The 114,070-nt window shown below is 57.1% G+C and carries 114 protein-coding genes, 2 tRNA genes, 1 pseudogene and 1 riboswitch (2 of these 118 only partly in view); of the genes and pseudogenes, 72 read left to right on the top strand and 45 right to left on the bottom strand.

The genetic code is table 11. From position 1 onward, the window contains the following. On the top strand, window positions 1-791 hold the 3' portion of the coding sequence (locus tag M2119_RS04385; protein ID WP_280803738.1) for a citrate synthase. It extends 517 nt beyond the left edge of the window; only the last 791 of its 1,308 coding nucleotides appear in the window; the start codon falls outside the window, past its left edge; the stop codon is at window positions 789-791. 36 nt (window positions 792-827) lie between these two features. Continuing rightward, the gene (locus M2119_RS04390) at window positions 828-1,463 is read left to right on the top strand and encodes a PQ-loop domain-containing transporter (RefSeq protein WP_280803739.1); all 636 of its coding nucleotides are present in this window, start codon (window positions 828-830) and stop codon (window positions 1,461-1,463) included. Window positions 1,464-1,470: 7 nt separating this feature from the next. Here M2119_RS04390 and dapD read toward each other — a convergent pair whose 3' ends face one another. Then, window positions 1,471-2,418: a 2,3,4,5-tetrahydropyridine-2,6-dicarboxylate N-succinyltransferase gene (dapD, locus tag M2119_RS04395; RefSeq protein ID WP_280803740.1), complete on the bottom strand. Its 948-nt coding sequence runs from the start codon at window positions 2,416-2,418 to the stop codon at window positions 1,471-1,473. Between the two features lie 32 nt (window positions 2,419-2,450). On the opposite strand from dapD, the gene dapE reads away from it, so the two are divergent. The 3 genes from dapE (at window position 2,451) to M2119_RS04410 (ending at window position 5,059) form a co-directional block, all read left to right on the top strand. Next, entirely contained in the window at window positions 2,451-3,539 is a 1,089-nt protein-coding gene (gene dapE / locus M2119_RS04400; RefSeq protein WP_280803741.1) for a succinyl-diaminopimelate desuccinylase, read from the top strand. A gap of 15 nt (window positions 3,540-3,554) precedes the next feature. Continuing rightward, on the top strand, window positions 3,555-4,739 hold the full coding sequence (locus tag M2119_RS04405; RefSeq protein ID WP_280803742.1) for a hypothetical protein: 1,185 nt from the start codon (window positions 3,555-3,557) through the stop codon (window positions 4,737-4,739). A gap of 146 nt (window positions 4,740-4,885) precedes the next feature. After that, entirely contained in the window at window positions 4,886-5,059 is a 174-nt protein-coding gene (locus M2119_RS04410; RefSeq protein WP_096381811.1) for a DUF3117 domain-containing protein, read from the top strand. Window positions 5,060-5,124: 65 nt separating this feature from the next. Here M2119_RS04410 and M2119_RS04415 read toward each other — a convergent pair whose 3' ends face one another. Beyond that, complete coding sequence (locus tag M2119_RS04415; protein ID WP_280803743.1) at window positions 5,125-5,754, bottom strand: O-methyltransferase; 630 nt, start codon at window positions 5,752-5,754, stop codon at window positions 5,125-5,127. Between the two features lie 63 nt (window positions 5,755-5,817). On the opposite strand from M2119_RS04415, the gene M2119_RS04420 reads away from it, so the two are divergent. Then, window positions 5,818-6,183, top strand: coding sequence for a twin-arginine translocase TatA/TatE family subunit (locus M2119_RS04420; RefSeq protein ID WP_280803744.1), 366 nt, complete (start codon window positions 5,818-5,820; stop codon window positions 6,181-6,183). 3 nt (window positions 6,184-6,186) lie between these two features. On the opposite strand, the gene M2119_RS04425 is transcribed toward M2119_RS04420, so the two are convergent. The 5 genes from M2119_RS04425 to M2119_RS04445 form a co-directional block, all read right to left on the bottom strand. After that, window positions 6,187-6,492 carry a helix-turn-helix domain-containing protein gene (locus M2119_RS04425; RefSeq protein WP_280803745.1) on the bottom strand — a complete coding sequence of 102 codons (306 nt, stop codon included), beginning with the start codon at window positions 6,490-6,492 and terminating at the stop codon, window positions 6,187-6,189. Window positions 6,493-7,094: 602 nt separating this feature from the next. Continuing rightward, window positions 7,095-7,712, bottom strand: a complete 618-nt coding sequence (locus M2119_RS04430) for a DNA-3-methyladenine glycosylase I (RefSeq protein WP_280803746.1) — start codon at window positions 7,710-7,712, stop codon at window positions 7,095-7,097. After that, window positions 7,712-8,212, bottom strand: a complete 501-nt coding sequence (locus M2119_RS04435; protein WP_280803747.1) for a methylated-DNA--[protein]-cysteine S-methyltransferase — start codon at window positions 8,210-8,212, stop codon at window positions 7,712-7,714. The genes M2119_RS04430 and M2119_RS04435 overlap by 1 nt, the downstream gene beginning before the upstream one ends. A gap of 75 nt (window positions 8,213-8,287) precedes the next feature. Next, on the bottom strand, window positions 8,288-9,754 hold the full coding sequence (locus M2119_RS04440; RefSeq protein ID WP_280803748.1) for an aspartate aminotransferase family protein: 1,467 nt from the start codon (window positions 9,752-9,754) through the stop codon (window positions 8,288-8,290). 2 nt (window positions 9,755-9,756) lie between these two features. Continuing rightward, window positions 9,757-10,224: an Lrp/AsnC family transcriptional regulator gene (locus tag M2119_RS04445; RefSeq protein ID WP_280803749.1), complete on the bottom strand. Its 468-nt coding sequence runs from the start codon at window positions 10,222-10,224 to the stop codon at window positions 9,757-9,759. A 123-nt stretch (window positions 10,225-10,347) separates the two neighbouring features. On the opposite strand from M2119_RS04445, the gene M2119_RS04450 reads away from it, so the two are divergent. Beyond that, window positions 10,348-11,784 carry a gamma-aminobutyraldehyde dehydrogenase gene (locus tag M2119_RS04450; RefSeq protein WP_280803750.1) on the top strand — a complete coding sequence of 479 codons (1,437 nt, stop codon included), beginning with the start codon at window positions 10,348-10,350 and terminating at the stop codon, window positions 11,782-11,784. Here the strand turns inward: M2119_RS04450 and M2119_RS04455 are convergent, their stop codons facing one another. Genes M2119_RS04455 through M2119_RS04480 form a run of 6 tightly spaced genes read right to left on the bottom strand, consistent with a single transcriptional unit; the run spans window position 11,785 to window position 20,195 of the window. Continuing rightward, window positions 11,785-12,918, bottom strand: coding sequence for a P-loop NTPase (locus tag M2119_RS04455; RefSeq protein WP_280803751.1), 1,134 nt, complete (start codon window positions 12,916-12,918; stop codon window positions 11,785-11,787). Window positions 12,919-12,921: 3 nt separating this feature from the next. Further along, on the bottom strand, window positions 12,922-13,473 hold the full coding sequence (locus tag M2119_RS04460; RefSeq protein ID WP_280803752.1) for a DUF1003 domain-containing protein: 552 nt from the start codon (window positions 13,471-13,473) through the stop codon (window positions 12,922-12,924). Window position 13,474: 1 nt separating this feature from the next. Continuing rightward, window positions 13,475-14,812: a magnesium transporter MgtE N-terminal domain-containing protein gene (locus tag M2119_RS04465; RefSeq protein WP_280803753.1), complete on the bottom strand. Its 1,338-nt coding sequence runs from the start codon at window positions 14,810-14,812 to the stop codon at window positions 13,475-13,477. Window positions 14,813-14,869: 57 nt separating this feature from the next. After that, window positions 14,870-18,310 carry a bifunctional proline dehydrogenase/L-glutamate gamma-semialdehyde dehydrogenase gene (locus M2119_RS04470; protein WP_280803754.1) on the bottom strand — a complete coding sequence of 1,147 codons (3,441 nt, stop codon included), beginning with the start codon at window positions 18,308-18,310 and terminating at the stop codon, window positions 14,870-14,872. 26 nt (window positions 18,311-18,336) lie between these two features. Beyond that, on the bottom strand, window positions 18,337-18,735 hold the full coding sequence (locus M2119_RS04475) for a hypothetical protein (protein ID WP_280803755.1): 399 nt from the start codon (window positions 18,733-18,735) through the stop codon (window positions 18,337-18,339). A gap of 2 nt (window positions 18,736-18,737) precedes the next feature. Then, the gene (locus M2119_RS04480) at window positions 18,738-20,195 is read right to left on the bottom strand and encodes an aminopeptidase P family protein (protein ID WP_280803756.1); all 1,458 of its coding nucleotides are present in this window, start codon (window positions 20,193-20,195) and stop codon (window positions 18,738-18,740) included. Window positions 20,196-20,263: 68 nt separating this feature from the next. On the opposite strand from M2119_RS04480, the gene M2119_RS04485 reads away from it, so the two are divergent. Together M2119_RS04485 and M2119_RS04490 are read left to right on the top strand one after the other, a co-directional pair. Beyond that, the gene (locus M2119_RS04485) at window positions 20,264-21,136 is read left to right on the top strand and encodes a PHP domain-containing protein (RefSeq protein WP_280803757.1); all 873 of its coding nucleotides are present in this window, start codon (window positions 20,264-20,266) and stop codon (window positions 21,134-21,136) included. Beyond that, complete coding sequence (locus tag M2119_RS04490; RefSeq protein ID WP_280803758.1) at window positions 21,129-22,031, top strand: DMT family transporter; 903 nt, start codon at window positions 21,129-21,131, stop codon at window positions 22,029-22,031. Before M2119_RS04485 ends, M2119_RS04490 begins: the two co-directional genes overlap by 8 nt. Here the strand turns inward: M2119_RS04490 and M2119_RS04495 are convergent, their stop codons facing one another. Next, window positions 22,032-22,730, bottom strand: coding sequence for a hypothetical protein (locus M2119_RS04495; protein ID WP_280803759.1), 699 nt, complete (start codon window positions 22,728-22,730; stop codon window positions 22,032-22,034). A gap of 9 nt (window positions 22,731-22,739) precedes the next feature. Further along, window positions 22,740-24,188 carry a DEAD/DEAH box helicase gene (locus M2119_RS04500; protein ID WP_280803760.1) on the bottom strand — a complete coding sequence of 483 codons (1,449 nt, stop codon included), beginning with the start codon at window positions 24,186-24,188 and terminating at the stop codon, window positions 22,740-22,742. Between the two features lie 138 nt (window positions 24,189-24,326). Between M2119_RS04500 and M2119_RS04505 the strand changes: the two genes are divergently transcribed. Next, on the top strand, window positions 24,327-25,049 hold the full coding sequence (locus M2119_RS04505; RefSeq protein WP_280803761.1) for a ferritin-like fold-containing protein: 723 nt from the start codon (window positions 24,327-24,329) through the stop codon (window positions 25,047-25,049). A 25-nt stretch (window positions 25,050-25,074) separates the two neighbouring features. Here M2119_RS04505 and M2119_RS04510 read toward each other — a convergent pair whose 3' ends face one another. Next, window positions 25,075-25,299 (bottom strand): DUF3107 domain-containing protein, encoded by a 225-nt coding sequence (locus tag M2119_RS04510; RefSeq protein ID WP_280803762.1) that lies wholly within the window; start codon window positions 25,297-25,299, stop codon window positions 25,075-25,077. 231 nt (window positions 25,300-25,530) lie between these two features. Between M2119_RS04510 and M2119_RS04515 the strand changes: the two genes are divergently transcribed. Beyond that, window positions 25,531-26,712, top strand: coding sequence for an acyl-CoA dehydrogenase family protein (locus M2119_RS04515; protein ID WP_280803763.1), 1,182 nt, complete (start codon window positions 25,531-25,533; stop codon window positions 26,710-26,712). On the opposite strand, the gene M2119_RS04520 is transcribed toward M2119_RS04515, so the two are convergent. From M2119_RS04520 to M2119_RS04530, 3 genes are read right to left on the bottom strand one after another with little or no spacing between them, the layout of a single operon-like run. Continuing rightward, window positions 26,709-27,449 (bottom strand): ABC transporter ATP-binding protein, encoded by a 741-nt coding sequence (locus tag M2119_RS04520; protein ID WP_280803764.1) that lies wholly within the window; start codon window positions 27,447-27,449, stop codon window positions 26,709-26,711. The genes M2119_RS04515 and M2119_RS04520 overlap by 4 nt on opposite strands. Then, window positions 27,449-28,249, bottom strand: a complete 801-nt coding sequence (locus M2119_RS04525) for an ABC transporter permease (RefSeq protein WP_280803765.1) — start codon at window positions 28,247-28,249, stop codon at window positions 27,449-27,451. Before M2119_RS04525 ends, M2119_RS04520 begins: the two co-directional genes overlap by 1 nt. Window positions 28,250-28,286: 37 nt before the next feature. Further along, window positions 28,287-28,979, bottom strand: a complete 693-nt coding sequence (locus tag M2119_RS04530; RefSeq protein WP_280803766.1) for a phosphocholine cytidylyltransferase family protein — start codon at window positions 28,977-28,979, stop codon at window positions 28,287-28,289. 209 nt (window positions 28,980-29,188) lie between these two features. On the opposite strand from M2119_RS04530, the gene M2119_RS04535 reads away from it, so the two are divergent. From M2119_RS04535 to M2119_RS04555, 5 genes are read left to right on the top strand one after another with little or no spacing between them, the layout of a single operon-like run. Continuing rightward, window positions 29,189-29,467 (top strand): DUF3039 domain-containing protein, encoded by a 279-nt coding sequence (locus tag M2119_RS04535; protein ID WP_280803767.1) that lies wholly within the window; start codon window positions 29,189-29,191, stop codon window positions 29,465-29,467. After that, window positions 29,460-30,299 (top strand): glutamate racemase, encoded by an 840-nt coding sequence (gene murI / locus M2119_RS04540; protein WP_280803768.1) that lies wholly within the window; start codon window positions 29,460-29,462, stop codon window positions 30,297-30,299. The genes M2119_RS04535 and murI overlap by 8 nt, the downstream gene beginning before the upstream one ends. 8 nt (window positions 30,300-30,307) lie before the next feature. Continuing rightward, the gene (rph, locus tag M2119_RS04545; RefSeq protein WP_280803769.1) at window positions 30,308-31,042 is read left to right on the top strand and encodes a ribonuclease PH; all 735 of its coding nucleotides are present in this window, start codon (window positions 30,308-30,310) and stop codon (window positions 31,040-31,042) included. A 3-nt stretch (window positions 31,043-31,045) separates the two neighbouring features. Continuing rightward, entirely contained in the window at window positions 31,046-31,630 is a 585-nt protein-coding gene (gene rdgB / locus M2119_RS04550) for an RdgB/HAM1 family non-canonical purine NTP pyrophosphatase (RefSeq protein WP_280803770.1), read from the top strand. Then, window positions 31,627-32,319, top strand: coding sequence for an SDR family NAD(P)-dependent oxidoreductase (locus tag M2119_RS04555; RefSeq protein ID WP_280803771.1), 693 nt, complete (start codon window positions 31,627-31,629; stop codon window positions 32,317-32,319). The genes rdgB and M2119_RS04555 overlap by 4 nt, the downstream gene beginning before the upstream one ends. On the opposite strand, the gene M2119_RS04560 is transcribed toward M2119_RS04555, so the two are convergent. Both M2119_RS04560 and gabT read right to left on the bottom strand, forming a co-directional pair. Then, window positions 32,316-33,305: an asparaginase gene (locus M2119_RS04560; RefSeq protein WP_280803772.1), complete on the bottom strand. Its 990-nt coding sequence runs from the start codon at window positions 33,303-33,305 to the stop codon at window positions 32,316-32,318. The two genes, M2119_RS04555 and M2119_RS04560, sit on opposite strands and share 4 nt — an antisense overlap. 71 nt (window positions 33,306-33,376) lie before the next feature. Next, window positions 33,377-34,720 (bottom strand): 4-aminobutyrate--2-oxoglutarate transaminase, encoded by a 1,344-nt coding sequence (gene gabT / locus M2119_RS04565; protein ID WP_280803773.1) that lies wholly within the window; start codon window positions 34,718-34,720, stop codon window positions 33,377-33,379. Between the two features lie 144 nt (window positions 34,721-34,864). Between gabT and dxr the strand changes: the two genes are divergently transcribed. From dxr to rbfA, 9 genes are all read left to right on the top strand, one after another. Beyond that, complete coding sequence (dxr, locus tag M2119_RS04570; RefSeq protein ID WP_280804452.1) at window positions 34,865-35,947, top strand: 1-deoxy-D-xylulose-5-phosphate reductoisomerase; 1,083 nt, start codon at window positions 34,865-34,867, stop codon at window positions 35,945-35,947. A 44-nt stretch (window positions 35,948-35,991) separates the two neighbouring features. Beyond that, window positions 35,992-37,320 carry a M50 family metallopeptidase gene (locus M2119_RS04575; protein ID WP_280803774.1) on the top strand — a complete coding sequence of 443 codons (1,329 nt, stop codon included), beginning with the start codon at window positions 35,992-35,994 and terminating at the stop codon, window positions 37,318-37,320. Window positions 37,321-37,375: 55 nt separating this feature from the next. Further along, window positions 37,376-38,503, top strand: a complete 1,128-nt coding sequence (gene ispG, locus M2119_RS04580; RefSeq protein ID WP_280804453.1) for a flavodoxin-dependent (E)-4-hydroxy-3-methylbut-2-enyl-diphosphate synthase — start codon at window positions 37,376-37,378, stop codon at window positions 38,501-38,503. 125 nt (window positions 38,504-38,628) lie between these two features. Then, window positions 38,629-39,882 (top strand): MFS transporter, encoded by a 1,254-nt coding sequence (locus tag M2119_RS04585; RefSeq protein ID WP_280803775.1) that lies wholly within the window; start codon window positions 38,629-38,631, stop codon window positions 39,880-39,882. 9 nt (window positions 39,883-39,891) lie between these two features. Next, window positions 39,892-41,655, top strand: a complete 1,764-nt coding sequence (locus tag M2119_RS04590) for a proline--tRNA ligase (protein WP_280803776.1) — start codon at window positions 39,892-39,894, stop codon at window positions 41,653-41,655. 126 nt (window positions 41,656-41,781) lie between these two features. Beyond that, complete coding sequence (gene nusA, locus M2119_RS04595; protein WP_280803777.1) at window positions 41,782-42,870, top strand: transcription termination factor NusA; 1,089 nt, start codon at window positions 41,782-41,784, stop codon at window positions 42,868-42,870. A gap of 47 nt (window positions 42,871-42,917) precedes the next feature. Further along, the gene (locus tag M2119_RS04600; RefSeq protein ID WP_280803778.1) at window positions 42,918-43,160 is read left to right on the top strand and encodes a YlxR family protein; all 243 of its coding nucleotides are present in this window, start codon (window positions 42,918-42,920) and stop codon (window positions 43,158-43,160) included. Between the two features lie 93 nt (window positions 43,161-43,253). Continuing rightward, window positions 43,254-45,980 (top strand): translation initiation factor IF-2, encoded by a 2,727-nt coding sequence (infB, locus tag M2119_RS04605; protein WP_280803779.1) that lies wholly within the window; start codon window positions 43,254-43,256, stop codon window positions 45,978-45,980. 68 nt (window positions 45,981-46,048) lie between these two features. Then, window positions 46,049-46,492, top strand: coding sequence for a 30S ribosome-binding factor RbfA (rbfA, locus tag M2119_RS04610; protein ID WP_280803780.1), 444 nt, complete (start codon window positions 46,049-46,051; stop codon window positions 46,490-46,492). Window positions 46,493-46,549: 57 nt separating this feature from the next. On the opposite strand, the gene M2119_RS04615 is transcribed toward rbfA, so the two are convergent. From M2119_RS04615 to M2119_RS04625, 3 genes are read right to left on the bottom strand one after another with little or no spacing between them, the layout of a single operon-like run. Further along, window positions 46,550-46,828: a 2TM domain-containing protein gene (locus tag M2119_RS04615; RefSeq protein WP_280803781.1), complete on the bottom strand. Its 279-nt coding sequence runs from the start codon at window positions 46,826-46,828 to the stop codon at window positions 46,550-46,552. 10 nt (window positions 46,829-46,838) lie between these two features. Next, window positions 46,839-47,708, bottom strand: coding sequence for an A/G-specific adenine glycosylase (locus tag M2119_RS04620; RefSeq protein ID WP_432418514.1), 870 nt, complete (start codon window positions 47,706-47,708; stop codon window positions 46,839-46,841). Window positions 47,709-47,737: 29 nt separating this feature from the next. Further along, window positions 47,738-48,583: a carotenoid biosynthesis protein gene (locus tag M2119_RS04625; RefSeq protein WP_280803783.1), complete on the bottom strand. Its 846-nt coding sequence runs from the start codon at window positions 48,581-48,583 to the stop codon at window positions 47,738-47,740. Between the two features lie 125 nt (window positions 48,584-48,708). Here M2119_RS04625 and truB point away from each other — a divergent pair, with 125 nt between their 5' ends. The 7 genes from truB to M2119_RS04660 all read left to right on the top strand — a co-directional run bounded on the left by truB (window position 48,709) and on the right by M2119_RS04660 (window position 55,226). Beyond that, a complete protein-coding gene (gene truB, locus M2119_RS04630; protein ID WP_280803784.1) occupies window positions 48,709-49,638 on the top strand; it encodes a tRNA pseudouridine(55) synthase TruB in 930 nt (309 codons plus the stop codon). Between the two features lie 3 nt (window positions 49,639-49,641). Next, the gene (locus tag M2119_RS04635; protein WP_280803785.1) at window positions 49,642-50,010 is read left to right on the top strand and encodes a hypothetical protein; all 369 of its coding nucleotides are present in this window, start codon (window positions 49,642-49,644) and stop codon (window positions 50,008-50,010) included. A gap of 22 nt (window positions 50,011-50,032) precedes the next feature. Next, on the top strand, window positions 50,033-50,455 hold the full coding sequence (locus M2119_RS04640; RefSeq protein ID WP_280803786.1) for a hypothetical protein: 423 nt from the start codon (window positions 50,033-50,035) through the stop codon (window positions 50,453-50,455). Continuing rightward, window positions 50,452-51,393: a bifunctional riboflavin kinase/FAD synthetase gene (locus tag M2119_RS04645; RefSeq protein ID WP_348520941.1), complete on the top strand. Its 942-nt coding sequence runs from the start codon at window positions 50,452-50,454 to the stop codon at window positions 51,391-51,393. Before M2119_RS04640 ends, M2119_RS04645 begins: the two co-directional genes overlap by 4 nt. Continuing rightward, complete coding sequence (locus M2119_RS04650; RefSeq protein WP_280803787.1) at window positions 51,393-52,259, top strand: carbon-nitrogen hydrolase family protein; 867 nt, start codon at window positions 51,393-51,395, stop codon at window positions 52,257-52,259. The genes M2119_RS04645 and M2119_RS04650 overlap by 1 nt, the downstream gene beginning before the upstream one ends. A 29-nt stretch (window positions 52,260-52,288) precedes the next feature. Further along, the gene (locus tag M2119_RS04655) at window positions 52,289-53,692 is read left to right on the top strand and encodes an aldehyde dehydrogenase family protein (protein WP_280803788.1); all 1,404 of its coding nucleotides are present in this window, start codon (window positions 52,289-52,291) and stop codon (window positions 53,690-53,692) included. A 130-nt stretch (window positions 53,693-53,822) separates the two neighbouring features. Beyond that, window positions 53,823-55,226 (top strand): aspartate ammonia-lyase, encoded by a 1,404-nt coding sequence (locus M2119_RS04660; protein WP_280804455.1) that lies wholly within the window; start codon window positions 53,823-53,825, stop codon window positions 55,224-55,226. Here the strand turns inward: M2119_RS04660 and M2119_RS04665 are convergent. Beyond that, on the bottom strand, window positions 55,223-55,720 hold the full coding sequence (locus M2119_RS04665) for a DUF6328 family protein (RefSeq protein WP_280803789.1): 498 nt from the start codon (window positions 55,718-55,720) through the stop codon (window positions 55,223-55,225). The genes M2119_RS04660 and M2119_RS04665 overlap by 4 nt on opposite strands. A 26-nt stretch (window positions 55,721-55,746) precedes the next feature. Here M2119_RS04665 and M2119_RS04670 point away from each other — a divergent pair, with 26 nt between their 5' ends. Together M2119_RS04670 and M2119_RS04675 are read left to right on the top strand one after the other, a co-directional pair. Then, complete coding sequence (locus M2119_RS04670) at window positions 55,747-56,271, top strand: adenine phosphoribosyltransferase (protein WP_280803790.1); 525 nt, start codon at window positions 55,747-55,749, stop codon at window positions 56,269-56,271. A 9-nt stretch (window positions 56,272-56,280) separates the two neighbouring features. Beyond that, a complete protein-coding gene (locus M2119_RS04675; RefSeq protein WP_280803791.1) occupies window positions 56,281-57,111 on the top strand; it encodes an aldo/keto reductase in 831 nt (276 codons plus the stop codon). 3 nt (window positions 57,112-57,114) lie between these two features. On the opposite strand, the gene M2119_RS04680 is transcribed toward M2119_RS04675, so the two are convergent. Beyond that, a complete protein-coding gene (locus M2119_RS04680) occupies window positions 57,115-58,386 on the bottom strand; it encodes an APC family permease (protein ID WP_280803792.1) in 1,272 nt (423 codons plus the stop codon). 25 nt (window positions 58,387-58,411) lie between these two features. Here M2119_RS04680 and M2119_RS04685 point away from each other — a divergent pair, with 25 nt between their 5' ends. Then, the gene (locus tag M2119_RS04685; RefSeq protein ID WP_280803793.1) at window positions 58,412-58,786 is read left to right on the top strand and encodes an FKBP-type peptidyl-prolyl cis-trans isomerase; all 375 of its coding nucleotides are present in this window, start codon (window positions 58,412-58,414) and stop codon (window positions 58,784-58,786) included. A gap of 3 nt (window positions 58,787-58,789) precedes the next feature. Beyond that, window positions 58,790-59,476: an alpha/beta hydrolase gene (locus M2119_RS04690; protein WP_280803794.1), complete on the top strand. Its 687-nt coding sequence runs from the start codon at window positions 58,790-58,792 to the stop codon at window positions 59,474-59,476. Here M2119_RS04690 and M2119_RS04695 read toward each other — a convergent pair. The 3 genes from M2119_RS04695 to M2119_RS04705 all read right to left on the bottom strand — a co-directional run bounded on the left by M2119_RS04695 (window position 59,473) and on the right by M2119_RS04705 (window position 60,533). Continuing rightward, on the bottom strand, window positions 59,473-59,694 hold the full coding sequence (locus M2119_RS04695) for a DUF167 domain-containing protein (protein ID WP_280803795.1): 222 nt from the start codon (window positions 59,692-59,694) through the stop codon (window positions 59,473-59,475). The genes M2119_RS04690 and M2119_RS04695 overlap by 4 nt on opposite strands. Window positions 59,695-59,696: 2 nt before the next feature. Further along, entirely contained in the window at window positions 59,697-60,086 is a 390-nt protein-coding gene (locus M2119_RS04700; protein WP_280803796.1) for a DUF805 domain-containing protein, read from the bottom strand. 84 nt (window positions 60,087-60,170) lie between these two features. Next, window positions 60,171-60,533: a DUF805 domain-containing protein gene (locus tag M2119_RS04705; RefSeq protein WP_280803797.1), complete on the bottom strand. Its 363-nt coding sequence runs from the start codon at window positions 60,531-60,533 to the stop codon at window positions 60,171-60,173. A 212-nt stretch (window positions 60,534-60,745) separates the two neighbouring features. Between M2119_RS04705 and rpsO the strand changes: the two genes are divergently transcribed. The 7 genes and pseudogenes from rpsO (at window position 60,746) to M2119_RS04740 (ending at window position 68,003) form a co-directional block, all read left to right on the top strand. Beyond that, window positions 60,746-61,015: a 30S ribosomal protein S15 gene (gene rpsO / locus M2119_RS04710; RefSeq protein ID WP_110233811.1), complete on the top strand. Its 270-nt coding sequence runs from the start codon at window positions 60,746-60,748 to the stop codon at window positions 61,013-61,015. Window positions 61,016-61,350: 335 nt separating this feature from the next. Next, on the top strand, window positions 61,351-63,597 hold the full coding sequence (locus tag M2119_RS04715; RefSeq protein WP_280803798.1) for a polyribonucleotide nucleotidyltransferase: 2,247 nt from the start codon (window positions 61,351-61,353) through the stop codon (window positions 63,595-63,597). 164 nt (window positions 63,598-63,761) lie between these two features. After that, window positions 63,762-64,775: an aldo/keto reductase gene (locus M2119_RS04720; RefSeq protein WP_280803799.1), complete on the top strand. Its 1,014-nt coding sequence runs from the start codon at window positions 63,762-63,764 to the stop codon at window positions 64,773-64,775. Between the two features lie 45 nt (window positions 64,776-64,820). Continuing rightward, the gene (locus M2119_RS04725) at window positions 64,821-66,203 is read left to right on the top strand and encodes a M16 family metallopeptidase (RefSeq protein ID WP_280803800.1); all 1,383 of its coding nucleotides are present in this window, start codon (window positions 64,821-64,823) and stop codon (window positions 66,201-66,203) included. 4 nt (window positions 66,204-66,207) lie between these two features. Next, complete coding sequence (locus M2119_RS04730; protein WP_280803801.1) at window positions 66,208-66,810, top strand: histidine phosphatase family protein; 603 nt, start codon at window positions 66,208-66,210, stop codon at window positions 66,808-66,810. A 9-nt stretch (window positions 66,811-66,819) separates the two neighbouring features. Further along, window positions 66,820-67,621: pseudogene (gene dapB, locus M2119_RS04735) on the top strand (4-hydroxy-tetrahydrodipicolinate reductase); the annotation flags it as partial. Further along, window positions 67,554-68,003, top strand: a complete 450-nt coding sequence (locus tag M2119_RS04740; RefSeq protein WP_280803803.1) for a tetratricopeptide repeat protein — start codon at window positions 67,554-67,556, stop codon at window positions 68,001-68,003. The pseudogene dapB and the gene M2119_RS04740, both read left to right, overlap by 68 nt. Here M2119_RS04740 and M2119_RS04745 read toward each other — a convergent pair. After that, window positions 68,000-68,503 (bottom strand): M23 family metallopeptidase, encoded by a 504-nt coding sequence (locus tag M2119_RS04745; protein ID WP_280803804.1) that lies wholly within the window; start codon window positions 68,501-68,503, stop codon window positions 68,000-68,002. The genes M2119_RS04740 and M2119_RS04745 overlap by 4 nt on opposite strands. A 67-nt stretch (window positions 68,504-68,570) precedes the next feature. After that, on the bottom strand, window positions 68,571-70,166 hold the full coding sequence (locus tag M2119_RS04750) for an MFS transporter (RefSeq protein ID WP_280803805.1): 1,596 nt from the start codon (window positions 70,164-70,166) through the stop codon (window positions 68,571-68,573). A 216-nt stretch (window positions 70,167-70,382) separates the two neighbouring features. Between M2119_RS04750 and rpsB the strand changes: the two genes are divergently transcribed. The 8 genes from rpsB (at window position 70,383) to M2119_RS04795 (ending at window position 76,971) form a co-directional block, all read left to right on the top strand. After that, window positions 70,383-71,300: a 30S ribosomal protein S2 gene (gene rpsB, locus M2119_RS04755; RefSeq protein ID WP_280803806.1), complete on the top strand. Its 918-nt coding sequence runs from the start codon at window positions 70,383-70,385 to the stop codon at window positions 71,298-71,300. Between the two features lie 36 nt (window positions 71,301-71,336). Beyond that, complete coding sequence (tsf, locus tag M2119_RS04760; RefSeq protein ID WP_280803807.1) at window positions 71,337-72,164, top strand: translation elongation factor Ts; 828 nt, start codon at window positions 71,337-71,339, stop codon at window positions 72,162-72,164. 128 nt (window positions 72,165-72,292) lie between these two features. Then, window positions 72,293-73,006 carry a UMP kinase gene (gene pyrH, locus M2119_RS04765; RefSeq protein WP_280803808.1) on the top strand — a complete coding sequence of 238 codons (714 nt, stop codon included), beginning with the start codon at window positions 72,293-72,295 and terminating at the stop codon, window positions 73,004-73,006. A 34-nt stretch (window positions 73,007-73,040) separates the two neighbouring features. Further along, complete coding sequence (gene frr / locus M2119_RS04770; RefSeq protein ID WP_280803809.1) at window positions 73,041-73,595, top strand: ribosome recycling factor; 555 nt, start codon at window positions 73,041-73,043, stop codon at window positions 73,593-73,595. A 24-nt stretch (window positions 73,596-73,619) separates the two neighbouring features. Further along, window positions 73,620-74,594: a phosphatidate cytidylyltransferase gene (locus M2119_RS04775; protein WP_280803810.1), complete on the top strand. Its 975-nt coding sequence runs from the start codon at window positions 73,620-73,622 to the stop codon at window positions 74,592-74,594. Window positions 74,595-74,624: 30 nt separating this feature from the next. Then, entirely contained in the window at window positions 74,625-75,182 is a 558-nt protein-coding gene (locus M2119_RS04780; protein ID WP_280803811.1) for a DivIVA domain-containing protein, read from the top strand. A gap of 231 nt (window positions 75,183-75,413) precedes the next feature. After that, a complete protein-coding gene (locus tag M2119_RS04785) occupies window positions 75,414-75,941 on the top strand; it encodes a lytic transglycosylase domain-containing protein (protein ID WP_280803812.1) in 528 nt (175 codons plus the stop codon). A gap of 292 nt (window positions 75,942-76,233) precedes the next feature. Then, window positions 76,234-76,971 carry an alpha/beta hydrolase gene (locus M2119_RS04795; RefSeq protein WP_280803814.1) on the top strand — a complete coding sequence of 246 codons (738 nt, stop codon included), beginning with the start codon at window positions 76,234-76,236 and terminating at the stop codon, window positions 76,969-76,971. A gap of 27 nt (window positions 76,972-76,998) precedes the next feature. Here M2119_RS04795 and M2119_RS04800 read toward each other — a convergent pair whose 3' ends face one another. Beyond that, a complete protein-coding gene (locus M2119_RS04800; RefSeq protein ID WP_280803815.1) occupies window positions 76,999-78,048 on the bottom strand; it encodes an AI-2E family transporter in 1,050 nt (349 codons plus the stop codon). Window positions 78,049-78,059: 11 nt separating this feature from the next. Continuing rightward, window positions 78,060-79,151 carry a DivIVA domain-containing protein gene (locus M2119_RS04805; RefSeq protein WP_280803816.1) on the bottom strand — a complete coding sequence of 364 codons (1,092 nt, stop codon included), beginning with the start codon at window positions 79,149-79,151 and terminating at the stop codon, window positions 78,060-78,062. Between the two features lie 205 nt (window positions 79,152-79,356). Here M2119_RS04805 and M2119_RS04810 point away from each other — a divergent pair, with 205 nt between their 5' ends. Then, complete coding sequence (locus M2119_RS04810; RefSeq protein WP_280803817.1) at window positions 79,357-81,135, top strand: hypothetical protein; 1,779 nt, start codon at window positions 79,357-79,359, stop codon at window positions 81,133-81,135. Then, entirely contained in the window at window positions 81,135-82,127 is a 993-nt protein-coding gene (locus tag M2119_RS04815; protein WP_280803818.1) for a tetratricopeptide repeat protein, read from the top strand. The genes M2119_RS04810 and M2119_RS04815 overlap by 1 nt, the downstream gene beginning before the upstream one ends. A 7-nt stretch (window positions 82,128-82,134) precedes the next feature. Here the strand turns inward: M2119_RS04815 and glgB are convergent, their stop codons facing one another. From glgB to glgX, 3 genes are read right to left on the bottom strand one after another with little or no spacing between them, the layout of a single operon-like run. Beyond that, entirely contained in the window at window positions 82,135-84,354 is a 2,220-nt protein-coding gene (gene glgB / locus M2119_RS04820; protein ID WP_280803819.1) for a 1,4-alpha-glucan branching protein GlgB, read from the bottom strand. Between the two features lie 49 nt (window positions 84,355-84,403). Beyond that, window positions 84,404-86,404, bottom strand: a complete 2,001-nt coding sequence (locus tag M2119_RS04825; RefSeq protein WP_280803820.1) for an alpha-1,4-glucan--maltose-1-phosphate maltosyltransferase — start codon at window positions 86,402-86,404, stop codon at window positions 84,404-84,406. 37 nt (window positions 86,405-86,441) lie between these two features. Continuing rightward, on the bottom strand, window positions 86,442-88,523 hold the full coding sequence (glgX, locus tag M2119_RS04830; protein ID WP_432418499.1) for a glycogen debranching protein GlgX: 2,082 nt from the start codon (window positions 88,521-88,523) through the stop codon (window positions 86,442-86,444). A 65-nt stretch (window positions 88,524-88,588) separates the two neighbouring features. Here glgX and M2119_RS04835 point away from each other — a divergent pair, with 65 nt between their 5' ends. The 3 genes from M2119_RS04835 to ligA are packed head-to-tail and all read left to right on the top strand — an operon-like array spanning window position 88,589 to window position 93,063. After that, the gene (locus M2119_RS04835; RefSeq protein WP_280803822.1) at window positions 88,589-89,788 is read left to right on the top strand and encodes a cysteine desulfurase family protein; all 1,200 of its coding nucleotides are present in this window, start codon (window positions 88,589-88,591) and stop codon (window positions 89,786-89,788) included. 39 nt (window positions 89,789-89,827) lie between these two features. Next, complete coding sequence (mnmA, locus tag M2119_RS04840; RefSeq protein WP_280803823.1) at window positions 89,828-90,940, top strand: tRNA 2-thiouridine(34) synthase MnmA; 1,113 nt, start codon at window positions 89,828-89,830, stop codon at window positions 90,938-90,940. Beyond that, window positions 90,937-93,063 carry an NAD-dependent DNA ligase LigA gene (gene ligA / locus M2119_RS04845; RefSeq protein ID WP_280803824.1) on the top strand — a complete coding sequence of 709 codons (2,127 nt, stop codon included), beginning with the start codon at window positions 90,937-90,939 and terminating at the stop codon, window positions 93,061-93,063. The genes mnmA and ligA overlap by 4 nt, the downstream gene beginning before the upstream one ends. Window positions 93,064-93,069: 6 nt before the next feature. On the opposite strand, the gene M2119_RS04850 is transcribed toward ligA, so the two are convergent. Then, window positions 93,070-95,157, bottom strand: coding sequence for an MMPL family transporter (locus M2119_RS04850; protein WP_280803825.1), 2,088 nt, complete (start codon window positions 95,155-95,157; stop codon window positions 93,070-93,072). Between the two features lie 245 nt (window positions 95,158-95,402). Here M2119_RS04850 and gatC point away from each other — a divergent pair, with 245 nt between their 5' ends. From gatC to M2119_RS04900, 10 genes are all read left to right on the top strand, one after another. Beyond that, window positions 95,403-95,702, top strand: a complete 300-nt coding sequence (gene gatC / locus M2119_RS04855) for an Asp-tRNA(Asn)/Glu-tRNA(Gln) amidotransferase subunit GatC (protein ID WP_280803826.1) — start codon at window positions 95,403-95,405, stop codon at window positions 95,700-95,702. Beyond that, window positions 95,703-97,211 carry an Asp-tRNA(Asn)/Glu-tRNA(Gln) amidotransferase subunit GatA gene (gatA, locus tag M2119_RS04860; protein WP_280803827.1) on the top strand — a complete coding sequence of 503 codons (1,509 nt, stop codon included), beginning with the start codon at window positions 95,703-95,705 and terminating at the stop codon, window positions 97,209-97,211. Next, entirely contained in the window at window positions 97,211-98,713 is a 1,503-nt protein-coding gene (gene gatB, locus M2119_RS04865; RefSeq protein WP_280803828.1) for an Asp-tRNA(Asn)/Glu-tRNA(Gln) amidotransferase subunit GatB, read from the top strand. The genes gatA and gatB overlap by 1 nt, the downstream gene beginning before the upstream one ends. 44 nt (window positions 98,714-98,757) lie before the next feature. Further along, complete coding sequence (locus M2119_RS04870) at window positions 98,758-98,922, top strand: hypothetical protein (RefSeq protein WP_280803829.1); 165 nt, start codon at window positions 98,758-98,760, stop codon at window positions 98,920-98,922. 1 nt (window position 98,923) lies between these two features. Continuing rightward, window positions 98,924-100,105: a DNA polymerase IV gene (gene dinB, locus M2119_RS04875; protein WP_280804456.1), complete on the top strand. Its 1,182-nt coding sequence runs from the start codon at window positions 98,924-98,926 to the stop codon at window positions 100,103-100,105. Beyond that, window positions 100,071-100,178: riboswitch (TPP riboswitch) on the top strand. It overlaps the preceding gene by 35 nt. A 39-nt stretch (window positions 100,179-100,217) precedes the next feature. Next, window positions 100,218-100,805, top strand: a complete 588-nt coding sequence (locus tag M2119_RS04880; protein ID WP_280803830.1) for an ECF transporter S component — start codon at window positions 100,218-100,220, stop codon at window positions 100,803-100,805. Next, window positions 100,805-102,241, top strand: coding sequence for an ABC transporter ATP-binding protein (locus M2119_RS04885; protein ID WP_280803831.1), 1,437 nt, complete (start codon window positions 100,805-100,807; stop codon window positions 102,239-102,241). The genes M2119_RS04880 and M2119_RS04885 overlap by 1 nt, the downstream gene beginning before the upstream one ends. After that, entirely contained in the window at window positions 102,238-102,996 is a 759-nt protein-coding gene (locus M2119_RS04890) for an energy-coupling factor transporter transmembrane component T family protein (protein ID WP_280803832.1), read from the top strand. The genes M2119_RS04885 and M2119_RS04890 overlap by 4 nt, the downstream gene beginning before the upstream one ends. 22 nt (window positions 102,997-103,018) lie before the next feature. Continuing rightward, window positions 103,019-103,567 (top strand): ATP-binding protein, encoded by a 549-nt coding sequence (locus tag M2119_RS04895; protein WP_280803833.1) that lies wholly within the window; start codon window positions 103,019-103,021, stop codon window positions 103,565-103,567. 9 nt (window positions 103,568-103,576) lie between these two features. Beyond that, entirely contained in the window at window positions 103,577-103,837 is a 261-nt protein-coding gene (locus tag M2119_RS04900; protein ID WP_280803834.1) for a hypothetical protein, read from the top strand. A 63-nt stretch (window positions 103,838-103,900) separates the two neighbouring features. On the opposite strand, the gene M2119_RS04905 is transcribed toward M2119_RS04900, so the two are convergent. From M2119_RS04905 to M2119_RS04925, 5 genes are all read right to left on the bottom strand, one after another. Next, window positions 103,901-103,976: transfer RNA gene (locus M2119_RS04905), tRNA-His, on the bottom strand. A gap of 80 nt (window positions 103,977-104,056) precedes the next feature. Continuing rightward, complete coding sequence (gene orn / locus M2119_RS04910) at window positions 104,057-104,668, bottom strand: oligoribonuclease (RefSeq protein ID WP_280803835.1); 612 nt, start codon at window positions 104,666-104,668, stop codon at window positions 104,057-104,059. A gap of 102 nt (window positions 104,669-104,770) precedes the next feature. Continuing rightward, window positions 104,771-106,141 (bottom strand): NAD-dependent succinate-semialdehyde dehydrogenase, encoded by a 1,371-nt coding sequence (locus M2119_RS04915; RefSeq protein ID WP_280803836.1) that lies wholly within the window; start codon window positions 106,139-106,141, stop codon window positions 104,771-104,773. Window positions 106,142-106,215: 74 nt separating this feature from the next. Next, window positions 106,216-106,291: transfer RNA gene (locus M2119_RS04920), tRNA-Arg, on the bottom strand. 63 nt (window positions 106,292-106,354) lie between these two features. Continuing rightward, on the bottom strand, window positions 106,355-107,704 hold the full coding sequence (locus M2119_RS04925; RefSeq protein ID WP_280803837.1) for an InlB B-repeat-containing protein: 1,350 nt from the start codon (window positions 107,702-107,704) through the stop codon (window positions 106,355-106,357). A gap of 149 nt (window positions 107,705-107,853) precedes the next feature. Here M2119_RS04925 and M2119_RS04930 point away from each other — a divergent pair, with 149 nt between their 5' ends. Together M2119_RS04930 and M2119_RS04935 are read left to right on the top strand one after the other, a co-directional pair. Continuing rightward, window positions 107,854-108,828, top strand: a complete 975-nt coding sequence (locus tag M2119_RS04930) for an SLAC1 anion channel family protein (RefSeq protein ID WP_280803838.1) — start codon at window positions 107,854-107,856, stop codon at window positions 108,826-108,828. 24 nt (window positions 108,829-108,852) lie between these two features. After that, on the top strand, window positions 108,853-109,197 hold the full coding sequence (locus M2119_RS04935; protein WP_280803839.1) for a hypothetical protein: 345 nt from the start codon (window positions 108,853-108,855) through the stop codon (window positions 109,195-109,197). 61 nt (window positions 109,198-109,258) lie between these two features. Here the strand turns inward: M2119_RS04935 and M2119_RS04940 are convergent, their stop codons facing one another. From M2119_RS04940 to M2119_RS04950, 3 genes are all read right to left on the bottom strand, one after another. Continuing rightward, complete coding sequence (locus M2119_RS04940) at window positions 109,259-109,969, bottom strand: hypothetical protein (RefSeq protein ID WP_280803840.1); 711 nt, start codon at window positions 109,967-109,969, stop codon at window positions 109,259-109,261. A gap of 61 nt (window positions 109,970-110,030) precedes the next feature. Further along, complete coding sequence (locus M2119_RS04945; RefSeq protein WP_280803841.1) at window positions 110,031-110,996, bottom strand: DMT family transporter; 966 nt, start codon at window positions 110,994-110,996, stop codon at window positions 110,031-110,033. 80 nt (window positions 110,997-111,076) lie between these two features. After that, complete coding sequence (locus M2119_RS04950) at window positions 111,077-112,165, bottom strand: alpha/beta fold hydrolase (protein WP_280803842.1); 1,089 nt, start codon at window positions 112,163-112,165, stop codon at window positions 111,077-111,079. Between the two features lie 37 nt (window positions 112,166-112,202). Here M2119_RS04950 and msrA point away from each other — a divergent pair, with 37 nt between their 5' ends. The 4 genes from msrA to ettA all read left to right on the top strand — a co-directional run. Continuing rightward, window positions 112,203-112,727 (top strand): peptide-methionine (S)-S-oxide reductase MsrA, encoded by a 525-nt coding sequence (gene msrA, locus M2119_RS04955; protein ID WP_280803843.1) that lies wholly within the window; start codon window positions 112,203-112,205, stop codon window positions 112,725-112,727. 114 nt (window positions 112,728-112,841) lie between these two features. Continuing rightward, on the top strand, window positions 112,842-113,312 hold the full coding sequence (gene ssb / locus M2119_RS04960) for a single-stranded DNA-binding protein (protein WP_280803844.1): 471 nt from the start codon (window positions 112,842-112,844) through the stop codon (window positions 113,310-113,312). A 73-nt stretch (window positions 113,313-113,385) separates the two neighbouring features. Beyond that, entirely contained in the window at window positions 113,386-113,868 is a 483-nt protein-coding gene (locus tag M2119_RS04965) for a DUF6993 domain-containing protein (RefSeq protein ID WP_280803845.1), read from the top strand. Window positions 113,869-113,884: 16 nt separating this feature from the next. After that, window positions 113,885-114,070, top strand: partial view of an energy-dependent translational throttle protein EttA gene (gene ettA, locus M2119_RS04970; protein ID WP_280803846.1) — the 5' portion only. It continues 1,497 nt past the right edge of the window; 186 of the gene's 1,683 nt are visible here — the first part of the coding sequence; its start codon is at window positions 113,885-113,887; the stop codon falls past the right edge of the window.

A 114,070-nucleotide genomic window follows, 5' to 3' on the forward strand; every position in this document is an offset into this window, starting at 1 on the left:
TGCTGGCCAAGCTTCCTGTGATGGCGGCCTACGCCCACAAGAAGAGCATCGGCCAGGCGTTCCTCTACCCCGACAATTCCTTGTCGTATGTCGAAAACTTCCTCCGCATGACCTTCGGCAACATGGCCGAGGATTATGTTCAGAACCCTGTTGTGGTGAACGCTCTCGAGCGCTTGCTCATTCTGCACGCAGACCACGAACAGAATGCCTCGACATCAACCGTGCGCTTGGTGGGCTCCACCGATGCAAACTTGTTTGCGTCCGTGTCTGCCGGCATCAACGCACTCTTTGGCCCCCTCCACGGTGGCGCTAACGAAGCTGTGCTCACCATGCTCGCGGAAATTCAGGCCTCCGGTGAATCCGTGGCTAAGTATGTCGAGCGCGTCAAGAACAAGGAAGACGGTGTTCGCCTGATGGGCTTCGGACACCGCGTGTACAAGAACTACGACCCTCGTGCACGTCTCGTCAAGGATTCTGCCGACGAGGTACTCAATGCTCTGGGTGTTAACGACCCCTTGCTGGGTATCGCCAAGGAGCTCGAGGCAATTGCCCTCGAGGACGAGTACTTCCAAGAGCGCAAGCTGTACCCGAACGTCGACTTCTACACCGGCGTGATCTACAAGGCCATGGGCTTCCCCACGCGCATGTTCACTGTGCTCTTCGCACTGGGTCGTCTGCCTGGATGGATTGCGCACTGGCGTGAAATGAACCTGGATCCCCAGACCAAGATTGGTCGCCCACAGCAGCTCTACATTGGTGAGCAGCAGCGCAACCTTCCTGGTTTCAACTAACACAATGCGGGCACGCGCCCGCGAGGAAGTTCTGTTGTGAATCCCATCGTCGAGGGCATTGGTCTGCTCGGTGGTGCATTTGGGCTCTTTATTTCTGTGCCACAGATTGTGCGCATCATTCGCACCAAATCACATGTGGGAGTGAGCCTCTCGAGCTGGCTCATCTACTTCTTGAGCATGAGCTCATGGTCCGCTTTCGGCTTCAGATATCACAGCCCCAGTCAGATCATCTCCAACACCATCGCGCTGAGCTTCACCGGTTTGTTGAGCTGGATGTTGCTGAGTGAAAACCTGAGCACCAAGGTGAAGTTCTCCAAGAGCGCTGCGCTCGCCATTTTGCTCGCGCTGGGCGCTGGGTGTTTTGCCGTCGTGACATTCTCTCCAGAACCCGTCGTCAACGTGTTCCTGATTCTGTTCCTTTATAGCCGCGTTCCCCAGGTCATAGAGTCGTACAAGTCTTATCGTTCTGGGCGTCAGACCGTTGTCTCGATGCCCACCTATGCGCTGTCCGCCCTGTCAGCATTCACCTGGATTGTGTATGGAATCCTGACCGGACTCACCATGATTATCGTGGCCTCCAGCATTGTGCTCGGGTTGAGCTTGCTGGTGTTTATCTTCGAAACGTTGGCGCAGAAGAAGGCCCAGAAAATGGACCAGGTTGGTCAGGGCTGACGCAGAATTAGTGCAGCGCTGAATTCAGCACAATCCCCACACCGCTACGCGAGGTTACTTCCACGGCACCAGTGAGCGAGTTCCGACGGAACAAGAGGTTGTTCACCCCAGAGAGTTCTTTGGCTTTGAGCGTGGTGCTGTTGGCACCATCCATGACGTTGACCTTGGTTCCCGCGGTGACATAGAGGCCAGCTTCGACGATGCAATCATCACCGATAGAGATACCGATGCCGGAGTTAGCGCCCAGCAGAGTGCGCTGACCAATCTTGATCTTTTCGGTGCCACCACCGGAGAGCGTGCCCATGATGGAGGCGCTGCCGCCAATGTCGGAACCATCACCCACAACAACGCCCTGGGAAATACGTCCCTCCACCATGGAGGTTCCAAGGGTTCCTGCATTGAAGTTCACGAAACCTTCGTGCATCACCACGGTCCCGGGAGCAAGGTGAGCACCGAGGCGCACCCGCGATGCATCAGCGATGCGCACGCGATCAGGAGTGACGTAATCGGTCAGGCGAGGGAATCGGTCGATTCCCTGAGCCTGAATGCCTGCGCGCATGAGATGAGGGCGCAAGGCGGTGTAGTCATCAGGGTGAACGGGGCCTGCATTGGTCCAGACCACGTTGGGAAGCTGGCCAAAGATTCCATCAAGGTTGATGGTGTTGGGCTGAACCAACAAGTGTGAGAGCAGGTGCAGGCGCAGGAATGCATCGGAGGTGCCGACAGCAGGTGCATCCAGTTCAATCTCGACAGTGACAGCTTCGAGCCGCACATTGCGACGTCGATCTTCACCCACGAGGTCCTGCAAGTCAGCAGGAACAATCCACTTGTCGCGTCCGGCAGGAATCTGACCCAATTGGGGGGCGGGATACCACGTGTCGAGGACGGTGCCATCAGCGGAGATGGTGGCGAGGCCGTAACCCCAAGCGTGCGTGTTCGTCTGCGTAGAAGCCATACCTCTAGGTTACCGGCGATAAACTGACCAGTATGTCCGCCTCCACGCCAACACTTGATCTCTCCCGTTCGAGCGTGGAATTGACCGCCGATATGTGCAATATCGAGTCAGTCTCAGGCAACGAAACATCCCTTGCAGACGCTATTGAACAGGCATTGAGTGGCTGTGCCCACCTGGAGATCACCCGTGACGGTGATGCGATTGTGGCAAAGACCAGCCTTGGTCGAGCACAGCGCGTGATCATTGCCGGCCACATCGATACCGTGCCCGTGAATAACAATCTTCCCGTCAGCTACCGCGAAGAGGACGGTGCCGAATGGCTGTGGGGCCGCGGCACTGTCGACATGAAGGCAGGGGTCGCTGTTGCGCTCAAACTGGCTGCAGAACTGTCTGCACCCGCCTATGACGTGACCTGGATTTTTTACGACCACGAAGAGGTCGAGTCCGCAAAGAACGGCCTGGGTCGTCTCGCGGTGAAATACCCTGAGCTCCTGGTGGGGGACTTCGCCATTTTGGGTGAACCCAGTAATTCCACCGTAGAGGGCGGCTGCAATGGCACCCTGCGCGTGGAAGTGCGCACACATGGCGTGCGTGCACACTCAGCTCGCGCCTGGATGGGCGAAAACGCCATTCACAAGCTTGCCCCAGCCCTCACTGCTCTTGCCCACTACCAACCCGCCACAGTAACTGTCGACGGTCTGGATTACCGCGAAGGTCTCAGTGCTGTCGGAGTCACTGGGGGCGTGGCAGGAAATGTCATTCCGGACGCAGCAGCGTTGACGGTGAACTACCGCTTTGCTCCCGATAAGTCGGTTGCACAGGCGCTGACCCACGTTCAGGACGTCTTTGCGGGCTACGAGGTTGTCGTCACGGACAGTGCCGAAGGTGCACGCCCCGGACTGACCTCGGCCATTGCCACAGGCTTTGTTGCAGCAGTGGGGCATGAGCCTCAGCCGAAGTATGGTTGGACCGATGTGTCACGCTTCTCTGCACTGGGCATTCCCGCGGTGAACTTCGGCCCCGGCAACCCTTCACTGGCCCACACCGACGACGAACGCGTCCTCACTAGCCAGATAGTGGAGTGCGAACACGCTCTGCGCAGCTGGCTCAGCCAAGGCTAGATCGGCTTTCGGGGGATGGCACAGACGCGTCTCGCGTGGTGGCTTCAGGTCACGCTGGTCTTTTTACTCGGTCGTGCAGTCACGACCGCGATGTTGCTTGTTCTCGCCAGTCAACAACCTGAAAATGCGTGGACAGCGGCACAGCCCTCGCTGTGGGATTTCTCCACCATGTGGGACGGCCGCTGGTACAACATCATTGCTGAGGTGGGCTATCCGCAGGATCTGCCCCTCACCGATACCGGTCACGTCGGTGAGAATGCCTGGGCATTCCTGCCGGTGTATCCGGCGCTCGTCAAAGGTGTGATGCTGCTGACGGGATTTCCCTGGAGTATTTCTGGCGTTCTCGTCTCGGTTGTGGCCGCCTATGGTGCGTCGCTGTTGTTCTACAAAATCTTGACCAAGCATGTTCCTGCGCAACAGGCGCTATTTGCCGTAGTGCTTTTTTCCGTTGCCCCCGTCTCGCCCCTGTTCCAACTGGCCTATGCCGAGTCCCTGCAGTTGTTCTTCATTGCGTTAGCCATCTACCTGCTACAACGTCGCCACTACGGCTGGATGATTCCCGTGGCGATCGTGCTCTCGCTGACCAGGCCCGGGGCGCTTGCCCTTGCGCTCGCGGTGGGACTGCACTGGATCTATCGCTTCGTGCGCCGGTCACGGTCCCGGTTCCCCACCCGTGAACGAGTGCTGGTCGCTGCTGTGGCGATTGTTGCCGCGATTTCAGGCGTGGCCTGGCTGGTTATCGCAGGATGGGTGACGGGAGTCCCCAGCGCCTATCTTGAGACTGAATTAGCTTGGCGCTCGGTCTATATCGGCTACCAAGAGCTGGTTCCGTTTACCCCCTGGATCCATGCAGCAACCTGGTGGGCGTCCTTCATTGGCTGGCCTGCCGTCGTGGGATATGCCGTCCTCGGCGTGCTTGTGGTCGGTTTCGCTATTTTTCTCTTTACGCCTGCGGTGAAGAAGCTCGGCGTCGACGTGAAATTTTGGCTGATCAGCTATGCGCTGTATGTGCTCGCGGTGTTCTTTCCCCAGTCGAGTACGTTCCGGTTACTTGCTCCACTGTTTCCGGCTTTAGGTGCCGTGGCCGCTCCGAAATCTAAGATCTATCGCATTGTCATGGTGCTGTTATTTATAGCCTTGCAGTGGGGCTGGTTGCTGATCTGCTGGCGCATCGATGGCTATGACTGGAGCCCACCCTAAAGATTCGGCTGAAATGTGCGAAATAGTGCGTTTGAGGGTAACCAAACTACGGATTCCGAAGTCGTTTTCGGGCTGAACGTGGTTTTTGGGCCTCACGGAATACGGGATAATAGAAGGACACGAAGTAAGTGAAAGGGGTGGCCTAAATGGCTGCAATGAAGCCACGGACCGGCGACGGACCCATGGAGGCTGTCAAGGAAGGTCGCCTGATTATTGTGCGCGTTCCTCTCGAAGGTGGTGGCCGTCTGGTCGTCTCCGTTAACGACGCTGAAGCGAAAGAGCTTCACGACGTGCTGGCCAAGGTTGTCAACCCCGCCTAGTTCAACGTCTTAAACAAGAACCCCCGCTCCGGAGAGCGGGGGTTCTTTGTGTTTGTGCTTCGTGTTTATGAAATCTTGGTGATCTGGAGCAGACCGTCACCTGCGGGGGACAGCGCCACCACAAGGTTCTCTGCTTCGCTTGCTTCAGTAATGACGGTGCGGAAACCAGTCACCACAACTGAACGGTCAGACGGGTTGGCCACCGCGCCCTGCTGCAGTGCATGGGGAACTAACACCGTTCCGCCGATACGAACCAGGCGCAGGGCGTGCTCGACATTGGCAGGAAGCTGGGCAGGGTCACCATCCACGAGGACGATGTCGTAGCTGTTTTCGTTCATTCGTGGCAAAACATCCAGTGCCTTGCCGGTGATGAGACGAACACGGCTAGCAGGATAGCCAGCTTCGGTAAAGAATTCACGAGCCTGCTCGTGGTATTCGAATTCAGAGTCGATGGAGGTCAGAGTTGCCTCAGGAGCACCAGCGAGAAGCCACAGACCGGAAAGGCCGAACCCTGTGCCGATTTCGACAATGTTGGTGGCATTTGTCGATGCTGCAACCAGGGCGAGTTGTGCGCCGATGGCTGGCGTAATCACGTCCAGGCTGTGTTCCAGCGAGAGCGCGCGGGCTTTGCTTTGGGTGTTCGACTCAACGTCGTATTCGTTGAGGAACTTCCATGTTAGATCGTTGTGTGTCACGTCAGTCTCCTTGCTTCACAAGCGTAGAGCTAAGCCCGTGTTTCAGCGCGGTAGTCTCGTAGTGTGTTTGGTTTGACCTTCGAGAAATTACTCCTTATTGGGGTCATTGCTGTCTTCGTTATCGGTCCCGAACGCTTGCCTTCCTACGCTGCTAAATTTGGTCAATTTGTGCGCAAGCTCAAAGAGATGAGCGTGGGGGCGAAAGACCGCATCAAAGAAGAACTCGGTGCCGATTTCGATGAAGATGAGTGGAAGAAACTCGATCCTCGTCAGTATGACCCACGCCGCATCATTCGCGAAGCGCTTCTCGACGACGGAGGTGCTGCTTCAGCAGCGAGTGTCCCTGTTGCGCCGGCTCCTGCTCAGTCCAAGAAACAAGCCCCACGTGATGCCAGCGCTGGGACGCCCTACGATCTCGAATCGACCTAAGAGTTACTGTCGAGTAATTTCTGTTCTTTCCTCAGGAATCACGACGAGCTTGAGCCCCAACGCATGCGTGAGGCGAAAGAGCGTCGTTGCCGTGGGGTTGCCTACGCCTCGTTCAATGCGGCTGATTTCAGCTTGCTGAACGTCTGCAAGTTCGGAGAGCTTCGGTTGAGTGAGTGACTGTGCTTTTCGGGCTGACTGCAGGGCGGCCCCAAGTTCAGAACGGTCACGCATTTCTTTTTGGAAATCCGCAGAAACCGCGTAGTAAATTTTCCAGTCATCCTCAGTCCAAGACTTTCGGAAATCCTGCATAAAGTCTTCGTAGGGTATCGTTTGCCGATTTTTGACCATGGTATTGATTATGTGATTAAACACTTTTTATTTCAACCCTTCCTTCCATTCATTGTGAAGTTTTCTAGCAGCGCGTATCTCGCGTTGTTGCCTTTTGGGAGACGGGTCGCGTTGTTTGTCATAGCCATGATGGAGAACAACAATCTTGTCTCCATGAAATGTGCAAAATATTCGAATGAGGACCGGAGTGTTACTGCGAGCTGAGCGTGGTGAGTCCGATCCTGCGTTAGGCGGGTTTTCAAATGCATGTAGTGACTTCCTAATTCGGAATTCATACAGACCATCGCCAAGTGGCTTCCCCCACTCGCCTGAACAAATTTGAATACCTTCGATAGCCAATACGTTCAACAATGCAGAGTCGACTACTAGCTGTTGATAGCTGGAGAGGGATGAGTAAAATCTGCCATACGATCGACCAAAGATTTCTATAGTCCACCTAGACATCACACATTCCTTCACGCCTGAGCTCTAATAGAGCGCTCACGTTACAAAGAAATCAGGTTCTAAGTAGCACCGAAATCAAAGCTGGGAGTGTTTGTCGTCTGAACTCAGCTTGTGGAGGACTAGTGCGCTCTGTGGCACCTAGCGAGATGGTCGTCGACCACACCTGCTGATTGCATGAGGGCATACATCGTGGTGGCGCCCACGAACTTAAAGCCCAGTTTCTTGAGTGCTTTACTGAGCTGTTCCGATTCTGTTGTCACAGCAGGGACTTCTGAGAGTGTTTCATAGCGCGTCTGCTCATCGCCGGCGCAAGCATTGGCGCGCTGTCTTGACATCGGTTGGAACGACCAGATCAGGTCGTGCAAGGCGCCGGGTGACTCCGCGAGCATTGCCTGAGTAACTTTGGCATTCTCAATCGTCGCCACAATCTTGGCGCGATTACGAATGATGCGATCATCTTGCATCAAGCGTTCCACATCGACCTCTGTGTAGTTCGCAACTGTGCCAATGTTGAAGTTGGAGAAAGCTTCACGGAAACCAGGACGACGCTTGAGAATAGTGATCCAGCTGAGACCTGCTTGGAACGCTTCGAGGGAGAGCTTTTCAAAAAGTTTCTGGTCGCCCAGGAGCTGCACGCCCCACTCCTCGTCGTGGTAGCGCATGTATTCGGGGTCAGTACCCACCCAGCCGCAGCGCGCACGACCGTCGGCGCCGATCTCGAGATCCTGATAGGCCACTAGCGATACTCAATACCCTCAAGTTCAAGGAGCTGAATCTTGGTGGGAACGCCGGAGCCTCCGGAATAACCGGTCAGTTTGTTGTTTCCTGCCAGGATGCGGTGGCAGGGAACAATGATCGGCACCGGGTTTGAACCCACTGCCCCGCCCACGGCGCGGGCAGCCTTGGGGTTGCCCGCCCGGGTGGCGAGGTCACCATAGGAGGCGTGCCCGCCGTATGGAATGGCGAGGAGCTCATGCCAGATGGCCTGCTGGAAAGGGGTGCCGATGAGCTTCACGGGAACATCGAAGTCATGTCTGGTTCCTGCAAAGTATTCGCCCAGTTCCTGAGTTGCCTGAGTGATCACCGCATCGGCTGAACCGGGGCGTCCACCGTGTTGGAGTCTGCCGTGGGGGGAGCCTTCCACACCCTCGATGCTGAGGAATGTGAGGGCTTCACCATCACTGGTCAGCTCGATGCGCCCCAGCGGGGAATCAATCGTGGCGAAGGTGGAGGTCATAGTTACAAAGATAATGGGGCTGCCACCGTGTGCGGTAGCAGCCCCATTGTGATCCTGACAAGGAGTCTGTCAGACCTAGATAATCTTGGCGCCCTCTTTGAGGACTCCCTCGAGGATTTGTCGGATTTCGACGAATTCCTTGGGGCCGATGGTCAGCGGTGGTGCGAGCTGAACAACGGGGTCTCCACGGTCATCTGCGCGGCAGAACAAGCCTGCGTCATAGAGAGCCTTGGAGAGGAAGCCACGGAGCAAACGCTCGGACTCGTCATCGTTGAAGGTTTCCTTCGTCGCTTTGTCCTTGACCAGTTCGATCGCGAAGAAGTAACCGTCACCGCGCACGTCGCCGACGATAGGAATGTCGAGCAACTTCTCCAGTTCCTTGCGGAAGATGGGGGAGTTGGTGCGCACGTTCTCGTTGAGCTTCTCTTCTTCGAAGATGTTGAGGTTCTCGAGTGCAACAGCTGCCGACACAGGGTGACCGGCGAAGGTGTATCCGTGAGGGAAGTAGTTGGTTCCCTTGGAGAAGGGTTCGTAGATCTTGTCCGAGATGATGGTGGCGCCAATGGGAGAGTAACCACTGGTCATACCCTTGGCGCAGGTGATCATGTCGGGGACATAACCATAGGCGTTGCAGGCAAACATTTCACCAATGCGGCCGAAGGCACAGATCACTTCATCGCTGACCATGAGCACATCGTGCTTGTCGCAGATTTCGCGCACACGCTGCATGTAACCGGGAGGTGGTGCGAACGCGCCACCAGAGTTCTGCACGGGTTCGAGGAAGACGGCCGCGACAGTGTCGGGGCCTTCGAACTCGATCATCTCTTCGATGCGGTTGGCAGCCCACTGACCGAATGCGTAGAGGTCATCCTGGTGCTGCTCGGCACGATAGAAGTTGGTGTTGGGCACGCGGAAGGTGGAAGGAACCAGAGGCTCAAACATTTCCTTCATTGCGGGGATACCGGTGATAGACAGTGCGCCCTGAGGGGTGCCGTGATAGGCAACTGAGCGGGAGATCACCTTGTGCTTGGTGGGCTTGCCCATCATCTTCCAGTACTGTTTGGCCAGCTTGAATGCTGTTTCAACAGCCTCGCCACCACCGGTGGAGAAAAAGACCTTGTTGAGGTCGCCAGGCGCATAGTCCGCGAGGCGATCGGCGAGCTCAATGGCGGAGGGGTGGGCATAGGACCAGATGGGGAAGAAAGCGAGTTCTTCTGCCTGCTTCGCTGCTGCCTGTGCCAGACGCTTCCGTCCATGGCCAGCCTGCACCACAAAGAGTCCGGAGAGGCCATCGATGTAGCTCTTGCCCTGAATGTCGGTGATCATGTGACCGTCACCCTTGACAATGATGGGCACGCCGTTTTCGTGCATGACCGACTGTCGAGTGAAGTGCATCCAGAGGTGGTCGCTGGCCTTCTTCTGGAGGTCTGCGTTGTCATACTTCGGGGCCGAGGATGCTGCGGCAGGCTCGGTAACGAGGTGTGTGGGAGCTACCACGTGCTCGGCAGCTTTCTTAGTCTTCTTTGAAGTGAATAGCGGCATTTTTATCGCGTTCCCCAGTTATACAACTGCTTATGCAGCTTGAGATAGACGAACGTTTCGGTTGAAACGACGCCCTCAAGCTTGCGGATTTGCTCGTTGAGCAAAGTAATCAAATCTTCGTCTGACTCGCAGACAACCTCGGCCATGATGTCGAAAGAACCAGCCGTGAGCACGACGTAGTCAACCGATGGCATCGACGCCAGCTGGTCGGCAATAGCCCGAGTGTCACCAGAGCAACGCAGACCGATCATGGCCTGGCGGTAGAAACCCAACTGCATCGGGTCCGTCACGGCAACGACTTGCATGACGCCGGCATCGGTGAGCTTCTGCACGCGCTGACGCACGGCTGCTTCGGAGAGTCCAACAGCCTTGCCGATTTCTGCATAGGAACGGCGGCCATCTTCCTGGAGCTGTTCGATAATCGCCTTCGATACATCGTCAAGCTGTGCGGCACGGGTCTTAGAGTTCATGCGCTTGATTCTGGCAGTAAATCCCGGCTCAATCAAGCGAAACCGCACTTTTCTAGAGATAAAACTACGAAATCCACATATTTACTCTTCATTTACTATCGGTTTTCGCCTTATGCTGTGTGCATGAGCCCTCAGGTATTGAAGAACTTTATCAACGGTCAGTTCGTCGACTCACAGGCAGAAGAACGCCTCGACATTCTCAACCCCGCCACCGAAGAGGTGTATGCGACGAGCCCCGTCTCGAGTGAACGCGATGTTGCCGACGCCTATGGCGCAGCGGCAACAGCCTTTGAGGCCTGGGGCGACACAACTCCCAGTGAACGTTCCCTTGCGCTGTTCCGCATTGCCGATGCGTTGGAATCACGTGCTCGCGAATTTGCTGAGGTGGAATCACAAGACACCGGTAAGCCACTGGACACGCTCGTCGAATACGAGATCATGCCGTCGGTGGATCAGATTCGTTTCTTTGCCACCGCTGCTCGTCATCTGGAAGGTAAGTCCGCTGGAGAATACCTGGCAGACCACACCTCCATGATTCGCCGCGAGCCCATTGGCGTTATTGGCCAGGTCACGCCGTGGAACTATCCACTCAACATGGCGGTGTGGAAATTCGCACCAGCTATCGCGGCCGGAAACACCATCGTGTTGAAGCCCTCCGACACCACCCCAGCTTCCACCATGCTGTTAGCCGAGATGGCCTCCGAGTTCCTGCCCGCCGGAGTGTTCAACGCCGTGATGGGTAACCGAGACTCCGGGAAAGCAATGGTGGAGAACAAGACCCCCCAGATGATCTCGATCACGGGTTCTGTGCGAGCGGGTATGGAAGTGGCCAAGAGCGCCGCGACAGACCTCAAGCGTGTCCACCTTGAACTCGGCGGCAAAGCACCGGTGATTGTTTTCAATGATGCAGATATTCCTTCGGCAGTTGAGGGCATTGTGGGAGCTGGCTACTTCAACGCCGGACAAGACTGCACGGCAGCTACCCGTCTACTCGTGCAAGAAGGCATTTATGACGAGTTCGTGGCTGAACTTGTGAAGTATGCCCGCGTGAATGCCATCACGGGCTCACCGCTGGACGTAGGCACCATGTTTGGACCTGTGAACAACGTGAACCAATTGGTGCAGGTGCAGGGCTTCATTGAGCGCTTGCCTGACAACGCCACCATCGAGCTCGGCGGAAACCGCCAGGGAACCACCGGCTACTTCCACGAAGCCACGATTATTTCTGGACTGAAGCAAACAGACGAAGCTATCCAGAACGAGATCTTTGGTCCTGTGATGACCGTGCAGAAGTTCACTGATGAGGCACAGGCACTCACCTGGGCAAATGACGTGAACTATGCCCTGGCGTCCTCGGTCTGGACCCAGAACCACGGCCGTGCCATGCGGATGGCTAAGAAGCTGGACTTCGGGTGCGTGTGGATCAACACCCACATCCCCATCGTTGCGGAGATGCCGCACGGTGGTTTCAAGCACTCAGGATATGGAAAAGACCTCTCCGGCTATGGCTTTGATGACTACACCCGTATCAAGCACGTGATGAGCTACATCGGAGAGTAGTTACCGAGGGCTGACGCCAAGGTTGACTCCCGCACGGCTGGGCCCGCTCTGGACAATGCGTCGTGCCAGTTCTGTGATGGCCTGTGCGGCAGGATCTGCGGGGTTCGCCAACACGATGGGCATACCCTCATCGCCGCCTTCCCGAAGTCCCAAACTGAGAGGAATCTTGGCAAGGACGTCGACGGGCTTGTCTTGACCAATGCTCAACGCAGTGGCCACCGACTCGGCACCACCTTCACCAAAAAGCGCCAATGCTGATCCGTCGGGCAGGACAAGCGGCCCCATATTTTCTACGACACCAATAACCCGTTGGCCGGTCTGTCGTGCAACGACGCCGGCCCGAACAGCAACCTCACTAGCTGCAGCCTGACCTGTCGTCACAACAAGTACTTCCGCATTAGGAAGTTGTTGCCCGACGGTGATGGCCACGTCGCCGGTGCCAGGTGGAAGGTCGAGCAGAAGGAAATCGAGGTCACCGAAATACACATCGGTCAGGAACTGCGTAATCGTGCGCTGCAACATGGGGCCGCGCCATGCCACGGCAGCATTGGCGTTCTCTACGAACATGCCAATGCTAATTACTTTCACATTGTGGCCAACCGGAGGAACAATCATGTCGTCCAGGCGCGTGGGCTTCACCGCAACACCGCCGGGAGCAAGACCCATCAACGCGGGGATCGAGAAGCCGTAAACGTCAGCGTCCAAGATACCGACGCGATACCCCTGTTGCGCCAGGGCAGCCGCCAAGTTGGCCGTCATGGTGGACTTCCCCACACCGCCCTTACCGCTGGTGACGGCAATGACACGAGTGAGTGTGCCGGGACCAAAAGGGTTGTGCTTCGGGCCCTCAGGGCGCAATGCACTGAGGAGCTCTGTTCGTTCTTCCGCCGTCATCACTTGCACATCAACAGTGACCTGTTCCACAACGGAAACAGCAGCTGAAGCAGCGTGAACGTCGGATTCAATCTTCTGGGCGGCAGGGCAGCCCGCAATCGTCAGCTTCACTACAACAGTGACGGACGAACCCTGTGCTGTAACAGCACCGATCATGCCAAGTTCACCGAGCGTGCGACGCAGTTCGGGATCCATGACGGATCCCGCGGCTGCGCGCACTTTCTCGGTGAGACTGCTCACGAGTTACGTGGTTGTGCGCGAGGCAGGACGTGTAACCGGCTTCTTCACAACTGGTGTGGCTGGCTCGTTGTCCTTCTCGAGCTCTTCGAGCAGGGCACGAAGCTCCGACTTGATGAAGTCTTTGGTGGCCATGTCCTTCATAGCCAAGCGCAGCGCAACAACCTCGCGGGCGAGGTATTCGGTATCAGCCAAGTTGCGCTCAGCGCGCTGGCGATCCTGCTCAAACTGAACGCGGTCACGGTCATCCTGGCGATTCTGTGCGAGCAGAATCATGGGGGCAGCATAGGAAGCCTGCAAGGACAGGATCAGCGTCAACGCAGTAAAGCCAATGGCGAACGAGTCAAAACGCCATGGCTCGGGAGCAAAGGTGTTGAAGAGCATCCACAGTGCGGCAAAGATGGTGAGACCCAGCAAGAACCAGGGAGTTCCCATGCCTCGTGCAATGGTTTCCGTGAAGTGACCAAAGCGATCGCGGGAACGGGAAGGGCGGGGGTTGAGCGCGCTAAAACCCTTAGGAGTGTCGAAGCTTTCATCGTGACGGTTGTTCCGTGCCATATCAGCCTCTCCTTCCTCGGGTTGCAGGCTTTGCTGTAGCAGTCTTGGTTGCGGGGCGCTTCTTCGGCGCACGTTTACTCATTGCCGCGGAGGCAGGGGTGTCTTCATCGTCGTGACTGCGCCAGTCATCGGGCAGCAGGTAGTCGAGCACGTCATCCACGGTGACCACACCGACCAGGCGGTGGTTTTCGTCAATGACCGGAACAGAAACCAGGTTGTAGCTGGCCAAAATACGTGACACTTCGGCCGCAGGAGTATCCACCGAGATGGGCTCGAGGCCGGGGTCAATCAGGCTTCCCAGACGCTCGTGAGGTGGGTACCGCAGCATGCGTTGGAAGTGCACCATGCCCAAGAAGCGACCGGTGGGTGCTTCATAGGGAGGCAGGGTGATGCAGACTGCTGCTGCCAGGGCAGGAGCAGTCTCATTACGACGAATCATGGCTAGGCCTTCAGCCACGGTGGATTCGGCAGACAGGATGATCGGCTCAGGGGTCATCAAACCACCCGCCGTGTCAGCCCCGAAGCTCAGCAGCAGACGAACATCATCGGCTTCCTCAGGCTCCATGAGGCCCAGGAGGTGTTCACCACGCTCTTCGGGCAGCTGGGCAATGAGGTCGGCCGCGTCATCGGGTTCCATCTCGTCGAGAACGTCAGCGGCACGTTCGTCATCGAGCTGGGCCATAATTTCGACCTGGTCGCTCTCGTCCATCTCCTCGAGCACGTCAGCGAGACGGTCATCGGGAAGCTCTTCCGCAACCTCGAGCATGCGCTCTTGAGGGAGATCAAGCAAAGTGGTTGCGAGGTCGGCAGGACGCAGTTCTGAATAGGACGCAATGAGAGCTTCAGCAGACTGGGGCTCACCAGCTTCGGTCTTCTCTGTGACGAGTGCCCAGGGAACCAATGCAGTTGCACCTTTGGTGAAGGGAGCGCCACTTTGGCGGGGACGACGCACAAAAAGCTGGCTGATCGCCCACTCGCCGGGACCGGTCTCTTCAATCGCGGCGTCTTCGATTTCGGCATCGCCGGAACCGTCATTGAAGGTGACCTTACGGCCGAGGAATTCTGCAAGCAGGCGAACTTCGCCGCCGCGCTGCTCGAATTTCCTGTCCGAAATGGGGCCGGTGGTGATGACTTGCCCGCTGGCAATGCTGGAAACACGGCCAATGGAGATGAACACACGACGCTTACCGGGAACCTCGGCGAGCAAGCCCACAACGCGGGGAGCATTGTCCTTGCGATAGACCACGAGGACATCACGAATACGACCCAGGCGGTCACCCGCGGGGTCGAAAACGCCAGATCCGGTCAGGCGCGCTACAAATACTCGTGTTCCAGTCACGTCTCTAACTTAGCCCGTTAAGGCGTCTTTGCGCCCCTTCCGGGGGTTAACGTCTGGCTAAATCAGGGCGTCGGTGAGGTGGTTGGGTGTGCCAAAACGGTGTGCAGTGATGCTGATGGCTTGTTCTCTCAAGAAAGGCAACATTTCGATTCGACCAGCCAGCAAAACCGGTCCTGCATAGACAGCCAGGTCCGGCCGCCCATTCGTTGCAGCGGTTACGAGAGCTGCGGTTGCGCCTAAGAGGCGAATGCGTCCGTTGGTCAGTTCGTCTCGGTCTTCCTCGAGGGTAGCTAGCCACGACTTATCCGAGCGCTGATCAACGCGAATACCGGTGGCCTGCAGGATCCACAAATACCGTTCGCCCATGGTGGGTGGCACAGAAATCGTGAAGTTGGATTCTGCGCGCATCGCTGCGGCCACCACACGCATCAGCTCAACCGGATTGCCGTCTTCGGTCAAACGGATACGTGTGGGAACCGAGCGATAACGGAAAATATTTCGCTCCACGCCCAGCTGTGAGACATCCATGGCTTGACCAAACTCTGTCGCCCAGGCGAACTGGTCCAGGCTCGTAGCTTGCCGAATCCACGCTAACTGGCCGCCATCGAACATTTCAGAACGTTCAATGGCATCGAGCAGGGTGAGGACGTGGCTGGACAACGGCGCCATACCGATATCGACTGTGGGAGCAATGTTCCAATTTCCCAGTCCGAAGAGATAGTTGGGGCCACCCGCCTTGGTGCCAGCCCCGACGGCGGACTTCTTCCAGCCGCCAAAGGGCTGGCGTTGCACGATAGCGCCGGTTGTTCCCCGGTTGACGTAGAGGTTTCCAGCTTCGATGTGCTTCAACCACATGCCCACCTCGTCCGCATCCAGCGAATGAATACCTGAGGTGAGGCCATAATCAATCATGTTGACCATCTTGATGGCTTCTTCGAGGGTTCGGGCGGTCATGATGCCGAGCACGGGGCCAAAGTATTCGGTGAGGTGGAACTCACTGCCTGCTTTCACGCCTTCGCGCACACCGGGGGACCACAGCATGGCAGTGTCATCGAGTTGTGTAGGTTCGACCAACCAGGATTCTCCTGCACCTACCGAGGTGAGCGCAGACAACAGTTTGCCCTGTGCTGGTTCAATAAGGGGACCCATTTGGGTGGTGGCATCTGCAGGGTAGCCAACTGTGAGACTCGTCACAGCATCTATGAGCTGGTTTCGGAAGCGCTGTGATGTAGCGACGGAACCGACCAGAATAACCAGCGAAGCTGCCGAGCATTTCTGGCCGGCATGACCGAAGGCCGAGTACACGACATCTTTGACGGCGAGATCGAGATCTGCGCTGGGGGTCACAATGATGGCGTTCTTGCCGCTGGTCTCGGCCAGGAGGGGCAGGTCATGTCGGAGCGAACGGAACAGTTCTGCAGTTTCATACCCACCGGTGAGAATCACGCGATCCACGCGAGGGTCAGAAACCAGTGCGCTGCCCAAGGTTCGGTCACCCATGTTGACCAGTTGCAGCACATCCCGGGGGACGCCTGCTTCCCAGAGCGCGTCGACCATCACCGCACCCGAGCGACGAGCCTGTGCAGCAGGTTTGATAATAACCGGAGAGCCAGCTGCCAAAGCAGCCAAAGTAGAGCCAGCAGGAATGGCGACGGGGAAGTTCCACGGTGGGGTCACCACGGTCAGCCCGGCTGGGACAAATTCGGCACCTGAAATACGTTCAAGCTTCTTGGCTTGTTCGGCGTAATAGTGAGCAAAGTCGATAGCCTCGGTGACTTCAGGATCTGATTGGTCAAGAGTCTTGCCCGTCTCACTGGCCATGACCTCCATCAGGTCAGCACGGCGTGCTTCGAGAATCTCACCGGCACGGTGAAGAATCTCGGCACGCTTCTGCGCAGGCATCGTGCGCCAGCTCGCACCAGAACCCGTTGCAGTGAGGAACACCTGCTCGAGTTCTGCCGGAGTGCTGATGGTGTGGCGTGCGACGGTGTCGTTACCCAGCTTGGAGGAGGGGATGCGGGCGAGTATTCCCTCGCCCCACGCGCGGTTTGCTGCAATCGCCGGATCGGTATCTGCCGCGTTGTGGAACATGGTGGTCGGCATCGGGGAAGCGGGCTTGCTGCGATCCTGGACGCGGTGAGACGGTGGAACACTGTCGTCCAAGGCGTGCAAGGACTTCAAGAAACGTGCTTCTTCACGGTTGAACAGGCCCTCATTGCTGGCCAGTTCAAACACCGCGGACATGAAGTTGTCCTGGCTGGCGCATTCTTCCAAGCGACGAATCAGATAGGCAATGGCCACATCAAACTCGGCAGGGTGAACGACGGGGGTGTAGAGCAAGAGCGAGCCGACGTCTTTCTTGACGGCTTCTGCTTGACCCTGCGCCATGCCCAGGAGCATCTCGAACTCAACACCGGATTGCACACCACGCTTACCAGCTAGTAACCAGGCAAAAGCCACGTCAAAGAGGTTGTGGCCGGCCACTCCGATGCGCACGTTCCCGATGCGGTCAGGGTGCAGCGCGTAGTTGATGACCCGCTTGTAGTTGGTGTCGCTGTCCTGCTTGGTGTGCCAGGTAGCCAGTGGCCAGTCATGGAGAGCGGCTTCCACGCGTTCCATGGGAAGGTTGGCGCCCTTAACTACGCGCACCTTGATTCCTGCGCCACCTCGAGCACGGCGTGCGGCAGACCAGGCCTGTAGTCGCATCATGGCGGAGAGCGCATCCGGCAGATACGCCTGCAACACAATGCCTGCTTCCAGATTCAGGAGCTCAGGACGATCAAGTATGCGGGTGAAGACCGCAATGGTGATGTCGAGGTCTTTGAACTCCTCCATGTCCAAGTTGATGAACTTGGGAGAAGGGCTCTCGGCTGCCAGGTGGAACAGGGGAAGCAAACGCTCCACGACGTGCTCCACATCTTGCTCGAATGCCCACGCGGAATGAGGTGCAACGGTGGAGGAGACCTTGATGGAGACGTAGTCGACATCATCGCGGGCAAGGAGTGCCCGGGTTCCTTCGAGCCGGCGAGCAGCTTCACGCTCGCCGAGGACTGCTTCCCCCAACAAGTTGACGTTGAGACGAATACCCGGCTTCTGCAAGGCACTGATGGCTGCGCCCAGCTTCGCATCGGTGGCATCCACGATGAGGTGGCCCACCATGCCACGCAAAACTTTGCGTGCTGCAGGGATGACAATTCCCGGCAGGATCGGAGCGAAGAATCCGCCGAGGCGAACCGCGGTGCGCATATGCCAGGGCAGGAAAGAAGGAACATGGGGTGCAATCTCGCGTAGATTGTGTGCCGCAACATGCAGATCTTCGGGACGAACCACCCCGTCAACGAAGCCCACTGTGAAGTCCAGGCCCTGGGGATCTTTAAGCACTCCAGCTAACTGTGTGGCGCTGTTATCTGCCGGGAAGCTCTGCGCTTCGGTGAGCCAGGTGCGAACTAACGCAATCGTCTCAGCAGCAAGTTCAGGGGAATGCGCGTCAGCGGTCATGCTCTCAGTTTGTCGGGCTTCGTGTTCTAAGGCAAAGATTCCGGTGCGGTTCGAGGTGCACGACCCGTCGGAGATTTCCACGCCCACCAGAGCAGGGGAAGCTGCAGGGGGAGGCGAAGCCATGCAATGACGGACAACAGGGTGTTGTCACTGCCGAGCTGGTCGACGGCATACCAAATGTTGGCAGGCCAAATAGCGAGCAAAGTGAGTGTTGTCAGCAGGGGAGCCCACCGTGAGCGAAGAATGAGGCCTCCGGCGCAGAGTAGTTCCACGACGCCACTGGCATAGACCAGCGTGAAATTGACGTTATCGCCCAGTTCGGGTGGCATCAGCCACAGAAAACTTCTAGCACTGACAAGGTGGAGGACACCGCTGACTGTAAACAGCGCGATAACAATCCAACTTCCGACACCGCGCTGGGACATGACTACTTCCGCTTCTTCTTCGCCAAAGCTTCGGCTTTGATCTGAGCAGCTTTCTGGGCTGTGGCTGCAGCAGCGTGCGGGGCCAGCCATGCTTCGACGTCATCAGCGGTGCGAGGCAGGTTGATCGTGAGATTCTCGGCACCGGTGGCGGTGACCAGAATGTCATCCTCGATGCGCACGCCAATGCCGCGGTATTCCTCAGGAACGGTGAGGTCATCGGGCTGGAAATAGAGGCCAGGCTCAATCGTGAAGATCATGCCTTCCTTGACAATGCCATCCATATACATTTCTCGACGGGCTTCCGCGCAGTCATGCACGTCAATACCGAGGTGGTGGCTGGTGCCGTGCACCATATAGCGGCGGTGGTGTTGGTTATCTGGCAGGAGTGCGTCCTCGGCGGTCACAGGGAGCAGCCCCCACTCCGCGGTCTTCTCCGCAATGACTCCCATGGCGGTGTTGTGCACATCGCGGAAGGTAATCCCGGGCTTCACCATCGCGAACGCAGCATCTGCTGCCTCGCGAACTGCTTCATAAACTTTGCGCTGCACGGCAGTAAACGTGCCGCTGACCGGCAGTGTGCGCGTCACATCTGCGGTGTAGTAACTTTCGCGCTCCACGCCTGCATCAATGAGGATGAGGTCGCCGTCAGCGACCACGCCGTCGTTGTTCACCCAGTGCAGGATGCAGGCGTGTGCTCCGCTGGCGGCAATGGTGCTGTATCCGACACCATTGCCCTCTAGACGGGCACGGGAGGCAAACGCCCCTTCAACCAAGCGCTCACCGCGCTGGTTACCGGCGATAGCCGGCAGGACGCGGGCAATATCTGCAAAGCCGCGAATACTCGAGGCAACGGCCTCCCGCATCTCGTTGATCTCCCACGCGTCTTTCACCAAGCGCATTTCTGAAAGATCGCGGGCAATGTCTTCAGGGATCTCGGTGACCTGAGCATCTGCGTCAGGAAGGTCGTTGAGGTGACGGGTAGCCAGGGCGAGATCTCCCGCTACTTGAGCTAAAGAGGGACGAGGGCCCACCCAAAATTCACCAATGTCACTGTTGGCATAGAACTCGTCGGAGTCACGGCCTGCGCGCTCGCGAAAATACAGGGTTGCGCCGTGTCCCGAGGGCGTTGGCTCCATGACCAGCACAGCATCCGGTTCACTATCTGAGCCCCAGCCCGTGAGGTAGCTGAAGTCAGAGTGTGCACGAAATGGGTAGAACGTGTCATTGCTGCGACGCTTCATCGCTCCTGCAGGAATCACGATGCGGCGGTCCGGGTAAAGGGCACTGAGTTGTGCGCGGCGAGCGGCTGCATAGGGTGCCTGCTCGCGAGGTTCAGGAATAACTTCGTCGCGGTCCGCCCATTCACTGGCGATGTAGGTCTGGAAAGTCGTTGATGCCGGAGTGGTGGAGCGGTTGGCAGTGCCTAGAGGAGCGTCTTCCGTGACATCGTTCTCGTTCATATCTCTAGTCTGGCACCGCCGAGCAGAGAAAATGCGGAGAGCGTGCCCGACAGCCCTAGAGTGAAAGGGTGGAAGCATTCTTGAGCGCGCAGGGTCCTATCGACCTTCACCTGCACAGCAATGTTTCTGATGGCACGGGATCGCCCGCCCAGGTTGTGCGCGAAGCCCATGCTGCCGGCATGCGCACGATGGCATTGACCGACCATGACACCGCAGCGGGCTGGGATGAAGCCATCGACGAATGCCAGAAGCTCGGCATGACCTTTATCCCCGGTATTGAGTTTTCTTCCCGGATTGAGATGGGCAGCATCCATATTTTGGCGTATTTGGTGGACCCCCACTTTGGCCCCTTCGCCGCAGAACTCGACAAACTCCAAAATGATCGAGAAAACCGCCTGCGTCAAATGACAGAAAAGGTCAGCGCGGACTACGACATCACCTGGGAACACGTACTTGAGCAGATTGCTGAATCTGGAAAGTCTGTCGGAAGACCCCACCTTGCTGATGCGCTTGTTGCGCGCGGGATCATCACCGAGCGCAGTGAAGCATTTAGCGGCATTTTGTCCAAGGAAGGCCCCTATTACGTCTCGCAATATGCGTTGGATCCCGTTTCCGCGGTGTCGTTGATACGTGCAGCGGGCGGAGTGCCCGTGATGGCGCACCCCACGACCAAGGGCCGTGTTGCGCCCATGGAATACATTGACCGCCTTATTGCGGCAGGGCTTGGTGGATACGAAATCGACCACCGCGAAAACATTGAACCGGGCAAAACCATCCTGCGTGAACTCTGTGAAGAGCGCGGCCTCATCATCACCGGCTCGAGTGACTATCACGGCACCGGCAAACCCAACAAGCCGGGTGAAAACACCACTGCTCCAGAGATGTTGGCCAAGATTATTGAGCAGGGCACCGGGTCAGAGCCGGTGTATCCGCGTGGCTAAGCAGTCGATGAAATATGCCGGACTGCTGTTCGGATTTATCGGTATCGCGTCATTCTCACTCTCACTGCCGATGACGAAGCTTGCCCTGCACGGCTTCCCTCCCTTGTTCCTGGGGGCAGGCCGGGCCGTTGTGGCGGCGGTCATCGCCGCTCTCGTACTTCTCATTACCCGATCGGCACTGCCGCAGGGCACACAATGGTTCCGCTTAGTCGTGGTGGCACTGGGTGTCGTGGTGGGGTTCCCCTTCTTCACTTCTTATGCCTTGCAATATGTCCCTGCCTCCCACGGCGCGGTCATGATTGGATTGTTACCAGCTGCCACGGCGGTCGTTGCCGTGCTTCGCGGCAAGGAACGCCCCTCGAAGGTGTTCTGGGTAGCCGCGGTCATGGGCGCTCTCGCGGTCGGAGTGTTCGCGATCATGACGACGGGCACAGAGTCCGGACCTGCTCTGGGGGATCTTTTCTTGGTTGCCGCCGTCGTCTTGGCCGCGATTGGCTATGGCGAGGGAGGATTACTGTCCCGCGAAATCGGGTCCTGGCAAACCATTAGTTGGGCACTTGTCGTTGCACTGCCGGTGATGGTTCCGCTGGCGTGGACGAGCGTGGCAGACCTGAACTGGACTGCCGTTCCGGGTTTAGCCTGGTTGGGTTTTGGGTATATTTCCGTGATCTCGATGTATTTGGGCTTCTTTGCCTGGTATCGCGGTTTGGCTATCGGGCCAATGGCGTCCGTCAGTCAAATTCAGCTCCTGCAACCGGTGCTCACCATAGTGTGGTCGGCATTGTTCTTTGCTGAGATTGTCGGTCCTAGCGTGTGGATTGCGGCAGCCGCGGTGATCGCGTGTGCGGGGATAGCAGTGCGGGCGAGAGTGAAAACTCTCGCCATCACGCGCTAGTTACCAGCCGGTCCAGCCAAGCTTGTCGGCGCCCACAGCGATGAAGATGCAGTAAATGGCAAAGAACACAGCCACAAAGCCCAGGATCTTGAACTGGTGATCCATGGTGAAGCGGAAAAGTCGATCCAGGCTTGCCTCCGCTTTGTGGCCACGAATCAGGCGCCACAGCGGAGGAAGAACAACACCGATGAGAGCGATGACATAGACCAGGACAGCGGTGGGTACTTTGAACCACCAGTCCACATCTGCTTGCGCTATGTCGTGCAGGGCAGGAATCAGCAACGCAAAACTCGTGATGTCTTTGATGCTCAGTGCAAAAGCCACGCCAAAGAACGTCCACGGACCTGCTTTATTCAGACCCGCTGTCAGACGCTTCTCGGAACTTTTAGCCAGTTCAGGATGTGGCATGAACAGCCACATCGCACTGGCGCCCAACACGATGCCCACAATCAGCCAGATTGCCCCGTCAAGAGGTGACCGGTGACTACTGTCCAGGGGCAGTGAGGCAAAGCCGAGGAGCAGAACAGTAATCGCGATGGCGAACGCGAGTGCCGCACCCACGGCTGTTGCGGTGGTGCGCTTCACCCAGTGCGGTGACACTGCGGCAACGAGTTGCAGGCCAAACAGAGAGGGCGTGAAGGCAGCGCCAATTGCCAAGGGAATAACCCTCAGCAGCAGCTCAATCTCGTCCTTGCCCATATCGGTTGATTAGTTGGTGGCAGCGCCCAGGCCGGGTCCGCGACGACGGTTGCGTGTGCGCGAGCGAGCAGGGTTGTTACCATCGTGGTGTTCTTCACCGCGGCCATCGTGTGCACCACCGGCAACGCCGTGGGTGCCCTCAGGGCTCACATGCTTGGGCGGGTTGTTGGTGCGTCGACGGTTACGGTCACCTGAGCCTTCACGTTTGTCGCCCTCGCGCTTGTCCCCGTCACGCTGACGGCCGGTGTGGCCCTCAGCTGTTTTGGTGGGAGGGGTGGACTTCAGGCGACCCTTGGCACCCTCAGGGATGTTGAGGTCGGTGTACAGGTGTGGTGAAGACGAGTACGTCTCGGTAGGTTCGGGCTGGCCGAACTCAAGCGCCTTGTTGATGAGGGCCCACTTGTGCAGGTCTTCCCAGTCCACAAAAGTCACGGCGATACCGGTCTTCCCGGCACGGCCGGTACGACCTGCGCGGTGCAGGTAGGTCTGGTCTTCATCAGGAATGGTGTGGTTGATCACGTGGGTCACGTCATCAACGTCGATACCGCGGGCTGCAACGTCAGTGGCGATGAGGATTTCCTTCTTGCCCGACTTGAAGGCGGCCATGCCGCGTTCGCGCTGCTCTTGGTTGAGGTCACCGTGCACGGCAACAGCAGGGAAGCCACGGTCAGTCAGTTCTTCAACCAGACGCGACGCCGCACGCTTGGTGCGGGTAAAGATCACGGTCTTGCCACGGCCTTCAGCCTGCAGGATGCGGGCGATGACCTCATCCTTGTCCATGTTGTGTGCGCGGTATACCAAGTGCTTGATGTTGGCCTGAGTCAGGCCCTCATCGGGGTCAGTGGCACGAATGTGGATGGGGTTGTTCATGAAGCGACGGGCCAGAGCCACGATGGGTCCAGGCATCGTGGCGGAGAACAGCATGGTGTGACGCTTGGGGGGAGTTTGCGCGAAGATCTTCTCAATGTCGGAGAGGAAACCGAGGTCGAGCATCTTGTCAGCCTCATCGAGCACGATTTCTTCGATGGCAGCCAGGCTCAACAGGCGCTGGTTGGCCAGGTCGAGAAGGCGACCAGGGGTTCCGACCACAATCTGGGCACCTGCTTTGAGCTGCTCGACCTGTCCATCGTAAGACTTACCACCGTAGATGGAGACGACCTTGGTCTCGCGGTTCGAGGTGGCCAGTTCCATATCCTCTGCCACCTGAACACACAGTTCGCGGGTGGGGACAACGACGAGCACCTTCACGCCAGGCTCAGGGTGAGTTCCCAAACGCTGAATGATGGGCAGGCCAAAGCCGAAAGTCTTACCGGTGCCGGTCTTGGCCTGGCCAATGATGTCCTGACCGCCGAGGGCCAGGGGGATGGTTTGTTCCTGAATGGGGAACGGTTCCAGAATTCCCTTAGAAGCGAGAGCTTCAACGATGTCTGGATCGATATTTAAATCAGCAAAAGTCACTTCAGTGCCTGTCGTGTAAAAGGTTCTACGCCTTTTATTTCTTCACCCAGGCGTAGGGCTACCAATCCGTTGTCGGTAGCGACATTCCCAGCTTATCGTCGCCTCGCTGATATGCCGGTTAAGGAATAGGCTGGGGAGGTGGTCTTCTCCTGGTTCCGTTCTCGCAAGCGCGGCATTATTACGCCAACCCTGAAGCCACGAGTGGACAAGATCGAACGCGAAGAACGTGTCGATTTAGCAGATATGACCCCAGATGTCGTGCCTTTTTTGGCGCAGGTTGCCTACTTTGAACTGGCGGTATTTGAGTCCCTGACCCGTGCCGTCTCTGATTCTCCCACCCTCAATGCCAAAGAGGGTTTGAGCTCGGTCGCCGGTGATGCGCTGATGAAACATCACGGACTCGTGGCAGAGTTGCGCAAGAAAAAGGTCGACCCCGCTGATGCCATGGCACCCTTCGCGCCTGCCATAGATCGCTTTGAACAGCTCACCGTGGGCCGCGACTGGTATGAAACTCTGCTCGGGGTGTATCTCACCGCTGGTTTTCTCGATGACTTCTTTGCTCGTCTCGTGACGGGGTTACCTCGGGCACTTGCGCCACGTATTGCTGAACTTCTAGAAACAGACCGCAATGCGGAAATCATCGTGCCGTTGCTCACAGAAGGCATGGCAGCTAACCCCACGCTGAGCTCACGCCTCGCGGTATGGGGACGTCGTCTGGTCGGTGACACTCAGCTGGTCGCACGCTCCGCACTGCAAATGTCTGGCAACAAAGATGACGACGAACAACGGCTTGAGCCCGTCTTCACTGATCTCATCGCCGCGCACTCGCGCCGCATGGATGGACTCGGCCTGACGGCCTAGTCCAGAGGTTGTGAAAGTGTCGGTATTAGCCGACGAAGCCGATACGGCGGTTCTGGTCTGAACCGAGCTCGACGAAAGCAATGTTTGCGGAGGCGACGAGGTAGGTCTTTCCTTTGTCGTCCGACAGCTTCAGCACGGGCGAAGTGCCACTGAGTGAGTTGGCAACCAGAGTTTCTACTTCTGCCATGGTTTGCGAGGTCTCCAGACCAATTTCACGAGCAGTGTTGATCATGCCAATGCGAATTTCCACGAGAATGCCTTTCGTAAACCGAACAAGCCAACACTATGACAAAAACTTTGCCAGTTAGTGCGCAGAGGGTCTGCTTTCGCGCACAGAGTAATGAACTGCCCGGCGATAACTGCACTGTGTGCCCGGCAGCGCCGGTCAGTAGAAATCCCAACTTGCCTCTACCTCCTTGGCGAGAGGATAGTGAGAGCGTCAGAGTGTGACGAAGCACCTGGCTGATAGTTAGGACTGTTCATGAGTACTGCGTATCCTCCCGTTTCTCTCACCGATGAGATGTTTGACTTCCATGCCCTGTTGAAGCCGGAAGAAATCGAATGGGCCATGAAGGCACGAGATTTCGCTCAAACTCAGATCCGCCCGGTCATCGAGAATGATTTCGACACCAAGTATTTCCGTGCGGAACTCATTCCTCAGATAGCCCAGCAGGGTTTCCTCGGTATGCACCTCAAGGGATATGGCTGCGGTGGGGCATCGGCCGTGAGCTATGGCTTGGTCTGCTTGGAAACGGAAGCGGTGGACAGTGGGTGGCGCACGTTCATCTCGGTGATGGGTTCCCTGGCCATGTCTGCCATTTACAAGTACGGGTCCGAAGAACAAAAAAACCACTGGTTGCCTCAGATGGCGAAGGGCGAGAAACTTGGCTGCTTCGGACTGACCGAACCCCACGGGGGAAGTGACCCTGCCAACATGAAAACCACCGCAGTGCGAGACGGGGATGGCTGGGTCCTCAACGGTTCGAAGCGCTGGATTGGTCTGGCCACACTCGCTGACATCTGCATTGTCTGGGCACAGACCGACGAAGGTGTGCGCGGCTTCATCGTTCCCACCGAAACCCCTGGCTTCCTGGCCACCGCGATTGATGGCAAGCTCTCCATGCGGGCCTCGATTCAGTGCGATATTGAACTCACCAACGTGAGAGTCTCCGCTGACGCTCAGCTGCCAGAGGCGAAAGGTTTGGGTGCTCCACTGGGGTGCCTCAACGAAGCTCGGTACGGCATCATCTGGGGTGCGATGGGTGCTGCCCGTGCCTGTTTGGACGTGGCCATCGAGCGCTCCCGCACGCGCGAAGTTTTTGGTAAGCCCATTGGTTCCTTCCAGCTCACCCAAGCCAAGCTCGCCGACATGACGGTCGAATACGAGAAGGGTGTTCTGCTCGCCCTTCACATCGGACGCCAGAAGGATGCGGGAACGCTCAATCTGACTCAGATCTCTGTGGGCAAGCTCAACAATGTGCGCGAAGCCATCAAGATAGCTTGCGAGGCACGCACCATTCTTGGTGGCGATGGCATCACGGGAGAATTCCCCGTGATGCGCCACATGGCTAACCTCGAGTCCGTGCGCACGTATGAAGGTACTGATGAAATCCACCAGCTCGTGATTGGTCGAGCCCTGACTGGACTCAACGCCTTTAGCTAAAGACCGGGGTAGTCGTTGTTGTAGGCATCCAGAACATCCTGGATGGGGGCATCAAGCTTCAGCGTGCCCTTGTCGAGGTAAAGGCCTCGGCTACAAAAGCGCTTGAGGTCACCTTCGTTGTGGGAGACGAAGAAGAGCGTGCGGCCTTCGCCGAGCATTTCTTCGATCCGGCGATAGCACTTGTTGCGGAAGGACTTGTCGCCAACGGCGAGAACTTCATCCACGAGCAGGACGGGTTCTTCCAAGCTGGTCACCACAGAGAATGCCAGGCGCACCTTCATGCCACTGGAGAGGTGCTTGTAGGGGGTGTCGAGGAAGTCTTCGATCTCGGCGAATTCGATGATGGCGTCAAACTTCTCTGCCACGTGTTCCCGTGTCATGCCGTGCAGGCCAGCGGTCAAATACACGTTGTCTTTGACGGTGAGATCATCGACGAACCCACCCGTGATTTCGATCAGCGGTGCAACACCGGCGTGCACTTTGACGGTGCCCTCGTCGGCAATGAGTACATTGGCCACCAGCTTGAGCAGGGTGGACTTTCCTTGACCGTTGCGTCCCACCACACCAATGGCTTCCCCGGGCTGAACATCGAAGCTGACGTTTCGAAGTGCCCAGAATTCATTGGGCCGAGAGCGTCGGGTTTTCGTGCCAAACAAATCTTTGAAGGAGCGGCGACCTTTATGGTTGCGACGGAAACGAATCCCTGCGCTGTCGACGGTGATCACGGGAGACGTCATTAGATCTCCTTCAAAACGGAACGCTCAGCACGACGGAACACCCACACGCCGATTCCCAAGATAACCAGCGACATGGCTGCGGAGATACCCACAACTGCCCAGTTGAGCTCTTGGGGGAAGAATGCCGCACGATAGAGATCGAAAATGCCCGCGAGTGGGTTGAATGCTGCCCACGGTTGAATCGCTGCAGGAAGGTCGCTATAGGCATAAATGATGGGGGAGGCATAAAACAAGAAGCGCAAGAACAGCTTGATTACGCGTTCTAAGTCACGGAAGAACACCACCAGGGGTGCCACAATGAGGCCAATACCGAAGACCAGAATGGCTTGGATAGCAATAGCCAAGGGGAAGAAGACAACTTCCCAGCTGAGCTGAGCACCAGCCAAGATGGCAAACAGGGCCAAGACGGGTAATGCGAAGACGAACTCCAACCCCTTGCCCAGCACAATGCTCGATACCCAGATGGTGCGGGGGATCGCGGTGGATCGCACCAGCTTGGCGGACTTGAGAAATGCACGGGTCGAATCTGACACGGCTCCGTTAAACCACATCCACGGCAGAAGTCCGGCCAAGAGGAAAACAATATAGGGCTCGGTGCCGGCGGCACGCTGAAAAACCTGGGTGAAAATGAACCAGTAGATACCGCTCATGATCAGGGGATCAAGAATCGACCACAGATATCCCAGAACGCTGGTGGAGTAACGGACCTTGAGGTCACGCCGGGTGAGCAGCCACAGTGCGTGGCGGTAGCGCGTAAAAGCAGACCGTTGATACGGGGACTGCTCCACTGAAGTGCTCACGAAATAAGAGCCTACGGCGTCGGTGAGCCGGACAGGGTTAGACGTAGAGGTTGGCGCGTTCGAGATCTTCAGCGAAGTCGATCTCAACGGCGTAGAGGTCAGAGATGTCGATGGGCTCAACGAGAACCCCATCCTGCTCGATGGCCAGCTCGAGGCCACGCTCGAAGTAGTCCTGGTCGTTGACCTTGGTCAGTTGACGCAGCAGGACGGGCTTGTCTTGGGCTGAGATGTAATTGATGCCCACTGCTTCCCCCAAGCCGCCTGTGACGGTCTTGGAGAGTTCCTTGATGTAGCCCTCAGCTGTGGTGGTGTACTTGACCTCTTCGTCGGAGACGGAGGACGTGTTGACAGAGACGAAGGACTGGTCACGCACAATATATTCCGCTGCACGAACAAGAGCAGTCGGGTCGAAGACGACGTCACCGTTCATCCACAGCACTCCACCGGTGCTCGAGGCGCGCAGGGCGCGCATGAGCGACTTGGAGGTGTTGGTGGTGTCGTATTGTTCGTTGTAAACAAAGTTCACGTCAGGGAAAGCTTCGATGATGTGCTCGAGCTTGTAGCCGACAACAACAGTGATGTGTGCATCGTTGCCGAACGCGTGACGAATGTTTTCCATCTGTTGCTGCATGATGGTGCGACCGTCGCTCAGTTCCGTCAGCGGCTTGGGCAGCGAGCGGCCCAGACGGCTGCCCATACCTGCGGCAAGAATGACAACCTGCGTAGTCACGATAAAACTCCTTGAGTGATGATCAGATGCACCACGAAAAGATAAGCAAACGGGCATCAGAAAAATGTCGATATAACCGACACCCCGTTATGTCTCCATTAGTTTACCTTGCGTTCACCTCAAGCGCCAGATGTGAACAGGGGTAAGTCGTTATTCAGAGATATCTATCAGGGTTCTCTCCTGACCATCCACACTCATAGAATTGGGGCATGAGCTCAACATTCCCAGATGGCACTCCGCTCGAAGGTGGCGGCACTGCCACACTCGACCGCGAACTCGAGGAACTCCTCCGGAATGAGCAGCTCGATGAAGGCGATCACGACCGCTTCTCGCACTACGTGAAGAAGAACGACATTATGAAGTCGGCTCTCTCTGGAAAGCCTGTGCGCGCCCTGTGCGGTAAAAAGTGGACCCCCGGCCGCGACCCTGACAAGTTCCCGGTCTGCCAGAGCTGTAAAGAGATTTACGAAAAGCTTAAAGATGACTAGCGGTCTCTTCAACCGCAATGCCCCGATCGGGGTCTTCGACTCCGGCGTCGGCGGCCTCACGGTAGCCAGAGCTATTCGCGATTCTTTGCCGCACGAATCCATCATTTACATCGGGGACACCGAGCACTCGCCCTATGGCACCAAGAGCATTGCGGATGTGCGCACCTTTGCACTCAATGTGTTGGACCAATTGGTCGAGCAGGGCGTCAAGATGCTAGTCATCGCGTGCAACACCGCCAGTGCTGCCATGTTGCGCGATGCCCGGGAACGCTATGACGTTCCCGTAGTGGAGGTTATTCAGCCGGCCGTGCGCGGAGCGCTGGCGGCCACGCGCAACAATCGCATTGGTGTCATCGGGACGACCGCGACGATCAACTCCCGCGCATACAACGATGCATTTGCGGCTGCTCCGCACTTGCAGCTCTTCACCCAGGCAGCACCACGTTTTGTGGAATTGGTCGAAGCTGGCCAAACAAGTGGGGCAGAAGTGCTCGATGAGGCACGTCGCTACCTCCAGCCCCTCATTACCGCAGACGTCGACACCTTGGTTCTCGGCTGCACGCACTATCCCTTCCTCCGCGGTGCTATTGCCTACGTCATGGGTGACCATGTGCGCTTGGTGTCCAGTGATAACGAAACGGCCAAGGATGTGTACCGCGAGCTCGTGAACCGGGAACTCGACCGTATCGACCCCACACCTCCCACCTATCGCTATGAAGCAACAGGTGAAAACACGGCAGAATTCCTACGCTTAGCCAGGCTTTTCCTTGGCCCTCAAGTCCTCACCGTGGATTACACCCCCACCGGTGCTATCGATCTGCCCCTCACCTAAAGGAACCCATGTCAGAGAACATCACCCGTGCCGACGGCCGTGCCGTCGACCAGCTCCGCCCCATCACCATCGAACGTGGATGGAGTGAGCAGGCGGAAGGCTCCGCACTGATTTCCTTCGGAAAGACCAAAGTGCTGTGCACGGCATCCTTCACCAACGGTGTTCCTCGCTGGATGACAGGCAAGGGCAAAGGCTGGGTTACCGCTGAATACGCCATGATTCCTCGCTCCACTAACTCGCGCATGGACCGTGAAGCAGTCAAGGGCAAGATTGGTGGACGCACGCATGAGATCTCGCGACTCATCGGACGATCCTTGCGTGCAGTCGTCAACACCAAGGCACTCGGCGAAAACACCATCGTGATCGACTGTGATGTTCTCCAGGCCGACGGTGGCACCCGCACCGCAGCCATAACCGGTGCCTATGTGGCGCTCGCAGACGCTATCGCGTGGGGTAAGGCCAACAGCTTCATTGGCAAGAATGCAGAACCCCTCATCGACAGCGTGTCCGCGGTGTCCGTCGGCATCATTGATGGCGTTCCGATGTTGGACCTCGCCTATGTCGAAGATGTCCGCGCGGAGACCGACATGAATGTCGTGGTCACCGGTCGCGGACTGTTCGTGGAAGTCCAAGGCACTGCAGAAGGTGCGCCCTTCGACCGCAACGAGTTGAACTCACTGCTGGATCTCGCTGTTGCCGGTGCTGTGGACCTCACCGAATTCCAGAAGCAGGCTTTGGCCTAACTCATGAACCCCTTCGTGCTCGCCACCCACAATCAGCACAAGACTGAAGAATTCAACGCGATTCTGGGCGAGCTCGTGCCCGGCATTACCGTCGTCGGATACGACGGGCCAGAACCCGTCGAAGACGGGGTGAGCTTTGCGGAAAACGCGCTGATCAAGGCGCGTGCCGCCGCCGCTCACACCGGGTTGCCCTCGTTATCCGATGACTCTGGAATCTGTGTCGATGTACTCGGCGGTGCACCCGGGATTTTCTCTGCCCGCTGGGCCGGTGCGCAGAAAGACAATGCAGCGAATGTGCAACTGCTCCTGGATCAACTCAGCGATGTGCGTGACGGGGATCGTGGCGCCCACTTCACCTGCCACATCGCTGTGGTCATGCCAGAAACGGGAGAAGAGTTTGTCGTCGTGGGCAACTGGCCAGGCCGCATTGCCCGAGAAGTTCATGGCGTCAACGGTTTTGGTTATGACCCCATCTTTATTCCTGAAGGGTTCGAGGTCAGCGCAGCTATCCTCGACCCGTCTGAGAAGAACCGCATGAGCCACCGCTCACGCGCCTTGGTAGCACTGGCAGAAAGATTGAACTCATGACAGATCTCGCAGGCAAGCGCATACTCGTGACCGGGGCCACTGGCGCTCTCGGGTCCCGTATCGCCACACTTCTTGCAGGGGCAGGTTCACAGTTAGTTCTCACCGGCCGCGATGCCCAGAAACTCCAGGACCTTGGCCTCAACGCTGAGTTATTCACCCTTGATTTGGCACAGCCGGGTGCAGCTGCCTCTCTCGTTCACACCGCGGCCAGCGCAGGCCAGCTCGACGGTATCGTCATCGCCCATGGCGTGGTGGCTTTTGGTCCCGTCGCCGAGTTGGATCCTGAAACGGTGAACACTCTCACTGTGCTGAACCAAACCTCAGCCATTGAGTTGCTGCGCGCAGCCATTCCTGCTCTTCAGGCAGCAAAGGCTGCTGGCTCTGAGCCGTTCGTCCTCACTATTTCTGGCGTCATCGCGGACATGCCAACAGCGGGCATGGCAGCATATGGTGCATCCAAGGCTGGTCTGAAGGCGTTTGTGTCGGCAACTCAGCGGGAGCTGCGCCGTGAAGGTATTCGCGTGGTGGACACCCGTCCACCTCACACTGAAACGGGGCTGGCAGGCCGTGCCATTGCAGGTGTGGCTCCTGCGATGCCACAGGGCCTGGACCCCGATGCCGTCGCCGTTCGTATTCTTACTGCGATCACGACAGATGAGAAGGACGTTCCTGCGGAATCCTTCGCTTAGAACGTCGTTCGGAGTTCTCCGACAACATTTCCGCCGCCATACACCTCGGTGTGCAGGCGGGGAACGAGTGCATCCATCTGGGCTTGGCTCAGTGCGCCCACTCGAACCAATGCCTGCAGTGCCACGATTGGTGCCGTGCGGAGATTGCCGTCGAGGATCTTGGTCGCGACGGTGGTGCCATCAGGGGTGGCGATGAGAAACACGCCCTCATAGCCAGATTTGGCAATGAATCCCAGCTCTTCCATGATCACAGTGTCTGGTTCACCTGGTGCGCCCACAACCCAGGGGGTGGCCAACATGGCGGATGTCAGTGCTGTACTCGACGAACCAATGTTGAAAGGTGCAGAGTCGTCTGAGGTAATGAGCTTCGCCACACCACGTGCCAGTGCGGTCAAAGGCATTGCGTGCACGGGTGCTCCGCAGCCATCAACTGCGCTGTGAGTAATGGTTTCTCCGGTGAGATATTCAATGACGTCGCGTATACGCAGCTGCAGAGGGTGTGTGGGGTCGAGATAGGTGCTGGTAGGCCAGTCCTGTTCCAGGCAGGCCAGAAGCATGGCTGCATGCTTGCCCGAGCAGCAGTGGTAAATGGGTTCGGGGCCGCCATTTGCCAGATACACCTGCTTGAGCATGGCCTTATCGATGGGCCATTCGCTGGCACAGCGCAGGTCACCGTCCATGAATTCTCCCCGGGAGAGAACTTCGCGTACTAAGGCAACGTGGTCAGCAGAACCGTTGTGGCTTGCTGTGGCGATTGCTGCGTGGGTGCCCATGAGTTCGATACCGGTGGACATGATGCCCATTGCTTGGAAAAGTTTCATGGCGGAGCGAGGAAAAACTTCTGCGTCAGGATCGCCCTTGGAGAAGCTGACGGTTCCTGTGGGGTCAACGACAACCACGCTGCCGGCGTGACGCGATTCGATGAAGTCATTGCGAACTAAAACGGCGAGTTCTTCAGAGGTAGCGACGGTTCCAGTGCCAGCCATGATCGTGTCCTATTCCTGACAAGAAAGAAGGGGTCACCACTTCTCGTGGTGACCCCTCACAATCTACTTTGTTAGAGAGCTGATAGGGCCTCATCGAGGACGGTGAGAGCATCTTCGAGAAGTGCATCGCTGGTCTTGACCGAGGGGAGGAATCGCAACACGTTTCCGTAGGTTCCGGCCGAAAGCAGCAGGAGACCGTGCTGGGCGCCATAGGCGACCATGCTGGTGACTGCTTCCGGGTAGGGGTCTTTGGTTCCGGGGTGAACAAGCTCGATAGCAAGCATGGCGCCCTTGCCGCGGACGTCACCGATTTCAGGGTGCTTATCCTGCAGCGTGCGCAGGCCACCACCCAGGACTCGCTCGACGCGCTTGGCTTCTTCGAGCAGGTTGTCTTTCTCGATTTCGCTGAATACGGCGATAGATGCTGCACAGGAAACAGGGTTACCGCCGAAGGTTCCGCCCAGTCCACCGGGGTGAGATGCGTCCATGATTTCGGCGCGACCGGTTACGGCAGCGATAGGCATACCTCCACCGACACCCTTCGCAATGGTGATGAGGTCAGGGACGAAACCAAAACCTTCACTGGAGAAGTAGGCGCCGGTACGAGCCATGCCTGCCTGTACCTCGTCAGCGACGAAGACAACGTTGTTTGCAGTGCACCAGTCCTGGATGGCATTGAGGTAGCCATCAGCAGGAACGATGAAGCCACCTTCACCCTGAATGGGCTCGGCAAAAATAGCGGCCAAGTCCTGAGCCCCGACAGTCTTCTCCAGGTACCAAATGGTGCGCTTGGCTGCCTCGGCCCCGCTCAAACCGTCGCGGTAGGGGTAAGAGCTCGGTGCGCGGAAAATAGAGGGTGCGGTGGGACCATACCCGGTTGCATAGGGAGCGTTCTTGAAGTTCATGCTCATGGTCAAGTTAGTGCGACCGTGATACGCGTGATCAAGAACAGCAATACCGTTCTTGCCGGTGTACTTGCGGGCAATCTTGACCGCGTTCTCCACTGCCTCCGCACCGGAGTTGCACAACATTGTGCGCTTGGCGTGGGTACCCGGTGTGTGCTTCGCCAAAAGTTCAGCAACACGGACATACCCTTCGAAAGGGGTCACGGTGAAGCAAACGTGAGTGAAGTGGTTGGCCGCTTCGGTGACCGCTGCCACCACAGCATCGTTTGCGTGACCAATGGTAGTCACGCCGATGCCGGTCGCGAAGTCGATGAACTGGTTGCCGTCAATGTCTTTCACAATCGAGCCGTAGGCGTTCTCGATGTAGACCGGCAGGGCTGCGCCCACGCCGGGAGGAATAACTTCTGCGCGTCGCTTGTGCATTTCCTGAGACTTGGGCCCAGGAATCGCGGTGACAATCTTGCGTTCCTGTGTGACTGCAACTGAGGCGGGGGCAGAGGTGTTTGACATAGTGCAATCCTAACTTCGAAGCGTTCAAATGCAGTGGGTGTTGGGCCGAAATATTCGCTATTTCTCAGGGAATTTACAAAAGTCGCGATCTGTTGCGCGTGATGCAACAAACATGCGCAGCCCAGCCGTGGAAAGATGGCAGGTATGCGTCGCATCCTCATCCTCGGATCTTCAGGTTCTATCGGAACCCAAGCGCTCGACGTGATTCGAGCCAACCGCGACCGTTTCGAGGTTGTCGGTCTTTCCGTCGGCTCGAATCGCGAGATGCTGCATGCCCAGGCAACCGAGTTTGGTGTGAGCAATATTGCCGTCGGTCACGCTGAAGCAGAGGACATGGTTCGCTCGGTTAATGCCGATGTTGTGCTCAACGGAATTACCGGTTCTGTGGGCCTGGGGCCCACCCTCGCAGCACTCGAAACAGGCAAGACGCTGGCACTGGCCAACAAGGAAAGTCTTATCGTGGGCGGAACTCTGGTGACAGATTTAGCCACCCCTGGACAGATTGTTCCCGTGGATTCAGAGCATTCGGCGATAGCCCAAGCCTTAGTTTCAGGTACCCACGCAGAAGTCCGGCGGCTCGTTCTCACTGCATCCGGTGGACCTTTCCGAGGCAGAAGCCGTGAGTCTCTCGTGGATGTCACCCCAGCAGAAGCTCTCGCTCATCCCACCTGGGACATGGGCCTGGTGGTGACCACGAACTCTTCGACCTTGGTCAACAAGGGTCTGGAGGTTATCGAAGCGCACCTGTTGTTTGATATTCCATTTGACCGGATTGACGTGACGGTGCACCCGCAGTCGATCGTGCACTCGATGGTGGAGTTCGTGGATGGTTCCACGATTGCTCAGGCCTCGCCTCCCGATATGCGTTTGCCTATTTCTCTAGGGCTGGACTGGCCGCACCGCGTTGCGGGGGTGGGGGAGCCCCTGGATTGGTCGACGGCTCAGAACTGGACATTCGAGCCCTTGGACGAAGACGCATTCCCTGCAGTCTGGTTGGCCAAACAGGTCGGTGTTGCTGGCGCAACCTTCCCCGCCGTCTTCAACGCGGCCAACGAGCAGGCCGTGATGGCCTTCCATGCAGGTCGCATTGGGTATCTGGACATTTTGACCACGATTCAGCGCGTAGTGGACGAACACACTCCGGAGTCGGGCACACTCACCCGCGAAGCTGTTCTCGACGCAGAGCTGTGGGCACGTCAGCGTGCGGATGCTGTCATCGGCAACTAGGTGTTCTCGGGTGATTGTCAGACGGTGGAGTTAATCTTTTTCTAATGGATACTTTCTGGCTCTACGTATTGGGCATCGCCATCTTTGTGATTGGTCTTGCCGTCTCTATTGGTCTGCACGAAATAGGCCACTTAGTCCCTGCGAAGATCTTCAAGGTGCGTGTTGGCCAATACATGATTGGCTTTGGTCCCACCTTGTTCTCGCGCACAGTGGGCGAGACGGAATATGGCGTGAAAGCCCTCCCGCTCGGGGGGTATATCTCGATGGCGGGCATGTTCCCACCCGGTGATGAACCCACCGAATCTAAGCGGGGAATCCGTCGCCTCTTTGGCAAGCTCGTTCAGGATGCCCGCCAAGCCAGCGACGAGAGCATGGTTGATCTCGACCGTTCTCGGGCTTTTTATCACCTGCCCGTCTGGAAGCGCATCATCATCATGCTCGGTGGCCCGTTCATGAACCTGCTGTTGGCCTTCGTCCTATTTGCCATCTTGGTTGTAGGTTTTGGTCAGCCCACGTCGTCGACGACTGTGGCTGGTGTGACCGAGTGTGTGACAGCAGAAGGCGTGCCTGCTGAGTGCAGTGCGGACACTGTGGTGGCACCGGGAGCTGAGGCGGGTCTGCTCGCGGGCGACACCATCATTTCCATTGACGGTGAGCCCGTCACTGACTGGAATTCGGGCACAGAGGTCATTCGTTCCTCTGCCGGGGTGCCACTCACCGTCGTCGTGGAGCGTGATGGTGCAGAACAGACCCTCATCATCACTCCGGTTACCGCTCAACGACCTGAATACGATGCGCAGGGCGCACCCGTTTTAGATTCTTCGGGCAACCCCCTCATCTCTGAAGTTGGTTTTGTGGGCATTTCCCCCGAAACCAAGCTTCAGTCTCAGCCCATCACGGCAGTGTTCCCCATGATGTGGCAAAACGTCACTGGCGTGACCACCATGATCATCAACCTGCCCCAGCGCATGGTTGATGTGGGGCAAGCTGCCTTCGGAACTGAAGCACGCGACCCCAACGGTCCGATCGGCGTTGTTGGTGTTGGACGTGTGGCTGGGGAAATCACCAGCACAGACATGGTCCCCACTGAAGCGAAGGGTGCAACACTCATCGGTCTTCTTGCGTCGTTGAACATCGCGTTGTTTGTTTTCAACATGGTGCCACTGCTTCCACTGGACGGTGGCCATATCGCCGGTGCTATCTATGAAGCCATCCGTCGACAGGTTGCGAAACTTCGTCACAAGCCAGACCCGGGGCCTTTTGACACCGCAAAGTTGATGCCTTTGACCTTGGTTGTCGTCATTTTGCTTGGTTCAATGAGCGCTCTTCTGCTCTACGCGGACATCTTCAAGCCAATCAGTGTCTTTGGCTAACCATTTCTGCACTTTCCACGCGTAAGCTATTGCCGTGCCAGCTGTGAATTTGGGAATGCCCAAGACCCCTGAAGTCCTTACCCCGCGTCGTCAATCACGCCAAATCAAGGTCGGCAAGGTGCTTGTTGGTGGAGATGCCCAGGTGAGCGTGCAGTCCATGTGCACCACGCCCACGACGAACATCAATGCGACCCTGCAACAGATAGCTGAACTCACTGCATCGGGCTGTGACATTGTTCGTGTTGCTGTGCCCAGCCGGGACGACGCTGAAGCACTTCCGATCATTGCGAAGAAGAGTCAGATCCCCGTCATCGCGGACATCCATTTCCAGCCCAACTACGTCTATGCCGCCATCGATGCAGGGTGTGCTGCTGTTCGTGTGAACCCGGGCAACATTCGTAAGTTTGATGACCAGGTGGGTGAGATTGCTCGTCGCGCCAAAGAGGCAGGCGTCAGCATCCGTATCGGGGTGAACGCTGGTTCACTTGATCCTCGGCTGCTGGAAAAGTATGGCAAGGCGACCCCCGAGGCGCTCGTGGAGAGCGCAGTGTGGGAAGCGAGCCTGTTCGAAGAACACGATTTCCATGACTTCAAGATTTCGGTCAAGCACAACGACCCTGTCGTCATGGTCAAGGCCTACCGCCAGCTCGCAGAGCGTGGTGACTGGCCACTCCACCTCGGTGTGACGGAAGCGGGTCCGTCCTTCCAGGGAACCATCAAGTCGGCAACCGCCTTCGGCATTCTGTTGGGCGAGGGAATTGGTGACACTATTCGTGTTTCCCTTTCCGCTCCTCCCGCAGAAGAGGTCAAGGTTGGTCTGCAGATTCTGCAGTCATTGAACCTGCGTGAACGCAAGCTCGAAATTGTCTCCTGCCCCAGCTGCGGCCGTGCGCAGGTTGATGTCTACAAGCTGGCTAATGACGTCACCGAAGGCCTTGAGGGCATGACCGTGCCACTGCGTGTTGCCGTGATGGGTTGCGTGGTGAATGGACCGGGTGAAGCACGCGATGCTGACCTCGGTGTTGCCTCGGGTAACGGCAAGGGCCAGATTTTCGTCAAGGGTGAAGTTGTGAAGACTGTTCCCGAGAGTGAAATTGTTGCCACGTTGATTGAAGAAGCCAACCGACTAGCTGCGGAGATGCCTGCCTCTGAAGTTGGCACCGTTCAGGTCATCACCCCTTAAACCCTGGAGTTGCCCAATGTCTGGTCCGTTTCTTGTTGCCGCGTTTGTTTTCTTGCTGCTCATTGCCGTGGGTGTCGTCATCTTTCGACGTATGAAATAAACCCCCGGGGGTATAGCCTCTAGTCGTGACCATTCTCGACTACGTCTCCATTCAGCGCCGTTCGCTCCGCGTTCTTGCGACCGGACAGGTCCTCGGCGGACTAGGAATGGGAGCGGCATTCTCTCTCGGGTCACTCCTGACGGCCGAGGTGGGAGGATCTCCCGCCTATGCCGGTCTGTCGGCCACCATGTCGACGTTGGGCACTGCACTTTTCGCTATTCCGTTGGCTCGCTTGGCAGGCCGTGTCGGTCGCCGTTACGCACTCGCAACCGGTGGAACCATTGGTCTGATCGGCGCCATCATGGTAATCGTGGCGGCCTCGGCTAACAGTCTGCCTTTCCTGTTGTTTGGAATGTTGGTTCTCGGCGCGGGTGGTGCAGTCAACCTGCAGACCCGCTTCGCGGCTGCCGACCTGGCCAAGCCTGAGACACGTGCTCGTGATCTCTCACTGGTGGTTTGGGCAACAACGATTGGCGTTGTTGCAGGCCCTAACTTGGTGGGTCCCGGTGATGCACTGGGTGAAACTCTGGGACTTCCGCCACTGACAGGTGCGTTTGCCCTGGCCGCTATTGCACAACTGTTTGCAGCGATTTTGTATCTGACGTCTTTACGTCCAGATCCACTTCTGGTGGCTCGGCAGCGTCAGGTCTCTGAAGGCGCTGTACAGGCGCCTGCCAAAAAAGGCTTTGGCGCTGCGCTGAAGATTCTTGCGGCAACGCCAGTTGCAGCCGTTGCTGTCTTTGCACTGGCCATGAGCCACGCCACCATGGTGGCAGTGATGGCCATGACCCCAGTGCACCTCGCCCTCCACGGCGTCATCATTCCCCTGATTGGGCTCACCATCAGCCTGCACACCGCAGGAATGTATGCGTTTTCTCCAATCTTTGGCTGGCTGGCAGACCGCTGGGGCCGAACCACAGTGATTTTGCTAGGGCAAGCCATCTTGCTCGCTTCCTTGCTCGTTAACTTCTCTGCCCCCGATTCCGTTCCTGCCGTGACTGTTGCTCTGGTACTTCTTGGCTTGGGATGGTCCGCAGCAACCGTGGCATCGAGCGCGCTGCTGACCGAATCGGTCGAACCCCAGGATCGAACCACGGTGCAAGGATTCTCCGACACGGTGATGAGCTTGGCTGGTGCCGGTGGTGGTGCGCTGGCAGGGCTAGTGCTGGCGGCAGTGGGGTACGGATTGCTCAACATCTGGACCATCTCGTTGGTGGTTCTGGTTGTTATTGCCGTGCTCTCACTCGGATGGCGCACGAAGCACCACGCCACCGCTTAAGATTGACGAGTGCCTACACGTCTCTCACACCTCTTTCTCCGTACACTGCGCGAAGACCCTGCTGAAGCAGAAGTAACCAGCCACAAGCTGTTGCTTCGTGCCGGCTACATTCGCCGTCAGGCACCTGGTGTCTTCGCCTGGTTGCCACTGGGTTTGCGGGTGAAAGCTAAGGTTGAGCAGATCATCCGTGAAGAGATGACGGCAGCTGGAGCGCAGGAAGTGCATTTCCCTGCGCTGCTGCCGAAGGAGCCCTACGAAGTCACCGGTCGCTGGACTGAGTATGGCGATGGAATCTTCCGCCTCAAAGACCGCAAAGATGCCGACTACCTCCTGGCACCCACCCACGAAGAGGTATTTACCCTTCTGGTCAAAGACCTCTATAACTCCTACAAAGACCTTCCCGTCTGCCTGTATCAAATCCAGGACAAGTACCGCGATGAGGCACGTCCTCGCGCAGGTCTCCTGCGTGGACGTGAATTCACCATGAAAGACGCCTACTCCTTCGACGTCACTGACGAAGGTCTGGCTCTGAGCTACCAAGCACAGCGAGATGCTTATGAGCGCATCTTCACCCGCCTGGGACTGGACTACGTCATCGTGAAGGCAGATGCCGGCGCAATGGGTGGCTCACGTTCAGAAGAATTCCTGCACCCCACCGAGGTTGGCGAAGATTCCTTCGTGCGCTCGGCAGGTGGGTACACCGCCAACATTGAAGCATTCACCACGATTGTTCCTGCCTCGATTCCTCTCGAAGGCCAGCCTGCGGCTCGTGTGTTCGATTCACCGAACACCCCTACGATTGACACTCTGGTTGATCACCTCAACGCGACCGAGCCTCGCACTGATGGCCGCCAGTGGGCCGCAGCCGACACTCTCAAGAACGTTGTGTTGGCACTGACCCACCTCGATGGCACCCGCGAGCTGATTTCGATTGGTCTCCCCGGTGATCGTGATGTGGAGCTCGCCCGCGTGGAAGTTGCCTTCTCGCCGGCTGCTGTGGAAGCAGCAACCGAAGAAGACTTTGCTAAAAACAAGACTCTCGTCAAGGGATACATCGGGCCCTGGTCTGACAAGGGTGCTGTGTTGGGCTCTGAAGGCACGTCGAAGATTCGCTACTTCGTCGACCCTCGCGTTGTCGACGGTTCTACCTGGGTGACCGGTGCAAACGTAGACCAGAAGCACGTTCTCAACGTGGTGGCTGGCCGTGACTTCATCGCTGATGGCGTGGTTGAAGCATCTGATGTTCGCGCAGGCGACCCTGCACCTGATGGTTCAGGACCCGTTGAGATTGCTCGCGGTATGGAAATCGGTCACGTGTTCCAGCTGGGACGCAAGTATGCCGAGGCACTGGGCCTCAAGGTCCTGGATGAAAACGGCAAGCTTGTCACCGTCACCATGGGGTCCTATGGCATTGGTGTGACGCGTATTCTTGCGGTCATCGCAGAAACCAACAACGACGAGAAGGGCCTGATCTGGCCTGCAAACGTCTCGCCGTTCGATATTCACGTCATTGCCACCGGCAAAGATGAGGAAGTTTTTGACGCTGCCGAGAAAATTGTGGCCGAGCTCGAAGCCGCTCGCTACGACGTTCTCTACGACGACCGTCCCAAGGTTTCCCCTGGGGTGAAGTTCGGCGATGCGGAACTGATCGGTGTTCCCACGATTGTGATCGTGGGTAAGGGACTCGCTGACGGTGTTGTGGAACTGTGGGATCGCCGCAGCAACGAGCGCACCAGCGTTCCCGTCGCTGATGTGCTCGCACACCTCAACTAACCACTTTTTAACATTGACCACGTTCCCAGTGGGGGAGCGCGGTTCCATCACGCCCGCAGGTCGGGTAACCTTGTAGTTCTGCGCCGGGAGGCGTGGGATTACAGGTGCGAATATAGGAGGCCCCCAGTGGACATCGATCTCAGAGTTTTGAAGCTCATGGAATCAGAGAAGGGTATTCCCTTTGACGAGCTGGTTGAAATTATCGAAGCAGCCATCCTCACCGCCTACCAGAAGCACATGATTCAGGCTGAGCCTCGTGTTGCGCCGGTGAAGAACCCGAAGAGCGCGACCGGTCTCGGTGGCGGTGCAGGTTCTGCAGACACTGACACTCCTCGTGCACCTCGCGTGGCACCTGAGCTTCCTGAAGCTCGAGTCGAGCTCGACCGCAAAACCGGTATCGTCACCATCTACGTTCCTGAGAAGGATGAAGAAGGCGTGCTCATCGGCGAATCTGTTGCCACCCCCGATGACTTTGGCCGCATTGCTGCGTTCGCCGCGAAGCAGGTTATCAACCAGCGTCTGCGCGACATCGCAGATGAGGCAGTCATTGGTGAATTCAAAGGTCGCGAAGGCGACATCGTCTCCGGTGTGATCCAGCAGGGCCAGAACCCTCGCATGGTCTTCATTGACCTTGGCACCGTGGAAGCAGTTATGCCTCCCGAAGAGCAGGTCCCTGGTGAAGATTACTCGCACGGCAACCGCATCCGCGTGTATGTCACTGCCGTGACCCGTGGAACCAAGGGCCCTCAGGTCACTGTTTCTCGCACTCACCCGCAGCTCGTGCGCAAGCTCTTCACCATGGAAGTTCCTGAAATTCAGAGCGGCTTGGTTGAAATCGTTGCCCTCGCCCGCGAAGCTGGCCACCGCACCAAGATTGCGGTCAAGGCAACCGACCCTGCAATCAACGCTAAGGGTGCCTGCATCGGTGAGCTCGGTCGACGCGTCCGCGCCGTGACCGAGGAGCTCAACGACGAGAAAATCGATATTGTCGACTTCTCGGCAGACCTCCCCACTTTCGTGTCGAACGCTCTGTCACCTGCCAAGGTGTCCAGTGCATTCGTTCTCGACGCTGCAACCAAGGCAGTTCGTGCCCTCGTTCCCGACTACCAGCTTTCGTTGGCAATCGGTAAGGAAGGTCAGAACGCTCGTCTGGCTGCAAAGCTCACCGGCGCCAAGATTGACATCCAGCCTGACTCCGTGATGGACGAAGACTAGGCAGCACCGCACGGCGGGGACCCCCGCCGAGGCGTTGCTGGGGTATCATGGAACCTGTAAGAACGTGCATCGGCTGCCGTCAACCCTCAGATAAGTCCGCTTTGTTGCGAGTTATCGCTGTTGATGGCCGTGTTGAACCTGATATTTCCGGTTCAGCGCCAGGTCGCGGTGCGTGGCTACACCCCACACCAGAGTGTTGCAATGATGCAGTGAAGCGCCGGGCTTTCGGCCGGGCACTTCGCACTGAAATTACTAACACTGACACCATCACACAAAGGCTGAACGGCTAATGGACAACTAATGAGCGGCTCGAAATGAGTTCCGTCCGTAAGTAATGGTCTGGTCCTGTTTTAACAGGGCTCAGGCCCTAAGACAGGAGAATTGTGGCTGCCAAACCACGCGTACACGAAGTTGCTGCCGAATACGGCATCGACAGCAAGCTTGCTCTAGCCAAGCTAAAAGATCTCGGTGAGTTCGTTAAAGGACCATCGTCAACCATTGAGCCTCCCGTAGCGCGCAAGCTACGTACCGCGCTTGAAGCAGAGGGCATGAAGCCCGTTCCTGCCGGAGAAGCAGCACCTGCTGCAAAGGCGCCTGCCAAGGCTGCTCCTGCTCCTGTAGCAGAAGCTCCTGCAGCACCCACTCCTGGCCCCGCAGCTCCTGCTGCGCCAGCTGCACCCGCAGCTGAGAAGCCTGCTCCTGCCGAAAAGGTAGAGAAGCCTGCAGCCGAGAGCGGCGACGCCGCACCGAAAGCTGCCGGTGGCACTCGCCCCGGTAACAACCCCTTCGCGTCGGCACAGGGAATGGGAACCCGCCCCGCGGGTGCTCCACGTCCCGGTAACAACCCCTTCGCGTCGGCTCAGGGCATGGGAACCCGCCCCGCTGGTTCGCCAAGCCCCGGCAGTATTCCTCGCCCCATGGCTCCTCGCCCCGGTGGTTCAGGCATGCCTCGACCCGGTGGTGCTGGTGGCGCTGGTCGTCCCGGCGGTCCCGGCCGTCCCGGTGGTGCAGGTGCTGGATTCCAGCGTCCCGCAGGCGGTGCTGGTGGCGGTTTCCGCCCCGGTGGCGCTGGTGCTGGTGCAGGTGCTGGAGCAGGCGCTCCCGCACGTCCCGGTTTTGGCCCTAACCGTCCCCCCGCAGGTGGCGGTGGCGGTCGTGGCCGTGGTCCCGGCGGTGGAACCGCTGGTGCGTTCGGTCGTGGCGGCGGAAAGTCCAAGGCACGTAAGTCGAAGCGGACGAAGAGAGCAGAATTCGAACTCCGCGAGGCACCGTCACTTGGTGGCGTGAGTGTTCCCCGTGGCGATGGCAACACTGTCATCTTGCTGCGCCGTGGTGCTTCGATTGCGGACTTCGCAGACAAGATCAATGCAACCCCCGGAAACCTCGTCACTGTGCTGTTCCACTTGGGTGAAATGGCCACGGCTACCGAGTCCATCGACGAGGCCACATTCCAGATCCTCGGTGAAGAGCTCGGCTTCAAGATTCAGATTGTTTCTCCTGAAGAAGAAGACCGAGAACTTCTCGACGCGTTCAACATCGACCTCGACCAAGAGCTCGAAGATGAAACCGATGAAGACCTTGAGATTCGTCCTCCTGTCGTCACCGTGATGGGTCACGTTGACCACGGTAAGACTCGTCTGCTCGATGCCATCCGCAAGACCAACGTCATCGCGGGTGAAGCGGGTGGAATCACCCAGCACATCGGTGCGTACCAGGTTCACGCCAACCACGAAGGCGTCGACCGTCTCATCACCTTCATTGACACCCCTGGTCACGAGGCGTTCACCGCTATGCGTGCTCGTGGTGCGCAGGTTACCGACATCGCAATCCTGGTGGTTGCAGCTGATGATGGCATCATGCCTCAGACCATTGAGGCACTGAACCACGCACAAGCTGCCGGCGTTCCTATCGTCGTCGCGGTCAACAAGGTGGACAAGCCGGATGCCAACCCTGCAAAGGTTCGTCAGCAGCTGACCGAATACAACTTGGTTGCCGAAGAATACGGTGGAGACGTCATGTTCGTTGACGTATCTGCACTCTCCGGCATGGGTGTGACGGAACTGCTTGACGCTGTTCTTCTCACTGCAGATGCAGGTCTTGATCTGCGTGCGAACCCCAACAAGGATGCTCGCGGTATCGCGATTGAAGCTCGTCTGGACAAGGGACGCGGTTCTGTTGCAACCGTGCTCATCGAGTCTGGAACGCTTCGCGTGGGTGACGCCATCGTGGCAGGTACTGCCTACGGTCGCGTTCGAGCCATGGTCGATGAGAACGGTGTGGCTGTTGCGGAAGCAACACCTTCACGTCCCGTTCAGGTTCAGGGTCTGTCCACGGTGCCTCGCGCCGGTGATACCTTCCTCGTTACCGAAGATGACCGTACTGCCCGTCAGATTGCCGAGAAGCGTGAGGCTGCTCAGCGTAACGCGCAGCTGGCGAAGGCTCGTAAGCGCATCTCGCTCGAAGACTTCACCAAGGCACTCGAAGATGGCAAGGTTGAGTCCCTCAACCTCATTATCAAGGGTGACGTTTCGGGTGCTGTGGAAGCGCTCGAAGAGTCCCTGCTCAAGATCGAGGTTGATGACAGCGTTCAGCTGCGCATCATCCACCGTGGTGTGGGTGCTGTCACGGAGAGCGATGTTAACCTCGCAACCGTTGATAACGCTGTCATCATCGGCTTCAACGTTCGTCCCGACACTAAGGCCCGTGAACGTGCCATGCGTGAAGGCGTCGACATCCGCTTCTACTCGGTTATCTACTCCGCACTCGAAGACATTGAGAACTCCCTCAAGGGCATGCTCAAGCCAGAGTTCGAAGAAGTTCAGTCCGGTGTTGCAGAGATCCGTGAAATCTTCCGCTCGAGCAAGTTCGGCAACATTGCCGGATGTATTGTTCGCAGCGGAACGATTACTCGTAACTCGAAGGCTCGCGTTATCCGTGAAGGTATCGTTATCGCCGATGGCCTGGCCATTGAGTCGCTGCGTCGCTTCAAGGACGATGCCACTGAAGTCAAGACAGACTTCGAATGTGGTATCGGTCTGGGTAAGTACAACGACATCCAGCTGGGTGACGAGATCGAGACCATCGAACTCAAGGAAAAGCCCCGCGTCTAAGTGCGCACGAGGGGTCATGCTGCAACAATCGCAGCAGGGCCCCTCTTCACTTCCAGTAAGGGAACATCATGGTTGATCACGCGAGAGCTCGTAAACTCGGTGAACTCATTAAGGTCATCGTCGCTCAGGCACTCGAGCGGGGTGTGATCAAGGACACCCGTTTAGGGTTCGTCACCATCACCGACGTTCGTATGACCGGTGACTTGCAGCACGCTTCCATCTTTTACACCGTCTATGGCACGGATGAAGAGCGTGAAGAAACTGCCGCAGCGCTCAAAGCCAACACAGGTCGTATTCGGGGCGAGGTGGGCCGTGGTCTCACCGTGCGTCTGACGCCGACCATCGAGTTCATTTTGGACGCTCTGCCTGACACGGCCAAGTCCATCGATGATCTCCTCGCCAAAGCACATGCTCAGGACGAAGAGGTGGAAGCTCTTGCCAAGAAGGCAGAGTATGCCGGCGATGCAGACCCCTATGTCAAGCCCCGTGAAGCTCACGAGGATGACGAGTAACTTCCATATTTAACGAATGTGAGGCCCGGATATTCCGGGCCTCACATTCGTTAAGTTCTAGGAATCTTTCTTCTTGAGTCGTTCTACTTCGGCGTCAACATCGCTTTCGGTAATGACGGTGGGCGTCTTGCCATAGGCCTCGATACCGGAGAACAGGGCACCAACGCCCATCCCGAAAATCACCCAGATGGGCCAAAAGTATTCCCCCGGGGACGTGATCAGCCAGATGGCGGAGGTGAGGGCGGATACTCCCAGCCAGGTCCACAGGTAACGCTTAAAATCGGCTTGTTTCTTGAGTCGTTTCTTCGCAATCACGCGAAGTTCTTCATCATTCATGTTTCACACACTACGCCGGCAGTTGGTAGCTGTCATCAGCGACAAGCTCGATGAGCCCATCACGGAGTAGTCCAGACACAGCGCGACCGAGTTGTGCTGAATCTGGCCAACATTCCTCAAGTTCTGTCGACGTCACCGTGTTGTCAGCTGCCCTGAGAACTGCCATCACGGCACCTCGGGCTTGACGGTCGCTACCCTCGTATTTCTTTTGCACGTTTTTCTTTGCCCCCACATGGTCGGGGTAGCCGGCATTTTTCCAGGCGCATGTACCGGAAATGGGGCATTTTTCACACTGAGGTTTCTTGGCCGTACACACCAGCGCACCAAGTTCCATCATCCCTGCATTAAAGGCGGGGGATAGCTCGGGGCTGGGCAACAGAGCACTCATATCCGCCAGGTCTTGTGAGGTTCGGGGCGGCCCTTGATCGGCGTTCCCGAGTGTGTGACGAGCGATCACGCGACGAATGTTGGTGTCCACCACAGGTTCGTGGGCGCCGAAGGCAAAGACAGCTATGGCACGTGCGGTGTAGGGGCCCACACCAGGCAGCTCCAGCAGTTGATCCACATCTGAGGGGACCTCACCGTTGTGTTTATCCACGATGGCGACCGCGCAGGCGTGTAGCCAGAGCGCCCTCCGGGGATAGCCCAAGTTGTCCCACGCTCGCACAGCATCACCTGCAGGTGATGCCGCGAGCGCGGCTGGGGTGGGCCAGCGTTTTAACCAGTCATTCAAGCGTGGAATCACGCGGGCGACCGGTGTTTGTTGCAGCATGAATTCAGAGACGAGTGAACCCCAGGGCGTGAATCCTGGCTGGCGCCAGGGCAGGTCTCTGCCCTCGGTCTCAAACCAGTCGATTATGTCCTGTTGCACGGGCTCCAGCGTAGAGGGTCTCGGGTAGGGCAGGGTCTTTATTCGTGTGTTTTCATATTGCGCAAGCTGAGTAGTCCCGCCAGCCAGAGAGGCACAACTGCAAAGAGTGCAACCCCAACCATGGCATTCGCAATGACCAGAGCATCGTGATCAAAGGCAGATCCCTGGACCAAGGGGGTCAAGGCGATAGTGAAGGGGAAGGTTCCATACAGGAGCACCCCTTGGAGCCAGAATCCGCGTGGCTTGGGTTCGGCAATCTTTGCCAGTGCCTTTGTGCGATTCAACAGGGCCTGAACGACGAGGAGGAAGGCGAGAGTTTCGAAGAACCAACCAAAGAAGTTATGAATAGGGATTCCGAAATAGGGGCCACCATCGCGCCAAATCCACTGCTGCAATACTGTCGCGTGCCAGGGATCGCTGGCCAGATCGAGAAGTGTCATGCCAAATGCGGCCATGACAGAGACACCAAAGAGCATCCAGCCGCGTGCCGCGACGGTGAGGCTGCCTCCGATGGAGCGAGCAATCATCAGTGAGGCATAGGCCATGGCGAAGTACTGGAACTGAATCAGGGGTGGGACTCCCAGAAGCAGTGGCCCCAGTGGTCCGTCGGGGTAGTAGTAATTACCAAATACAAGGCCCGTGGCAACACCGAGGGCTTCCCCCAAGAAGCTAATGACAACAACGGCCAGGAAAGACAGCCACGCAGTTTGTGCACCCGCCCAGCGGATGAAGTGCCACATCGCAAAGACCACCGGAACCATGCCAATGAGGAGAGTGACGGATCCGTTTGCACCAGCGGGAACGAAAGCCGCTGCGAATGAAATAGCGAGCAAAATCCAGAGGCCAACCGAATGGGGCACCTGGGGGCGTGTTGTCTGAGTCATCGTGATCCATCATCTGGAGTGGAAAGTGTTGACTCACTCTATAGCTCGGTGAATCCAGTGCACAGGACTTCACGCCTGGGGTGCGGAGTTCCTCACCGTGGAGGCACCACTGCGATAATTGCTCTATGGCTTCTTCGACTCCTTCGCCCAACGGCATTCTGTTGGTTGATAAGCCCCAAGGCTTCACCAGTCATGACGCGGTGGCCCGTGTCCGCCGTTCGGCAGGAACTCGCAAGGTCGGTCATGCGGGAACGCTCGATCCTATGGCTACCGGCTTGCTCATTATGGGCTTGGGGGCCTCGACGAGGCTCCTGACATTCATTGTGGGACTCAGCAAGGAATACATCGCCACGATACGTTTGGGCTCGTCCAGCACAACCGATGATGCCGAAGGCGAGTTGCTGGGCCATGCACCCGCCGCCCAGCTCCAGCTTGTTTCTGAAGATGCCATTGCTGCGGGGATCCTCACCTTGACGGGGGATATTGAGCAGGTGCCCAGCACGTTTAGTGCCATCAAGGTCGATGGCAAACGCGCCTACGACTTGGCTCGTTCGGGGGAACAGGTCGAGCTTAAATCCCGTGCGGTGTCGATTTATGCGTTTGAGATTCTCACTGTGGTTCGCGGCGAGGTGGATGGTCACGGTTTCATCGACATAGATGTTCGGGTGGAATGTTCCTCGGGAACCTATATCCGCGCATTGGCCCGGGACCTCGGTTTCAAGCTTGGTGTGGGCGGGCACCTCACAGCCTTGCGCCGGACACGCATTGGGAATTTCCACGTGCAGGATGCAGTCACCATTGAACAGCTGGAGTCAGCACCGGTGTTGATGACTCCAGCCGATGTTGCCCGCGGAATTTTCCCTGCAATAAACCTCAACGAGACGCAGGCACTGGAACTGAGTCAGGGGAAAAAAGTACGTTTGGATGGCTATCCGGATAGTGCCGATCCCGTGGCAGCTATTGGTCCAGAAGATAGGCTTGTGGGACTGATAACGGTGAAGAAACAGCTCTCCCGTGTTGTGGTGAATTTCCCCGCTGAGACTGAAAGTTCCTAAGGCATGATCGACTGGTTTACTGCCCTGCAGATAGGTGTTGCCGTCACCGGCGGCATTCTGGCCATTGTTCTGGGCGCCCTGGGACGTCGCCCCAGTGACCTCACCATGGCTTTCGCGGGAGTGGTGGCGTTGTTGCTTATTGTGCAGCTCGCCGTGACGATCGCAGGACCGCTCACCGGGAATACGCCCACCGGCAGCCTGTTTGAGTTCTACATCTACCTGATCAGTGCGATTTTCCTCCCTATTGGTGCCGGATTCTGGGCCCTCATTGATCGCAGCCGCTGGTCGACGATTATTTTGGGCGTCGCGCAACTGGCTGTGGCCGTCATGCTCTATCGCATGGGCCAGATCTGGTTTATTCAAGGCGCATAGCCAGAACTAGACTCGACACGTTATGTCTACGCCAACACCCACCGCTGTGAAGTCCCGCCGTTCTGGTGCTGGACGCATCCTCATTGCCGTGTATCTGGTGCTGGCATTAGCCGCGTTGGGGCGTTCTTTCTACCAACTGGTGGCCAAGTTTGATCAGGCGCCTGTGGCATACACGCTCTCTGCTGTGGCAGCAGTGGTCTATATCCTCGCCACGATTGCCCTCATTGCCCCTGGTGCCACCTGGTATCGCGTAGCCCGGGTCACTATCTGGTTTGAACTCATTGGCGTGCTGACCGTGGGAGTGCTGAGCTTGATTGTGCCCAGCATGTTTGCCCACCCGTCGGTGTGGTCGTACTTTGGCCTGGGGTATCTCCTCATTCCTCTAGCACTGCCCATCTGGGGTTTGCTGTGGCTGCGCACACATCCTGAACATGGCGGGGCATGATGCAACGCTGGTGGACTTTAGAAGATGTCCCCGTGCAGTGGGGACCTACTGCGGTCACGATTGGCAAGTTCAATGCCATTCACGTGGGCCACAACGAAATCTTGCGCCAGCTGGTGGAACTCTCAGAACATCGCGGGCTGCAGCCCACGGTCATTACCTTTGACCGCCACCCCTCCAAGTTGTTGGCACCCGATAAAACCCCGGCAGATATTCTCTCCATCACTGATCGCCTCAACATCTTGGAACAACAACACATTTCGGCTGCGATTGTGTTGCCCTTCACCCCAGAGCTTGCCTCGCTGAGCCCACGAGGTTTTGTCACCGATGTGTTACTGGGAAAGCTCCATGCTCAGGCAGTATTAGTAGGGCACGACTTCCGTTTCGGCAAGGGTGCTTCCGGAGATGTGACCACACTGACGGAATTAGGTAAAGAGCTAGGTTTTGATGTTGTGTTAATCGATGATGTTGCCCCAGAAAATGGCGTTCGCGCTTCGTCGTCATTGATTCGTGAACACATGGCAACAGGCGATGTTGCCGGTGCTGCCCGTCTACTCGGCCGCTTCCCTCGGGTGAGCGGTGAAGTCGTGCACGGATTCAAACGTGGCCGTGAGCTCGGATTCCCCACCGCCAACATGTCGCAAGAGTCGGTGGGTCTTATTCCTGCGGACGGTGTGTATGCCGGTTGGTTTATGGATGAGGGCCACCGCTACGCCTGTGCAATCTCTGTGGGAACAAACCCCACGTTCGAAGGTGTGACGCAACGCACAATTGAAGCTTTCTTGCTCGATCAGAAAATCGACCTCTACGGCCACCAGGTCAGTATCGACTTTGTCGATCACATTCGGGGCATGGTTGCTTTCGACGGCTTGGATGCCCTCATTGCGCAAATGAACAAAGATGTTCTGCGCACCCGTGAAGTTCTCGGTCTGGATTCCTAATGGCTGAAGAGTTCACCACACACAATGACGACCTGGGGGAATCCCAAGACATCGGGGGAGTCAAGGTTGCAGTTGCTCAGTTTGGTCCCGGGCCAAACGTGGCAGACAACATCAGCGTGATTAGTTCGCTTGTGCAGGCTGCCGCCCAAAACGGTGCCCGCCTGGTGATTCTGCCGGAGTATTCCTCCGTATTGGGCGGACGCCTTGGCGACTGGGTCACTGAATACGCCGAAAGCCTGCACGGCCCCTTCGTCGAAGCCATGGCCGAGCTTGCGGATGAGAACAACATCGGCATCGTGGTGGGCATGTTGGAGAAATCAGACAGCGCAGATGACACACGCCCCTACAACACGGCTATCGCCGTGTTGCCGGGCGCCGGTGTCGTCGCCCGTTATCGCAAGGTGCACATGTATGACGCCTTCGACGTGATCGAAAGTGACTGGATGCAATCGGGGGACCCTGCCGAAGAACCTCAGATGTTCACCATTGATAACCTCACCGTGGGCATGCAGACCTGTTTCGATCTGCGGTTCCCTGAAACCACTCGCCGCTTAGTCGATGCGGGCGCACACATGATTGCGCTTATTGCTGAATGGATTTCTGGCCCGAAAAAAGCTCACCACTGGGCAGCATTGACTTCTGCACGTGCCATTGAGAACACCGTCTATGTCGCAGCAGCTGACCAGATTCCTCCCATCGCTGTCGGAATGTCTCGTGTGATCTCACCATTGGGTGAAACCCTCATCGATATGGGCCAGCAAATGGGTGTTTCTATTGCCACCGTGAACGTGCAGGCAGTGGAAGACGCTCGCGCAACGAATCCTTCCTTGAAGCTTCGCCGTTATTCGGTCACAACACGCGACTAAAGCACCACCTCGGGCGTAGTGTGAAAGACATGACCGCCTTGACCAGTGCCACTGCTGCTGCACAACTCGTTGCCTCTGTGCGCGATGTCTATGCCACGGGACGCACCACCAAACGTGAATGGCGCGTGGAGCAACTCAATGCACTGCGTCAGATGGTGACGGATAACGAGGAGCTCATCGAGAAAGCCCTCTTCAGTGATCTAGGCAAGAGTGCGACTGAAGCTCAGCTCACTGAAATCGGTATTGTCCTGGGCGACATTGACTACGCTCTCAAGAATCTCTCGGACTGGCTCAAGCCCCAGAAAGTTTCGGTGCCTTTAGCAGCACAACCGGCCAAGGCCTTTGTGGTCAGCGAACCTCTGGGCGTTGCACTGATCATTGCGCCCTGGAACTATCCCATGCAGCTCCTTCTGGCGCCTTTGGTAGGCGCTTTGGCGGCCGGTAATGCTGTGGTTCTCAAACCCAGCGAACTCGCACCTGCCACCTCGGAAGTGATGGCCACGCTCATTCCGGTCTATCTCGATTCTGAGGCGGTTGTCGTTGTGGAAGGTGCCGCACAGGAAACAGGGTGGTTGCTCGAGCAAAACTACGACCACATTTTCTACACCGGCAATGGCCGCGTGGGCCGAATCGTGGCCGCGGCAGCTGCGAAGAATCTGACTCCCCTCACGTTGGAGCTCGGCGGGAAGTCACCGATTTACATCGATGACACCGTGGATCTCGAAGCAGCCGCTGAACGTATTGCGTGGGCAAAGTATTTGAACGCCGGTCAAACCTGCGTGGCACCGGACTACATTCTGGCCACTGCTGAGGTGCAGCACGAACTGGAGGCTCATCTCGTCGCGGCCATTGCCGGTTTGTATGGTGCAGATCCCATGAATTCTCCCGACTACGGCCGGATTGTGAACGACCACCATTTTGCCCGCGTGAGTGCCTATTTGGCTGACGGCCGTGTTGTTGCTGACGGTCAACCCCATGCTGCATCGCGCTACATTCCGCCCACGGTGTTGGCGGATGTCCGTCGCGATGCACCGGTGATGCAGGAAGAAATCTTCGGGCCCATTTTGCCCATGGTGACCGTGACAGATCTCGAGGACGCCATTGCGTTCATCAACTCGCGACCCAAGCCACTAGCGCTCTATGCCTTCACAGAAAACACCCTCGTGCGCCGAGTATTTACCGAGCGCACAAGCTCCGGCGCTTTGGCGTTCAACGTGGCCATTCTCCACCTCAGCGTGCCCGGACTGCCTTTTGGTGGCGTGGGGGAGAGTGGCATGGGTGCTTACCGTGGCAAGCGTTCCTTCGACACCTTCAGCCACGAGAAAGCCATCCTGGCTAAGCCGCTCAAGCCGGAGACACTTGCACTGATCTTCCCGCCGTTTACCGAACGTAAAAAGAAACTGATCAAGGGTTTGCTGCGCAAACTGAGCTAGCCCCCCATCAACCTGAAAAGGCAGAGATTTCGTGTCTGAACCCACCACCCCCTCGACCACACCCATCGACACCTTGAGTCTGTCGTCGACAGATCAGGTCGGTAACTTCTCGGGCAATGCTCAAATCCCGATGAACCCTGCGGCCACACGGACCGAGAAAGACTCCCTGGGCACCATGGACGTCCCTGCCGATGCCTACTGGGGTGTTCACACGGCCAGAGCCCTCGAAAACTTCCCGATTGCCAAGCGACCCATTTCGGTTTTTCCTGAGCTCATCGTGGCATTGGCCTGCGTCAAGCAGGCTGCTGCCCGCGCAAATGAAGAAATTGGCGTGCTGAGTAAAGAAAAAGCAAAGCTGATTGATCGGGTCTGCCAGGAAATCATTGATGGGGCGCTGCACGACCAGTTCGTCGTGGGCGTGATTCAAGGTGGTGCAGGAACCTCCACCAACATGAACGCCAATGAGGTTATAGCTAATCGCTGCCTGGAGATCATGGGTTATCCCAAGGGTGCCTATGAGCACATGCATCCCATTGATGACGTGAACAAGTCTCAGTCGACCAATGACACCTATCCCACGGCCGTCAAGCTTTCCTTGGCATTCTCGCTGCCACATCTGCTTACCGAACTCGGGCTACTCCGAGATGCCTTTTATGGCAAGGGTGAAGAGTTCAAGCACGTGCTCAAAGTTGGTCGCACCCAACTCCAAGATGCAGTTCCCATGACGTTGGGACAAGAGTTTCACGGCTTTGGCACCACACTCGGGGAAGATTATGATCGCCTGACTGAAACGGTCTGGATGCTCAGTGAAATCAACCTCGGTGCCACCGCAATCGGCACCGGCATCACCGCAGACCCTCGGTATCGCGAGGCAGCCGTGCGACACCTTGCTGTGATTTCGGGACTCACTATTACCAGTGCCCCCGACCTCATTGAGGCAACCAGTGACGCGGGAGGATTCATGTCCTTCAGTAGTGCACTCAAGCGTTCGGCAATCAAACTCTCCAAGATCAGCAATGACCTGCGTTTGCTCTCCTCAGGGCCCCAAGCAGGTTTGGGTGAAATTAACCTCCCTGCCCAGCAAGCAGGATCGTCCATCATGCCTGGCAAAGTGAACCCGGTCATTCCCGAGGCGGTCAGCCAGGTGGCCTACGCCATCGCGGGCAACGATGTCACCGTCACCATGGCCGCAGAAGCCGGACAACTCCAACTCAACGCCTTTGAGCCTGTCATTGCTTATTCGCTGCTGCAAGGCATTAGCTGGCTTGCACAAGCCTGCATGACCTTGAGAGTGAACTGCGTGGAGGGGATTACTGCCAATGTGGAACGCCTCGACGGCATGGTTGCCTCCAGTGTGGGCGTCATCACCGCCCTGATTCCATTTATCGGTTACGGCCCCGCTGCTGAACTGGCCAAGCAGGCGCTGAAGACGGGTCGCCCCGTGGCTGATCTCGTCGTCGAGGCCGGGTTGATGACTCGTGAAGATGTGTTGCGGGAGCTCTCACCGGCGAAGATTTCCGGAATGGACGCCTAAGAACCTTTCGGCAGTTTTTTCAAGACTGCCAGCGGCATCGCCATCCAGATGGTGGCGATGGCAATCGCGGCACATGCCCCACCGATAATGCCGGCAGTGTTGCCCAGCACCACATTGAAAATCAACGCAACGGTGCCGGCAAGCACCAAGCCGACCAGTACCAGAGTCAAACGCAGCAAAACCTGTGTAATCGCCACCACGCGTGCCTTCGCACCCGGGTGGCCAAAGAGGATGCGGTGGAAACTCACGGGGGCAATAGCCAAGACGGTGGCCAGCGTGGCGGTGATGACAAGTGTCAAGTACAGGTTGCGTTCAATCACACTAATTGTGCTGAAAGAAGGCTGGAAGCTCAGGGTCAACAAGAAACCCATCATGATTTGGGTACCAGCCTGGGTGACACGCAGTTCGCTGAGTTGTTCGGTCCAGCGACGTTCGAGCCGGTCCAGCGCAGATTCACTTTGTTCTGGATCAATCGAGGGCACGTGGTTCGTCATGTTCCCAGCCTAGCTAGGCTGAAACTATGACTACCGCGACCGATGTTGTGATGCAGCGCATGCTGACAGTTCCAGATTTTCCCTCCGCAGGGATCCTGTTTCGGGATCTCACCCCTGTCTTTGCTCACGGGGCTTCCTTTCGCTCCGTCGTGGACGGACTGATTGAACCTTTCGTGGGGGAGTTTGACGCCGTGGCCGGACTGGAAGCCCGAGGCTTCCTGCTGGCGGCCGCTGCAGCCATTGATGCAGGGGTGGGGGTATTGCCGATTCGCAAGGGAGGCAAGCTCCCCGGTGACATCATCGGAGAAACCTACGACCTGGAATATGGCACGGCGACACTCGAAGTGAATCCTGTGTCTCTTCCTGCGGGTTCACGCGTGCTGGTGCTTGATGACGTGCTCGCTACCGGTGGCACGATCGAGGCGTCCGTCTCGCTGATCGAACGTGCCGGGTGGTCCGTGGCCGGAATTGCCGTCGTGCTGGAACTTGAAGCTCTCGGCGGTCGTCAGCGCCTTGCTGGGCGCGAGATTCATTCTCTCGTCTCCCTCTAGGCTGACCTCATGACAATTCCCTCCCTGACGCTCAACGATGGTCTCGAGCTGCCCGCTATTGGCTTGGGTACCTACAAGCTCACCGGCCAAGATGGCATTGACTCGATCGTCTCTGCCCTGCATGCCGGATACCGTCTCATCGACTCGGCCACTTTGTATGGCAACGAGGTTGAAGTCGGTCAAGCCATCGTGGAGTCAGGTATTCCCCGCGAAGAGATTATCGTCACGACCAAGTTGCCTGGTTCCGGGCACGGCTTTGACGAAACCATGGCCGCATTTGAGTCGTCCCGTCGCGCGCTGGGTCTCGACGTCATCGACCTGTACCTCATTCACTGGCCTAACCCCAGTGTCAATCGCTACCTCGATTCTTGGGAAGCCATGGTGGAACTTCAACAAGATGGCCTAGCGCGCAGTATTGGTGTGTGTAACTTCACCGAAGAATTCCTGAACCGCATTATCGATGCCTCTGGTGTGGTGCCGTCGGTGAATCAGATCGAACTCCACCCCTATTTCCCTCAGGCCCAGATGCGTGCGGTGCATGCCCAGCTCGGCATTCAAACAGAGAGCTGGAGTCCACTCGGCAAAGACGACAAGATCCGTCAAGAACAGCTCATTACAGATCTCGCAGCGAAAAAGAACATCACTCCAGCACAGCTCATTCTGCAGTGGCATGTTCAACTAGGAACGATTCCGTTGCCCAAGTCAGCTGATCCAGATCGCCAGCGCAGCAACCTCGATTGTTTTGACCACACGCTTAGCGACGAGGAAATGGCTTCCATTTCTTCCCTCGAGCGTGGACGTTTGTGGGGCGGAGATCCCAACACTCACGAAGAGCTCTAGGTCCTAGCTCTCCCGAGCTTTCTTTGTGGCGAGACGGCGCTTCACCACGGTCACCAGGAGCGACACCACGACCACGGTGACGGGGAACAACACATTCGGCCCGTTCAACACGAGCAACAAAATGGTCATCGCGAGGGCAACAACGGCGATCCACCAATCAAAGCTCCAGCGCGGGAAGATCAGCACCGCTGCGGCCATGCCCAACACATAGATGGCCACCATGGAACTGAGGTGAATGGGGATCAGGCTGAGTAATTGGAAATCCTGCGCGAACAAAATCCCAAAGAACACGATGGAAATCACCAGGGAGAGCAACAAGCTCCTCCGGGGAATGACATCTGGCTCAGCACCCTTGGCAAAGTAGCGGGGGAGGTCGCCATCGCGGCCTAGAGATGCGCCGAGCTTCCCAATAGCTGCGAGGTAGGCATTCAGAACACCCAGCGACACGATGGCAGCAATGCTGGCAATGACGATGGCCCCGGCTCGGGGGGCGGTTTCGTTCACCAGCGTGAGCAGTGGGACACTGCCTTCGCCAGCAGACTCGCCCAGCACGCCGATGGTGACCCACTGCAATGCCAAATACGCCAGCCCCACAATCACGAGGGCGATGCCCGTAGCAATCGGGATAGTCCGACGAGGATTCTTAAACTCTGCGGCAATGTGGGTACCCACTTCCCACCCAGCAAAGGCCCAGACAAACAAGCTGATGGCCATACCAATACCCACCCAGCCGTGGGGCATGAAGGGGGTGAAGTGCACGGTTTGAACTGCCGGTGCGCCATAGGAAATAACGCCCACGACCACCACAACAAGAAGGGCACTGAGGCCCAGCTGAACCCAGCCGGCCACTTTCACGCCAAACAGATTGAGCGTGAATGGAATGATGAACAGCGTCGCAGCAACGTAGGGAAGGAGGGAGCGATCTGCGCCGGTGATAGCGACGACATACTCTGCTCCCATGACCGCTACGACGGGCTCCCCGGCGGCCACGCCGAAGTAGAAAAGATACCCGGCCACGCGTGCCCAGGTGTTGCCCATTGATGTGCGCACATAGCTGGCCACACCGCCTGAATCGGGATACCTCGCAGCAAGCGCAGCAAAGGTGCCTGCCAGGGGAATGGAGAGCACAAAGATGATGGCGACAGAGAGAACAGAAGCCGGTCCCGCCACCTGGGCTGCCAAGCCAGGCAGGACCAAGATGCCCGTCCCCAGCACGCTGGCGATATAGAGGGCAGTTCCCTGGGCAATGCCCAGTGTGCCCTTGTGTTCGCTCACCTGCACAGTCTGCCAGAATTGATTCATGACTGAACACAACCTCACGAAGCCAGAAATTGACGCACCTATGGGTGACGCTCCTTCTGAGCTCACCATTACAGACATCGTTGTTGGCGATGGAGCAGAAGCAACTCCCGGTGCCACCGTTGACGTGCACTACGTCGGTGTGGAATACGAAACCGGTGAAGAGTTCGATGCTTCCTGGAACCGTGGCGAATCCATCAACTTCCCCCTGCAGGCCCTCATCTCGGGTTGGCAGGAAGGCATCCCCGGAATGAAGGTCGGCGGACGCCGCATGCTGGTGTGCCCACCTCACAAGGCATACGGTCCTGCAGGTGGCGGACACCGCCTGTCGGGCAAGACTCTCATCTTCGTCATCGACCTGCTAGGCGTGAGCTAAACAGTGACATTTCCTGCCATCGACAGCACCGCTGTGCGGTGGTCAGTACCACGCGAGAAGGTCGCCAGCGCTCTGGCCGAACGTCCGTTGCTCATCATGATGCACGGCTACGGCTCGAACGAGGGCGACCTCTTCTCGTTGGGGCAGCACTTGCCCCAACAGTTTGTTATTGCCTCGCTTCGTGCACCCCTCCAAGCTGGTCCCGGCTACGCCTGGTTCCACATCGACTACGACGCGGAGAATGCATCACTTCGTCGCGATATCAAGGAGATCACCGCGTCGACACATCAGTTGATTGCGTGGATCGATGAACTCGATTCTGAAGTGGGTGGTCTGGGAGACGTTGCACTTCTGGGATTCTCCCAGGGTGGCGTCATGCTTACTCAGCTTTTCCGCCACCAGCCTGAACGCTTCGCGGCGGGAGTGTTCTTAGCCAGCTTCGCGGTCGAGGACACTACCGAAGGCGGTTCAGAACGTGATCAGGCGCTCGCCGATGTTCTGCCTCCGCTATTTTGGGGACGCGATTCCCAAGATCCCGTGATTACTCCAGACCTCATTGATTTCTCGAGAAGATGGCTCCCCGAGCATTTCGATCTCGACGCTCGGCTCTATCCTCACGTTGGTCACAGTCTTTCGCTCGAAGAAATTGAGGATGCGGCAGCATTCTTGAGAAAAAACGTCACGGGCTAGAGGTCGATCTCGACCTGCTTGATCCGAGCAGTGTGACCGCGCACCACGCTCACGCGTGACTTTGCCACACCGAAGTGCTGTGCGAGAAGTGCAATGACGCCCTCGTTAGCCGCGCCATCGATGGCCTTCTCCCGCACGAACAACACAAGTTCGTCACCCACTTCTTCAACAAGTGGGCCTTTCGTGCTGCCGGGTTTCACCCGGACGACCACGCGCACGTTTACGTGAGGGGCTGGGGGCCGTATGCGTTGGAACCAGGGTTACTGGGCTGCAGCATGAAGATCAACTCAATCAGGCCGCCCAAGCTGGGGATCAGAAAGAGCAGGAAGAACCAGCCAGACAGGCCTTGGTCATGCAGGCGGCGTATAGTCACCGTGATGGTGCCCAGCCATAAAAACAGCGCAATCGCTCCCGCTGCGATGAGGAAGGGCAGCAGGGCCCAGACATCTTGTGCCTGAATCAACATGGCCACCATCACGATGGGAAGAATGGTGACGAGCTGAACAATGATGACAAACAGAATCCAGTACCAATACTCCGAACGAGGCGCCCGGCCAGCAACTTTGGTGGACTGTGAAAAGACGGACTGGACTGATTCTGCGAAGGTCATAGTTCTATCTTTGCTTATCTCGGAGTGCTGAGGAAAGAAAACTGCCCCTCACCTGTCGGTAAGGGGCAGTTATTGAAATGCAGGTTATGCGCCCTTGGGGTTTGCGCCGAAGCGGTTGTTCCCGGGGTCGCTGTCCTTGACGTACCAGACGAGCAGGAAGATCCAGCCGACGAGTGGGATCAATCCGAACAGGACGAACCAGCCCGACTTGTTAATGTCGTGCAGGCGGCGAACGGAGTATGCCAGCGAAGGAAGGAACAGGCCGAGACCGACAATCACGGTGAGGATTGCGAAGAAACCTTCCGTGTTTCCCCCGGTGAACAGGTTCAAGACAAAGCTCACGATGGCCTGGAAAAGGGTCCAGTACCAGAAACCCGAGCGGCGGGTGCGGCCCTGGAAGTTGACGTAGTTAGCAAAACCAAACTTGATGGATTCAAAGAATTTCATGATGAATCTCCTTACTTTCTGAAGTTGTGGAATTCACAACTGTCGCGTTCAGGTTACTCCCGGGAGGTAAACAACCCGGGAAGAAGTGGTTATTGGCGTGCCAACCCTCTGCTAATCTAAACAGGTTGCCGTCTAACGGCCGCGGATTAAGAGAGCTCAGACATCAGGTCATGGGCGCCGCGCAACGAGGTACTAAGAAAGGGGATCCCCACATGGCACTTGAAGCAGATGTCAAGAAGGCGATCATCGACGAATACGCAACTCACCCCGGTGACACTGGATCTCCTGAAGTTCAGGTTGCTCTTCTCACCAAGCGCATCAAGGACTTGACCGAGCACCTCAAGGAGCACAAGCACGACCACCACTCACGTCGTGGACTGCTGCTGCTCGTTGGTCAGCGTCGCCGTCTTCTCGGCTACCTGTCCGATGTCGACATCACTCGCTACCGTAAGCTCATCGAGCGCCTCGGTCTGCGTCGCTAGTCGAATACAGACACTTCAACAGAAGCCACCCTTCGGGGTGGCTTCTGTGGTTAACCACAGTTCTTAACCTGACATTCACCTTCGAATCACAGCCTTCATGGGCTTATCGAGGGTTTTGAGGTACTCTGGAAGAAGAGCAGGCAGGCAGTTCGCTGGTCTTCGGTGGTGGTTTACCAACAGATGTTGGTGGATTTCTACTGGTGGCCAGCACGAAGTCTGATACTCGTGCTACGTATGTCCGTGTTTGACGGGCTTCGTTCTGCCTTGCTTCGCTCCGGATGTATGAGTCGGAACCCACACGGGGTAACGACGATAAACAAAGGAGAAAGACCTTAATGGAAGGTCCAGAAATCAAATTCGCCGAAGCCGTTATTGATAACGGTAAGTTCGGTAAGCGCGTCGTCCGTTTCGAAACCGGACGCCTCGCACAGCAAGCACAGGGAGCCGTTGCGGCATACCTGGATGAAGAAACCATGCTGCTTTCCGCGACCTCGGTCAGCAAGCAGCCTAAGGATAACTTCGACTTCTTCCCCCTGACCGTAGACGTTGAAGAGCGCAGCTACGCAGCGGGCAAGATCCCCGGATCGTTCTTCCGTCGTGAAGGCCGTCCCTCGACCGAGGCCATCCTGGTCTGCCGTCTGATCGACCGCCCCCTGCGCCCTTCCTTCGTGGATGGTCTGCGTAACGAGGTTCAGATCGTTGTTACCGTGCTCTCTATTGCTCCTGGTGAGTTCTATGACGCACTGGCAATCAACGCTGCGTCGGCATCGACTCAGATCTCTGGTCTGCCTTTCTCCGGTCCTATCGGTGGTATCCGTATGGCCCTCATCGATGGTCACTGGGTGGCATTCCCCACCGTTGACCAGCTCGAAGACGCAGTCTTCGACCTCGTTGTTGCCGGTCGCATCGTTGTCGACAAGGACGGCAAGGAAGATATCGCCATCATGATGGTGGAGGCAGAAGCAACCGAAGGTAGCTGGAACCTCATCAAGGCTGGCGGTATCAAGCCCGACGAGGCCATCGTGTCTCAGGGTCTCGAAGCATCCAAGCCTTTCCTCACCTCGCTGATCAAGGCTCAGGAAGAGCTCGCACGTCAGTCGGCTAAGGAAGTTCAGGACTACCCCGTCTTCCTGCCTTACTCTGACGAGCTCTACGCAGCTGTGAGCGACCTCGCTCTGGCTGACCTCGAGAAGGTCTACCTCATCGCAGACAAGATCGAGCGTCAGAATGCTGACGACGAGGTCAAGGCTCGCGTCAAGGAAGCCATCGTGGCTCAGGTTGAAGCAGGCAAGCTCGACGAGGTTGCGCTTAACCAGTTCGGTGCTGCCTACAAGTCGGTCACCAAGAAGGTTGTTCGCGGACGTATCCTCACCGAGGGTGTTCGTATGGACGGCCGTGGTTTGCGCGACATCCGTGCGCTGGATGCTGAAGTTCAGGTTATCCCTCGCGTTCACGGTTCAGCTATCTTCCAGCGTGGAGAGACCCAGATCATGGGTATCACCACCTTGAACATGTTGAAGATGGAACAGCAGATCGACTCGCTGTCTCCGATCACCTCGAAGCGCTACATGCACCACTACAACTTCCCCCCATATTCCACCGGTGAAACCGGTCGTGTGGGTACGCCAAAGCGCCGCGAAATCGGTCACGGCTTCCTGGCAGAGCGTGCGCTCGTTCCCGTGCTTCCTGCACGTGAAGAGTTCCCTTACGCCATCCGTCAGGTTTCTGAGGCTCTGGGCTCCAACGGTTCGACCTCGATGGGTTCGGTCTGTGCATCGACCCTGTCGCTGCTCAACGCTGGTGTTCCCCTGCGCGCACCAGTTGCAGGTATCGCGATGGGTCTGGTTTCTGACCAGGTCAACGGTGAGACCCGCTACGCAGCTCTGACCGACATTCTCGGTGCAGAAGATGCTCTCGGCGACATGGACTTCAAGGTTGCGGGTACATCCGAATTCATCACCGCGATTCAGCTCGACACCAAGCTCGATGGCATTCCTGCCTCCGTGCTCACTGGTGCGCTGACTCAGGCGAAGGAAGCTCGGACTGCAATCCTCGCTGTGATCAACGCAGCGATTGATGGTCCCGACGAGATGGCACCTACTGCTCCTCGCGTGATCAGCGTGCAGATTCCTGTCGACAAGATCGGTGAACTCATCGGTCCTAAGGGCAAGACGATCAACACCATCCAGGACGAGACTGGTGCAACCATCTCGATCGAGGATGACGGAACCGTCTACATCGGTGCAACCGATGGTCCTTCGGCTGAAGCAGCTCGCGCACAGGTGAACGCCATTGCGAACCCCACCAACCCTGAGGTTGGCGAGCAGTTCCTCGGTACCGTTGTGAAGCTTGCAACCTTCGGTGCGTTTGTCTCCTTGCTTCCGGGCAAGGACGGCCTGCTGCACATCTCTGAGGTGCGCAAGCTCGCTGGTGGCAAGCGTGTAGAGAACGTTGAAGACGTTCTCTCCGTAGGCCAGAAGGTTCTCGTCAAGATCACCAAGATCGATGACCGTGGCAAGCTTTCGCTGGAGCCCGTTCTCGAAGGTGACGATGCAGCGGCTGCCGAAGGCGGCGCTGAGTAACACTCACTCCACGACGAATGCCCGTTCCACCTTGCGGTGGGGCGGGCATTCTCGCGTTTCTGGGGGACAGAACTTCCCCTCGGCGGGGGACATCTCAGGCATCTTCGCTAGACGAATGGTCTGTCGTAACATTGCTGTGACATTTATGTTCTATCGTCAGAAATATGAGCGGGGAAGCTACTGAATTCACACCCGGGGACACAGGTCCCGTGGGTTCAGATGCTGATGTCCGCCGGATCGGTTCGAGTGACCTTTCGGCCTATCCTGTTGCGCTCGGCGGGGCAGTATTTGGCTGGACGCTCCCCAGTGGCCGCTCGACAGACATTTTGGACCGTTTCGTTGAACTCGGTGGCTCTCTGGTGGAGACTGCTGACTCCTATTCTTCTGGAATGTCAGAGCAAATCATTGGCAAGTGGATGCGCGAGCGCGGCAACCGCGACAATGTCATTCTGGCCACCAAAGTGGGTCGTCACGCAGAAAACCCCGGCCTCAGCCGTCAGAGCATCCTGGGTGCTGTGGAAGCATCGCTGGAGCGTCTCCAAACCGATCACATTGATCTGCTCTATTTTCACGCCGATGACCTCTCCGTTTCTCTGGAAGAGAGCTTGTCCACGGTGGAGACGCTGATTCAAGCAGGCAAAGTGCGTTTCATCGGCGCATCCAACTTCACCGCTGATCGCTTGCTTGAAGCACGTATTGCTGCCGGAACGGGTCTGCCTCGGTTTGAGGCGGTGGCCTTGGAATACAGCCTGTTGCGCCGCGACATAGTGGAAGGCAACATTGCTCTCATGGCGCAAGCACAGGGCATGTCTGTCATGCCCTACTTCGTCCTCGCCAATGGTTTCCTGGGGCGCCACCGCAATATTAAGAGCTTCAACCCCTCTGACACCCGCGCACGTCGTGCAGCACAGCACGGTGGCCGTCACGGCACCCATGTGCTGCGCATTTTGGACAACATCGCCATGACCCATGGCGTGGATATTTCCACCGTCGCCTTGGCGTGGGTGCTGGCACGTCCGGGCGTGGGAATTCCCTCGGTCGGGGTGGAGTCCTTGCGTGAACTGGAAGCCCTTATGCATGCCCCGGAGGTCCAACTCAGTCGGCACCAGCTCGCAGAACTGGATAAAGCATCTGCAGATCACACGCGGAATTGGCTTCCTACCCGCAGCAAAGCGTGACTCTCAACCTCCTGGTCAGTGGAGTGCTCTAGGCTTATGCACCGTATGAGTAACCCAATCGCCTTTCCCCTCGACCAGCCCGAGCTTGAATTTGTGGCATCCGGTGATGCCCTTGTTCGTCGGAGTGTGCTTCCCTCGGGCGTGCGCATCTTGACCGAACGCGTGCCCGGTGCGCGCAGTGTCACCCTCGGGTATTGGGTGGCCGTGGGGTCACGCGATGAGTTCCCGGCAGAGTCGGCCCACGATGGTCTTTCTGCCCACCCTGCGAGTTTGGGTTCTACCCACTTCTTAGAGCACCTCTTGTTCAAGGGAACGCCATCGCGCACTGCGCTCGACATCGCCATTGCATTTGACTCGGTCGGTGGTGAGCACAACGCTGCCACTGCGAAGGAATACACCTGCTATTACGCCAAGATCCGCGACAGTGATCTCCCCATGGCTATCGAGGTAATGAGCGACATGCTCACCTCGAGCCTGATCGATCCAGACGAATTCGAAACCGAACGCGATGTCATTCTCGAAGAGCTCGCGATGGCAGAGGATGACCCCTCTGATGTTGCCCAGGAGCGATTCTTTGAAGCTGTGCTGGGGGAACACCCACTCGGCCGGCCTATTGGCGGAAGTCCTGAGACGATTCGTGCCGCCACGCGCGAGGCGGTCGTGGCGCACTACCAGGCGAACTATCGCCCCAATGATCTCGTGATCACCGCAGCAGGTTCCTTGAATCACGAGGACATCGTGGCGCAGGTTCAGCGCACACTCGAAACTGCAGGCTGGGACTTAAATATCGAGGCAGCCCCGGTTCCGCGCCGCGATCGCACCCCGGTCCTCATTACCCAGGGCACGGCACTTCAAGTGATCGAACGTCCCATTGAACAGGCCAACATCATGTTGGGTGTTCCGGGCATTGTGGCGACCGATGAGCGCCGCGTCGTGCAGACCGTCATGAATGCCATCTTGGGGGGCGGAATGTCCTCACGCCTCTTCCAAGAAATCCGAGAAAAGCGTGGATTGGCGTATTCCGTGTTTTCTTTTGCCTCCTCGTATTCGGATGCGGGCGCTTTCGGCTTATTCGCAGGAACCTCGCCTAAAAAGGCTCCGGAGGTTGCTGAATTGTTGCTTGCTGAATTCCACAAACTTGCCCAGCACGGTGTCACTGCAGATGAGCTGACCCGCGCCTATGGCCAACTGGCCGGTGGTTCCGCATTGGCGCTGGAAGATACCGATACGCGGATGTCTCGCCTGGGGAAGGCAGAGATTTCATCCGGTGAGTTCATTGACTACGACGCGGCACTGACGCTGCTTGATGCTGTCACCGTCGAACGTATTCAAGATTTGGCGCAAGAGCTCGCTGGGGGAGATCTATCCCTGGTCTCGGTCGGCCAGGCAGACGCAGACGCGTTATCGCGTATTCTTTCCCGGGGGTAATTTTATGGCACACAACATTATTTTGGTTCGTCACGGCGAACAGCTCGATGCCGAACATGGCGTCATCGATGGTCCGCTGTCACCTCGGGGCGTTGCGCAAGCACAGGCCTTGGGGGCACGTCTGGCAGACGTGGAGTTCTCCCACATCTGGCACTCGCCTCTCGAGCGCGCCTGGGAAACTGTGCGCGTTCTGGGGGAGCAGCTGCAGGGAGTAAGCACAGAGCCCTCGGCGTTGTTGATGGATTGCATTCCGTCCGGGAAATCTGCGGAAACCCCGTCCGCTTTTGATCCCTTCTTCGGTTCCGTCTCTGACGTAGATATTGAAGCAGGGTCGGCTCAGATGGCTGACGCCGTGGCAGAGTTCCTTGCCCCCGGTCGTCAGGGAGAAACAGACCTCCTCGTCACGCACAACAATGTCATCGCCTGGTTCGTTCGGGAAGCACTCGGCGCACCGGAATGGAAGTGGGTCACCCTCAACCAGGCAAACTGTGGCATCACCGTGCTGCAGCAGCGCCCAGGGCGCCCGTGGACGCTCGTTTCGCACAATGATCTGGGCCACTTGCCCGTTGAGCTTCGGACGGGTATTCCAGACGCTTACACGATCTAGACTTATCAGGTGACTACTACCGTTGCTGTTGTGGGCGCCTCAGGAAAACTGGGCTCGCTCGTCTGCCGTTTGATTAATGAATCCTCCGACTTTGAGCTGGTTGCTCAATTGGGGTCTCAAAGCGACCTTGCTGAAATGCTGGTGGCGGACATTGTCGTAGATGTATCCCTGCCCTCCATCAGCCGCAAGGTGCTCGAGTTTGCGGTGGAGAACGGCAAGTCGATCATGATTGGAACCTCCGGCTGGTCCGCTGAGCGCATCAACCTGGTTGAGCCTCTGATCAATGCACACCCTGAAGTCGGTGTCATCTTCATCTCGAACTTCTCGCTCGGGTCTGCCCTCTCTGCCCACCTGGCCACCGTGGCTGCCAAGCATTTTGATTCCATTGAGATCATCGAAGCTCACGGGATTCACAAGGTTGACTCACCTTCCGGCACGGCAGTGAGCACAGCTGAGCGTATCGCCAAGGTTCGTGACTCAGATGTTCTTGCTCCTCACGCCGATCAGCGTGCACGCGGCCAGCTAGTGTCGGGAATTCCCGTGCACTCCCTGCGCATGGCCGGGGTTGTGGCCAAACAGGATGTCGTCTTCGGTGGCAACGGTGAAACCGTCACCATTACTCACACCACCCTCTCTGACCGCTCCTATGAAGCGGGCATCATGGCTGCCATTCGTGCACTTCCTGGGCTTCAAGGCAAAATCGTCGGTCTTGACCGCGTGATCAGCCTGAGCTAGTCGTCGCCATGAAGCGCGCACTTCTCTCAGCTCTGCTGATGGCCGCCCTGCTGGGCCTCTATTTGTGGGCTGCCCTCTATCAGGGCATTGTCATGATCAGCACCGGTGTTCCGGTTGCCATCGTGATGGGTGTTGCCCTGATTGTGCTGCCGTTAGCGGGTGGGTGGGGACTGTGGCGCGAGCTGTCCTTCGGTTTTGCCAGCACCAAACTGGGGAAACAACTCGAAGCTGAAGGTTTAGCTGAGGAAGAAAACCTGCCTCATCGTCCCAGTGGTCGCCCCATCCGTGCAGATGCTGATAAAGCTTTTCCTCGCTACGCCGAAGAAGTGGACAACAACCCCGAGAGCTGGCGTGCCTGGTTCCGTTTGGGTGTTGCCTATGACGCCTCGGGGGACCGCAAGCGCGCGCGTGCTGCGATTCGGAAAGCAATTGCCTTGAACAAGGTCAATCCGGCCTAGTCCCAGGGTAGTAAGACTGCTGCTGGCACGATGCTGAGCATCGCCAGTGGGGAGAGGTAGTTCTCTCCTTGCCGGGCACCCATGTGGACACAGGCGCAATGAGGCCCCTCAGTTAGGAGGCCAATAACTTGGCCTCTGCTGATGCTGTCGCCTTTCTGGACGAGAGCCTCAACAGGTTCAAAAGTGGAGAGAACACCCCCGTGATCTACGGACAGCACAGGGCGATCCACCACCCAGCCGGCAAAGTGCACCACGCCATCGGCCGGGGAGAGTATCTCTGTGCCTGGTTCTGCCACGAGGTCGATACCGCGGTGACCGCGGGAGTAGGCGCTGGTAGGGGCGCTGTAGTCACGAGAGATGGTGTGCGGGCCAGCAACAGGCCATGACCAACTTCCCGAGCGAAGTGCCTGTGCTGAGGAGTGTTGCAGGCTGAGCAGGACCGTCACGCTGAGCAAGCTCGTGGCGAGTATTCGGGTTATCCAGCTCTGAGGTTTCTGCATGTACAGAGCATGAGTGATTCTTGCCCTGTGACGTCAGTTCAGCAACGAACTGGGGACAAGCTGGCAGCTATTTCACTGTGGTGGACTGCTGGGCGTATTCCGCATAGAGCTCGCGCTCTCGGTTGCGCTTGGGGAAGAAGGAGAACGTGATAATGACACCAATGGCCATCACGATAATTCCTGACAGATATGCCCAGTCCGCCCCGGAGAGGAAAGAGTCCTTCGCAGCCTGCACGATGGCATCGCTGTATTGGGGATACTGCTTGGCGAGGTCTTCAGCGCTGCCGAAGCTCTTTTTGAGCGCAGAGCTGACATCACTGGTGATGAGTTGTTGTGTTGCAGCAGGGGCTCCTGCGATGGCGGTGGCAATCGCGGCGGCATATCCGGCACCCAAAATGGCACCCAAGAGTGACTGCATGATGGAGCCACCGAGGTCACGCTGCAGATCACCGGTTCCCGAGGCCATCCCCACCTTGGTCACCGGCACGGAATCGGTGAGGGCGTGAGAGGCAGGAGTTCCTGCAAAGCCCACCCCGCCACCGATCAGGATGTAGCTGATGGCCACGATGGACAGCGGCGTGTGAACATCCCAGCCCAGATACATCACGAGGAATCCAGCCATGCAGATCACGAAGCCCACCAGCAAGGTGATGCGTGAGCCGTAGCGTTCAATCATGCGGCTGGAGAACGGAGCAACGATCACCATCGTGATGGCGCAAGGCAAAATGGCTGCGCCTGCTTCCAGGGTGTTGTAACCCAGAACATTTTGTAGGAATTGTTGTCCGACGAACATGGCACCCATGAGGGAGCCAAAGACGATAATGCCGGATACCGCCGCCACCCAGAACGGTGGCCGAGCGGCATACTTCAGGTCAAAGAGGGGCTCATGTGCTCTTTTCTGGCGCCAGAAGAACAGCACACCACTGACCGTGGCTGTGACCAACATGGTGATCGCGATATCGAGTTGACCATCGAGGGCAATGTAGTTAATGCCCAGGACCAGGGAGCCAATGAAGATGGCCGAGAGCACACCACCGAGATGGTCAACCTTGTCGGTGGTTTCGTTGACGTGACCGGGCACCAGCTTGGCCACCAGAAAAATCGCCACGATGGCAAAAGGCACGGCAATGAGGAACGAATAGCCCCAAGGCAACACCAGCAGGACTGCACCTGCGAGCAGGGTGGAAGAAGCAGACATCGCGGCACCAATGGCAGACCACAGCGCGATGGCGCGCGTTCGGGCGGGCCCTGACCACAGTGCGGTAATGAGTGCCAACGTGGTGGGATAAGCCATACCGGCAGCAAAACCACCGATGAGGCGGGAGATCGCCAGCATCTCGATAGACGTCGACATGGCAGACATGAAGGCCGCTGGAACGCCGATGATCAGACCGGACATCAGCATCATCTTGCGGCCGAAACGGTCACCCAAAGCGCCCAGATAGAGCACCGTTGCCGCAAGACCCAGGGAGAAGCCCACGGCGACAATGTTGAGGCCAGCTTGCGAGGCACCCAAGTCCCGGCCAATATCGGGCAGCCCAACATTCGCCACAGCCAAGTTCATGTTGGCCACACCCGCACCCAGAATGAGCGCCGTCAGCACCAATCCGGCCTTGGCCGGGGAGGTGCTGGGCGGAAGTGCGAGGGGGGAAGAAGATGCCATACCCCTATCTTGCCTGTTATGCTGGGGATGCACTCCATTTATGGGGTGACTTCGCGTGCCCATCACGTATGACAAAACCCTTCGGTCGAAACTGAGCAATCATTTTCGCGGGAATTGCATCGGGCACTAGGGCGAGAACCAACCGGTCCTCGCGACATAACCGCAAGCGGTATGAGTTGTGCTGTGCACAAAACATACCTAGAAAAGGAGATGGCCATGGCCGTCGTCACAATCCGCCAGCTGCTCGACAGCGGCGTTCACTTTGGACACCAGACCCGTCGTTGGAACCCGAAAGTAAAGCGTTTCGTTCTTGCTGAGCGTTCCGGTATCCACATCATCGATCTGCAGCAGTCGCTGGCTCACATCGACAACGCCTATGACTTCGTCAAGGAAACTGTTGCTCACGGTGGATCCATCCTCTTCGTAGGAACCAAGAAGCAGGCTCAGGAGACCATCCTCGAGCAGGCAACCCGTGTAGGCCAGCCTTACGTCAACCAGCGTTGGCTCGGTGGCCTCCTCACCAACTTCAACACCGTCGGCAAGCGTCTTGCTCGCATGAAGGAACTCGAAGAGCTCGACTTCGAAGACACTGCAAAGAGTGGCTTCACCAAGAAGGAACTGCTCATCAAGAAGCGCGAGCTCGACAAGCTTCACAAGAGCCTCGGTGGTATCCGTAACCTGACCAAGACCCCTTCGGCGATCTGGGTTGTTGACACCAAGAAGGAGCACCTGGCTATCCAGGAAGCGAAGAAGCTTGGTATCCCCGTTATCGGTATCCTCGACACCAACTGTGACCCTGACGAGATGACCTACCCCATTCCCGGTAACGATGACGCCATCCGCTCCGTTGCACTGCTGACCCGCATCATTGCGGACGCAGCTGCAGAGGGTCTGATCCAGCGCCACCAGAAGCCTGCTGAGGGTGAAGCTGCAGAGCCACTTGCTGAGTGGGAGCGCGAACTCCTCGAAGCTGGTGCACCTGCTGCTGAGGTAGCAGTTGAGGCTGCTGTTGTTGAGGCAGTTGCAGAAGTTGTCGCAGAAGAGGTTGTTGCTGACGCAGCAGCTGAAGAAAAGCCTGCTGCGAAGAAGGCTCCTGCAAAGAAGCCTGCTGCCAAGAAGCCCGCAGCAGAATAATTTCCCACTTTCAAGCCTTAATTAGGAGCTAGAACTATGGCATCTTTCAGCATGGAAGACCTCAAGACCCTGCGCGAGCGCCTCGGCACCGGCATGGTCGACACCAAGAACGCCCTCACCGAAGCAAACGGTGACATGGAAAAGGCAACCGAGATTCTTCGTCTCAAGGGAGCAAAGGGTAACGCGAAGCGTGCCGACCGCTCCACCAGCGAAGGACTCGTTGCAGCCAAGGAAGAGAACGGCACCGCAACCATGATCGAGCTCGCCTGCGAGACCGACTTCGTGGCAAAGGGTGACAAGTTCGTTGCACTCGCAGCGAAGGTTCTCGACGCAGTATCTGCAGCTGGTGCAACCTCGGTTGACGCAGGCCTCGCAGCTTCTGCAGGTTCGCAGACCGTGGCCGAACTCATCGCAGATGAGGCAGCTATCCTCGGTGAAAAGATTGAGCTTCGTCGTCTCGCTGCCTTCAGCGGCGACGCATTCTCCATCTACCTCCACCAGACCAGCCAGGACCTTCCTCCTCAGGTTGGTGTCGTTGTGGCATACACCGGTAGCGATGCAGAGACCGCTCGTGCCATTGCACAGCACATCTCCTTCGCTGACCCTGTCTACCTCAGCCGCGCAGATGTACCTGCAGAGGACATCGAAAAAGAGCGTGCCATCGTTACCGAGATCAGCCGTAACGAGGGCAAGCCCGAAGCGCAGCTGGAAAAGATCGTGGACGGTCGTATCTCCGCCTACATCAAGCAGATCGCTCTGCTTGAGCAGGAGTACTCACGCGACAACAAGTTCAAGGTTCAGCAGGTTCTGGACAACGCTGGTGTCACCGTGACGAGCTTCGCTCGTTTCAAGGTTGGCGCATAGTCGTTCACAACGTGAAAAGAAGCCCGGTCCGACATGGATCGGGCTTCTTTCATGTGTGCCGTCTGTTATCACGCGGTTGCACACAGTAAATTGGTAGTGAGCACCACCGCTGTTAACGAAGGAAACTCATGCCGACACACACCCGCCGCCGCGTTCTGCTCAAGCTTTCGGGTGAGGCTTTTGGTGGCGGGGGACTAGGTGTGAACCCGGATGTGGTCAGTGCGATCGCGCGGGAAATCGCGGCAGCCTCCGAACAGGTCGATATCGCCGTCGTTGTCGGTGGCGGTAACTTCTTCCGCGGAGCTGAGTTGTCGCAGCGGGGCATGGATCGTGCTCGTGCGGACTACATGGGCATGCTGGGAACCGTCATGAACGCTCTCGCCCTGCAGGACTTCCTCGAGCAGGCTGGCGCTGCAACACGTGTGCAGTCGGCGATTGCGATGAGCCAGGTCGCTGAACCGTATCTTCCCCTGCGTGCCATTCGTCACTTGGAAAAAGGTCGCGTCGTGGTCTTTGGTGCCGGTGCAGGTCTGCCCTTCTTCTCCACGGACACCGTTTCCGCACAGCGTGCTCTGGAGATTCACGCCGACGAGGTCCTCGTGGCCAAGAACGGTGTTGACGGTGTGTACACCGCAGACCCCAAGACCGACCCCACCGCTGAAAAGCTTGAGACGGTCACTTTCCGTGACGCCCTCAAGCGCGGACTGAAAGTTGTCGATTCGACCGCATTTAGCCTCTGCATGGATAACAAGATGCCCATGCGCGTGTTCGGGATGGAGCCTTCTGGCAACATCACCAAGGCTATCCTGGGCGAAAAAATCGGCACACTCGTCACCAACTAGACTGACATTCTGAACTAACTTTCAAGGAGTTACCGTGATTGCGGATGTATTGGCAGATGCCACCGAGCGTATGACGAAGGCTGTCGAGGTCGCGAAGGAAGATTTTTCGAGCGTTCGCACCGGCCGCGCCAACCCTGCCATGTTCCAGAAAGTCATGGTCACCTACTACGGCAGCCCCACCCCACTTGCTCAGCTGGCCTCCATGCAAAACCCTGAGGCTCGTACCCTGCTCATCACCCCGTTTGATAAAACCGCACTGCGGGACATCGAGCAGGCTTTGCGCGATGTGCCCAACCTGGACGCAAACCCCACCAACGATGGCAACGTCATTCGCCTCAGCCTGCCTGAGCTCACCGAAGAGCGTCGCAAGGAATACGTCAAGATCGTGAAGACCAAGGGTGAAGATGCCAAGGTGTCTCTGCGTAACATTCGTCGCAGCGCCAAGGATGCCATTGACGGTTTCAAAGGTGAGCTCGGCGATGACGAGCGTGCACGTGGAGAGAAAGAACTCGAAGCCATCACCAAGAAGTATGTGGACGCTATCGATGAAGCGCTCAAGCACAAGGAAGCTGAACTTCTCAAGGTTTAGTTCCTGAGCTCAGGCACTGCTCTCATGACGGAGAACCCCGATCGCGATGAACACAGCCGGAGAAATCCAGCTGGTGAACTTCATGCGCAATTTCGCGCCACGCGCGCGGATTTTGAACGCCAACTCGAGGCCAGGCGTCTCCAGTTCGAGAAAACGAACGAGCGCATCAAGCAAAAGTCGGGTCGTAATCTTCTGGGCGCCATTGGTATTGGGGTCGTGCTCGGCGGACTTCTGCTGCTGAGTTTGTTGGTCAACAAAGACCTGTTCATGCTCTTTGCCGCCGTCCTGCTCGGTATTTCCTCTGTGGAACTCGCGACTGCACTCCACGCGATGGGGCGCCGTGTTCCTCGCATCCCCTCGGCGGTAACAGCTGTTGTGGCTGTTCCCGCTGCGTATTACTTCGGGATTCTGGCCGCCATCGCGGTCGTGATCGTGGGAACGCTGGTGGTTACCCTCTGGCGTGCAGTAGAAATCACCCGTGGCTATCACGCCGTGGCTGAGGTCAGTCTGCGAAAAGACTTCTTGGCTGCTGGTTTTGTGCAGCTCTATGTCACGTTGCTCGGTGCTTTTGCCGTGGCCTTGGTCGCCCAACCAGAGGGGCAGTGGTGGACGCTGGCTTTCCTCATCATCGTGGTCTCCGTTGATACCGGGGCTTATGTCAGCGGTCTGAATTTTGGCAAGCATCTCATGGCGCCCAAGATAAGCCCCAAGAAAACGTGGGAAGGCTTTGCTGGCGCGGCACTGGCGTCCATCATTGCGGCAGTGCTGCTGAGCCTGTTTATGTTGCACCAACCTTGGTGGTTTGGTCTCATTCTGGGCCCCATCATTTTGGTCACGGCCACGCTGGGTGACCTCGGTGAATCTCACATCAAACGCACAATTGGAGTCAAGGACATGAGCTCGTGGCTAGCTGGTCACGGTGGATTCCTTGATCGCCTCGATTCAATCCTGCCGTCCGCGCTGGTGATGTATCTGCTCTATATCCTTGTTGTGCACTAAGCCACAGCTTTCTCTGAAAGAATCGAACTCGTGAGTAAGACTTTCCCCCTCGTCAAGCGCGGTGTCCTTGGCTATAGCGTGAGCCACGTGGATGCTTTCATCGCTGAGGCACGAGTGGCCTATGACAACCAGATTGCAGGCGCGACGTCACTGACCTCCACTGCAATTCGTCAGACATCTTTCTCATCCGAGAAGGGTGGCTACTCCACCAAGCATGTTGACGGTGCTCTGGAGCGTTTGGAAACAGCATTTGCTGATCGGGAACGTGCTGTCGCACTGGCCACTTCCGGTGAAGCACACTGGTTGGAACAAGCCAGCATAAAGTCTGCAGAACTCGCTGCACGCTTCAGTCGTGAGCCCAAGCATATGTTCCGCCGGGCAGGTTTCCTGGTTCAGGGTTACGCCGTCAAAGATGTGGATGCCTTCGCCTCACGCGTGCGTGGATTCCTCACCGAAGGATCTCCGCTCACTGTGGCTGATGTTCGCTCGGTCACCTTCCGATCATCGCGTGGTGGATACGACGAAGCTCAGGTGGATGCCGTCCTCGACGCCGTGATTGACCTCCTGTTGTCTCTCGGAAACTCCTAAAACCCCTGTTCAGAGCCACCGCGGTGGCTTATCTACAGCCTTCTGGGCTAAAATCGGATAACTGTGGGTAGACATTCTGGAACAGCACGCGAGCCGAAACGTACTGTTTCGCGCTCTCTTCGTGCTGCCACCACGTCTGTGGCCTCCCGAGTCACGCGTGTTTCCCTCTCCGCACCTACGATGCCGCGCCTGAGAATCAGTCGTGCACGCACGCTCTATGGACTTGCATTCGTGCTGACGTCTGCCTTTCTTCTGGTCAATGTCGTCGACCCCTATTCAGGTGCTGTGGCATCGCCCTATTACATTCCTGCGCCCATCGTGGCGAAGGAAGGTCAGGACATCAGCCTGGATGGTGAGTACACCAACACCGCTGCTCGTGACGGTGTCACCGTTACGTCCCGCGTGGCAGCAGCTAAGGCAGCTTCTGCGACTGCCCCTGCGGCAGGCACCCCAGATCCTGACACCGCACAGGCCATTGGATTCCAGGCTGTACAGGCTCGTGGCTGGGGCATGGAGCAGTATGACTGCCTCGTGGCACTTTGGAATCGGGAATCTCACTGGAATGTGTACGCCCACAACACCTCGAGCGGTGCATACGGCATTCCACAGTCGCTGCCCGGTGAAAAGATGGCAACCGTCGCTGATGACTGGCAGACCAACCCCGCCACTCAGATCGAGTGGGGCCTGCGATACATCGAGGGCCGCTACGGGTCTCCCTGTGGTGCCTGGGCGCATTCTGAAGCTGTTCACTGGTACTAATGACGCGCAGCAATCGTTCGCGTAAGCGAGACGCCGAGTATGAGCCCCTGGACGTCGAACGTCTCACTGGAGGGTTCCGCCGCAGTGAAGTACGAAAAGGCCGTGAATGGACCGTACAGCCCATCTCAACGTCCAATGCGACCAAGGTTTACATCTGCCCGGGCTGTTCGTTAGAGATCGCGCCAGGCGTCGCCCATCTGGCGGCCTGGCGTAATGATGGCATCTTGGGAGACGCCGCCGATGTTGCCGATCGTCGCCACTGGCACGATGCTTGTTGGAAAGTGAGTTAGAGATGTCGACGGAGATTCGTGGCGGCATCAACCTGCCTACCCTGCGCGAAGAGATTGAACTACACACCGCAGATGGCCTCACCTTGGTAGGGGAGTTGGCCATGCCAGTGGGTGGCACTCCTGTAGCCACTCTGGTAACACTTCACCCCCTTCCTACTGCCGGTGGATTCATGGATTCCCACATCCTGCGCAAAGCAGCAGGCCGGTTGCCGGCACTCGCGAACATCGCTGTGTTGCGGTTCAACACGCGGGGGACGAAGTCAGCGCGTGGTCACAGCCAAGGTGAGTTTGGTCAGGGCGTGGAAGAACGCGCTGATGTGGCTGCCGCAATGGCTTTCGTTGCAGAGCGTGGATTACCCCATCCTTGGCTGGTCGGCTGGTCATTCGGAACAGAATTGGCGTTGAAGTATGGGCTTGAGCACGCCATCGAGGGCGCGATTTTGCTCTCCCCGCCGCTCCACCGTGCGTCAGCAGAAGAGGTCGCGGCCTGGGATGGTAATCACAGGCAGCTCATCGCCCTCGTGCCAGAACTCGATGACTATCTGCAAGGACCCGAAGCCCGTGAACGGTTCTCTACCGTCTCTCACATCGACATCGTTGAAGTGGAGGGAGGCAAGCACCTCTGGGTGGGGGAGAACCAAACAAAGCGCGTCCTCAACGAAATCGTCGAACGGGTTAACCCGTCAGCTGCGCCCTTGCCCGAATGGTGGGACGGCGACATCCCAGGTTCCAGCGACTAACGCGACAACCTTTTTTGAGCTAGGCCGCTATATCTCGTCCTGGGCCGGATAAATCACTTCTTTGATAATCAGCACAATCGATGCTGCGATGGGGATAGCGACCAAGGCTCCCAAAATACCCATCAACGTTCCACCAGCCAGAGCGGCGATCACCACGACAGAGCCAGGAATCGAAATTGCTTTGTTCATGATGCGAGGGCTCAGGACATACGCCTCTATCTGCATGTAGATGAGGAAGTAGATGCCGATCACGATGGCGGTCTCTGGACCTGCCAACATGAGCTGCCCCAAGGTCACGATGATGGAAGACATCACGGTACCGATGAGAGGGATGAGGGCAAAGAGGAAAGCGAGGAAAGCGAACAGCAACGCTTGCTTGCCGCCAATGATGGTCAACATCACGAAGGCCAAGATTCCGTTGAGCAACGCAAGAGCAATTTGTCCCACGACGTACTTACCCACACCGTTGGTGATTTGCTCACTCATTCGGACGAAGTTTTCACGCTTGGTCTTGGGGACGAAGTCGTAGACAACCTTCTTGACGGTGCTCAAAGATGCGGTGAAGTACAAGGTCAAAATGACTACGATCAGAGTTCCGCTCAAAGCGTTCGCCACGCCCACGCCCACAGCAAGTGCGCCACCGGCGATCTTGCTGATGTTGGCAGGGTCGCTAAAGAATTTGCCAATTTCGGAAATGACCGCGTTGACGTCGATAACGTCACCGAATTGCTGGTCGAGATAGGTGATCCAGTCCTGGGTTTGCAGGTGGGTGATTTCTGTCGGAAGGCTTTGCCACAGAGAAATCATCTGGTCGATCATGACGGGCAGAATGGCCACGATCATGCCGACAAAAACACCCACAATTCCGACAATGACGGTCGTAATGGCGGCCCACTTGGGGAACTTCTTCGTTTCCAGCCATTTGACGGCAGGATCCAGACCGAGCGAGAGGAACAAGGCGATGAAGATGTATGTCAGCACGGTCGCGAGCGACTGCACTGCGGTCATGAGGATGATGCCCAGGCCGACGCCCAAGCTTCCAATCAGACCTGCGCGGAATGCGTTCTGAATGCGCACTGTACTGCTCCCTATTTCTTGTTACTCAAACCAGGTCGAGGTGAGACCTTGCCGAGCGATTGTTCTAGCTCTAACCGTAGTGTGTCGAAGTACGTAGCAACCGCTTCGCGCTGCGTGCGCAAGTTTTCAATGTGGCTGAAAATAGAACTTAACACCGCGGCCACATACTTTTCAGCGTCCACGATCATCTTGTCGGCCTGTGCCTGTGCGTCCCGGCGAATCTTTTCTGCGTCCTGGCGTGAGCGCTCGAGACGACCTTTTACTTCTTCTGTGGCGCGCACTTCGTGTGCTTCCCATTGCGCTTCAAGAGAGCGGATACGAGTCTTGGTCGTTGCCAACTGCGTTTCGGCCGCGCCAATATATTTCTCTGTTTGGTAGACAGATTCTTGGTGGCGGGTTTTCAACTCAGATTCCATGTCGTCGCGAACGGCTGCACCATCTGCATTGAGCTTCAAGAGCTCCATCAGCTCGACAGAAATGTTATCTTCAGCTGCCCGGGCCACGACAAGCTGAAGTTCTTTCGCTTCACGCTGATGCGCAGCTGCAAGTTTCTCCACCTCGTTTCGGGCAGAAGCAATAAGGTTTGCGGCAATCGTGGCCGCCTCACCGCGCACGTTCAGTGCATCAGCTTCTGCCTCAGAAACCAAGGTCACAATTCTTGCTTCCGCACGAGAAATCATGAGTTCAGCTTCTGCGCGCGCTTCCGACATCATCTGAGCAACGTCACGGGCAGCTTGTTCCCGAGCCTGTTCGAGGCCTTCTTGCGCTGCAGTGATGAGATTACGAGAGGTACTGTCGGCGGCCGAACGAATGAGCAGCGCTTCCGCCTCGGCGCCGCTGACAATCTCGTGGGCAAGCTTGTCAGCCTTCTTTACCGTCGCCTGCGCTTTGGCGCTCAGGCCTTCGGGGGTGGGGGCACTGCGCTGAGAAAGTTCCAGCTCCAGTTCCGCAATGCGTTCGGCCAGTTGGGCAACCTGGGTGAGGGCATCAGTGTGGCTGGTAGAGGCAACGAGGAGTTCGCGTCGAAGCTTCTGAATGAGGTCGTCTACTTCGCTCGGATCGTATCCGCGCAAGACGCGGGTAAACGATGACTCCGATGCCACGACAGACCTCCTACACGCCGGCGAATGCCCGGAAACATGTAGCCCAATTCTACTCAGCCTTGCCCTTTCCTTCCGCCTCCGGGCAGGGTGTAACCCCCTCTCTCAGGTTTAACCACACGATTTCCGGTATCTTGGAATGACTTAACGTGACGCGTTGACCAGTTCTGGTGTCATGCGCGAATAAACGTGGAGGAGAGACTTAATCGTGCGGTTCTTTATTGCCATAGGTGTGTTCATCGTGGCGGCGGTATTGCTCGGTATTGGTATTACCCAGAAGATTCTTTTCTCCAGCCCCGAGTTCGTGACACAGAGCGTCACCATAGAACCGACTGCGCACTATGTCGTCATCAACGGAAAAACCTTGACGGCCAACGGTGACATCTTGAACATCAGCGCCAGTGGTGCCACGACCAACTTTGTGGGCTATGGCCGCACCGAAGATGTTCTGGCGTGGATCGGTGACGACAACTACGACATCGTGTCCTACTCGCCCAAGCTCGGCGAACTGGTCATGCGTGAGCCTGAGAAAAACCAAGAGCAAGCCGGGATGACCGTGGTCAACTCTGACGCTGTCGTCCAGACCATCATCAGCCCTGCAGGGAGTGATCTGTGGTTGGGCGAAGCATCGAGCGACACCATGGCAACGGTGCCTGCCAACCTGGATTCGTCCATGTCGGTCATCATTGCCTCAGATGGCTTGACTGATGCGCCGGGGAAGATCACATTGGCGTGGCCGCTTCCCAGTCGTGTGCCTTATGCCACAACTTTCGTCATCATCGGTGGAGCCATGGCGCTGATTGGCCTCGTGCTGTATCTCTGGGCACTTCGTCATATGCGGAAGCAAAACGGTCCACGTCGTGGCGGTAAGCCACCGCGACCTCGCGGCATCGACCTGATTAAACCGAAGTCACTCACCTCTGCCGCGCCCAAGGGCCGACGCACTCTCGGACGAGGATCTGCCTTTATTGCGTTGGGCATGGCCGGAGCACTCGCGGTGGGCGTCTCAGGGTGTAGCCCCTACCAAACGGGTCAGGGCGCCCAGACGCCGTCTCCGACACCTACAGATATCCAATCTGTCGAAGGTCCGCCACCTGCAGTGACCGAACTTCAGCTGGGTCGCATTTTGCGGAACATCTCCACCACGGTCAACAAGGCTGACAAGGATCTGAGTGCTGAGCTCGCCGCTACGCGTCTGGTGGGTCCTGCGCTCGAGATGCGTTCGGCAAACTACGCCATTCGTACGGCAGATGCAGCACAGGCCGCCTTGCCTTCTCTTCCTGCCTCACCCATCACCTTCGATATGCCTCAAGCGACAGATACCTGGCCTCGCATTGTCAACGCGGTGGTCCAGAACGAAGCAGATCCCACCGTCCCCACCACCGGTATCGTTCTCGTGCAGAACACTCCACGTGAGAACTACCACGTGGAATACCTCGTCACATTGCAACCTGATGCCACAGTGCCCACTGTGGCCCCTGCTACCGTCGGTTCACCTCTGGTGCAGCCCGATTCCAAGCTGCTCCTGCTATCTCCCGAGGAGCTCTCTGCCGCGTATGGCTCAGTGCTCACGCAAGGTGCAGACAGCCCCTATTACGGTCTCTTTGACCTCACCGGTGACACGTTGGTCACCCAGGTCGGCAGAGAGTACAAAGAGCAGAAGATTGCGTCCGTCTCAGAACGTGCTTCTCTCGAATTCAGTCAAAATGCAGGTTCTGGTCTGCCCCTTGCATTGGCAACCTTGGATTCTGGTGCCATTGTGTCCGTCAGCTTGAACGAGATTGAAACCGTCAAGCCCACTCAGGCGGGTGCCTCCGTGAGTCCCGAAGGTCAAGCCAAGATTCTTAGTGGGATCACGTCTTCCACCGTGGGTGTGGAGTCCACCTACGGTCTCCAGCTCGCTTTCTATGTTCCGCCACTGGGCAGTACCGACAAGATTCGTCTGCTCGGCTATAGCCAAGGTCTTATTGCTGCAAAGGGTCTCTAATGTCCATGCCATCCCTGCCCAATCTTCGTGGAGCTGTTGATCTCAGCTCATTGGTGAACCGCCCCCAGTCTTCAGCTGGTGCGGTGAACACCGCTGGAGGAACCCGTGCACCGGGTGAACCTTCCGCACCGGTTGCGGCCGGCACGATTGTGCCCGTGCCGCAACTGATCCTCGAAGGAACTGACACCAACTTCACCGCGATTTTGGATCTGTCCAACCAGGTTCCTGTCATTGTGGACCTCTGGGCACCAGAGTCTCCCCAGAGCGATGAACTCTCGCCACTGCTGGCCAAATTGGTAACGGGCTTTGCCGGTCGCCTGATTCTTGCCCGCGTGGATGCAACGGCGAACCCCCAGTTGGTTCAGGCTTTTCAGGCGCAGAGTGTTCCGACGACGGCAGCCGTTCTTGCTGGTCGACCATTGCCGTTGTTCGCAGGGGTAGCGGGCGAAGCAGATATTCACAACCTATTCGAGCAGGTTCTTGAACTCGCCGCACAAAATGGTGTCGCTGGTATTGCCCAGCCGTCTGACACACCTCCTAGCCAACAGGGTGCGCCGGTGGATCCGCCGAAGCCCGCATTGCCCCCACTGCACCAAGAAGCATTTGATGCAGCTGAGCGCGGTGATTACCCCGCAGCTATACAGGCGTGGGAAAAGGCGCTGAAGCAGAACCCCAATGATGCAGATGCCAAAGCAGGGTTAGCGCAGATAAGCCTGCTCAACCGTCTCCAAGGCAAGACGATGGCAGATGTTCGTGCCGCCGCTGCGGCGAGCCCTGACGGGCTCGAGGCGCAGATGGATGTTGCAGACCTGGATCTCTCCGGCGGTCACGTTGCAGACGCTTTTGATCGGCTTCTGGTGCTGTATCCCAAACTAGATGCTGACGGCAAGAACGCTGTTCGCACGCGTCTGCTGGAACTTTTCGAAGTTGTGGGTTTGACTGATCCCATGGTGAATGCCGCCAGACTGCGTCTGACAAATCTGCTCTACTAGAAGTTGCTTATTTAGCTGACTTGGAGAGGAAGAGCACGCCCAGGGGAGGCAGGCTTATTCGAGCAGAGTGCTCGAAGTCACCCCACTGGTCCTTCACCGCGGTCACAGTGCCCATGTTGCCCACTCCGGAACCGCCGAAGTCGGAGGCATCTGAGTTGAAAGCTTCTGTCCACGCTCCGGCGGATGGTAAACCGAGCTGGTAGTCGTGGTGGGGGTTTCCTGAGAAGTTAGCTACGACCGCCATCGCATTGCCCTTGCGGTCGTAGCGGACGAAGGATACGACGTTTCTACCGTTGTCTGCACCGTCAATCCACTGGAAGGCGTCGGGTTCGCTGTCCCGTTCCCAGAGGGCCGGGTGGGCGCGATACACAGCATTGAGCTGTGAGACCATGCGTTGCAGTCCCTGGTGGGCCGGTTGGTCCAAGATCCACCAGTCCAGGGAACGTTCCTGGCTCCATTCCGACGGTTGACCAAACTCTTGGCCCATGAAAAGCAACTGCTTACCGGGGTGACCCCACATGAAGGCGAGATAGGCACGCATATTGGCCAGCTTTTGCCAGTGATCACCAGGCATCTTGGCCAGCAGCGACCCCTTCCCGTGGACAACCTCATCATGGGAGATGGGCAGGATGAAGTTCTCACTAAAGGCGTACTGGAACGAGAAGGTGATGTCCCAGTGGTGATGTTCCCGATACATCGGGTCGGTGTGAATGTATTCCAGGCTGTCGTGCATCCAGCCCATGTTCCATTTGAAGCCAAAACCCAGTCCACCGGCCTCTGTCGGTGCGGTCACTCCGCCCCAGGAGGTGGATTCTTCTGCCGCCATGATGACACCGGGGTGGTGCTTGTACACCTTGGCATTGGCTTCCTGGAGGAAGTTGATGGCTTCGAGATTTTCGCGCCCGCCAAACTGGTTAGGCAGCCATTGTCCGTCTTCACGGCTGTAGTCCAGGTAAAGCATGGAGGCGACGGCATCCACGCGCAGACCATCAATGTGGAATTCTTCGATCCAGTAGAGCGCATTCGCAACGAGGAAGTTACGCACTTCATTGCGACCGAAGTCAAAGATGTAAGTTCCCCAGTCGGGGTGTTCTCCCTTGCGAGGATCAGCGTGTTCATAGAGCGGCTGACCGTCAAAACGGGCCAGTGCCCATTCGTCCTTGGGGAAGTGGCCGGGAACCCAGTCCAGCAACACACCGATCCCGGCTGCGTGCAGGCGGTCGATGAGGTATTTGAGGTCGTCAGGGTTACCAAAACGTGCCGTGGGAGCGTAATAGCCCGTGACTTGGTATCCCCAGGATGGGCCGTAAGGGTGTTCGGCCAGTGGCATGAATTCCACGTGGGTGAACCCGGTCTCTAACACGTGACCGATGAGGTCATCAGCCAGTTCGCGGTAAGACAGTCCCTGGCGCCAGGAGCCCACGTGGAGTTCGTAGATACTCATGGGTGCGGCGTGCTGGGCGGTCTTGGAGCGGGTGCTGATCCACTTCTTGTCGCCCCACTTGTAGGTGGAGTGGCCGACGATGGAACCGGTGAGGGGAGGGCACTCGGTTTGTCGTGCCATCGGATCTGCACGGTCAACCCAGCGGCCATCCTGGGTGAGAATTTCAAATTTGTAGATTGCCCCGGGGTGGACGTCAGGAACAAAGAGTTCCCAGACGCCGCTGGCACCCAAGGAGCGCATCGAGTGGCCTTCGCCATTCCAGCCAGTGAAGGTTCCTTTCACGCGCACAGCCTGGGCATTGGGAGCCCAGACCGAGAATGCTGTTCCCTGCACGGTGCCCTTCACACCACCGTGGCCGATGTAGCGGGCGCCGAGCGCCTCCCAGAGACGCTCGTGACGCCCCTCACGGATGAGGTGAAGGTCAAGTTCGCCCACGGTAGGGGCGAAACGGTAGCCATCCTCTGAGGTCCACACCTGCCCATCGGGGTAGCGAGCCTCGATAACGTAATCGGTCAAACCAAGTGTGTGTGCACCTTCCCAGATGCCGTGCCCGGCATGGGAGAGCTCAATGCGCGCTTTACTGCCCAAAATCGCAATAACCTCCGTGGCCAGTGGGCGACGGGTGCGAATGGCGGTGACGGAATCCTTGGACCCCTCAATAGGAATGAGGTGTTGACCGAGAACACTGTGGGGGTCGTAGTGGCTACCCTGAGCAACCCACGCCAACAATCCGTCATCGAGGGAAGGGGTGTGCCATTCGGTGGCGCCCTTGCTCTTCTTCACGGAAGTTTTCTTCGTCTCAGTTTTCTTCACAGCAGCTTTTCGTCTTGAGTTACGTATGGATTTTTGTCACGTGCAGGATGTGAACAGGTTCGGTGAAGGGATCTAACCGAACGTAGTTGTCTGCGCCCCAGGTCCATTCCACGCCAGTGACGAGGTTTGTCACGGTGAGGGAATCTCCGTGCTGGGCGCCGAGAGTAGTCAGGTCGAGATGCACGACGGTTTCACGAACCGAGTGAGGATCCGTGTTCACCACCATGATGAGCGTGTCATCGGCTCCTGTGCCGGTGAAGGCCTTGTCCAGGTGCTTGCTATAGGCCAAGATCGCGTCGTCATCAGTTCGCTGAATTGTGATGTTGCGCAGTTGGCGCAGTGCAGGGTGCTCCGCGCGGATGGAGTTCAGAATCTCGAAGAAGGGGGCCAGGGAAGTCCCTGCTTTGTCGAGAGCTGCCCAATCGCGGTTCTTGTATTCATATTTCTCGTTATCGATGTATTCCTCTGCACCGGGGCGAGCGACGGATTCGAAGAGCTCAAACCCGGCATAGACGCCCCAAAGTGGTGCCGCGGTGGCCGCGAGCGTGGCACGAATCGTGAACGCGGCAGGGCCGCCGAACTGCAAATATTCGGTGAGAATATCGGGGGTGTTGACAAACAAGTTGGGGCGCATGAAATCTGCCGACTCGGTTGATATCGAGCGGAAAAACTCTTCTAACTCCCACTTAGTGTTGCGCCAAGTGAAATAGGAATAGGACTGCTGGAAACCGATTTTGCCCAGGGTGTGCATCATGGCGGGGCGAGTGAAGGCCTCGGCCAAGAAGATCACGTCAGGGTGCTTCTCGTTGACGGTCTTGATGAGCCATTCCCAAAAGTCCACGGGCTTGGTGTGGGGGTTATCCACGCGGAAAATACTGATGCCCTTGGAAATCCAGAACTCCACCACGCGCAGAACCTCGGCACGAATGCCTTCGGGGTCGTTGTCGAAGTTAATCGGGTAGATGTCCTGGTACTTCTTGGGCGGGTTTTCTGCGTAGGCAATCGTGCCATCGGGCAACGTGGTGAACCATTCCGGGTTGGTTGTCACCCAGGGGTGGTCGGGTGCTGCCTGGAGAGCGAGATCGAGCGCAATTTCGATGTTGTGTTTCTTGGCTTCTGTGAGGAAAAACGCAAAGTCCTTGAAATTACCCAGATCTGGATGAATTGCATCGTGACCACCTGCAGCAGAGCCAATCGCCCAGGGGGATCCGGGGTCCCCAGGTTCGGTGACCAGCGAGTTATTGGGACCCTTGCGGTTGAGGGTGCCTATCGGGTGAATGGGAGGGAGATAGACCACGTCAAAGCCCATCTTGGCCACCGCGGGTAAGCGCTTGGCTGCGGTGCGGAAGGTGCCAGAAGTCCAGACGCCCTCTGCATCCTGGGTCGCACCTTCGGAGCGGGGGAAGAACTCATACCAGCTGGCTGATCCGGCCAGTGCGCGCTCGACCCGCAGGGTGTATTCCTCGGAGAAGGTTTCCAAACTGGCTATCGGAGCATGAGCCAACAAGGACTGCACTTCTTCGCCCTCAGCCAGGGAGAAGCGCACGAGGGGATCAACTTTCGTGTCGACGAGAGATTTCGCCAGGGCAGCCAGCTTCTTCCGGTGTGCTGCCGTCCGGCTTGCTTCCGTGGATGCGCGAGTGAATAACTGGCTGCCCAGGGTGAGCATGAGTTCCACATCGATACCCAGGGGAATTTTGACCTCGGCGTTGTGGTGCCAGGTGGCATAGTCATCCGAGTAGGCCTCAACGGTGAAAGTCCACAGACCTGGCTTGTCGGGCTGAGCCTGAACCTCCCAGCGGTCCGTTCCTGGCGCAGTGGGATGCATCTCGAGGCGGGTGGACTGACCATCGGGTGCACGCAAATGCAGCGCGACCCCGATGACATCATGACCTTCGCGGAAACTGGTGGCGCCAAATGGCACAACCTCGCCCACGTAGGCCTTGGGAGAGAGCTCCGGCACCCCTAAATCAGGCGTGACTCGAAGAATGGGCAAGCGACCGATGGAGGAGGTTTCCATAAACGAAAACTATCGTGCTTTGACCACGGCAGGAAACTTAACGTTCAGCCGCGTTAAACAGAAGGATGGACGTGCCCGTGAGTTTGAAGGTTTCACCCGGACGGAGTACGCCGGGAACTTCACGGGGCGTGTGATGGGGGCTAAACCACAACGGCTCATAAAACATCACACCCGGATGCTTGGGAACGACCACCGAGGTGGGCTGTTCGGTGCCGTGAATAATCATCAGAATACGGTTGAACGGCTCGTTTTCGGGAGTGCTTGCGGCGACATATTGCAGGGTGCGGTTGTGGGGATCTTCCCAATCTTCCTGTTCCATGTTTTCGCCCTGAGTGTTGTACCACTCGACTTGGCTGGCACTGGGCACCGTCTCGCCAAACTTTCCAAAACGGGTGGGTCGAATCGCAGGGTGCTCTTGCCGCATCTTCGCTAAGTGCTTGGTGGTGGCCAACATGTCCTGTTGCCATTCCTGTAATTCCCAGTTGACCCAGGTCAGTGGCGAGTCATGGCAGTACGCATTGTTGTTTCCATGCTGAGTGCGACCAAATTCATCACCGGCGGTAATCATGGGAATACCTGCCGACAGCATCAGGGTGCCCATCAAGTTCCGCATTGTGCGTCGGCGTGCAGCAATGATGTCCGTGTTTTCGGTGGGACCTTCCACGCCATGGTTAAACGAACGGTTGTCGTTCGCGCCGTCCCGGTTATCTTCACCGTTGCCGATGTTGTGCTTGTAATTGAACATCGTGAGGTCATGGAGGGTGAAGCCATCGTGGGCGGTGATGAAGTTTACGGACGCTACCGGCCCACGTTCTGCCGAGAACGTATTGCTCGACCCGGCGAGGCGGGTGGCAAAGCCACCGACACCGGTGGGAGCAATACCAGTTTCACGAGCTTGCGCAATATCGGGCAGCCAGAAGTTTCGAATGCGGTCGCGGTAACGGTCGTTCCATTCGTGCCAGCCGTCGGCAAAATTGCCGGTCTGCCAGCCACCCATGCCTACATCCCAGGGTTCTGCGATGAGCTTGGTCTGAGAGAGTATGGGGTCGGTGCGAATGGCTTCCAGGAGTGGGTGTTCACGCTGATAGACCGCGTCTTCGTCGCGGCCCAGCGTGACGGCGAGATCGAAACGGAAGCCATCGACCTGGGTTTCTTCCGCCCAGTACCGCAAGGAGTCCAGAATGAGTTTCTGTACAACCGGTTCAGAGGCATTCAGGGAATTGCCGCACCCGGTGGTGTCGATATATTCGCCTTCGCCGTTCTGGCGGTAGTAACTGGCGTTATCTAAACCACGGAAACTCAGTCGTGGACCAAGCTTGCCTTCTTCAGCGGTGTGGTTGTACACCACATCGAGGATCACTTCGAGGCCGGCCTCGTGCAGGTCCTTGACCATCTGTTTGAATTCGCGCAACACAGCGCTCGGGCCTTCATCACGTGCGGCGGAGGTGGCATAGGCGGCGTGAGGGGTAAAGAAGTTGAGGGAGTTGTATCCCCAATAGTTTGTCGTGCCCTGCCGGAGGAGGTGCTCTTCAGAAATAAAGGCGTGAATGGGCAGTAATTCAACCGCGGTCACACCCAGATCGCGCAGGTAGGTGGTCATGGTTTCGTGACCGAGTCCGGCATATGTTCCCCGTAGCTCGAGAGGAACCCCCGGGTGCATTTTTGTCAGGCCGCGGACATGAGCTTCGTAGATGACGGATTTGTCTAAGTCTGTACGTGGCTTGGCGGAGGTGCCCCAGTCGAAACTGGTGTCGACCACGACATTGCGCCAGTGGTTTCCCACCCGGCTGAGACCTTTCGCATAGGGGTCTACGAGCAACTCTTCAGCCGAAAAAGAATCGTGAGGCCCAGAGGGACCCCATGCCTGCAAGGAATACTCTGCACCCACAGCGAGTCGGTCAGATGAGCCCGACCAGATTCCTGCCTTGCCTTTTTTTAGGCTGATGCGCTCCACAATGTGGTTTCCGCCGGGAGTGTCATAGATCACGACATCAATGCCCCCTGCGCTCGCACTGAACACCTTGATCTCGCCACCAGTTCTGGTTAGACGCACACCAAGGTCTTTGAGGGCGGCAGGGTTACTCACTCGAAATAGACTAGCCAGATAGTTTGCCGGCATGTTTCGTAATGCAGGGTGCGCCGTTAAACCATGGACACATAAGGTTTGAGCTGAAGGGAGTATGCATGGTTGCCTATCTGGACCACGCCGCCTCTACTCCTGTGCGGCCTGAAGCGCTCGCTGCATACACCGCTGCACTGGCTCATGCGGGAAACCCCTCCTCGGTGCACCGTCATGGTCAGACTGCCCGCGCGCAGGTCGAAGAAGCCCGTGAACATCTCGCCTCTGTGCTGGGTTGTGAGCCCATCGAGGTGATTTTCACGTCGGGGGGAACCGAGTCCATCAACCTGGCCATAGTGGGCCTTTACCGCGCAGCCGTTGAAAGTAACCCTGCCCGAAACCGTATCGTCGTGCCGGAGGCAGAACACCATGCCACCCTCGACACAGTTCTTTGGCTGCAACAGCATGAAGGTGCCGTGATCGACTGGATTCCCGTCGATGAACATGGTCGAATCCGCATGGATGCCCTTGAGGCCACTGTGCAGCGTGAGCCCCACACCATTGCGCTGGTCACACTGCTGTGGGCAAATAACGAAGTTGGAACCATTCAACCCATCGACGAGGTGGCTGCCCTGGCTGCTGAACACCTCGTTCCCCTGCATATCGATGCCGTCTCGGCGTTTGGCCATGTCTCCTTGAACTTTGCCCAACTGCGCACAGAATCTGGTGCAGTAGGGGGATCAGGACTTGTGGCACTGAGTATTTCAGGGCATAAGTTCGGGTCTGTTCCAGGTGTTGGCGCACTCGTTGTGAGTAGACAAGCACACCTCGAGCCCCTCATTCACGGCGGGGGACAGCAACGCGGTCTGCGCAGTGGAACCTTAGATGCTCCCGCCATTGTGTCCATGTCCACCGCAGCACTGGTTGTGCAGAAAACCCACGAGGTAGAGCATTCACGCCTCAGTGCACTGAGAGATGCCACCATCTTGCGTATCCAGGAACTAATTCCTGAAGCAGTGCTGAGCGGGGACCGGGCCACCCGGCTGGATAACAACGTGAACTTCACGTTCCCTGGATGCCAGAGCGACTCTCTGTTGTTTTTATTGGATGCGCATGGTGTTTCAGTATCGACCGGGTCTGCGTGCCAAGCAGGAGTTGCCCAGCCTTCCCACGTTCTCCTCGCCATGGGGCATGACGAACGCGGTGCGTCCTCTGCGCTACGTATAACCTTGGGGCACACCACAACCCAGGCAGAGATTGACGAATTCCTTGCTGCGCTGCCCGAGGCCGTCGACCGCGCTCGCCGCGCGGGAACAACTGCATAACTCGGCAACTTCTCACCCGTCCACGGCTTAAACTGGACTATGCGTGTTTTAGCGGCCATGAGTGGTGGAGTGGACTCTGCCGTTGCAGCTGCGCGCGCAGTGGAAGCCGGCCACGACGTGGTGGGGGTTCATTTAGCACTCAGTCGCATGCCAGGAACTCTGCGCACCGGTGCCCGCGGGTGCTGCACTATCGAAGACTCGATGGACGCGCAGCGGGCGGCCACGATGCTCGGTATTCCCTACTACGTGTGGGACTTTTCTGAACGCTTCAAGTCCGATGTGGTCGATGACTTCATTGCGGAATATCAGGCCGGCCGCACGCCCAACCCTTGCATGCGTTGCAACGAGAAGATCAAGTTTGCTGCCCTGATGGAGAAAGCGATTGCCCTGGGCTTCGATGCGGTCTGCACAGGCCACTATGCCAACGTCGTTCCCGATGCACAGGGAAACCTTGAACTTCATCGGGCGAGTGCCTGGGCGAAGGATCAGTCGTATGTGCTGGGGGTTCTCACCAGTGACCAACTCGCCCACGCCATGTTCCCGCTGGGGGATACCCCCTCGAAGGACCTCATTCGCGCTGAGGCAGCAGAGCGTGGTCTGAGCGTGGCTCAGAAGCCTGACAGCCACGATATTTGCTTTATCCCTGATGGGGACACGCGTGGCTGGTTAGCAGACAAAGTAGGCATCAGTGAAGGTGACATCGTGGACACCGAAGGTACCAAGCTCGGTACCCACGAAGGAACACCAGGTTTCACCATTGGTCAGCGTAAGGGGCTCCACATCGGCACCCCTGCACCTGATGGTCAGCCCCGATTCGTGCTCGAGATCCGACCCAAGACCAACACGGTTGTTGTGGGGCCGAAGGAAGCACTCGACATCACCGAGATTGCGGGCACCAGCTATACCTGGTGTGGTTTGGCGCCAGAGAACCCAGAACAGGAATTCGTCGTCGAGGTGCAGATCCGTGCCCACGCCGATCCCGTCCCTGCCATAGCTCAATTGGTTGGTGGCGAACTCGTCGTTCGCCCGACCACCCCGCTCAACTCCGTTGCCGCCGGCCAAACAGCAGTGCTGTATGTGGATACTCGTGTGCTGGGACAGTTCACCATTGCCCGCACTGTCAGCGATCTCAACGTGGTGGCCACGGCATGAGCGAGGGCGCACTCTTTGGGGATGACCTCGAGATTGTTCCGGAACTCAGTGCATTTGAGAAGGCACAACACGAAGCTGAAGAACTGACCAGCACAATCCTGAATGCACGTGATGCGTATTACGAACGCGATGAAAGTCTGATTGCCGACCTCGAATACGATGCTCTCATTCAGCGCCTCGAAGCGATTGAGCGCCAGTTCCCCGAGCTTCAAGGCCAAGACAGTCCCACGCTTTCTGTCGGAGGTAAAGCAACCGAACTTTTTGCACCGGTTACTCACGCAGCACGCATGATGAGTTTGGACAATGTGTTCTCGGAAGAACAGTTCCTTACCTGGGCTGTACGCATCAAGAAAGACACGGGGCGAGAGGTCAACTACCTCTGCGAGCTGAAGATTGATGGCCTCGCCATCAATCTGCGTTATGAAAACGGAACGCTGGTCTCTGCTGCAACTCGTGGCGATGGCGTTGTGGGTGAAGATGTCACAGCGAATGTGTTGACCATTTCTTCGATTCCGCGCACCTTGAAGGGTGCTGGTCATCCTGCTCTCGTGGAAGTTCGCGGGGAGATCTTTTTCCCCATTGAGGCCTTCCGCACGCTCAATATTGAACTTGCTCACGCTGGTGAGAAAGTCTTTGCTAACCCCCGTAATGCGGCTAGTGGATCTCTGCGCCAAAAAGACCCAGAGAAGACAGCCAACCGACCACTTGCCATGTTGGTGCACGGTATTGGCGCATGGGAAGACGCTCCCGTTCCCACTCAATCCGAAGTGTATGAACTTCTCAAGAGTTGGGGTCTGCCCACCTCCACGCATTACCGTGTGGTGAACTCGGCCTCAGAAGCGGCTGCCTTCATTCGGGAAATGGGTGCTGCTCGGGACTCCGTTGAGCACGAAATCGATGGAATCGTGATCAAAGTTGATGACATGGCTACCCAGCGAGAGCTGGGTGCCACCTCACGTGCGCCGCGCTGGGCTATTGCCTATAAGTACCCACCCGAGCAGGTCAACACCAAACTGGTTGATATTCGCGTCAGTGTGGGTCGCACTGGACGGGCTACGCCCTATGCGGTCGTTGAGCCCGTCAAGGTAGCCGGATCCACTGTTGAATTTGCCACTCTGCACAACCAGGATGTGGTCAAAGCAAAGGGCGTACTCATCGGGGACACTATCGTCATCCGAAAAGCAGGAGATGTTATTCCTGAAGTTTTGGGCCCCGTCCTCGAACTGCGTGATGGCTCTGAACGTGCTTTTGTCATGCCGGTGGGTTGTCCTGAGTGTGGTGCACCTTTGGCACCCGCGTCGGAGGGTGACATCGATCTTCGCTGCCCCAACCAAAAAAGCTGCCCTGCACAGGTACGTGGCCGTGTGGAACACATTGGTTCCCGCGGTGGCCTCGACATTGAGGGCCTGGGTGAAGTCGCTGCTGCAGCTCTGACCAACCACAAGGATGGTGAGGAGCCCCCACTAGATACAGAGGCTCACCTCTTTGCTCTCACAGTGGAAGATCTGAAAAAGGTTCCCTACTTTCTCAATGCGGATGGCACGGAGTCAAAGAACGCGGTCGAACTGATAGCGAATCTGGAATTGGCTAAGACGAAACCGCTCTGGCGTTTGCTGGTGTCCCTCAATATTCGTCACGTGGGACCTGTTGCTGCGCGAGCATTAGCGAATCATTTTGGCTCCCTCGACGCCATTCGAGCAGCCACCCTCGATGAGCTGGCTGCTGTGGATGGCGTCGGCGCCATCATTGCAGAGTCTTTGCAGAACTGGTTCCAGGTTGATTGGCACCAAGACATCATCGCGGAGTGGACATCTGCGGGTGTGCAGTTTGAAATTCCTGGTCATGCCGGTCCTGGTGCACGTGCAGAGATCGAGGGCCCCTGTTCGGGGCTCACGATTGTGGCCACTGGTTCGCTCGAGGGTTTCACGCGCGAAGGTGCGCAAGAAGCTATCATTGCCGCCGGTGGGAAGCCTGCATCGAGTGTCTCCAAGAAGACAGACTTCGTTGCGGCAGGCCCCGGAGCAGGTTCGAAGCTCACCAAAGCGGAAGAACTTGGCATTCCTGTTCTCGATGCAGCTGGTTTTGCGAAATTGTTAGCCGAAGGTCCAGCTGCTCTGAACTAGCCCGGCTTAGTGCGACATGCCTGCTTTGTCGGAGATCCACCGCATCCACTTGGGTGCCCACCAGTTGGCTTTGCCAAAGAGTTTCATGGTGGCAGGAACGAGCAGGCCTCGCACCACAGTCGCATCGAGCAGAATTGCGAAGGCGAGCCCCAAGCCCAACATCTTCACGGTTGTCACCCCGGAGGTGAGCATCGGCAAGAAGTTTGCGGCCAAGACCAGTGCAGCAGCGGTAATGATTCGTCCACTTCGTTGGAGTCCCAGGGACACAGAATCTTCGGTGTTCATACCCTCGTCGTGGAGTTCCTTGATGCGGCTGAGGAGGAAGAGTTCGTAGTCCATAGACAAACCGAAGGTCACGACGGCAATGAGAATAAACATCGAAGACTCGATGTTTTCTAACGGGGTGAAGGAACCGATCAGCCATTGCAGGTTGCCGTCCATGAAGACCCAGGTGAGGAAGCCCAAGGTTGCCACCAGAGACACAATGTTGAGCAAGAAGGCCTTGATCGGCAGCAGCACGCTGCCGGTGAACAAGAACAACAGAATGAACGTGGCAATGAAAACCCACAGCAAGAGCAGGGGCACCTTCTCGGTAATACCGTTCATCGAGTCGGCGTAGTCGGCAGCTACGCCGCCTACCTTGACTTCAAACGGTGGATCGAGAGCGCGCACCTCGGTGACGACGTCCATGCCTTCCTGGCTGCGTGCAACGACATCAGCCACGGCCACGATGCGCTGGTGGTCGGCAATGACGTAATCGGTGAACATTCCGGCGGCTTGAGGGTTGGTTTCTCCCTCGACCGTTACGCCGAGTGCACTCTGCACGCGCACGATGTGGGCAGTGTTGCTGAGCTCCTCGACGTAGTCAGCCAACTGTTCATCGGTTGCCCCCGTTGCAATGATTTGCAAGGGCATCGCTTCTTGACCGTCAAAACGGGTGCGCTGAATCTCGGCAGAGATGGCTGTGGGGGAATCGGCAGGGAGGACTCGCTCATCGACCAGACCAAAGCTCACGTTGTTACCCAGTGCCACGAGTCCACCCAGGGCAACGATGGTGATGAGGAAGACAGGAATGGCCCGCTTCATGACGAAACGGGAAACGGATGACCACACTCCGGTGTCTGTGGGGACCAAGTCACGTTTGAAAATTCGCCACTTGTTCACGCGGTCGCCCAGCAGCATGAGCATGGCGGGCAGGGCCACGAGGGCACCCAGCACGGCCACGATCACGACGGCCACACCAGCAAAGCCCATCGAGCGCAAGAAATACATTGGGAAAATAACCAGCGAGGCGAGTACTACCGCCACGGTGAGACCGGAGAAGAGCACCGTGCGGCCGGCGGTTTCCATCGTGGCAAGCACGGCGTCGCGGATTTCAACGCCCTTAGCCCGCTCTTCGCGGAACCGGTTGATGATTAACAGCGAGTAATCAATACCTAAACCAAGAGCCATCGCAGAGATGAGGTTGACGGCGAAGATCGAAACATCGGTGAATTGTGTCGCTACCCAAATGAAGAAGAACGAGCCCAACATAGACAGGCCACCAATAACTAGTGGTAGACCCGCAGCAATGACCGAACCGAACACGAAGAGCAACAAAATGATGCTGAGCGGAATCGCTATCGATTCAGCCGTTGCGATGTCGTGGCCGATGGTGCCATTGAGGGCATTAGCCATCACGGATAAGCCGGTGTAGTGGAGCTGGACACCGTCTCTCTCGTCGCCCAGAGTGTCCATGATGAGGGTTGTCTCAGCGGAGGCCGTGACGTCAGTGTCGTAGTTGATGAAGAAGTAGGCCGCAGTGCCGTCTGTGCTCTTGAGGCTTTCTGGGCTACCCAGTGAGTAGTAGCTAGAGACGGACTCCACACCGGCTATGTCTTCAATGCTGCTGGTCAGTTCCGTGGCGGCGGTGACAGAGTCGGCGTCATCCACACTTGTGCCGAACTCGGCAATGATCGTGAGTTCGGGGTTATCTACGTTGAATTCTTCACTCAGCTGGTCATAGACCAGAGTGGATTCACTGTTGGGGTCGTTGTAGCCCGATGCCTGAAGTTTGTCGAAGGATTGCAGCCCCCAGACAGCGCTGATTCCCACGAGTCCGAGGAAGACCAGTAAAGAGACAAGTGGTTTGGCAATGACAAGCGAAGTGAAGCGTTTCAGGGGAGCTTCCTAACCTAGAAAATGGAGGGATCCTGCTCAGATAGTTGCATCTTCTGGAAGCAAAGTCTATTTCTGGAGTGCTCTTTCGATGGGCTCTGAGCGAACAGGTGGAAATTACGAAAACTGGCCATTCTTTTCGCGGTCATGAGGGATATTTTGCGCCGGTAAACTTGTGACTTATGTCTGACATTTCTGCCGAGCAGGTGCGCCACCTGGCTAACTTGGCCCGTATTGACCTTTCCGACGCGGAAATCGCGACGATGACGACTGAATTAGGCCAGATCATGGAAGCGGTTGCTTCTGTGCAGGCCGTGGCGACGCCTGACGTGCCTGCCACCAGTCACCCCATCCCTTTGAAGAATGTGTACCGTGCGGACGTCGTCGCAGATGTCATCCCCACCGACAAGGCTCTGGCCTCTGCGCCCGAACACGACGGCAGCCGCTTCAAGGTTTCCGCGATTTTGGGGGAGGAGCAGTAAATGTCTGACCTCATTCACAAGAGCGCAGCCGAGCTGGCAGAAATGCTGGCTGCGGGCACCACAACCTCGGTCGAGATTACCCAAGCACACCTCGATCGCATTGCAGCCGTTGACGGAGATGTTCACGCATTCCTGCACGTCAATGCAGAGGTTTCCCTCGCTGCGGCGAAGGCTTCGGATGAACGCCGAGCTGCCGGTGCGCCGCTCAGTGATCTTGATGGTGTGCCTATCGCGATCAAGGACGTGCTGGTCACCACCGACATGCCTTCTACGTCGGGTTCCAAGATTCTCGAAGGGTGGATGTCTCCCTACGATGCCACCGTCGTCACCAAAGTTCGTGAAGCAGGACTTGTTCCCCTGGGCAAGACCAACATGGACGAATTCGCCATGGGATCTTCCACAGAGCACTCTGCTTACGGTCCCACGCGTAACCCGTGGGATCTTGACCGTATTCCGGGCGGTTCCGGCGGTGGCTCAGCCGCAGCTGTGGCTGCCTATGAAGCACCCCTGGCACTGGGTTCTGACACTGGTGGTTCTATCCGCCAGCCTGCCCACATCACCGGCACCGTGGGCGTGAAGCCCACCTACGGAGGTGTCTCTCGCTATGGCGCGATTGCACTGGCCTCCAGTTTTGACCAGATTGGTCCGGTTACCCGCACCGTGCTGGACTCTGCGCTTCTCCACGACGTGATCAAGGGTCATGACCGCCACGACAGCACCTCCCTGACGGACGAGTGGCCGTCCTTTGCTGACGCAGTGAAAAACGCGAACGTGAAGGGACTCAAGATTGGTGTCATCGAGCAGCTCGATGGCGAAGGGTTCCAGCCTGGCGTTCTTGCTCGCTTCCACGAATCTCTGGAACTACTCAAGGCCAGCGGTGCGGAGATTGTGAACGTCTCACTGCCGAGTCTTGAGCATGCGGTTGCTGCGTACTACCTGATTCTTCCTGCGGAAGCTTCCAGCAACCTGGCTAAGTTTGACTCCGTCCGCTTTGGTTTGCGCGTGCAGCCGGAAGGTGGCGGAACGGTGGAGCAGGTCATGTCGGCCACCCGTGAAGCGGGCTTCGGTGCTGAAGTGAAGCGCCGTATCATCTTGGGTACCTACGCCCTTTCTGCTGGCTACTACGACGCGTATTACGGTTCAGCGCAAAAGGTGCGCACCCTCGTGCAGTGTGACTTTGCAGATGCGTTTAGCAAGGTAGATGTCTTGGCTTCCCCCACTGCTCCCACGACGGCGTGGAAGCTCGGTGAGCAGCTCGATGACCCCGTGGCAATGTGGCGCGGAGATATTGCAACCATTCCTGCCAACATGGCCGGTATTCCTGGCATCAGCATCCCTGCCGGCCTCGCAGACGAGGACGGATTGCCTGTCGGCATCCAGTTCCTCGCCCCTGCTCGTGAAGATGCACGTCTTTACAACGTCGGCGCAGCGCTCGAGGCACTCCTCGAGAAGAAGTGGGGCCACACCCTGCTCAGCCAAGCACCAGAACTCAAGGGAGGGGCGCTCTAATGGCTAAAGCAAAGCTCATGGATTACGACAAGGCGCTCGAGCTCTTCGAACCCGTTCTTGGTTTCGAAGTCCACGTCGAACTTTCCACCAAGACCAAGATGTTTTCGGCTGCTCCCAACAACTTTGGTAGTGAACCCAACACGAACATCACTCCCACGTGTTTGGGGCTACCTGGCTCACTTCCCGTGGTCAATGAAGAAGCCGTTCGGTATTCGATCAGTTTGGGTCTCGCTCTGGGCTGCGAGATTGCAGAATCTTCCTCCTTCGCACGCAAGAACTATTTCTACCCCGACCTCGCGAAGAACTACCAGATCTCTCAGTTCGATGAGCCCATTGCGATCAACGGAAACGTGGAAGTAGAGCTGCCCAACGGTCGCATCGTCCAGGTGGACATTGAGCGTGCTCACATGGAAGAGGACGCCGGAAAGCTCACCCACGTCGGTGGATCCACCGGTCGTATTCAGGGTGCGGAATATTCCCTCGTGGACTACAACCGTGCCGGTGTACCCCTCGTCGAAATCGTGACCCGCATGATTGAGGGCGCCGAACACGACGCCCCCGAACTGGCCAAGGCATACGTCGCCACGATCCGTGACATCGTCATTGCTCTGGGCATCTCTGACGCCAAAATGGAACGTGGAAACCTGCGGTGCGACGCCAACGTCTCGCTGCGTCCGCGCGGTTCGGACAAGCTGGGAACCCGCACCGAAACCAAGAACGTGAACTCGCTGCGTTCGGTCGAGCGTGCGGTGCGCTACGAAATCCAGCGCCAGGCACAGATCCTCGCCGACGGTGGAACCATCATCCAGGAAACCCGCCACTGGCACGAAGACACCGGCGCTACCAGTGCCGGTCGCCCCAAGTCAGATGCGGATGATTACCGTTACTTCCCCGAACCCGACCTGCTTCCTGTCGTGCCCGACCCAGCTCTGATTGAAGAGCTGCGTGCGGCACTGCCAGAGAAGCCGGCAGATCGTCGTCGTCGCCTCAAGGCTGACTGGGGCTTTACTGACCTCGAGTTCCAAGATGTGGTCAACTCGGGACTGCTCAGTGAAATCACTGAAACTGTCGCTGCGGGCGCAACGCCTCAGGCTGCGCGCAAGTGGTGGACCGGTGAGATTGCACGTTTGGCAAACGCGGCCGAGGGTGATGAAGGTATTGATATTTCACCTGCCCAGGTAGCCGAACTTCAACAATTGGTTGATGAGGGAACTCTGACTGATCGTTTGGCTCGTCAGGTTTTGGAAGCAGTCGCCGCGGGTGAAGGCTCGCCTCGCGAAATCGTGGAAGCACAGGGACTTGCCGTTGTCAGCGATGATGGCGCCCTCATTGCCGCCATCGATGAGGCACTTTCCGCTCAGCCGGATGTCCTTGAAAAGATCAAGGACGGCAAGGTTCAGGCTGCTGGTGCGGTTATCGGTGCTGTGATGAAGGCGATGCAAGGGAAAGCGGATGCGGCACGCGTTCGTGAACTCGTGCTAGAACGTGCTGCTGCGCTCTAAACTAAATACAACAACCTACATCCCCCCAGTTTTAAGGAGTTCCCATGCGAATTCTCATGTTTGTCCTCGTAATGGCTGTTTCTCTCTTTTCTTGCTGGTTGATGGCTCAAGCGTTTACCTACCCCGAGAACGGCGTTGTATTGTTCGGTGGCGGCGTCCTGGGTGTAACCCTGGCCTTCGCGCTCGCTTCCAGGTGGAACCGCGCCTAGTATCCTTCATATCGACATGGACGCGTTCTTCGCGTCTGTGGAGGTATTAGAGCGGCCAGAGGTGGTCGGCAAACCCGCGGTGGTTGCTCACGATTCCCCGCGTTCGGTGGTCACAAGCGCAACGTACGAAGCTCGTGCTTTAGGTATCCGCTCCGCCATGCCTTTGGTTCAGGCGAGACGACTCGTTCCAGATGTCATTGTTCTCGAGCCACATTTTGAGAAATATCGACATTACTCGCGCTTGGTGATGAAGATTTTCCATGACTTCACGCCCCTGGTGGAACAACTCTCTATCGATGAAGCGTTCCTCGATGTCTCGGGGGCGACAAAGATTTTTGGAACTCCCGAAGAGATCGCTTCCTTGATCCGGACCAGAGTTAAAGCTGTAACTGGCTTGCCCTGTTCGGTGGGGGTGGCAAGCACCAAGTTTGTGGCCAAACTGGCCTCGACGAAGTCGAAGCCCAACGGCCTCCTTGTCATTCCAGAAGAGGACACCCTCCAGTTTTTGCACCCGCTCCCCATCGATGCACTGTGGGGCGTGGGAAAGAAAACTGCAGAAGTTTTAAAGAGGCGGGGGTTACACACCGTCTCAGATGTTGCCCATTCGCCAGAATCTAGCCTCATTTCGGCGCTCGGTCAGGCAGCCGGCTCTCACCTCTATGCCCTCGCTTGGGCGCGTGATCCGCGCCCGGTGTCGACCGAGCGCGTGGATAAGAGCATGGGGAAAGAACACACCTTCACTGAAGACGTGACCGATCTCGACACGCTCAAAGCCACGTTGTTATTCCAGGCCGACCAAGTGGGAGCCCAGCTGCGCAAAGCGCAGCTCGAGGCTCGCACCATCGGCCTGAAGGTGACCTACTCCGACTTCGAATCCATTACTCGCTCACGCACTCTGCCGGAAGCAACGAGCGTGGGCCGGGAAATACACAAGGTGGTGTGTGAACTTCTGGAGGACCTGCGACTGGGTGGACGCTCGGTTCGATTGATGGGGGTGCGGGCGGCATCGTTGGTGGAAGCCGGTGGTCAGCAGCTCTCGTTGTGGGAAGAAGACACAGACCCCTGGAAGGACGCCGAAATCGCGATGGATCAGGTGGGAGAAAAGTTTGGTCCCGATAGTGTCCGTCCGGCCTCCTTCCTGCGTAAGATTGAACCAACACGGGAGTCCGGTACACCGGGCTGAGAGGAAAGTTTCGTAACTTTCGACCGTCGAACCTGATCTGGATCATGCCAGCGCAGGGAGGCATTCTCAACGTATATCCCGTGCCCTCATTTCTATGGAAAGGGGCACGAAAGTGCACGCAACAACTGTAAGTAAGTACCGCTGGCGCGTCGTCGACATCGTCGTCGCCAGTGTTATTGGTGTCGCCTCTGGCATCATTTTCTGGGCGTGGGGATTGGCTTATGGCCCGCTTTCCGTGGCCCTCGCTGCAACGCCAGGCCTGACCGCCTTGTTAGGCGGTGGCTGGCTGTTTGCCGCCATCCTGGGTGCACTGATCGTGCGCAAGCCCGGTGCAGCAATTTATACCGAACTCATCGCAGCGACGGTTTCTGCGCTGATTGGGAGTCAATGGGGTTTTGGCACTCTGGTTTCCGGGCTGGTTCAAGGTATTGGTGCAGAGATCATCTTTGCCCTTTTCCTCTACGCCAACTGGTCCGTATTCACCTCGGTGTTGGCCGGTGCTGGGGCTGGTGTCGCGATGAGCATCAATGACCTTCTGGTCTGGTATCCCGGCGTGGATGCTCTATTCCAGGCCACTTATGTGGTGTGTGCTGTGATCTCGGGTGCTCTGCTGGGTGGCCTCGTGCCGTGGTTCATGGTGAGGGGACTTGCTCGCGCGGGTGCACTCACTCGATTCGCTGCAGGACGCCAGAACTCCTAGTGGTCTCACTTTCGGTTGCAGGGTGGGGTTGGCAGTACGCTGCCCGCTCCACTCCTGCCCTGTCGAATATTTCTTTCGACATCACCCCGGGGGAGCGTGTGCTTCTGCTGGGGTCTTCGGGTGTCGGTAAAAGCACCCTGCTGCGCGCGGTGGCTGGTGTTTTGGGCGCGGACGAGGGGACACAGGTTGGTGAGATCTCACTTGATGGTGTGAGCCCCGAACGTGCTCGCGGCGCCGTGGGCCTTGTTTTGCAGGACCCTGAAAACCAGGTCATCCTGGAACGCGTCGGCGATGACGTCGCATTCGGGTGTGAGAATCTGGGTGTCCCAGCTGAAGAAATATGGGCCCGGGTGCAGAGAGCACTTCACCTTGTCGGGCTGAATGTTCCGCTTGATCATTCGACATCGAAACTCTCAGGTGGGCAGAAGCAACGCCTTGCACTTGCCAGTGTGTTGGCAATGCAACCTGAGTTGATTGCACTCGATGAGCCCACAGCAAACCTCGATCCGATTGGTGCGAGACAACTCAAAGAAGCACTCACGCTTGTTGTCGAGGATCATCAACCCACCATTGTCATGGTGGAACACCGGGTTGATCTGTGGTGGGATTTCGCCACCCGGGTGATTGTGCTGGCGGCTGATGGTGTGCTCTGGGATGGGGCACCGGAGGACATGTCTCCTGAGGTGAGAAATGTGCTTGCTACTGCAGGGGTCTGGTTGCCCCAGACTGAGGCCACGGCACGTGAACGTCCAGCCCCCACCGGTTCTCAGCCCCTGCTGCACCTGGAGAACCTCCACGCTGCCCACCCGGGGAGTCTTCACGTCACCACCCCTCTGGATGTGGATGTCTACGCGGGAGAAATCGTTGCTATCACGGGGCCAAATGGGGCGGGCAAGACGGCTCTCGCTCTGACTCTGGGCGGTTTGTATCCACCGAGGTCTGGCCAGGTGCGTGCCGGTGGATCGCTCACGGGTACTGCACACTCGACTAAGCCCATCACGTGGCGCTCCCGGGAACTCCTGTCCCGCATCGGAAGTGTGTTTCAAGCCCCCGAGCATCAGTTTGTTGCCGGGACCGTGCGAGCGGAGCTCGCTGTCGGCCCTGGAGCCCTCACACTTTCCCGGGATGAACAATCTGCCCGGGTAGAAAAACTTCTGGACCGTCTTCATCTCAGAGATCTTGAGAATGCACACCCGTTCACCCTCTCAGGTGGACAGCAACGACGCCTTTCCGTGGGAACTGTCCTGGCGACCCAGCCCAAGGTTCTCATTCTCGATGAACCCACCTTCGGTCAAGATGCTACGACCTGGACAGAAATGGTGGCGTTGTTTACCGAATTACGTGCCGAAGGCCACGCCGTGGTCATCGTCACCCATGATGAGAAACTCGTGCAGGCTGTGGCTGACCGCGTCATTCACTTGGGCGGCGACGCATGACACGGGTGAGCCCCTTAGCGAAGCTTCTAGCTGCTGCCATCCTGGGAAGTGTTCTGCTCGTGTCCCTCGATCCCGTCTCGGCAGCGGTGGCGTTAATCTTCGAGTTGGCACTGCTGCCCTGGGCAGGTATTCCTGCTCGGAGGCTCCTGCGTGTGTTGAGTCCACTCCTGATTGCGGCACCGTTCGCGGGTCTTGCGGGCTTGCTCTATGGGCGAGATGAAGGCGATGTCGTTCTCTCGCTTGGACCCTGGAACATCACTAAAGGAGAAGTGGCCCTTGCGGTCACCATTACCTTGCGCGTGATCGCCGTGGCACTTCCGGCCGTTGTGCTGTTTGCCACAACCGATCCCACAGACCTGGCGGACGGTTTGGCTCAGCTGTGGCATCTGCCTGCCCGGTTCGTGATTGGTGCACTTGCTGCCATCCGGATGTTGGGTCTCATGCGCGATGACTGGCGCATGCTGCGTCTAGCTAGACGAGCTCGTGGCATAGCTGACGGGGGAGGGCCGTGGACCGCAGTGGCGAGATTTGGGCACCAAGCGATGGCACTCCTGACCATTGCCGTGCGAAGGGGAAGTCTGCTTGCAACGGCGATGGAGGCACGTGCTTTTGATGCGCCCACTCAGCGGACCTGGGCGCGCACGGCCACCTTCACCCTGAGAGATGGTGTGTTTGTGGCAGGGGCGACAGCTATTGCACTCATTGCTGTCCTGCTGGCTGTCATGACAGGAGCGTGGAATTTTGTTATCTCCTGATTTTGAGCACATCATTTCCCACATGCATGACACTGCCAGCGCCTATCTCGAGGCCGTGAAGCTCGTGCCCGGCGCACCTGCTCCGACTTTCTTGATCGATGGTCCCAGCGGTTCTGGGAAGACCACATTGGCTCGCCAGATCGAGTTGCGTTGGAATACCGAGGAGAAGCTGCAGGTTGTTCACATGGATGACCTCTATCCCGGGTGGGACGGGCTAGGTCGCGGCTCGATGCAGGCCCTGCGGATGTTGCAGGAACGCTCCCGTGGGGAAGATACTCGCTGGCAAAGATACGACTGGGAAAGCGACTCGATGAGCGAGTGGCATTCTGTGGAAGCACGAGTGCCCCTGCTGATTGAAGGTTGTGGCTCAAGCCCGAAGGGTGCAGAAGAACTCTCCCAAGTCAGGTTGTGGTTAGACGCCCCTGCGGCAATAAGAAAAGAACGTGCACTGTCGCGAACCGAAGAGAACTTTGCTGAGCACTGGACCCAGTGGGATGAGCAATTTGCTGAATATTGTGTTGTTCACAACCCGCAAGCTGTTGCGACACGTGTGGTGCTCTCAAGCGAGTAGCCTAGAACTATGACTACACCAGATCACACCGACGTCTACTTCACCGCCGAGTTCATTGACGGTCCTCTTGCAGGATCCGCAGAAGAGCGCGTACTCGTTCGTGGCACCCACGACGAGAAGCTCAGCGAGGTTGCCCTCGTCGACGGTATTGAGTCAATCTTCCGCTACTTCGCTGTAGACACCCGTGAGGTTGCAGGCAAGCTGCACGTTCGATACACCTTCAACGAACCCGCAAGCGACACCTACACTTCAGAAGACGAAAACGAGTAAGTAGACCTCGTCAACTAGACAACACAAAAGCCCGGAAGCAGTGCTTCCGGGCTTTTGTTTATCTGGGGTGAGTAACGGGCATCGATCCCGCGACCTCCTGAACCACAATCAGGCGCTCTACCAACTGAGCTATACCCACCATGTTGTGTGTCCGACGAATCGGCAACTCAATAATCTTACACGCTCAGCGCGAGGACAAAAATTGAGCAGATGAACTGCTTATGAGTGCTTCAGCACAACCTCTGCTGAGACCTTGCCGGCCTCTTCGCTCGTGGGGCCAGGGGCTTCCACAAGCAGTGCCTGGCGGTAGTAGTCCAGCTCACGAATGGACTCGCGAATATCTGCCAGTGCACGGTGTCCACCGTCTTTACTGGGGGAGTTGAAGTAGACGCGAGGGAACCAACGACGAGCAAGTTCTTTCAAAGAAGACACATCGATGTTGCGGTAATGCAAGCGCTCATCAACCTCGGGCATGTATCGAACGATGAAAGCCCGGTCGGTGCCAATTGAGTTTCCACACATAGGAGGCTTCTGAGCCTCAGGAACATGCTCGTTGATGTAGGCCAGGACCTGTGCCTGGGCGTCAGCCAACGAAACCCCGTGGGGGATCTCCTCGATCAAACCTGAGTGGGTGTGCATGTTGGTGACGAATTCACCCATGTTGTCCAGGGCAGCCTGACTCGGGTTGATCACGATGTCGAAACCTTCGTGCACGGCGTTGAGCTCTGAGTCTGTGATGATCACGGCAACTTCAACCAGTTCATCAACATCGAGGTTGAGACCGGTCATTTCGCAGTCAATCCAGACCATGTACTCATTCGGTGTTCCCATGCCTCAATTCTAGGCGTGCCCACCGACGCCAGGGTTCGTGAGGTTAAACGACCAGGGATCCCGCAGTTTTATCGACTGCGGGATCCCCGGTCACGGAAAGAATTACTTCAGAATACGGATGAGCTTCCGGTTCACGAACTCTTCGATACCGAAGCGGCCGAGTTCACGGCCGAAACCGGAACGCTTGATGCCACCGAAAGGAAGCTCAGGGCTGTCCAATCCCACACCGTTGACATAGACCATGCCTGCTTCAATCTGGTCGGCTACGCGCATGATCTGTGCGTCGTCGGTGCTGAACAGGTAGGAGCCCAAGCCGAAGGGAGTGTCATTAGCCAGAGTCACAGCAGCTGCCTCATCCGCGACCGAGTAGACAATGGCAACAGGTCCGAAGAACTCTTCGTGGTGAGCATCCATCTTTGCGGTGACGTTGGTCAGTACCACGCCACCGAAGTAGGTGCCGTTACGAGGAGTGCGTGCATGCACAGTGGCACCCTGTGCCACAGCGCGGGAGATCTGCTCTTCCAGGCCGTCTGCAGCGCTGACGGAGGACAGGGGTCCCAGGTAGGTGTCTTCGTTCATGGGGTCTGTGGGGTCCATCTCGACCATCTTGGCCGTGAACTTCTCCAAGAACTCGGCGTACAGGCTCTCGATCACGACAAAACGCTTGGCTGCGTTGCATGCCTGGGCGTTGTTGTCGTTACGCCCAGCGATTGCTGCTTCCACAGCAGCATCCATGTCGTTGGTGCCCAACAGAATAAAGGGGTCCGAGCCACCGAGTTCGAGAACAACCTTCTTCAGATTGCGGCCAGCTACCTCAGCAACTGCGGCACCCGCACGCTCGGAACCGGTCAGGGACACGCCCTGAATGCGAGGGTCTGCAATCATGCCGGCAATTTGTTTACTGTCTGCATAGAGGTTTTGGTAGGCACCAGCAGGGAAACCAGCATCGAGGAAGATCTGTTCCATGGCTGCTGCAGACTCGGGGCACTGCGACGCGTGCTTGAGCAGAATGGTGTTACCCAGGACCAGGTTAGGACCAGCAAAACGTGCCACCTGGTAGTAAGGAAAGTTCCACGGCATGATGCCGATAAGTGCGCCGAGTGAGGAGCGACGGATGATGGCAGTGCCATCACCTTCGAACTCAGGGATAGCTTCGTCAGCGAGGTAACGCTCACCGTTGGTGGCATAGAAAGAATAGATGTCAGCGGAGAAGTCGACCTCGCCATAGGCCTGAGCTAGGGGCTTACCCATCTCGCGCACAATGATCTCGGCGAGAGTGTCACGACGGTCGCGGTGAAGTTGAGCAACCTTTTCGATCATCCCTGCGCGCTGGGCAACCGTGGTGCTCTTCGACCATGTCTGGTGCGTGGTGTGAGCTGCATCGATTGCTGCAGCAATCTGTGCATCTGTAGTCGCGGCGTAGGGCTTTCCGCTTTCACCAGTTGCAGGGTTTGTGACGACGTACGTGCTCATTTCCACTCCTATGTGGCTCTATTGGGGTTACTTCTGATGATAACCATGAGCGCCTCAGAATGGGCTGTAAATTTTGGTCCCCCCGGCAGGAATCGAACCTGCGACCAAGAGATTAGAAGGCTCTTGCTCTATCCACTGAGCTACGGAGGGGTGCACAAGGGCATAACAAGACTATCAATGAGCTATTGTCCTGACTCCCAACGGAATGAGCTGCTAGTGGCGGCGCAGGGACCTAATTCTTGAACCGAAAAAAAATGAAAATCCAAAGAGGGTTAGAGCAAGTCCTAGAGGGAGAAGACTCCATGAAACTTCATTAATTCCTGTTGTTGCTAAGGCAGGAGCCCACATCGCATAAAGGGTGATGTTTGATGTGAGATTGAGGGCATCTCCTGGTTGGTAGGAAATCCCAGATCCGTCTGCTTGAGTATTCCAGCCAGAAAATGTGTACCCGGGTCGAGTTAGGTTTCCACTATTTGGAGCTGTAGAAGTAGAGCCGCTTCCGATGGTATTGGATGGGGTACCACCTGTGCCAGCGTTATTTGAGTCATAACTCAGTGTGTAAGTCGAAGAACCTTGGGTCCACAGTGCGTAAAGTGTTGTGTTGTTAATTGGGATTATTGAGGAACCTGAGGTGTAGGTCGCGCCTGTTCCATTAGGCGAGGTATTCCAGCCGGCAAAGGTATAACCAGGTTTTACCAGAGAGCCAGAGTTGCCAAGAATTGTTTGACTCCCTGTGCCATTTGTTGGGCCTGGAACCGTTCCACCACTAGAAGTATTTCCGTCGTAGGAGATCGTATAGGAAGTTGCTGCAGGTGTAGTTGTAACGGGGGTTGCAGGCCATAAAGATGGTTGAAAATCAATACTGAAATAAGCTCCACCAGATTGGGTGGCACCTAGTACAATTTCGACAGAGTTCACCTGACCATAGATAACTTCGACCCAGTTTTCTTCATTTGCTGCTGTAGAGCTGGAACTAGTGGATTGAAAACGATAAGACCCAGCCGGAATAGATCCGGTGGCGGTTTGCGGGGTCAGGACCGAAACATTGGATGCAGGGCTTTGTGATGCTGCAGAAAGTTTATAACTAGTGATTCCTGCAAATTGAGCGAATTGCTGAAGGTCGATATCACCGACATTAATTGCGACATTTTGAAGAGTGATTGGGGTGGTTGTTCCTCCTTCAACAAAATCAAGTTGATAGGTGATTGAATCAGAGCTTCCAGAAAAGTTCACAGTTGAGTTGATCATCGCGTTTGTGGCGCCTGAAGGGGCCCCAGCTTCATCAACTTTGGAGATAGTCCCACCAGTGGTTTTGGATGCAACGGTAAAAATAACATCAACTGCTTGACCACCGATTACCACAGCATTTGTATATCGATGTGTGTAGCCAACTGCAGCGTTAGTTCCAATTTCGATGTTGTTAGAAAAGGCAATTGGGGTGTAGTTGGCATCTACAACTACTGCTTGAGCGCTGACTCCTGTGACAAAAATAGTAAACATCCCGATACAGATAGATACGAGCGTTGAAAAAATTACTCGAAGTCGAGCGCCAAAAGCAGACAATGTATTCCCCAAATTCTAAGGTGTTATTCCCTCATTATATGGGGAAAATATACTTTATGTCTGAAATTGAAAGGAACATTAGTTTTCAAACGTCTTCAAGTGTTTTGGTAATGTCGAGAATAGATTTGAACGGGATTTAGGCTGAATACGTGAGAGAAACCAGCGCAGAAGCAGCAAGTATTCGTCATCTCCCTATCGCCCTGTTCACCACGGTAATGGGGCTGGGTGGTCTCACGATCGCGACAGAGAAGCTCGAATTCCTGCTCGACTGGCATGCCGGGCTTTCCATGATGTTGCTGTTCATCACCGCTGCGGTCTGGCTGACAGTCTTCGCGGCATATGTCACAAAAATCATTCGCTTCCCCGGCAGCGTCACAGATGAACTTAATCATCCTGTTCGACTGAGTTTCTTCCCCACAACGTCTATCGGGTTGATTCTCATTGCTACTGCGTCGTATGTCTATTTCCCTGCGTTTGCGCAAGGGCTCTGGTGGGTGGCCGTGGCTGTTCAGCTGTGCTTTGCGCTGTTTATTCTTGATCGCTGGATTCACCGGGAGCATTTCAGTACAGAGCACAACTCTCCGGCATGGTTTATCCCCATCATTGCCAACTTGCTCGTGCCCATTCTGGGAGGTGAGCTGGGCTATCTCGAGGTTTCCTACTTCTTCTTCGCCATCGGTATCGTGTTCTGGCTGCCTCTGATGGCCATTAGCCTCAACCGCAGTTTTTTTCACGCCCCCATGCCTCAGCGCTTGCTCCCCACGCTCTTTATTTTCATCGTGCCGCCTTCGATTGGTTTCACCGCGTGGACTTCCATGCATGGCGGTCAGGTCGATGACTTTGGTCGAGTGATGTATTTCTTCGGCCTGTTCATGACCATGATGGTTATTACGCAGTTCCGTCGCTTTATTGGCTTACCGTTCACCATCACGATGTGGGCATTTAGCTTTCCATTGGCTGCTATCACGATTGCCAGCTTTATTTACTATGGCCAGGTGCAAGAAGTGTTCTTCCTGGTCGTGGCCGTGAGTTTGTATGTGGTGTTGGCCGTTCTCGTGATCGTGTTGGTGATCAAGACCGCCGTTGCAGTGGCACGCAAGAAAGTGCTGTTGCCCGAGAGCTAGTCAGCTCTCGATACAGTTGTGTGCGTGGATACCCCCGTGAATGAAGAACAGCTACACGCCATCGGCAAGATTGCCCACACTTTCCTCTTTGTGTTGCATGACGGTGACATCGTGCATCGCAACACCGCTGTGAAGCTGGTGGCCGAGGAGCTGGAGATCCTCGATGAGGATTCCGATAAAGAGACGTTAGAACTCGTCGTGGACAAGCTCACGCCCTATCTCGACACCATGTTAGAGACCGGATTCCTGATTTCGAGGCCACAAAAGTCCGTCATGATCGCACCCAAGGGCCTCGAGGCCCTCGTCGATCATGAGGGAACATTCAGCACCGCCTTTGTTCAGGAACATTTCTCCTCGTTGCTGAATTAGTTCTCGAGTCTTAACCAGTGATGGCCTCCCCGAAGGGAGGCCATCACTGTGTATTCAAGCTTTAGAACATGTTGGGAATGCCGCCACGGTCATCTTCATCCTCGCGAGGAAGGCGAAGCGACGAGAGCGCGTCTTCCTCGGGGGTCGCAACAGGCGCTGCATAGTAGACAGGTTCAGGGGTTTCCACCGGAGCGGTGGCCGCTTCTGCATAGCTCTGTTCATACTGCTGGGCGACCCACGCGTCCTGCGCAGCGGCAACCTTAGCTTCTGGGGCTACTGACTGGTAGGCCCAGCGCTCGAGGTCGCTGGTGAAAATCTTGTTGGCCTTGCTGGGGCTGTGCAGCCAGAGCAAGAGGCGGTCACGGAACTCGGTGACAGCAGGGTCCAGTTGGTAGCCGAAGGTGGCAGAGTTGCGCTTCATTTCACCGAGCTGGTGGGTTGCCCAGTCCGCTGCGATGCCTGCACCCTTGACGTTGAGGAGGCGCACGCGAATGTCAATCTGGCCCACAGCACGGTCGCTGAGGATCTGCTCCTGGGGGCTGAGTGCATTCCAGACAGAGGCCTCCGTTGCGACATCGATGAGCGAGGCAATGACAGCAGACTTGGCCTGGTCTTCATTGGCTTTGATGTGTCGGCTGCTCACCTTGGAGGCAATAGCGCCACCTAGGATCAGGGCGACGACAACGCCGATAAGGAAAAAGGCGAGCACCAAAATGGTCGCACTGTTTGCGTTTGAGGAAAAGAAATCTTGAATGTCATTGAGCCAGTTCATAGTTTTCAAACTATGGCGATGCACAGGCGGGGGAGTTCTCCCACGCCCACACTTCAGGTATTTATCCCTTGGGGGTGGTGATGGTGCCGGTTGTGCCGGCGGTTGTCGTAGCGAGGTCAAGATCCATCACTTTGCCTGGGCGGGCAGTCTGCGCGAGCACGATACCGGCCACCACGATGGCGGCACCGAGGATCTGGACCAGGTTGAGTGCTTCTCCCAGCCACAACCACGCCACGACGAAGGCGAAGATCACTTCAGAGGAAGCAATGATGCCCGCAGGAGTGGCTTTCAAGCGCTTGAGAGCGACAAATGAGAGCACGAAAGAGACGAAAGAGCCCACCACCACTGCCCACAGCAAAGGAACCCAGAGCGGAACAATGACCTCTTCGAGTGAACCTGTCATCGAAATCTGTTGGGTGAGCACGGAGAGGTCAATTTCCCACCAGCTACTAAAGATTCCCCAGAAAGCTGTGGCAAACAGCATCGCCCAGAACGTCATTCCCATCACGCTCATGACCGTGAGTGCTTTCTCACCCACCATGAAGTAGACGGTGTAGGCGGCAGCGGCAATAAGGGCAGCAATCATGCCCCACAGCTCTACATGGGAATCCCAGACCTGCGCCACGATAGCTAGACCGGCTAAGACAAATCCGATAGCCACCCAAATACGGGGGCGGACCTGTTCTTTGAAGAACACTCGGGCAATCACCGCGACGGCCAATACTGCCAAGTATTCGAATAACAGTGCGATACCGACGCTGATCCGGGAGACAGCGACGGCGTAAAAATACTGCAGCCCGGCTACGCCAAATACGCCGAGCACAAACATCCAGAGCAATTGGCGTCTAGAAATGCGGAAAGACTTCCGGTCGCTCACCAGCAGAACAAGACCGGTCAGCACCATCACAGTCAGGGTTCGAAAGAAAGTCAGCTGTGCGGCAGAGAGCCCCGAGCTGACCAGAACCTTGATAACGCTTCCGTTGGCGCCAAAAATAAGCGCAGCCAGAAGTCCAATGATGTAGCCCATGTCAGTGTCTAATCTAGAGCACTCACGGACACCGTTAACCCTGTGATGCCCCCGCGAACGTGGGCATCACAGTAAAAGATCTAGAACTTAGAATCAAGCCAGGTTCTGGCTTCTTCAATCGAACTTTGTGGCAGAGAAAAGTGGTCATCGTTGGGGTAGGTCGACGAGGTGATGTCACCACCGAGCGCCTTAATCGCGTCAATGTATCCCAGTTGCCAGGGTAGCGGGCAGGGTCCGTTGGGGTCCTGTCCATCGATAAGGACGAGTATGGGAGCACTGGGCTTCATCTGGGCCGCAGAGCCCTTCTCAAATGCCTGCATCCAGATTGGAAGTTTCGACTTATCAACCTGAATCATCGCGCCCTGGAGATGAAAGTTGCGCGTGAGGATGTCACCGAAGTGGTGCACAGGGGCCGTGTTCCAGTTCTCCTCGAACATCTGCTTACCCAGCGGGGTGAAGACGTCATCCAAGGAAAGGGTCTCAGGGAATGCTGCGGGGAAAGCCCCCAGGATCATGAAAAGGTGAGCGTCCGGGGGAGTCGGTGCGCCATCGCCTGCAAGAGTGGCACCCAGACCGGGCAATTTCAAAGCAACCGAGGGAACACCGGGGGACATCGCCGCGGCACCCACAAGTTCCAGTTCGCCCAGAGCGTCTGAAGAAAGTTCAGCAGCGGCGGCAGCAGTGCCGCCGCCTTGGGACCATCCGACAACACCGAACTTGGTTCCAGCTCCAATATTCATTTCACGGGCTGCGTGCACGATGTTGACAGCATCTAAGGCATTCGTGACGTTGACGGTGTACTGGTGAGTTCCAGGAGTACCCATGCCCTGGTAGTCCGTGGCCACAACTATCCAGCCCTCGTCAATGAATGTCTGAAGACCTGGGACCCCGTAGTCAATGTTGGTAGTCGAGCCGGAGGCGAAATAGAGGGTGAGTTCACGAGCTGGTTCGGGCTGAGCTGAAGGGCAGGATGCGTCTCCCATGCCCGTGGTGCCGTGTGCCCAGGACATGACCTTCCGCTCTGTCCCCGGTGCTGTGGGGGCAATCACCAGTCCCGTCGATTCCGTTTCTTTACCTTGCACATCCTGGGAGCGGTAGTGAATGCGGTAGGCCACCGCTCCGATGATGCTGGTGGGGATGGTGTTCTGAGAAATCAATACGGCCGACATAGGTACCCTTCGTCTGGAATGTCTCTAATCTAGAGCTATGACAACTTTTGTTCTTGGTGGCGGCTGTTTCTGGTGTCTTGATGCGGTCTACCGCACACTCAACGGTGTCAGTGATGTCATCTCTGGCTACGCCGGTGGTGTCACGGTCAACCCCAGCTATGAAGCCGTGTGCACGGGCAACACCGGTCATGCTGAAGTAGTCAAGGTTGTCTTCGATGAGGCTGTGATTCCTGCTGAGGTCATCCTTGATGTGTTCTTTACCCTGCACGATCCTCGTCAGCTCAACCACCAGGGTAATGATGTGGGGACGCAGTATCGCTCAGCCATGTTCTACCAAAGCCCCGAACAGGAAGCTCTGTTTGCCGCTGCTATTGAACGTGCAAATGAATACTGGGGTGGCGGAATTGTCACCACCCTGGAACCTCTAGAAGTGTTTTATGACGCCGAGGAATACCACCAGGACTTCTTTGCTCGTAACCCAGGTCAGGGTTACTGCCTTGCTGTTGCTGTTCCTAAGGTCAACAAGGTGCGCGCATCGTTCGCGTCCTACATCCGCAACTAGTCCTTCACAGCCCTGTAACCGGTGAATTAACCACTAGTTTTCTGTTCTGCCCTGATTGTTGTCCTTGAGTGGCTCATTCTTCGTTCACGTGTTACCGAACGAAAGGACGTCACCATGACAGACACCATCACACTCACCGGGTTGGTTGCCACCACCCCACGACACCTCACTACCAGTGAGGGTCTCGCGATTACAAGCTTTCGTCTGGCCTCGAGCCAACGTCGCTTTGATCGCCCCACACAACGCTGGGTCGACGGCGACACCAATTGGTATACCGTCTCCAGTTTCCGCGCGCTCGCCGATAACGTTGCCGTCTCGGTCAACAAGGGCGATCGCGTTGTCGTGAGCGGAAAACTGCGCATTCGCGATTGGGAAAACACAGACCGCTCAGGAACCACGGTGGAGGTTGAAGCGGAGAATGTCGGCCACGACCTGCTCTGGGGAATCTCTACCTACACTCGTAATTCCAGCTCCAGCGACGCGGCACAGGTTGTCGCAGATGACTGGGGTGGTCTCCCCGATAAGGACGGTGACGACGAAGACCTCCCACTTGCAGCCAAAGGTCGCAAAAAAGTCGCGGCCTAGTTGATGTGAGCTCAATCACAGAACGCCCCCTTTAGACTTGGGGGCGTTCTGTCATGTTGGAGGGAGGTGCCCGATGAATATTCGCCGTGCTGTCATCGTTACGAGTGCCCTGGTGATTTCCCTTGGTCTTGCTTCTTGTTCTGCGCCGTCCGAGAAGGCTGCGTCTTCACTGTCACCTTCTGAAACTGCCACTTCTCTTGCCACAGCAACCCCCACGCCTCCCCCCGTCTTTCTTCCCGAGGGCACGGCAACTGAGAACCTTGAGTATCTCGGCTGGGTAATCAGCACCACTGTGGCATCTGACCCCGCAGCAGATTCGTATGCAGTTGCCTCGGCAGTGGGTGCGTCAGGATTTGACCCTGCAACCGTGCAGTTCACCTTCTCCACCACGGCAGCGGGTTTGCCTGCTGACACGTCGGAGATTGCGGTGCAGTTCGCCGGGGAGTGTTTGATTGGGCAATATGGTCCTGCACAGCCCACCGTGATCACGAAAGTGATGCCGCTTCTGGCTAGCGGTGGGTGCTTGATCGGCACGGACGTTCAGCCACTGAGCTAACGCCTAGAATTGAGCCATGGCTGAGTTCATTTATTCCATGGTTCGTGCCCGCAAGGCAGTGGGCGACAAGCTCATTCTCGATGACGTCACAATGTCGTTCTTCCCTGGCGCCAAGATTGGTGTCGTTGGACCCAACGGTGCTGGTAAGTCGACCATTTTGAAAATCATGGCAGGTCTCGACACTCCGTCGAACGGTGAGGCC

The sequence above is a fragment of the Aurantimicrobium minutum genome, assembly GCF_029894165.1.
In the GTDB taxonomy this organism is placed as follows: Bacteria; Actinomycetota; Actinomycetes; order Actinomycetales; family Microbacteriaceae; genus Aurantimicrobium; species Aurantimicrobium minutum_A.

Bases quoted from the DNA above. Each gene is read 5' to 3' on its own strand.
- dapD (WP_280803740.1), bottom strand. From the start codon at position 2,418: ATGGCTTCTACGCAGACGAACACGCACGCTTGGGGTTACGGCCTCGCC.
- dapE (WP_280803741.1), top strand. From the start codon at position 2,451: ATGTCCGCCTCCACGCCAACACTTGATCTCTCCCGTTCGAGCGTGGAA.
- M2119_RS04405 (WP_280803742.1), top strand. From the start codon at position 3,555: ATGGCACAGACGCGTCTCGCGTGGTGGCTTCAGGTCACGCTGGTCTTT.
- M2119_RS04410 (WP_096381811.1), top strand. From the start codon at position 4,886: ATGGCTGCAATGAAGCCACGGACCGGCGACGGACCCATGGAGGCTGTC.
- M2119_RS04425 (WP_280803745.1), bottom strand. From the start codon at position 6,492: ATGCAGGATTTCCGAAAGTCTTGGACTGAGGATGACTGGAAAATTTAC.
- M2119_RS04435 (WP_280803747.1), bottom strand. From the start codon at position 8,212: ATGACCTCCACCTTCGCCACGATTGATTCCCCGCTGGGGCGCATCGAG.
- M2119_RS04440 (WP_280803748.1), bottom strand. From the start codon at position 9,754: ATGCCGCTATTCACTTCAAAGAAGACTAAGAAAGCTGCCGAGCACGTG.
- M2119_RS04445 (WP_280803749.1), bottom strand. From the start codon at position 10,224: ATGAACTCTAAGACCCGTGCCGCACAGCTTGACGATGTATCGAAGGCG.
- M2119_RS04450 (WP_280803750.1), top strand. From the start codon at position 10,348: ATGAGCCCTCAGGTATTGAAGAACTTTATCAACGGTCAGTTCGTCGAC.
- M2119_RS04460 (WP_280803752.1), bottom strand. From the start codon at position 13,473: ATGGCACGGAACAACCGTCACGATGAAAGCTTCGACACTCCTAAGGGT.
- M2119_RS04470 (WP_280803754.1), bottom strand. From the start codon at position 18,310: ATGACCGCTGACGCGCATTCCCCTGAACTTGCTGCTGAGACGATTGCG.
- M2119_RS04475 (WP_280803755.1), bottom strand. From the start codon at position 18,735: ATGTCCCAGCGCGGTGTCGGAAGTTGGATTGTTATCGCGCTGTTTACA.
- M2119_RS04480 (WP_280803756.1), bottom strand. From the start codon at position 20,195: ATGAACGAGAACGATGTCACGGAAGACGCTCCTCTAGGCACTGCCAAC.
- M2119_RS04495 (WP_280803759.1), bottom strand. From the start codon at position 22,730: ATGGGCAAGGACGAGATTGAGCTGCTGCTGAGGGTTATTCCCTTGGCA.
- M2119_RS04515 (WP_280803763.1), top strand. From the start codon at position 25,531: ATGAGTACTGCGTATCCTCCCGTTTCTCTCACCGATGAGATGTTTGAC.
- M2119_RS04520 (WP_280803764.1), bottom strand. From the start codon at position 27,449: ATGACGTCTCCCGTGATCACCGTCGACAGCGCAGGGATTCGTTTCCGT.
- M2119_RS04535 (WP_280803767.1), top strand. From the start codon at position 29,189: ATGAGCTCAACATTCCCAGATGGCACTCCGCTCGAAGGTGGCGGCACT.
- murI (WP_280803768.1), top strand. From the start codon at position 29,460: ATGACTAGCGGTCTCTTCAACCGCAATGCCCCGATCGGGGTCTTCGAC.
- rph (WP_280803769.1), top strand. From the start codon at position 30,308: ATGTCAGAGAACATCACCCGTGCCGACGGCCGTGCCGTCGACCAGCTC.
- rdgB (WP_280803770.1), top strand. From the start codon at position 31,046: ATGAACCCCTTCGTGCTCGCCACCCACAATCAGCACAAGACTGAAGAA.
- M2119_RS04555 (WP_280803771.1), top strand. From the start codon at position 31,627: ATGACAGATCTCGCAGGCAAGCGCATACTCGTGACCGGGGCCACTGGC.
- M2119_RS04560 (WP_280803772.1), bottom strand. From the start codon at position 33,305: ATGGCTGGCACTGGAACCGTCGCTACCTCTGAAGAACTCGCCGTTTTA.
- gabT (WP_280803773.1), bottom strand. From the start codon at position 34,720: ATGTCAAACACCTCTGCCCCCGCCTCAGTTGCAGTCACACAGGAACGC.
- dxr (WP_280804452.1), top strand. From the start codon at position 34,865: ATGCGTCGCATCCTCATCCTCGGATCTTCAGGTTCTATCGGAACCCAA.
- M2119_RS04575 (WP_280803774.1), top strand. From the start codon at position 35,992: ATGGATACTTTCTGGCTCTACGTATTGGGCATCGCCATCTTTGTGATT.
- ispG (WP_280804453.1), top strand. From the start codon at position 37,376: ATGCCCAAGACCCCTGAAGTCCTTACCCCGCGTCGTCAATCACGCCAA.
- M2119_RS04600 (WP_280803778.1), top strand. From the start codon at position 42,918: ATGGAACCTGTAAGAACGTGCATCGGCTGCCGTCAACCCTCAGATAAG.
- rbfA (WP_280803780.1), top strand. From the start codon at position 46,049: ATGGTTGATCACGCGAGAGCTCGTAAACTCGGTGAACTCATTAAGGTC.
- M2119_RS04615 (WP_280803781.1), bottom strand. From the start codon at position 46,828: ATGAATGATGAAGAACTTCGCGTGATTGCGAAGAAACGACTCAAGAAA.
- M2119_RS04625 (WP_280803783.1), bottom strand. From the start codon at position 48,583: ATGACTCAGACAACACGCCCCCAGGTGCCCCATTCGGTTGGCCTCTGG.
- truB (WP_280803784.1), top strand. From the start codon at position 48,709: ATGGCTTCTTCGACTCCTTCGCCCAACGGCATTCTGTTGGTTGATAAG.
- M2119_RS04635 (WP_280803785.1), top strand. From the start codon at position 49,642: ATGATCGACTGGTTTACTGCCCTGCAGATAGGTGTTGCCGTCACCGGC.
- M2119_RS04640 (WP_280803786.1), top strand. From the start codon at position 50,033: ATGTCTACGCCAACACCCACCGCTGTGAAGTCCCGCCGTTCTGGTGCT.
- M2119_RS04645 (WP_348520941.1), top strand. From the start codon at position 50,452: ATGATGCAACGCTGGTGGACTTTAGAAGATGTCCCCGTGCAGTGGGGA.
- M2119_RS04650 (WP_280803787.1), top strand. From the start codon at position 51,393: ATGGCTGAAGAGTTCACCACACACAATGACGACCTGGGGGAATCCCAA.
- M2119_RS04655 (WP_280803788.1), top strand. From the start codon at position 52,289: ATGACCGCCTTGACCAGTGCCACTGCTGCTGCACAACTCGTTGCCTCT.
- M2119_RS04660 (WP_280804455.1), top strand. From the start codon at position 53,823: ATGAACCCTGCGGCCACACGGACCGAGAAAGACTCCCTGGGCACCATG.
- M2119_RS04665 (WP_280803789.1), bottom strand. From the start codon at position 55,720: ATGACGAACCACGTGCCCTCGATTGATCCAGAACAAAGTGAATCTGCG.
- M2119_RS04670 (WP_280803790.1), top strand. From the start codon at position 55,747: ATGACTACCGCGACCGATGTTGTGATGCAGCGCATGCTGACAGTTCCA.
- M2119_RS04675 (WP_280803791.1), top strand. From the start codon at position 56,281: ATGACAATTCCCTCCCTGACGCTCAACGATGGTCTCGAGCTGCCCGCT.
- M2119_RS04685 (WP_280803793.1), top strand. From the start codon at position 58,412: ATGACTGAACACAACCTCACGAAGCCAGAAATTGACGCACCTATGGGT.
- M2119_RS04700 (WP_280803796.1), bottom strand. From the start codon at position 60,086: ATGACCTTCGCAGAATCAGTCCAGTCCGTCTTTTCACAGTCCACCAAA.
- M2119_RS04705 (WP_280803797.1), bottom strand. From the start codon at position 60,533: ATGAAATTCTTTGAATCCATCAAGTTTGGTTTTGCTAACTACGTCAAC.
- rpsO (WP_110233811.1), top strand. From the start codon at position 60,746: ATGGCACTTGAAGCAGATGTCAAGAAGGCGATCATCGACGAATACGCA.
- M2119_RS04715 (WP_280803798.1), top strand. From the start codon at position 61,351: ATGGAAGGTCCAGAAATCAAATTCGCCGAAGCCGTTATTGATAACGGT.
- M2119_RS04720 (WP_280803799.1), top strand. From the start codon at position 63,762: ATGAGCGGGGAAGCTACTGAATTCACACCCGGGGACACAGGTCCCGTG.
- M2119_RS04725 (WP_280803800.1), top strand. From the start codon at position 64,821: ATGAGTAACCCAATCGCCTTTCCCCTCGACCAGCCCGAGCTTGAATTT.
- M2119_RS04730 (WP_280803801.1), top strand. From the start codon at position 66,208: ATGGCACACAACATTATTTTGGTTCGTCACGGCGAACAGCTCGATGCC.
- M2119_RS04740 (WP_280803803.1), top strand. From the start codon at position 67,554: ATGAAGCGCGCACTTCTCTCAGCTCTGCTGATGGCCGCCCTGCTGGGC.
- M2119_RS04745 (WP_280803804.1), bottom strand. From the start codon at position 68,503: ATGCAGAAACCTCAGAGCTGGATAACCCGAATACTCGCCACGAGCTTG.
- M2119_RS04750 (WP_280803805.1), bottom strand. From the start codon at position 70,166: ATGGCATCTTCTTCCCCCCTCGCACTTCCGCCCAGCACCTCCCCGGCC.
- rpsB (WP_280803806.1), top strand. From the start codon at position 70,383: ATGGCCGTCGTCACAATCCGCCAGCTGCTCGACAGCGGCGTTCACTTT.
- tsf (WP_280803807.1), top strand. From the start codon at position 71,337: ATGGCATCTTTCAGCATGGAAGACCTCAAGACCCTGCGCGAGCGCCTC.
- pyrH (WP_280803808.1), top strand. From the start codon at position 72,293: ATGCCGACACACACCCGCCGCCGCGTTCTGCTCAAGCTTTCGGGTGAG.
- M2119_RS04775 (WP_280803810.1), top strand. From the start codon at position 73,620: ATGACGGAGAACCCCGATCGCGATGAACACAGCCGGAGAAATCCAGCT.
- M2119_RS04795 (WP_280803814.1), top strand. From the start codon at position 76,234: ATGTCGACGGAGATTCGTGGCGGCATCAACCTGCCTACCCTGCGCGAA.
- M2119_RS04815 (WP_280803818.1), top strand. From the start codon at position 81,135: ATGTCCATGCCATCCCTGCCCAATCTTCGTGGAGCTGTTGATCTCAGC.
- M2119_RS04825 (WP_280803820.1), bottom strand. From the start codon at position 86,404: ATGGAAACCTCCTCCATCGGTCGCTTGCCCATTCTTCGAGTCACGCCT.
- glgX (WP_432418499.1), bottom strand. From the start codon at position 88,523: ATGCCGGCAAACTATCTGGCTAGTCTATTTCGAGTGAGTAACCCTGCC.
- M2119_RS04835 (WP_280803822.1), top strand. From the start codon at position 88,589: ATGGTTGCCTATCTGGACCACGCCGCCTCTACTCCTGTGCGGCCTGAA.
- mnmA (WP_280803823.1), top strand. From the start codon at position 89,828: ATGCGTGTTTTAGCGGCCATGAGTGGTGGAGTGGACTCTGCCGTTGCA.
- ligA (WP_280803824.1), top strand. From the start codon at position 90,937: ATGAGCGAGGGCGCACTCTTTGGGGATGACCTCGAGATTGTTCCGGAA.
- gatC (WP_280803826.1), top strand. From the start codon at position 95,403: ATGTCTGACATTTCTGCCGAGCAGGTGCGCCACCTGGCTAACTTGGCC.
- gatA (WP_280803827.1), top strand. From the start codon at position 95,703: ATGTCTGACCTCATTCACAAGAGCGCAGCCGAGCTGGCAGAAATGCTG.
- gatB (WP_280803828.1), top strand. From the start codon at position 97,211: ATGGCTAAAGCAAAGCTCATGGATTACGACAAGGCGCTCGAGCTCTTC.
- M2119_RS04870 (WP_280803829.1), top strand. From the start codon at position 98,758: ATGCGAATTCTCATGTTTGTCCTCGTAATGGCTGTTTCTCTCTTTTCT.
- M2119_RS04890 (WP_280803832.1), top strand. From the start codon at position 102,238: ATGACACGGGTGAGCCCCTTAGCGAAGCTTCTAGCTGCTGCCATCCTG.
- M2119_RS04895 (WP_280803833.1), top strand. From the start codon at position 103,019: ATGCATGACACTGCCAGCGCCTATCTCGAGGCCGTGAAGCTCGTGCCC.
- M2119_RS04900 (WP_280803834.1), top strand. From the start codon at position 103,577: ATGACTACACCAGATCACACCGACGTCTACTTCACCGCCGAGTTCATT.
- orn (WP_280803835.1), bottom strand. From the start codon at position 104,668: ATGGGAACACCGAATGAGTACATGGTCTGGATTGACTGCGAAATGACC.
- M2119_RS04915 (WP_280803836.1), bottom strand. From the start codon at position 106,141: ATGAGCACGTACGTCGTCACAAACCCTGCAACTGGTGAAAGCGGAAAG.
- M2119_RS04940 (WP_280803840.1), bottom strand. From the start codon at position 109,969: ATGAACTGGCTCAATGACATTCAAGATTTCTTTTCCTCAAACGCAAAC.
- M2119_RS04945 (WP_280803841.1), bottom strand. From the start codon at position 110,996: ATGGGCTACATCATTGGACTTCTGGCTGCGCTTATTTTTGGCGCCAAC.
- M2119_RS04950 (WP_280803842.1), bottom strand. From the start codon at position 112,165: ATGTCGGCCGTATTGATTTCTCAGAACACCATCCCCACCAGCATCATC.
- msrA (WP_280803843.1), top strand. From the start codon at position 112,203: ATGACAACTTTTGTTCTTGGTGGCGGCTGTTTCTGGTGTCTTGATGCG.
- ssb (WP_280803844.1), top strand. From the start codon at position 112,842: ATGACAGACACCATCACACTCACCGGGTTGGTTGCCACCACCCCACGA.
- M2119_RS04965 (WP_280803845.1), top strand. From the start codon at position 113,386: ATGAATATTCGCCGTGCTGTCATCGTTACGAGTGCCCTGGTGATTTCC.